Source organism: Methylobacterium sp. D53M, from assembly GCF_053345625.1.
The window spans coordinates 1-103,161 of the sequence record NZ_JBKFAL010000020.1; the positions used below are offsets into that span (position 1 = coordinate 1).

At 72.4% G+C, this 103,161-nt stretch carries 93 protein-coding genes, 1 tRNA gene, 1 pseudogene and 1 riboswitch; of the genes and pseudogenes, 48 read left to right on the plus strand and 47 right to left on the minus strand.

The genetic code is table 11. From position 1 onward, the window contains the following. Positions 1-315 precede the first annotated feature (315 nt). A complete protein-coding gene (locus ACLBYG_RS23260) occupies positions 316-750 on the minus strand; it encodes an NUDIX hydrolase (protein WP_020093664.1) in 435 nt (144 codons plus the stop codon). A gap of 137 nt (positions 751-887) precedes the next feature. Then, positions 888-1,080: riboswitch (cobalamin riboswitch) on the plus strand. Positions 1,081-1,365: 285 nt separating this feature from the next. Here ACLBYG_RS23260 and ACLBYG_RS23265 point away from each other — a divergent pair. Both ACLBYG_RS23265 and ACLBYG_RS23270 read left to right on the plus strand, forming a co-directional pair. Further along, complete coding sequence (locus ACLBYG_RS23265) at positions 1,366-3,549, plus strand: TonB-dependent receptor (protein ID WP_091979460.1); 2,184 nt, start codon at positions 1,366-1,368, stop codon at positions 3,547-3,549. Next, positions 3,543-5,003 (plus strand): PepSY domain-containing protein, encoded by a 1,461-nt coding sequence (locus tag ACLBYG_RS23270; protein ID WP_447683054.1) that lies wholly within the window; start codon positions 3,543-3,545, stop codon positions 5,001-5,003. Before ACLBYG_RS23265 ends, ACLBYG_RS23270 begins: the two co-directional genes overlap by 7 nt. 74 nt (positions 5,004-5,077) lie before the next feature. Here the strand turns inward: ACLBYG_RS23270 and ACLBYG_RS23275 are convergent, their stop codons facing one another. Both ACLBYG_RS23275 and ACLBYG_RS23280 read right to left on the minus strand, forming a co-directional pair. Next, complete coding sequence (locus ACLBYG_RS23275) at positions 5,078-6,064, minus strand: helix-turn-helix domain-containing protein (RefSeq protein WP_447683055.1); 987 nt, start codon at positions 6,062-6,064, stop codon at positions 5,078-5,080. A 205-nt stretch (positions 6,065-6,269) separates the two neighbouring features. Further along, the gene (locus tag ACLBYG_RS23280) at positions 6,270-8,414 is read right to left on the minus strand and encodes a TonB-dependent receptor (RefSeq protein ID WP_447683056.1); all 2,145 of its coding nucleotides are present in this window, start codon (positions 8,412-8,414) and stop codon (positions 6,270-6,272) included. 185 nt (positions 8,415-8,599) lie between these two features. Here ACLBYG_RS23280 and zigA point away from each other — a divergent pair, with 185 nt between their 5' ends. After that, positions 8,600-9,820, plus strand: a complete 1,221-nt coding sequence (zigA, locus tag ACLBYG_RS23285) for a zinc metallochaperone GTPase ZigA (RefSeq protein ID WP_056525541.1) — start codon at positions 8,600-8,602, stop codon at positions 9,818-9,820. A gap of 9 nt (positions 9,821-9,829) precedes the next feature. On the opposite strand, the gene ACLBYG_RS23290 is transcribed toward zigA, so the two are convergent. The 3 genes from ACLBYG_RS23290 to ACLBYG_RS23300 form a co-directional block, all read right to left on the minus strand. Then, positions 9,830-10,402 (minus strand): MarR family winged helix-turn-helix transcriptional regulator, encoded by a 573-nt coding sequence (locus ACLBYG_RS23290; protein ID WP_020093671.1) that lies wholly within the window; start codon positions 10,400-10,402, stop codon positions 9,830-9,832. A 135-nt stretch (positions 10,403-10,537) separates the two neighbouring features. Beyond that, positions 10,538-10,927 carry a response regulator gene (locus tag ACLBYG_RS23295; RefSeq protein WP_020093672.1) on the minus strand — a complete coding sequence of 130 codons (390 nt, stop codon included), beginning with the start codon at positions 10,925-10,927 and terminating at the stop codon, positions 10,538-10,540. A 134-nt stretch (positions 10,928-11,061) separates the two neighbouring features. Next, positions 11,062-12,327 (minus strand): adenosylmethionine--8-amino-7-oxononanoate transaminase, encoded by a 1,266-nt coding sequence (locus ACLBYG_RS23300; RefSeq protein ID WP_447683057.1) that lies wholly within the window; start codon positions 12,325-12,327, stop codon positions 11,062-11,064. A 90-nt stretch (positions 12,328-12,417) separates the two neighbouring features. Between ACLBYG_RS23300 and ACLBYG_RS23305 the strand changes: the two genes are divergently transcribed. The 3 genes from ACLBYG_RS23305 to ACLBYG_RS23315 all read left to right on the plus strand — a co-directional run bounded on the left by ACLBYG_RS23305 (position 12,418) and on the right by ACLBYG_RS23315 (position 15,173). Further along, a complete protein-coding gene (locus ACLBYG_RS23305) occupies positions 12,418-13,536 on the plus strand; it encodes an aminotransferase class I/II-fold pyridoxal phosphate-dependent enzyme (RefSeq protein WP_091924869.1) in 1,119 nt (372 codons plus the stop codon). A gap of 258 nt (positions 13,537-13,794) precedes the next feature. Further along, positions 13,795-14,304 carry an OsmC family protein gene (locus tag ACLBYG_RS23310; RefSeq protein WP_056525551.1) on the plus strand — a complete coding sequence of 170 codons (510 nt, stop codon included), beginning with the start codon at positions 13,795-13,797 and terminating at the stop codon, positions 14,302-14,304. A gap of 11 nt (positions 14,305-14,315) precedes the next feature. Continuing rightward, positions 14,316-15,173 carry a class I SAM-dependent methyltransferase gene (locus tag ACLBYG_RS23315; protein ID WP_447683058.1) on the plus strand — a complete coding sequence of 286 codons (858 nt, stop codon included), beginning with the start codon at positions 14,316-14,318 and terminating at the stop codon, positions 15,171-15,173. A 156-nt stretch (positions 15,174-15,329) separates the two neighbouring features. Here the strand turns inward: ACLBYG_RS23315 and ACLBYG_RS23320 are convergent, their stop codons facing one another. Continuing rightward, on the minus strand, positions 15,330-16,928 hold the full coding sequence (locus ACLBYG_RS23320) for a gamma-glutamyltransferase family protein (protein ID WP_447683059.1): 1,599 nt from the start codon (positions 16,926-16,928) through the stop codon (positions 15,330-15,332). A 122-nt stretch (positions 16,929-17,050) separates the two neighbouring features. Between ACLBYG_RS23320 and ACLBYG_RS23325 the strand changes: the two genes are divergently transcribed. Further along, positions 17,051-18,496 carry a carbohydrate porin gene (locus ACLBYG_RS23325; protein ID WP_447683060.1) on the plus strand — a complete coding sequence of 482 codons (1,446 nt, stop codon included), beginning with the start codon at positions 17,051-17,053 and terminating at the stop codon, positions 18,494-18,496. A gap of 57 nt (positions 18,497-18,553) precedes the next feature. Continuing rightward, a complete protein-coding gene (locus tag ACLBYG_RS23330) occupies positions 18,554-20,089 on the plus strand; it encodes a cation:proton antiporter (RefSeq protein WP_042674088.1) in 1,536 nt (511 codons plus the stop codon). Positions 20,090-20,099: 10 nt separating this feature from the next. Here ACLBYG_RS23330 and gshB read toward each other — a convergent pair whose 3' ends face one another. Together gshB and ACLBYG_RS23340 are read right to left on the minus strand one after the other, a co-directional pair. Then, the gene (gene gshB / locus ACLBYG_RS23335; RefSeq protein ID WP_447683061.1) at positions 20,100-21,056 is read right to left on the minus strand and encodes a glutathione synthase; all 957 of its coding nucleotides are present in this window, start codon (positions 21,054-21,056) and stop codon (positions 20,100-20,102) included. Between the two features lie 46 nt (positions 21,057-21,102). After that, positions 21,103-21,396 carry a hypothetical protein gene (locus tag ACLBYG_RS23340; RefSeq protein WP_447683062.1) on the minus strand — a complete coding sequence of 98 codons (294 nt, stop codon included), beginning with the start codon at positions 21,394-21,396 and terminating at the stop codon, positions 21,103-21,105. 436 nt (positions 21,397-21,832) lie between these two features. On the opposite strand from ACLBYG_RS23340, the gene ACLBYG_RS23345 reads away from it, so the two are divergent. Then, positions 21,833-22,045 carry a hypothetical protein gene (locus tag ACLBYG_RS23345; protein ID WP_042674087.1) on the plus strand — a complete coding sequence of 71 codons (213 nt, stop codon included), beginning with the start codon at positions 21,833-21,835 and terminating at the stop codon, positions 22,043-22,045. Positions 22,046-22,098: 53 nt separating this feature from the next. After that, on the plus strand, positions 22,099-22,929 hold the full coding sequence (locus ACLBYG_RS23350) for a hypothetical protein (protein WP_447683063.1): 831 nt from the start codon (positions 22,099-22,101) through the stop codon (positions 22,927-22,929). Positions 22,930-22,996: 67 nt separating this feature from the next. On the opposite strand, the gene ACLBYG_RS23355 is transcribed toward ACLBYG_RS23350, so the two are convergent. The 4 genes from ACLBYG_RS23355 to ACLBYG_RS23370 form a co-directional block, all read right to left on the minus strand. After that, a complete protein-coding gene (locus ACLBYG_RS23355; protein WP_447683064.1) occupies positions 22,997-23,962 on the minus strand; it encodes a PLP-dependent cysteine synthase family protein in 966 nt (321 codons plus the stop codon). 97 nt (positions 23,963-24,059) lie between these two features. After that, entirely contained in the window at positions 24,060-24,719 is a 660-nt protein-coding gene (locus ACLBYG_RS23360) for a DUF1254 domain-containing protein (protein WP_107351944.1), read from the minus strand. Beyond that, positions 24,707-25,390: a DUF1214 domain-containing protein gene (locus ACLBYG_RS23365; protein ID WP_020093686.1), complete on the minus strand. Its 684-nt coding sequence runs from the start codon at positions 25,388-25,390 to the stop codon at positions 24,707-24,709. The genes ACLBYG_RS23360 and ACLBYG_RS23365 overlap by 13 nt, the downstream gene beginning before the upstream one ends. Positions 25,391-25,394: 4 nt before the next feature. Further along, a complete protein-coding gene (locus ACLBYG_RS23370) occupies positions 25,395-27,692 on the minus strand; it encodes a transglycosylase domain-containing protein (RefSeq protein ID WP_447683065.1) in 2,298 nt (765 codons plus the stop codon). A gap of 314 nt (positions 27,693-28,006) precedes the next feature. Here ACLBYG_RS23370 and ACLBYG_RS23375 point away from each other — a divergent pair, with 314 nt between their 5' ends. Further along, positions 28,007-28,498 (plus strand): YcgN family cysteine cluster protein, encoded by a 492-nt coding sequence (locus ACLBYG_RS23375; protein WP_020093688.1) that lies wholly within the window; start codon positions 28,007-28,009, stop codon positions 28,496-28,498. A gap of 63 nt (positions 28,499-28,561) precedes the next feature. Here the strand turns inward: ACLBYG_RS23375 and ACLBYG_RS23380 are convergent, their stop codons facing one another. From ACLBYG_RS23380 to ACLBYG_RS23405, 6 genes are all read right to left on the minus strand, one after another. Continuing rightward, positions 28,562-29,251 (minus strand): NrsF family protein, encoded by a 690-nt coding sequence (locus tag ACLBYG_RS23380; RefSeq protein ID WP_447683102.1) that lies wholly within the window; start codon positions 29,249-29,251, stop codon positions 28,562-28,564. Continuing rightward, positions 29,251-29,808: a sigma-70 family RNA polymerase sigma factor gene (locus tag ACLBYG_RS23385; RefSeq protein ID WP_020093690.1), complete on the minus strand. Its 558-nt coding sequence runs from the start codon at positions 29,806-29,808 to the stop codon at positions 29,251-29,253. Before ACLBYG_RS23385 ends, ACLBYG_RS23380 begins: the two co-directional genes overlap by 1 nt. Before the next feature lie 110 nt (positions 29,809-29,918). Further along, a complete protein-coding gene (locus tag ACLBYG_RS23390) occupies positions 29,919-30,668 on the minus strand; it encodes a DUF1223 domain-containing protein (RefSeq protein WP_447683066.1) in 750 nt (249 codons plus the stop codon). A gap of 70 nt (positions 30,669-30,738) precedes the next feature. Next, positions 30,739-31,527 carry a creatininase family protein gene (locus tag ACLBYG_RS23395; protein ID WP_447683067.1) on the minus strand — a complete coding sequence of 263 codons (789 nt, stop codon included), beginning with the start codon at positions 31,525-31,527 and terminating at the stop codon, positions 30,739-30,741. A 133-nt stretch (positions 31,528-31,660) separates the two neighbouring features. Then, positions 31,661-32,194, minus strand: coding sequence for a protein phosphatase CheZ (locus ACLBYG_RS23400; RefSeq protein WP_020093693.1), 534 nt, complete (start codon positions 32,192-32,194; stop codon positions 31,661-31,663). Between the two features lie 110 nt (positions 32,195-32,304). After that, positions 32,305-32,688: a response regulator gene (locus ACLBYG_RS23405; protein WP_012317888.1), complete on the minus strand. Its 384-nt coding sequence runs from the start codon at positions 32,686-32,688 to the stop codon at positions 32,305-32,307. A gap of 276 nt (positions 32,689-32,964) precedes the next feature. On the opposite strand from ACLBYG_RS23405, the gene ACLBYG_RS23410 reads away from it, so the two are divergent. Together ACLBYG_RS23410 and ACLBYG_RS23415 are read left to right on the plus strand one after the other, a co-directional pair. Then, entirely contained in the window at positions 32,965-33,987 is a 1,023-nt protein-coding gene (locus tag ACLBYG_RS23410; protein ID WP_447683068.1) for a bifunctional riboflavin kinase/FAD synthetase, read from the plus strand. A 26-nt stretch (positions 33,988-34,013) separates the two neighbouring features. Beyond that, positions 34,014-34,232, plus strand: a complete 219-nt coding sequence (locus tag ACLBYG_RS23415; protein WP_020093695.1) for a DUF2093 domain-containing protein — start codon at positions 34,014-34,016, stop codon at positions 34,230-34,232. Between the two features lie 16 nt (positions 34,233-34,248). Here the strand turns inward: ACLBYG_RS23415 and lpxK are convergent, their stop codons facing one another. From lpxK to ACLBYG_RS23430, 3 genes are read right to left on the minus strand one after another with little or no spacing between them, the layout of a single operon-like run. Beyond that, a complete protein-coding gene (lpxK, locus tag ACLBYG_RS23420; protein WP_447683069.1) occupies positions 34,249-35,229 on the minus strand; it encodes a tetraacyldisaccharide 4'-kinase in 981 nt (326 codons plus the stop codon). After that, positions 35,229-36,560, minus strand: coding sequence for a 3-deoxy-D-manno-octulosonic acid transferase (locus ACLBYG_RS23425; RefSeq protein ID WP_447683070.1), 1,332 nt, complete (start codon positions 36,558-36,560; stop codon positions 35,229-35,231). The genes lpxK and ACLBYG_RS23425 overlap by 1 nt, the downstream gene beginning before the upstream one ends. Further along, a complete protein-coding gene (locus ACLBYG_RS23430) occupies positions 36,557-37,342 on the minus strand; it encodes a lysophospholipid acyltransferase family protein (RefSeq protein WP_447683071.1) in 786 nt (261 codons plus the stop codon). The genes ACLBYG_RS23425 and ACLBYG_RS23430 overlap by 4 nt, the downstream gene beginning before the upstream one ends. A 295-nt stretch (positions 37,343-37,637) precedes the next feature. On the opposite strand from ACLBYG_RS23430, the pseudogene ACLBYG_RS23435 reads away from it, so the two are divergent. After that, positions 37,638-38,129 (plus strand): annotated as a pseudogene (locus tag ACLBYG_RS23435) (VIT1/CCC1 transporter family protein); the annotation flags it as partial. A 61-nt stretch (positions 38,130-38,190) separates the two neighbouring features. Further along, the gene (locus ACLBYG_RS23440; RefSeq protein WP_447683072.1) at positions 38,191-39,114 is read left to right on the plus strand and encodes a metallophosphoesterase family protein; all 924 of its coding nucleotides are present in this window, start codon (positions 38,191-38,193) and stop codon (positions 39,112-39,114) included. Positions 39,115-39,177: 63 nt separating this feature from the next. Here ACLBYG_RS23440 and ACLBYG_RS23445 read toward each other — a convergent pair whose 3' ends face one another. Next, positions 39,178-39,339 carry a hypothetical protein gene (locus ACLBYG_RS23445; RefSeq protein ID WP_012317896.1) on the minus strand — a complete coding sequence of 54 codons (162 nt, stop codon included), beginning with the start codon at positions 39,337-39,339 and terminating at the stop codon, positions 39,178-39,180. Between the two features lie 317 nt (positions 39,340-39,656). Between ACLBYG_RS23445 and ACLBYG_RS23450 the strand changes: the two genes are divergently transcribed. After that, positions 39,657-41,051: an amidase family protein gene (locus ACLBYG_RS23450; protein WP_447683073.1), complete on the plus strand. Its 1,395-nt coding sequence runs from the start codon at positions 39,657-39,659 to the stop codon at positions 41,049-41,051. 73 nt (positions 41,052-41,124) lie between these two features. Further along, positions 41,125-41,289 (plus strand): hypothetical protein, encoded by a 165-nt coding sequence (locus ACLBYG_RS23455; RefSeq protein WP_447683074.1) that lies wholly within the window; start codon positions 41,125-41,127, stop codon positions 41,287-41,289. A gap of 17 nt (positions 41,290-41,306) precedes the next feature. On the opposite strand, the gene ACLBYG_RS23460 is transcribed toward ACLBYG_RS23455, so the two are convergent. The 4 genes from ACLBYG_RS23460 to ACLBYG_RS23475 are packed head-to-tail and all read right to left on the minus strand — an operon-like array spanning position 41,307 to position 47,848. Beyond that, positions 41,307-42,449: a M20/M25/M40 family metallo-hydrolase gene (locus ACLBYG_RS23460; RefSeq protein WP_447683075.1), complete on the minus strand. Its 1,143-nt coding sequence runs from the start codon at positions 42,447-42,449 to the stop codon at positions 41,307-41,309. Beyond that, the gene (locus tag ACLBYG_RS23465; protein WP_447683076.1) at positions 42,446-43,918 is read right to left on the minus strand and encodes a M81 family metallopeptidase; all 1,473 of its coding nucleotides are present in this window, start codon (positions 43,916-43,918) and stop codon (positions 42,446-42,448) included. The genes ACLBYG_RS23460 and ACLBYG_RS23465 overlap by 4 nt, the downstream gene beginning before the upstream one ends. 31 nt (positions 43,919-43,949) lie before the next feature. Next, positions 43,950-46,307: a penicillin acylase family protein gene (locus ACLBYG_RS23470; protein WP_447683077.1), complete on the minus strand. Its 2,358-nt coding sequence runs from the start codon at positions 46,305-46,307 to the stop codon at positions 43,950-43,952. Next, positions 46,304-47,848 carry an acetolactate synthase large subunit gene (locus tag ACLBYG_RS23475; RefSeq protein ID WP_056526133.1) on the minus strand — a complete coding sequence of 515 codons (1,545 nt, stop codon included), beginning with the start codon at positions 47,846-47,848 and terminating at the stop codon, positions 46,304-46,306. Before ACLBYG_RS23475 ends, ACLBYG_RS23470 begins: the two co-directional genes overlap by 4 nt. A gap of 209 nt (positions 47,849-48,057) precedes the next feature. Here ACLBYG_RS23475 and ACLBYG_RS23480 point away from each other — a divergent pair, with 209 nt between their 5' ends. Together ACLBYG_RS23480 and ACLBYG_RS23485 are read left to right on the plus strand one after the other, a co-directional pair. Then, entirely contained in the window at positions 48,058-49,659 is a 1,602-nt protein-coding gene (locus ACLBYG_RS23480; RefSeq protein WP_447683078.1) for an ABC transporter substrate-binding protein, read from the plus strand. 4 nt (positions 49,660-49,663) lie between these two features. Continuing rightward, entirely contained in the window at positions 49,664-51,055 is a 1,392-nt protein-coding gene (locus ACLBYG_RS23485; protein ID WP_447683079.1) for an amidase, read from the plus strand. A gap of 111 nt (positions 51,056-51,166) precedes the next feature. Here the strand turns inward: ACLBYG_RS23485 and ACLBYG_RS23490 are convergent, their stop codons facing one another. Beyond that, a complete protein-coding gene (locus ACLBYG_RS23490) occupies positions 51,167-51,454 on the minus strand; it encodes a hypothetical protein (protein WP_447683080.1) in 288 nt (95 codons plus the stop codon). A 165-nt stretch (positions 51,455-51,619) separates the two neighbouring features. Further along, positions 51,620-52,324 carry a sigma-70 family RNA polymerase sigma factor gene (locus tag ACLBYG_RS23495; protein ID WP_091924839.1) on the minus strand — a complete coding sequence of 235 codons (705 nt, stop codon included), beginning with the start codon at positions 52,322-52,324 and terminating at the stop codon, positions 51,620-51,622. 202 nt (positions 52,325-52,526) lie between these two features. Between ACLBYG_RS23495 and nthA the strand changes: the two genes are divergently transcribed. Genes nthA through ACLBYG_RS23510 form a run of 3 tightly spaced genes read left to right on the plus strand, consistent with a single transcriptional unit; the run spans position 52,527 to position 54,174 of the window. Then, positions 52,527-53,198: a nitrile hydratase subunit alpha gene (gene nthA / locus ACLBYG_RS23500; protein WP_091681267.1), complete on the plus strand. Its 672-nt coding sequence runs from the start codon at positions 52,527-52,529 to the stop codon at positions 53,196-53,198. Beyond that, positions 53,195-53,854 carry a nitrile hydratase subunit beta gene (nthB, locus tag ACLBYG_RS23505; RefSeq protein WP_020093712.1) on the plus strand — a complete coding sequence of 220 codons (660 nt, stop codon included), beginning with the start codon at positions 53,195-53,197 and terminating at the stop codon, positions 53,852-53,854. Before nthA ends, nthB begins: the two co-directional genes overlap by 4 nt. Further along, entirely contained in the window at positions 53,851-54,174 is a 324-nt protein-coding gene (locus tag ACLBYG_RS23510; protein WP_056525624.1) for a nitrile hydratase accessory protein, read from the plus strand. Before nthB ends, ACLBYG_RS23510 begins: the two co-directional genes overlap by 4 nt. Here the strand turns inward: ACLBYG_RS23510 and ACLBYG_RS23515 are convergent. Beyond that, positions 54,171-55,037, minus strand: coding sequence for an MBL fold metallo-hydrolase (locus tag ACLBYG_RS23515; RefSeq protein ID WP_447683081.1), 867 nt, complete (start codon positions 55,035-55,037; stop codon positions 54,171-54,173). The genes ACLBYG_RS23510 and ACLBYG_RS23515 overlap by 4 nt on opposite strands. A gap of 206 nt (positions 55,038-55,243) precedes the next feature. Beyond that, a complete protein-coding gene (locus ACLBYG_RS23520) occupies positions 55,244-56,254 on the minus strand; it encodes an SDR family oxidoreductase (protein ID WP_447683082.1) in 1,011 nt (336 codons plus the stop codon). A 190-nt stretch (positions 56,255-56,444) separates the two neighbouring features. On the opposite strand from ACLBYG_RS23520, the gene ACLBYG_RS23525 reads away from it, so the two are divergent. The 4 genes from ACLBYG_RS23525 to pbpC all read left to right on the plus strand — a co-directional run bounded on the left by ACLBYG_RS23525 (position 56,445) and on the right by pbpC (position 62,865). Continuing rightward, the gene (locus ACLBYG_RS23525) at positions 56,445-56,714 is read left to right on the plus strand and encodes a hypothetical protein (RefSeq protein ID WP_020093716.1); all 270 of its coding nucleotides are present in this window, start codon (positions 56,445-56,447) and stop codon (positions 56,712-56,714) included. Between the two features lie 154 nt (positions 56,715-56,868). Then, positions 56,869-60,282 carry an acyl-[ACP]--phospholipid O-acyltransferase gene (locus ACLBYG_RS23530; protein ID WP_447683083.1) on the plus strand — a complete coding sequence of 1,138 codons (3,414 nt, stop codon included), beginning with the start codon at positions 56,869-56,871 and terminating at the stop codon, positions 60,280-60,282. Between the two features lie 155 nt (positions 60,283-60,437). Beyond that, on the plus strand, positions 60,438-60,653 hold the full coding sequence (locus ACLBYG_RS23535) for a hypothetical protein (RefSeq protein WP_020093718.1): 216 nt from the start codon (positions 60,438-60,440) through the stop codon (positions 60,651-60,653). 79 nt (positions 60,654-60,732) lie between these two features. Beyond that, on the plus strand, positions 60,733-62,865 hold the full coding sequence (gene pbpC / locus ACLBYG_RS23540) for a penicillin-binding protein 1C (protein WP_447683084.1): 2,133 nt from the start codon (positions 60,733-60,735) through the stop codon (positions 62,863-62,865). Positions 62,866-62,887: 22 nt separating this feature from the next. Here pbpC and ACLBYG_RS23545 read toward each other — a convergent pair whose 3' ends face one another. The 4 genes from ACLBYG_RS23545 to ACLBYG_RS23560 all read right to left on the minus strand — a co-directional run bounded on the left by ACLBYG_RS23545 (position 62,888) and on the right by ACLBYG_RS23560 (position 66,227). Then, a complete protein-coding gene (locus ACLBYG_RS23545; protein ID WP_091979514.1) occupies positions 62,888-63,325 on the minus strand; it encodes a hypothetical protein in 438 nt (145 codons plus the stop codon). Beyond that, the gene (locus ACLBYG_RS23550) at positions 63,322-64,155 is read right to left on the minus strand and encodes a nucleotide-binding protein (RefSeq protein WP_091979515.1); all 834 of its coding nucleotides are present in this window, start codon (positions 64,153-64,155) and stop codon (positions 63,322-63,324) included. Before ACLBYG_RS23550 ends, ACLBYG_RS23545 begins: the two co-directional genes overlap by 4 nt. 618 nt (positions 64,156-64,773) lie before the next feature. Continuing rightward, the gene (locus ACLBYG_RS23555) at positions 64,774-65,487 is read right to left on the minus strand and encodes a MarC family protein (RefSeq protein WP_042671900.1); all 714 of its coding nucleotides are present in this window, start codon (positions 65,485-65,487) and stop codon (positions 64,774-64,776) included. Positions 65,488-65,492: 5 nt separating this feature from the next. After that, complete coding sequence (locus tag ACLBYG_RS23560; RefSeq protein WP_447683085.1) at positions 65,493-66,227, minus strand: class I SAM-dependent methyltransferase; 735 nt, start codon at positions 66,225-66,227, stop codon at positions 65,493-65,495. A 160-nt stretch (positions 66,228-66,387) separates the two neighbouring features. Between ACLBYG_RS23560 and gloB the strand changes: the two genes are divergently transcribed. The 10 genes from gloB (at position 66,388) to lpdA (ending at position 78,727) form a co-directional block, all read left to right on the plus strand. After that, complete coding sequence (gene gloB / locus ACLBYG_RS23565) at positions 66,388-67,164, plus strand: hydroxyacylglutathione hydrolase (RefSeq protein ID WP_447683086.1); 777 nt, start codon at positions 66,388-66,390, stop codon at positions 67,162-67,164. A gap of 348 nt (positions 67,165-67,512) precedes the next feature. After that, positions 67,513-68,088 (plus strand): TetR family transcriptional regulator, encoded by a 576-nt coding sequence (locus ACLBYG_RS23570; protein WP_012317921.1) that lies wholly within the window; start codon positions 67,513-67,515, stop codon positions 68,086-68,088. Positions 68,089-68,491: 403 nt separating this feature from the next. After that, positions 68,492-69,454, plus strand: a complete 963-nt coding sequence (gene mdh / locus ACLBYG_RS23575; protein ID WP_042671902.1) for a malate dehydrogenase — start codon at positions 68,492-68,494, stop codon at positions 69,452-69,454. Positions 69,455-69,566: 112 nt separating this feature from the next. Beyond that, positions 69,567-70,763, plus strand: coding sequence for an ADP-forming succinate--CoA ligase subunit beta (sucC, locus tag ACLBYG_RS23580; protein WP_020093726.1), 1,197 nt, complete (start codon positions 69,567-69,569; stop codon positions 70,761-70,763). 2 nt (positions 70,764-70,765) lie between these two features. Continuing rightward, positions 70,766-71,650, plus strand: coding sequence for a succinate--CoA ligase subunit alpha (gene sucD / locus ACLBYG_RS23585; RefSeq protein ID WP_010685286.1), 885 nt, complete (start codon positions 70,766-70,768; stop codon positions 71,648-71,650). Between the two features lie 173 nt (positions 71,651-71,823). After that, positions 71,824-74,814: a 2-oxoglutarate dehydrogenase E1 component gene (locus ACLBYG_RS23590; RefSeq protein ID WP_020093727.1), complete on the plus strand. Its 2,991-nt coding sequence runs from the start codon at positions 71,824-71,826 to the stop codon at positions 74,812-74,814. A gap of 10 nt (positions 74,815-74,824) precedes the next feature. Further along, positions 74,825-75,124 carry a YciI family protein gene (locus tag ACLBYG_RS23595; RefSeq protein ID WP_042671905.1) on the plus strand — a complete coding sequence of 100 codons (300 nt, stop codon included), beginning with the start codon at positions 74,825-74,827 and terminating at the stop codon, positions 75,122-75,124. A gap of 49 nt (positions 75,125-75,173) precedes the next feature. Next, positions 75,174-76,493 carry a 2-oxoglutarate dehydrogenase complex dihydrolipoyllysine-residue succinyltransferase gene (odhB, locus tag ACLBYG_RS23600; protein ID WP_447683087.1) on the plus strand — a complete coding sequence of 440 codons (1,320 nt, stop codon included), beginning with the start codon at positions 75,174-75,176 and terminating at the stop codon, positions 76,491-76,493. Between the two features lie 7 nt (positions 76,494-76,500). Then, positions 76,501-77,256, plus strand: coding sequence for an SDR family oxidoreductase (locus ACLBYG_RS23605; RefSeq protein WP_020093730.1), 756 nt, complete (start codon positions 76,501-76,503; stop codon positions 77,254-77,256). A gap of 67 nt (positions 77,257-77,323) precedes the next feature. Beyond that, the gene (gene lpdA, locus ACLBYG_RS23610; protein WP_447683088.1) at positions 77,324-78,727 is read left to right on the plus strand and encodes a dihydrolipoyl dehydrogenase; all 1,404 of its coding nucleotides are present in this window, start codon (positions 77,324-77,326) and stop codon (positions 78,725-78,727) included. A 158-nt stretch (positions 78,728-78,885) separates the two neighbouring features. On the opposite strand, the gene ACLBYG_RS23615 is transcribed toward lpdA, so the two are convergent. Together ACLBYG_RS23615 and ACLBYG_RS23620 are read right to left on the minus strand one after the other, a co-directional pair. Further along, a complete protein-coding gene (locus tag ACLBYG_RS23615) occupies positions 78,886-79,635 on the minus strand; it encodes a response regulator (RefSeq protein ID WP_020093732.1) in 750 nt (249 codons plus the stop codon). Between the two features lie 261 nt (positions 79,636-79,896). Continuing rightward, on the minus strand, positions 79,897-80,877 hold the full coding sequence (locus ACLBYG_RS23620; protein WP_447683089.1) for a tyrosine recombinase XerC: 981 nt from the start codon (positions 80,875-80,877) through the stop codon (positions 79,897-79,899). A gap of 104 nt (positions 80,878-80,981) precedes the next feature. Between ACLBYG_RS23620 and ACLBYG_RS23625 the strand changes: the two genes are divergently transcribed. Beyond that, positions 80,982-81,302, plus strand: a complete 321-nt coding sequence (locus ACLBYG_RS23625) for a YnfA family protein (protein WP_447683090.1) — start codon at positions 80,982-80,984, stop codon at positions 81,300-81,302. A 123-nt stretch (positions 81,303-81,425) separates the two neighbouring features. Beyond that, positions 81,426-82,049 (plus strand): crossover junction endodeoxyribonuclease RuvC, encoded by a 624-nt coding sequence (gene ruvC / locus ACLBYG_RS23630; protein WP_100252719.1) that lies wholly within the window; start codon positions 81,426-81,428, stop codon positions 82,047-82,049. Positions 82,050-82,066: 17 nt separating this feature from the next. Here the strand turns inward: ruvC and ACLBYG_RS23635 are convergent. After that, a tRNA-Tyr gene (locus ACLBYG_RS23635) sits at positions 82,067-82,150 on the minus strand. 289 nt (positions 82,151-82,439) lie between these two features. Here ACLBYG_RS23635 and ACLBYG_RS23640 point away from each other — a divergent pair. The 4 genes from ACLBYG_RS23640 (at position 82,440) to ACLBYG_RS23655 (ending at position 86,045) form a co-directional block, all read left to right on the plus strand. Then, complete coding sequence (locus ACLBYG_RS23640) at positions 82,440-84,290, plus strand: DEAD/DEAH box helicase (protein WP_447683091.1); 1,851 nt, start codon at positions 82,440-82,442, stop codon at positions 84,288-84,290. 22 nt (positions 84,291-84,312) lie between these two features. Then, entirely contained in the window at positions 84,313-84,636 is a 324-nt protein-coding gene (locus tag ACLBYG_RS23645) for a hypothetical protein (protein WP_447683092.1), read from the plus strand. Positions 84,637-84,757: 121 nt separating this feature from the next. Further along, complete coding sequence (locus tag ACLBYG_RS23650) at positions 84,758-85,168, plus strand: DUF3597 domain-containing protein (RefSeq protein ID WP_447683093.1); 411 nt, start codon at positions 84,758-84,760, stop codon at positions 85,166-85,168. Between the two features lie 205 nt (positions 85,169-85,373). Next, complete coding sequence (locus tag ACLBYG_RS23655; protein WP_447683094.1) at positions 85,374-86,045, plus strand: ankyrin repeat domain-containing protein; 672 nt, start codon at positions 85,374-85,376, stop codon at positions 86,043-86,045. A 25-nt stretch (positions 86,046-86,070) separates the two neighbouring features. On the opposite strand, the gene ACLBYG_RS23660 is transcribed toward ACLBYG_RS23655, so the two are convergent. Together ACLBYG_RS23660 and ACLBYG_RS23665 are read right to left on the minus strand one after the other, a co-directional pair. Further along, complete coding sequence (locus ACLBYG_RS23660) at positions 86,071-87,198, minus strand: polyamine ABC transporter substrate-binding protein (protein ID WP_447683095.1); 1,128 nt, start codon at positions 87,196-87,198, stop codon at positions 86,071-86,073. Beyond that, the gene (locus tag ACLBYG_RS23665; RefSeq protein ID WP_020093741.1) at positions 87,195-87,551 is read right to left on the minus strand and encodes a RidA family protein; all 357 of its coding nucleotides are present in this window, start codon (positions 87,549-87,551) and stop codon (positions 87,195-87,197) included. The genes ACLBYG_RS23660 and ACLBYG_RS23665 overlap by 4 nt, the downstream gene beginning before the upstream one ends. A 182-nt stretch (positions 87,552-87,733) precedes the next feature. Between ACLBYG_RS23665 and ACLBYG_RS23670 the strand changes: the two genes are divergently transcribed. Next, positions 87,734-87,997, plus strand: coding sequence for a GlsB/YeaQ/YmgE family stress response membrane protein (locus ACLBYG_RS23670; RefSeq protein ID WP_010685302.1), 264 nt, complete (start codon positions 87,734-87,736; stop codon positions 87,995-87,997). Positions 87,998-88,215: 218 nt separating this feature from the next. On the opposite strand, the gene ACLBYG_RS23675 is transcribed toward ACLBYG_RS23670, so the two are convergent. The 3 genes from ACLBYG_RS23675 to rpsO form a co-directional block, all read right to left on the minus strand. Next, positions 88,216-88,437, minus strand: coding sequence for a YgaP-like transmembrane domain (locus ACLBYG_RS23675; protein WP_020093742.1), 222 nt, complete (start codon positions 88,435-88,437; stop codon positions 88,216-88,218). Between the two features lie 173 nt (positions 88,438-88,610). After that, positions 88,611-90,830 (minus strand): polyribonucleotide nucleotidyltransferase, encoded by a 2,220-nt coding sequence (gene pnp / locus ACLBYG_RS23680; RefSeq protein ID WP_447683096.1) that lies wholly within the window; start codon positions 90,828-90,830, stop codon positions 88,611-88,613. Positions 90,831-91,050: 220 nt separating this feature from the next. Continuing rightward, the gene (rpsO, locus tag ACLBYG_RS23685; protein ID WP_447683097.1) at positions 91,051-91,320 is read right to left on the minus strand and encodes a 30S ribosomal protein S15; all 270 of its coding nucleotides are present in this window, start codon (positions 91,318-91,320) and stop codon (positions 91,051-91,053) included. A gap of 291 nt (positions 91,321-91,611) precedes the next feature. Between rpsO and ACLBYG_RS23690 the strand changes: the two genes are divergently transcribed. The 3 genes from ACLBYG_RS23690 to ACLBYG_RS23700 all read left to right on the plus strand — a co-directional run bounded on the left by ACLBYG_RS23690 (position 91,612) and on the right by ACLBYG_RS23700 (position 95,808). After that, positions 91,612-93,621, plus strand: a complete 2,010-nt coding sequence (locus ACLBYG_RS23690) for a hypothetical protein (RefSeq protein WP_447683098.1) — start codon at positions 91,612-91,614, stop codon at positions 93,619-93,621. After that, positions 93,618-94,304: a hypothetical protein gene (locus ACLBYG_RS23695; protein ID WP_447683099.1), complete on the plus strand. Its 687-nt coding sequence runs from the start codon at positions 93,618-93,620 to the stop codon at positions 94,302-94,304. Before ACLBYG_RS23690 ends, ACLBYG_RS23695 begins: the two co-directional genes overlap by 4 nt. A 115-nt stretch (positions 94,305-94,419) precedes the next feature. Next, positions 94,420-95,808: an amino acid permease gene (locus ACLBYG_RS23700; protein WP_447683100.1), complete on the plus strand. Its 1,389-nt coding sequence runs from the start codon at positions 94,420-94,422 to the stop codon at positions 95,806-95,808. Here the strand turns inward: ACLBYG_RS23700 and ACLBYG_RS23705 are convergent. From ACLBYG_RS23705 to ACLBYG_RS23720, 4 genes are all read right to left on the minus strand, one after another. Beyond that, positions 95,801-96,211 (minus strand): flagellar basal body rod protein FlgC, encoded by a 411-nt coding sequence (locus ACLBYG_RS23705; protein WP_020093747.1) that lies wholly within the window; start codon positions 96,209-96,211, stop codon positions 95,801-95,803. The two genes, ACLBYG_RS23700 and ACLBYG_RS23705, sit on opposite strands and share 8 nt — an antisense overlap. Before the next feature lie 62 nt (positions 96,212-96,273). Continuing rightward, positions 96,274-97,134: a formyltransferase family protein gene (locus ACLBYG_RS23710; RefSeq protein ID WP_020093748.1), complete on the minus strand. Its 861-nt coding sequence runs from the start codon at positions 97,132-97,134 to the stop codon at positions 96,274-96,276. Beyond that, complete coding sequence (locus tag ACLBYG_RS23715; protein WP_020093749.1) at positions 97,134-97,901, minus strand: SDR family NAD(P)-dependent oxidoreductase; 768 nt, start codon at positions 97,899-97,901, stop codon at positions 97,134-97,136. Before ACLBYG_RS23715 ends, ACLBYG_RS23710 begins: the two co-directional genes overlap by 1 nt. Positions 97,902-98,016: 115 nt before the next feature. Continuing rightward, positions 98,017-99,324 (minus strand): capsule biosynthesis protein, encoded by a 1,308-nt coding sequence (locus ACLBYG_RS23720; RefSeq protein ID WP_091681229.1) that lies wholly within the window; start codon positions 99,322-99,324, stop codon positions 98,017-98,019. A 336-nt stretch (positions 99,325-99,660) separates the two neighbouring features. Between ACLBYG_RS23720 and ACLBYG_RS23725 the strand changes: the two genes are divergently transcribed. Beyond that, positions 99,661-101,163 (plus strand): capsular polysaccharide export protein, LipB/KpsS family, encoded by a 1,503-nt coding sequence (locus tag ACLBYG_RS23725; protein ID WP_091681227.1) that lies wholly within the window; start codon positions 99,661-99,663, stop codon positions 101,161-101,163. 218 nt (positions 101,164-101,381) lie between these two features. Beyond that, positions 101,382-102,872 (plus strand): LTA synthase family protein, encoded by a 1,491-nt coding sequence (locus ACLBYG_RS23730; RefSeq protein WP_447683101.1) that lies wholly within the window; start codon positions 101,382-101,384, stop codon positions 102,870-102,872. The last annotated feature ends 289 nt before the right edge of the window (positions 102,873-103,161 follow it).

Genomic DNA, 103,161 nt, shown 5'->3' on the forward strand with positions numbered 1-103,161 from the left:
TCGCCGCGGTTGCGGGCCGCGCGCTCGGCGGCGTCGCGGGCGCTGGTGCGCGGGCCCGTGCGGGCGCGGCCGTCGGCCTGGGCCTTGCCGCCCCTGAACTTGCTGGCGCTGGACTTGCCGGCCTGAGGCTTGCGCCCCGTCGGCCCGCCGCTTCTGGGAGGTCGTATCGTCATGCTTCCGCCGGCACCCGTCTCCGCGTCGGACGGAGCGTCCGGGCGCATGGGCCGCGGCGTCGCGGACGTCCGGACCGATGGGATTGCCCGGCTGTAGCATCGCCCGCGCCGAGCGGCAAAGGCGGTGGGCCGGCCCGGTCCGTCAGGGCTCCGCGCGCCACGCGTCGCGGAGGCGGTCCTTCAGGCCGGCGGGGAAGAGGTCGGGACCGCCCGGCACGTCGAGCCCGTCCAGATCGCACCACCGCGCCACGCAGGCGGTGCCGGAATCCTCGTGGAACACGAAGCGCTCCTGCCCGTCGAACCGCCCCGGCGGCAGGGCGACGGGGAACAGGAACAGCACCTCGTGCCCGACCTGCCCCTCGTGCGTGAAGATGTTCTCCACGACGCGGGGGCCGCCGAGCACCGAGACGGTGACGCCGAGCTCCTCCCGGAACTCCCGGATCAGGGCGTCCTCGACCCGCTCGCCGAACGCGACGCTGCCGCCGAGCGGCCGGACGCCTTTCAGCCGCCCGTCATCCGCGCGGACCTCGGCCACGAGCAGGCTGTTGCCGCGCCGGGGCAGACCCAGCGCCTTCACGCGAATCTCCGCAGGGGGCCGCCAGACCGTCATCCCGCACGGGCTAGCCCGTCGTCGGCGAGGCCGCAACGGACCGGCGCACAGCGCGCCGATCCACGGCAACAACCGGACACACGGTTGACGCCCGCCCCCGCTACGGCCAAGCTGTGCTCGACGGTTCCCCTCGGGGATCAAAAGGGAACGCGGTGAGGGGTTCGCCCCGAAGCCGCGGCTGCCCCCGCAACTGTAAGCGGCGAGCCCTTCACCACCACGTCACTGGGTCACCCCGGGAAGACGGTGCGAGGGCGGCGACCCGCGAGCCAGGAGACCTGCCGTCAGCCGTGGTCACACGCGAAACGCGCCGGGCGGGGTGTCCTGGCGGGTGTCGAGGCGACGCCAGTCCCGAGGGGAGGCGGCCGCCGAGGCCTCGTTCGCGGTGACGTGCCACAGCAAGCGCGCCCGCGACGCCGTTCCCCATGCCCGTCTCCGCCGTCCCGACTCCCTCGAGCCCTGTCGCAGGACGCCGTCGCGCGCCCGCACGGGCAGAGGCTACCGGACAGCGGGCGCATTGTAATGTTATTACAATGCCTGTAGGACGCGGGGGCCGGCGCGCGCCGTGCACGGACCGCTTTCCCCATGTCTCCATCGACCCATCGCTCCCGCCCCGGCGGGCGGGCCCCCCTCTGCGGCGTTCTCCTCGCGCTCCTCGCCAGTCCGGCCGCCGCACAGGAGGCGGTCACGCTGGATGAGCTGTCGGTCGCGGGCGCGGGCGGCGACCCGGGCCGCCTCCCGCCGAACGGGCTCAACCTGCGCACGCCCGACCGGACCGCGAGCCGCCTCGGCCTGACGCCGCTGGAGACGCCCGCCAGCCTCGACATCGTGTCGGGCGAGACCGCGCGGCTGCGCGGCCAGGACACGATCGCCGAGGCCGTGACCCAGGACGCGACCGGCATCACCACCATCGCGGCGCCCGGCAACGGCAACGGCGCGTTCACGTCCCGCGGCTTCGCCGGCCCGAACTCGATCCAGCAGCTCTACGACGGCACGCGCTTCTACGTCGGCGCCAACACCGTGACCTTCCCGTTCGACACGTGGAACGTCGAGCGGATCGAGGTGCTGCGCGGGCCGTCCTCGGTGCTCTACGGCGACGGCGCCATCGGCGGCGTCATCAACGTGGTGCCCAAGAAGCCGGTCTTCGTGCCGATCAACGCCGCCCGCGCGGTGATCGGCACCGACGGGGTCGCGCGGCTCGCCCTCGATTCCGGCGGCCCGCTGGGGCAGGCGGAGTACGGCGACACCTTCGCGTACCGCCTCAACGTCAGCGGCAACCGCGCCGACGGCTGGATGCGGCCGGAGGGCGATTTCCGCAACCTCGCGGTCTCCGCCGCCCTGCTGTTCCGGCCGAGCGCCGACCTGGCCTTCACCCTGAGCCACGATCTCGGCTACCAGGAGCCCGCCCGCTACTGGGGCACCCCGCTGGTCGAGGGACGGATCCCGGATCTCATCCGGTTCAACAACTACAACGTCCGCGACGCGAAGATCACCTGGGCCGACAACTGGACCCAGCTCAAGACCGAGTGGTCCCCCTCGGCCGACATCACGATCCGCAACACCGCCTACCGGCTGACCAGCCGGCGCCACTGGCTCGACGTCGAGCAGTACAGCTACAACCGCGGCACCGGGCTCGTGGACCGGGGCGACTACCTGGAGATCTACCACAGCCAGGAGCAGGTCGGAGACCGCCTCGACGCGACGTTCCGGGGCAGCCTGTTCGGGCTGCCGAACCAGTTCGTGGCCGGCTTCGACGTGAATCACATCGACTTCCGCCACACCAACAACTTCTACTTCGACCAGACCACGAGCGTGCCGCTCACCGGCTACGATCCGGGCCTCTTCCCGCAGAACGGCCGGGCGCGCCCGGCCTACGCGACACAGACGAGCCAGGCCTCGGTCTTCGCCGAGGACCGGGTGATCCTGTCGGACAAGCTGTCGTTCCTCACCGGCGTGCGCCTCGACGTGCCGACACTGAACCGCGAGGACCTGCAGACGGGATCGCGGTTCGAGAAGACCTATCGGGCGCTCGGCTACCGGTTCGGCCTCGTCTACAACCCGACGCCGGACAGCGCGCTCTACGCCCAGTACAGCTTCGCCACAGACCCGGTGAACAGCCTGATCACGCTGTCGCAGTCGCTGGCGGGCTTCAAGCTCGCGACCGGCGATCAGGTCGAGATCGGCGCCAAGGGGCTGGCCTTCGACGGCGCCCTCGAATGGACCGTCGCGGGCTACCGGATCGTCAAGGACAACCTGATCTCGGCGATCCCCGGCCAGCCGACGCTGTCCACGCAGGTGGGGAGCCAGTCCTCGCAGGGCTTCGAGCTGGCGCTCGGCTGGCGCTTCGCGCCGGGCTGGCGGCTCGACGGCAACCTCGCGCTCCTCCACGCGCAGTACGACCGGTTCGACCAGACGGTGAACGGCGCCACCGTCTCGTATGCCGGCAACCAGCCGATCGACGTGCCCGAGCGCGTGGCCAACCTCTGGCTGACCTGGGACGTCACCCGCGACTGGACCGCGCGGGTCGGACTGCAGAACGTCGGGCAGGTCTACAGCGACTTCGGCAACACGGCGCGGCGCCCCGCCTACAACCTCGTCAACGCGGTCCTGGACCATCAGGTGACGGCGGATTCGCGCCTGTCCGTGCGGGTCTACAACCTGTTCGACAAGGTCTACGCGATCTCGGGCAACGCCGTGAACGGGGTCGGGACCAACTGGCTGCTCGGGCGCCCGCGCTCGGTCGAGGTCGCCTACACGGTGACGTGGTGAGCCTGCCGCGCCGGCTCGGCAAGGCGGGACGGCGCTGGCTGCTCCTGTTCCACCGCTGGGCCGGGATCGCCGCGGGGCTGTTCTTCGCGCTGTGGATCGGCTCCGGGCTGGTGATGCTCTACGTGCCGTTCCCGGCGCTCACCGAGGCCGAGCGGCTGTCGCGGCTCGCCCCGATCGCCTGGGATCAGGTCGCGGTCGCGCCGGACGACGCGCTCCGCGCCGGCGGGCTCGCCGGCGTGCCGGCCGCCTTCGGCCTGGAGATGCGGGGCGGTGAGCCGGTCTACCGGATCGCCGGCCACGACGGCGCCCGGGTGACGGTCTCGGCACGGACCGGCGCGCGGCTCGGCCCGCTGACACCCGCAGACGCGCTGCGTGTCGCGGCCGGTGGTGCTCCGGCTGCGCAGGCCGAGCAGGTCGCGCGCGACCAGTGGACCGTCACGGCCCGCTACGACCCGCTCCGGCCCTTCCTGAAGGTGGCCCTCGGCGACGCCGCGGGGACCGAGCTCTACGTGTCTGCGGTGACCGGCGAGATCGCCCTCGACACGACACGCTTCGAGCGGGGCTGGAACTGGGTGGGTTCGGTGGCGCACTGGATCTACCTCACGCCGCTGCGGGCCCGGCCGGAGCTGTGGCGGACGATCCTGTTGTGGCTCTCCGGTTTCGCCGCCCTCGGCGCGCTGAGTGGAGGCGCGATCGGGATCTGGCGCCTGCGCCTTCGGCGGCGCTACGCGGCCGGGGCCGTCACGCCCTATCGCGGGCTGGCGCGCTGGCACCACCTGCTCGGCCTCGCGGGGGGCCTCGGCTTGAGCACGTTCATCGTCAGCGGCTGGATCTCCATGAACCCGAACCGCTGGTTCAGCGCGACCAGCCCGCCGGTAGCGTTGCGCGCCGCCTATGCCGGAACCCCGCCGGCGCTCGGCCTCGATCCGCACCGGCTCCGCGATGGCGCCGTGCCGGATACGCGCACCCTGCGCTTCGCCGCCATCGGCGGACGCTGGTGGATCGTCGCCGAGACGGCGGACGGCCTCCGGACGGTCGCAGCGGACGGCGCGACCGCCCTCGACGCGCGCAGCATCGCGACGGCCGCGGCAGACGGTTTCGCGGACGGTCCCCTCCGGTCGATCCGCCCGCTATACGCCTACGACGCCTACTGGTATCCCCACGGGGCCGACCCACGGCCGCTTCCGGTGCTGCGCCTGCGCTTCGGCGACGCGGCCGCCACGTGGCTCCACGTCGATCCCCGGGACGGCACGATCCTCCAGCGCCTGGACCGCTCGGGCCGGATCAACCGCTGGCTGTTCGACGCCGCGCACCGGCTCGACCTGCCGGGGCTCACCGGCAACCGCCCCCTGCACGATACGGCCCAGTGGGTCCTGAATTTCCTGGCGGCGGGCATCGCGGTCACCGGGATCGTGGCGGGCTGGCGCAGGCTGCGTCGGACGCTGTCCGCCTGAGGTCGGTTTCAGCGTGTGCTGTCGAGCGGTCGAGATCAGCCCGGCGGTGGTTTCCGATCCGGTCGTGCTGCGCGTCAGGACGACAGCCCGGAGGCGGACGCAAATATCTCCACGTCCGGCCTGTGCGCCTGTCGGTATTCACGGGGGCTCACGTCGTAGCGATCCTTGAAGCGGCGCGCGAAATGCGCCTGGCTGCTGAAGCCGCAGCCATAAGCCAACAGGCCGATCGACAGGGTGGCGCAGGCCGGGTCGGTCAGGCGTTTGGCTGCCACCTCCAGTCGGCGTCCCCAGATGTAGTCGGAGATGTGCCGGCCGCGCTCATGAAACAGCTCCTGCAGCCGCCGCAACGACACGCCCATCGCGGCGGCGAGCCGGGGCGGGTCCAGGTTCGGATCGCCCAGATGGGCCTCGACATAGGCCTTGGCGCGCTGGACCGTGACGGTGCCGTGGATGGAACGGGGTACCTCCTGCGCCATCCGTTCGGCGAGACTCGCCACGATCAGGTCGACGCCGATCGATGCCATGCGCTCGGCCGCGTCAGGGGTGAGGCGATCGCTGACCCGGACGAGTTCCTGAAGGTACGAGCCCGTCAGGGTCGTCGAGGCGAGGTCCGCTGCGGCCGTGAGCGCGGTGTAGAGTCGGGACGGGCCCAGAACGGTCTCGAAACGCTGGCGCGGCAGATCGATGACCAAGGAGTCGCCGGTCTCAGCCTCCATCACGGATGAACTCGAGTCGAGCAAGATGAGGTCGCCCGGCTCGGTCTTCGCCTCCCGGTCAAGCTGCTGGATTGTATCCCGTCCGGACAGCTTCAGGAGCACGAAAACCCGATCGGGGTTCCCGCGGCGGCGCGCTTTGGCGTCCGTGATTCTGGTCCGCACGGTTGTGTGCCAGAAATGCGAGATCGGCATCGCGCCGATACACGTCACGTCCAGCCGTCCCTGGAACGGGAGACCGTCCGGCGTCTCGATCTCGGCAGGCACGAGCCGCTCGCAGACCAGCTCCCGCCATTGGCGGACCGCGTTTCTGGGATGAATCCCGTCTGTCGAGAAAAACGGTTGCATCCGCCGCCTGGGCACCCCTGTCGCCACCCGGTGGCAAAGATCGGGAAGCCCGGCGTTTATTGTATATAATCTACCTTCACAACAGGTAGACGCGGGACAACGGGCGGAGCAGCGGCGCCCGGCCAAACAGCGCCGTCCGGAAGCGGGCCGGCGATGATCCATCCCTCTCGAGCATCATCACGATCACGCGGCCTGATGTCCGACCCTAGAACCGCGCCGTCAGGAACAGCCGCACGTTCCGCCCCGGCAGCAGGATCTCGTCCTTCTTGAACGAGGTCGAGTTGCGGATATCGTCGTTCAGCAGGTTGCGGCCCTGGAGGCCGAGGGTGATCGCGCTCGCCCCGTAGACCGCGGGATCGACGGCCTTGGTGTAGCTCAGTTCGGCGCGCAGGTCGTCGTAGCCGGGGGTCGGCGTCTCGTACACGGCCGTGGCGTCGTGGCTGAAGGCGTGGAGCAGGTTCACCCGCGCGAACCACCCGTCGGCCCGCAGGTAGACGCCGCCGCCGAGCCGGTAGGGCGGGATGCGCGGCACGTTCGCGCCGTTGTCGAACTGGGCGCGGACGAAGTCGAACTGCGCCTCGACGCCGGCGAAGCCGTTGCCCACCGGCACGAGGTCGTACTGGCCGATGATCTCGGCGCCGTAGAAGGTCGCGTTCTGCTGCTGGTAGACGATCTGCCGGTTGTCGGTGCCGACGCCGCAGGAGGCGAAGTCGTCGTCGCAGGTCAGACCCGTGTAGTTCCGGTAGATGAAGCCGGTGTAGCGGGTGAAGTAGCCGGTGGCGTCCAGGCGGAACGGCCCCTCGGCCCGCCGGATGCTGGCCTCGACGGTCCGGGCGCGCTCCTTCTTGAGGTTCGGGTTGCCGATCTCGAAGGTCGCGGTGGCGTCGTGCGGGCCCTGCGAGAACAGCTCGTAGCCCGTGGGCCCGCGCTCGACGTAGGAGCCGGTGAGGCTCGCCACGAAGCCGTAGGGCAGGTCCTGCAGGGCGCCGATGCTGGCGCTCTTCGGGGCGAAACGCCGGGTCCGGGCGTACTGGAACGGCTCCTGGCCGTCGACCGGCACGTAGTCGGAGGGGAACTGGGCCGCCGTGCTCGAGAGCCGGTCAACCTCGTAGCGCCCGGCGGCCTGCAGCCGCGTGCCGGGGCGCAGTTCCAGCTCCTCGAAGAGGTAGACCGCGTTCGCGCGCGACTCCGTCTTCGGCAGGAACGATTCGAGTTGCGTGTTGATCACGCGCCGGTCCGACTGGAAGCCCAGAGCGCCGGTGAGCCTGCCGAACTCGGTGATGACCGGGACGTGCTGGAGTTCCAGGCGTCCCTCGGCCTCGCGGTTCTTGAAGATCGCCTGGACGCCCTCGATCCCGTCGTCGCCGATCCCGACCTCGTTGTGGCGGTAGACCGAGTAGCCCGCCCAGTAGCGGATCACCTCGAAGGGCCCGTCGAGCGGACGGTACTCGCCCCGCGACAGGACCCGGTCCTGGTTCGGGGTCAGGCGGGTCCGGTCCTGCTCGGCAACGCCGCCGGGGATCGCGTAGACCGCGTCGTAGTGGCTGAAGGAGATGCCCACGAAGCCGCGGTCGCCGATCGCCGAGATGCCGACCGCGCCGCCCTGCGACTCGTTGTACGAGTTGCGCTGGATCCCGCCGGGGATCGCGTAGCTGTCGTTGGCGGTCTTGAAGCCGTCGGCGTGGACCGCGATGCCGTCGCCGCCGGCGTCCACCGTGGCGGCCCCGAGCCGGCCGTTATCCACGCTGGAGAAGCCGCTGGTGACCTGCCCCTGCACCCCGTTCGCCGGGATGAAGGTCGGGACCCGGTTGTTGTCGGCCGAGACGACGCCGCCGATGGCCCCCGAGCCGTAGCGCAGGGTCGCGGGACCGCGGATCACCTCGATCCGGTCGGAGACCAGCGGGTTCACCGGCACGGCGTGGTCCTCGCCGAGGTCGGACACGCCGCCGTTGACGATGCCGTTCTCCTGGATCCGCACCCGGGCATTGTCGAGGCCGCGGATGATCGGTCGCGAGGCCGCACCCGGCGCGTAGGTCGTGCCCGAGATGCCCGGACGGTCGAACAGGGCGTCGCCCAGGGTCCGGGGCTGGTCGCGCGCGATCTGGTCCTGGGTCACCACCGTCACCGGTGAGAACGTGTTGGTCGCCACCGGCAGGACGCCGATCGGCACCGCCGCGTCCGCCGCGACCGCGCCGCGCGACGGCTGGATCGGGCTCGGGCTGGTGACGCTGATCTCGTCGAGGGCGACGGCCTGCTGCGCCCGCGCGGCGGACGGTGTGAGGAGGCCGGCGCAGACGGTCGAGGACAGGACCGTGCTGGCGAGGAAGCCGAAGCGGCGCGAGGGAAGCATCGAGACTCACACAGTGTTATATCGTTTCATTGTTGCGGCCCATCGGATCGGTGCAAGCCTTAATCCCGCGCCCGTCGGACACGGGCGAGAAACGTTACATCGTTGCAACAGGCGTCCGGGCGGCGCTTCGGCTCGCTCCGTCGATGCGGCTTGACTTTGAAACGTTATAACATTTTGATCGCGTCATGACCCAGCGCGACACCCGCCTTCCCGTCACCGTCCTGTCCGGCTTCCTCGGGGCCGGGAAGACGACCCTGCTCAATCACGTGCTCAACAATCGCGACGGCCGCCGCGTCGCGGTCATCGTGAACGACATGAGCGAGGTGAACATCGACGCCGATCTGGTCCGCGCCGGGGGCGCCGACCTGTCCCGGACCGACGAGACCCTGGTCGAGATGACCAACGGCTGCATCTGCTGCACCCTGCGCGACGACCTGCTCGCCGAGGTCCGGCGGCTGTCGGAGACGGGGCGGTTCGACTACCTGCTGATCGAGGGAACCGGCATCGCCGAGCCGCTGCCGGTCGCCTCGACCTTCTCGTTCCGCGACGAGGCCGGCCGGTCGCTCTCGGATCTCGCCCGCCTCGACACGATGGTGACCGTGGTCGACGCGGTGAACCTGCTGAAGGATTACGGCTCGGCCGCCTTCCTGCGCGAGCGCGGCGAGACGGCGGGCGCCGAGGACACGCGCACGCTCGTGGACCTGCTCGTGGAGCAGATCGAGTTCGCCGACGTGGTGGTGATCAACAAGGCGCGCGACGTGCCGGCCGAGCACCTCGCGCTGGTGCGCTCCGTCGTGCGCGGCCTGAACGCCGATGCCCGCATCCTCGAGACCGATCACGGGCGCGCGCCGCTCGCCGAGATCCTCGACACCGGCCTCTTCGACGAGGAGAAGGCGCAGCAGCACCCGCTCTGGTTCAAGGAGCTCTACGGCGCCCACGCGCACGTGCCGGAGACCGAGGAGTACGGCATCGCCTCCTTCGTCTACCGGGCCCGGCGGCCCTTCGACCCGGAGCGCTTCAACGCCTTCGTCAACGCCACGTGGCCGGGTCTGATCCGCGCGAAGGGCCACTTCTGGCTCGCGACCCGGCCGGACTGGGTCGGCGAGTTCTCCCTGGCGGGCGCCGTGGCCCGGGTCTCGGCGATGGGGTTCTGGTGGTCGGCCGTGCCGCGGCGGCGCTGGCCGGAGGCGCCCGAGTTCCAGGCGCGGCTCCGGGACGTCTGGAGCGAGGTCTGGGGCGACCGGCGCCAGGAGCTGGTCTTCATCGGCACCGGCATGGACGCCGCGGCGCTCACGGCAGCGCTGGACGCCTGCCTGATCGAGACCGGCGCGGACCGGGCGCCGTTCGATCCCGCGCCCTATCGCGGCCTGCCGGATCCGTTCCCGGCCTGGCGCCGCGCGGCCTGAGGGCGACGGTCAGGTGGCCAGCGCCTCCGCCTCGTCCTCGGCCTCGATCTCGGCATCTGCCTCGGTCGTCTGACCGGATGCGCCGGCCGCCTCCGCGAGGCCGCGAGCCGCCTTGCGCAGGAGCTTCCGGAGGCGGCGGCGATCGGTCTTGTCGAGGTGGTCGAGCAACTCGGCCTCGACCTCCTCTTGGATCCGCTCGATGGCCTCGGCCTTGGCCCTGCCGGTCTCCGTGAGCTGGACCCGCACCACGCGGCCGTCGCCCGATTCGGCCCGGCGCTCGACGATGCCGAGGGCCGCGAGCCGCGTGACGGTCTTGGAGGCGGTGGGCGGCCGGACACGCAGCAGGGCGGCGAGATCGCCCATCGTCATCGTGCCGGCCGCGGCGAGCGCCTGCACCACCTGCTCCTGGCCGGCGAACAGGCCGAGCTTCGCCAGACGGTCGCCGGTCCGTGCCCGGTGCAGGCGCGCCGCCTGCACCAGCGCCCAGCCGACGCTGCGCACGCCGGGCGGCCTCAGCTTCTTGGACGGGAGGCCGAGCACCGCGGCCTCGTCCTGATGATCGCGCTTCTGCTTGTCGCCCACCGGAGCGCCCGAATTAGAGCCGGCGGCCGCCGGACGATCCTGAATCTGCACCGTCCACCCCCATCAAGCGGCCGCCCCGGTCCCTGTGGCGCCGACCGGTGACGGTGCGATGACGGGGCTGGCGCGGAGGCCCGCTCAGCAGTGCATGAGACGCTGGAGACGGTCCAGGATGTCCTCGCCGGTGCAGGGACGGGCGATGAACTCGGCATGCTCGGGCATGCGGGCCGGGTCCGGAGCCGCGCGCCCGGACACGATCAGGATCGGCAGTTGCGGCCGCGCCTCGGCCACGGAGCTCGCGAGGTCGAAACCGTCGGTCTTTCCCGAGAGCTGCACGTCCGTGACCAGCCCGCAAATGTCCGGGCGCGCCTGCAGGATGCTCAGCGCCCGCTCGGCCGAGGCGCACTGGACGGTGTCGTAGCCGCCTTCCTCCAGCACGTCCCCGAGGTCCATGATCGTCAGCGCCTCGTCCTCGACGAGGAGGATTACCGGCCGATCGCCGCTCGAACCCGTCTGCTCGCTCGCCACTGTGTACTCCCTTCGGCAGCACCCGGCCGCGCGGGCCGCCGCACGCATCTCCAGCCGTAGGCCCAACGGCAGAAACGGTCCCGGGTTGCAGGCGGGCACGGGGGCTCGTCACGGGAAAGTGGAACGCGCGGGCGTCATGTCGATGCCGGCGCCAGCTCGGTCACCACCCCGGCGACAGCCTCGACGAGCCGGTCGAGATCGGCCGCACCGATCGTGAGCGCGGGGGTGAGGTAGACGATGTCGCCGAAGGGCCGCACCCAGACGCCGCGGGCGAGCAGTTCCGCCTTCAGGACGGCCAGATCGGGCGCCCGCGCGAACTGGACCGCGCCGATGGCCCCGAGGACCCGGACATCGGCCACGCCGGACACACGCCGCAGCGGCTCCAGCCCCGCGGCGAGGCGCTCCGCGATGGCGCGGGCCTGGCTCAGGCGCGGCTCGGTCTCGAACAGGTCGAGGCTGGCATTGGCCGCCGCGCAGGCGAGGGGGTTGGCCATGAAGGTCGGGCCGTGCATCAGCGCCGCCGCCGGATCCTCGGACCAGAACGCCGCGAACACCTCCGTGCGGGCGATCGTGGCGGCGAGCGCCATCGTGCCGCCCGTGAGCGCCTTCGACAGGCACAGGATGTCGGGCACGATCCCCGCCTGCTCGCAGGCGAACAGGCTGCCGGTGCGCCCGAAGCCGGTGAAGATCTCGTCGGCGATGAGCGGCAGCCCGTGGCGGCGCGCCAGCCCGGCGACCGTCGCCAGCACCTCCGGCGGGTGGGTCCGCATCCCGCCGGCCCCCTGGACCAGCGGCTCGACGATCACCGCCGCCAGGGTGTCGCGATGGGCCGCCAGGGCCACGTCGAGCGCCGCGGTCTCGGCCGCGCTGCGCGGCAGGTCGCAGAAGATCTGGCTCGGCAGGTAGGCGCCGAAGCGGCGATGCATGCCCTCCTCGGGGTCGCAGACCGACATCGCCCCCATCGTGTCGCCGTGGTAGCCGCCGCGGAACGCGAGGACCTTCGTCCGCCCGCTCACGCCGCGGTTGATCCACATCTGCGCCGCCATCTTGAGCGCGACCTCCACGGCGACCGAGCCCGAATCGCTGAGGAAGACGTGGTCGAGATCGCCCGGCAGCAGGGCGGCGAGCCGCCGGGCCAAGGCCTCCGCCGGCGCGTGGGTGAGGCCGCCGAACATCACGTGGGGCATGCGCGCGAGCTGGTCGGCCACCGCGCCCGCTATGTGTGGGTGATTGTAGCCGTGCACCGCAGTCCACCAGGAGGCGATGCCGTCCACGAGCTCGCGCCCGTCGGCGAGGCGGATGCGGGTGCCCTGGGTCGCGACCGCCTCCAGGGGCGGCGCCGCGCGGCGCATCTGCGTGTAGGGCCGCCAGAGATGGCCTGCGGGCGTTGCGAGGGTCATGCGCCTGGCATGATGTGGCCTCGGACGGGGGTCAAGGACCGGCACCCGCCGCTTGACATTGTCCGCGCGGCACCGCCCATCCCCGTCTCCATGGACAGCCTCGACGCCTTCGCCACCGGGAAACTCGACGCCCTCGAGGCCGGCAGCCTGCGCCGCAAGCTGGTGCCGACGGAGCGCGGCGCCGGCGCCGCGGCGGCGCGGCGGGGACGGGCGCTCGTCTCCTTCTCGTGCAACGACTATCTCGGCCTCTCGCATCACCCGCGGGTGATCGCGGCGGCCCAGGCCGCGGTCGCGAGCCACGGCGCGGGGGCGGGCGGGTCGCGGCTCGTGACCGGCGACCACCCCTATCTCGGCGCGCTGGAGGCCGGCCTCGCCCGCCACAAGGGCACGGAGGCCGCCCTGGTCTTCGGCAGCGGTTACCTCGCCAATCTCGGCATCACCCCGGCGCTCGCCGGGCGGGGCGACCTCGTCCTGCTCGACGAGCTGTCCCACGCCTGCATGTGGGCGGGCGCGCGGCTCTCGGGCGCGCGGGTCCTGACCTTCCGCCACAACGATCCCGGCGACCTCGCGGCGCGGCTCGCCGAGCACCGGCCGCACCACGGGCGCGCCCTCGTGCTGACCGAGCGCGTGTTCAGCATGGACGGCGACCGGGCGCCCCTCGGCGACATCCTGGGCATCGCCGAATCCTTCGACGCCTGGACGCTCGTGGACGACGCCCACGGCATCGGCGTGGTCGAGGACGGACCGCGGGCGCCCCTGGAGATGGGCACCCTGTCGAAGGCGCTCGGCTCGTACGGCGGCTATCTCTGCGCCTCGCGCCCGGTCATCGACCTGATGACGAGCCGCGCCCGCAGCTTCGTCTACACCACCGGCCTGCCACCGGCCTCGGCCGCCGCGGCCCTGGAGGCGCTGGCGATCCTGGAGGCGGAGCCCGAGCGCCGGGCCCGTCCCCTCGCCCTCGCCCGGCGCTTCACCGCCCGCCTGTGCCTGCCGGAGGCCGAGAGCGCGGTCGTGCCGGTCCTGGTCGGCGAGGCGCAGGCGGCGCTCGACATCTCGGCGGCGTTGGAGGCGCAGGGCTACCTCGTGGTGGCGATCCGCCCGCCGACCGTGCCGGCCGGCACCGCGCGGCTGCGGGTCGCATTCTCGGCCGCTCACGACGAGGCCCAGGTCGACGCCCTCGCGGAGGCCGTGGCCGCCCTGATCGGTTGAGCGCGGGCGCTTCTCGGTGATCGCGCCGATTCTCATATCTGCGGGCCGAACAAGCGGCTGCGGACACCGTTCGTCTCTGCGAGCCCAGCGAAGCTGGGCAGGGCGGCACGACCCCTGGGATCGTGGCGCCACGCTGGATTGCTTCGCTGCGCTCGCAAAGACGGTGAGGGCGTCGCGACAACCTGCTAAGGCGTTTCGCGCATCGAGAACCCGATCCGGCCGCCCGAGGTCGGGCGACATCATCGAGAGGACGACGCCATGGACGCCACCGCGCTGCGAGCCCTCCAGGCTCCGATCAAGGACAAGTACCGCACCGCGCCGGACGCGGCGGTCATCACCTTGAAGGCCAGGGGCACGCTGGACGACACCAAGATCGCCTGCAAGGTCGAGACGGGCCGCGCCATCGCGGAGGCCGGGCTGCATCCGGCCACGGGCGGCTCGGGCGCGGAGCTGTGCTCGGGCGACATGCTGCTGGAGGCGCTCGTCGCCTGCGCGGGCGTGACGCTCAAGGCGGTGGCGACCGCCCTGGAGATCCCGCTGCGCGCCGGCACGGTCAGCGCCGAGGGCGACCTCGATTTCCGCGGCACCCTCGGGGTCGACAAGGAGGCGCCGGTGGGCTTCCGCAACATCCGCCTGTTCTTCGAGCTCGACACCGACGCGTCGGAGGACAAGCTCGCGCAGCTCCTGAAGCTGACCGAGCGCTACTGCGTCGTGTTCCAGACCCTCAACCACAAGCCGGAACTGTCCGTCGCTGCGACGACGGCCTGACGGAGGGCAGCATGGCGGGCGGCATCACCCAGGCCGAGTACTGGAACGGCGAGGTCGGGACGCGCTGGGCGCGCAATCAGACCGTCCTCGACGCGATGTTCGTCCCGCTGACGGAGGCGCTCTTCGCCCGCGCGGGGCTCGCCCCGGGCGAGACGGTGCTCGACATCGGCTGCGGCGCGGGCGCCACGACCCTGGAGGCCGCGCGCCGGGTCGGGCCCGGCGGGAGCGTGACGGGCGCAGACATCTCGGCGCCGCTCCTCGCCGTGGGGCGGGAGCGCGCCGAGGCGGAGGCCCCCGGGAGCGCGTCGATCCGGTTCGTCGAGGCCGATGTCGAGACGGCCGATCTCGGCCGGTTCGACCACGTCGTGTCGCGGTTCGGCGTGATGTTCTTCGCGGATTCCGCCCGCGCCTTCGCCAACGTGCGCCGGATGCTTCGGCCGGGCGGCCGGATGACCTTCCTGTGCTGGCGGCCCCTCGCCGAGAACCTGTGGGTCGGCGTGCCGCGCGACGCGGTGCTGCCGCTCCTGCCGGAGGTGCCGCCGCCACCGCAGCCCGACACGCCGGGTCCGTTCCGCTTCGCCGACGCCGACCCACTCGTCGCGCTCCTGCGCGGGGCCGGGTTCGACGCCGTCACCTGCGATGCCCTCGACCGGGACATCGTCCTCGGGCAGGGCGAGACCGACGCGGCAGCGGTCGCGGCGGCCACCCACGTCGCCCTGAACCTCGGGCCGAGCTCCCATCTCGTCCGCGAAGCCGCGCCGGATCTCCGGGCGCGCGCCGAGGCGGCCGTGGCGGAGGCCCTCCGGCGGCACGCGGCGGGCGGCGCCGTGCGCCTGCGCGCCGCCTGCTGGCTCGTCCAGGCGGGATAGGTTCCGCGCCGCTGCTCGCTCTCACCGTCTTCGCGAGCGGAGCGAAGCGATCCAGCCCGCGCGACGATCCGGGGCGTCCCGCTGCCCTGGGTCACTGCGCTGCGCGCGTGATGACGAACGGCGCGACGGCCGCCGAAGGGTCGATCGGAAATGGTCTCAGAGACCCAGCGCGCCGCCGTCCGAGCGCGGGTCGTGGGTCGCCTCGATCCGCCCGTTCCGGGGATGGCGGACCAGCATGCCGGCATGGCCGAGCGAGTCGATGTAGGAGCCGCCGAGTTCCTCGATCTCGTGGCCGAGTCGGCCGAGGGCCGCGATACAGGCCGGATCGAACCGATCCTCCACCTTCACGCTGAGGGAGGGCGCGCCCCAGGTGCGCCCGTAGAGCAGGCGCGGCGCGTCGACCGCGTCCGCCACCGACATCCCGTAATCGGCGTAGCGGGTGCAGATCTGGGCCTGGAACTGCGGCTGCCCGTCGCCGCCCATGCTGCCGTAGCTCATCACCCGCCCGTCGTCGAAGGCGGCGAGCGCCGGGATCAGCGTGTGGAAGGGGCGCCGGCCCGGCTCCAGGGGATTCACGGCCTTCGGGTCGAGGGAGAACGACATGCCCCGGTTCTGCCAGCAGATACCGGTGGCGGGCAGGACCGTGCCGGAGCCGTACTCCCAGTAGACCGACTGGATGTAGGAGACGGCGAGGCCGTCCTTGTCGATCGCGCCCATCCAGACCGTGTCGCCGTGACTGGGATCGGGCAGGGGCACCCGGGCGGCGCGGCCCATGTCGACGAGCGCGGCCTCGTGGGCGAGCCGGTCCGGGGACAGGAACGCGGCGGGGTCGTGCCGCAGGCGGGCGAAATCGGTGACCACCCGGTCGCGGATCGCGAAGGCCCGCTTCGTCGCCTCGATCAGCCCGTGGTAATGGGCCGTGGTCTCGGGCTCGGCGATGTTGAGACGGTCGAAGATCCCGAGGATCAGGAGCGCCGCGAGCCCCTGGGTCGGCGGCGGGAAATTATAGAGCGTCGCGTCGCGGCGGCGGATCGACAGGGGCGCCCGCTCGACCGCCGCGAAGGATTCCAGATCCGCCCGGGTGACCGGCGCGCCGAGGCGCTCCAGGTCGGCGGCGATCTCCCGGCCGATATCGCCGCGGTAGAAGTCGCCGAGGCCCGCATGGGCGAGCTGCTCCAGGGTGGCGGCGAGCAGCGGGAGGCACCGGGTCTCGCCGGCCGGGAACGGCTTGCCGTCCTTCAGGAACGTCCGCGCGAAGTTCGGGGCGTCGTGGAGGGTGTCGAGTTCCTGGGGCACGTAGCGCGCCTCCGACGGGGAGACCGGGACGCCGGTCCGCGCCTGCGCGATCGCGTCGGCCAGCAGGGTCTCCAGCGGGAGGCGGCCGCCCAGCGCCCGCGCCAGCTCCAGGGCGAGACGCCAGCCGCCCACCGCGCCGGCGACCGTCACCATCGCGTCGGGGCCGCGGGCGGGGATCGCGTCGTAGCCCTTCTCGCGGTAGCGCGGGATCGTGGCGAGGCGCCCGGCCGGACCGCAGGCCTCGATGCCGCGCACCCGCCCGCCGCGCTCGCGCACCAGCCAGAAGCCGTCGCCGCCGATGCCGTTCATGTGCGGGTAGACCACCGCGATGGAGGCGGCCATCGCCACCATCGCCTCGATGGCGTTGCCGCCCTGCGCCAGGACGGTCTGGCCGGCCTGGGCGGCGAGGCTGTGGGGCGCGGCGACGGCGGCGGACGTGAAGACGGGGGTCTCGGGCATCGACGGTCCTGTGGTGTACCGGCCGCACGGTTAGGCGAGCGCGCGGCTCCTGCAAAGGTCGAGCGTGTTCGACCAGCACGCCGTGCTATTCTGCGGCCCGCACTGTCGCCGACAAGCGGCCCATGGTCCGGAAGCTCATAGCCCTGTTTGCCCTGGCACTGTCGGCCGTGCCCGCCGCGGCCCAGCAGCACGTGCCCTCGGTCTTCGAGGGCGCGGGCGCCGATCCGCGCGTCTCGGTCTCCCAGCCGGAGACCACCAGCCAGGCCTCCGGCGGCTACGTCCGCTCGGTCGAACCCTCGCTCGGCCCGCTCGGCGATCCGCTGGGGATCCGCCCGGTCCTGAAGGAGCGGGGCATCGAGTACAGCCTGACCTACATCGTCGACGTGCTCGGCAACCCGGTCGGCGGCCTGCGGCAGGGCGCGATCGTCGAGGACCGCCTCAACCTGCGCCTCAACCTCGACCTCGACAAGCTCGCGGGCTGGCAGGGCGCGACGGTCCACGCCAACGCCTACTTCATCCACGGCACCGGCCTGTCGCGCTACTACGTCGGCAACCTGCTCACGACGAGCGTCATCGAGGCGCTGCCGTCGACGCGGCTCTACGTTCTCTGGCTCGACCAGAGCCTGATGGACGGCCAGCTCGGGATCCGGATCGGCCAGCAGGCCGCCGATACCGAGTTCTTCGTCAGCCAGACCGCGACCCTGTTCGTGAACTCGACCTTCGGCTGGCCGGCCATCACCGGGCTCGACCTGCCGAGCGGCGGCCCGGCCTACCCGCTCGCGGCGCCGGCGATCCGGGCCAAGTACGTGCCGGGCAACGGCTTCTCCCTGCAGGTCGGCCTCTACGACGGCGATCCGGCCGGCGCGAACCGCCCCGGTCGGGATCCGGAGGCGCAGCGCCTCGACCGGACGGGCACGAATTTCCGCCTGCGCGATCCGGCCCTGGTCATCGCCGAGGCCACCTACGCGTACAACATCGCGCCCGGCGCCCGGGGATTGCCCGGGGACATCACCCTCGGCGGCTGGCAGCATTTCGGCCGGTTCGACAGCCTGCGCTTCGACATCACCGGCGTGCCGCTGGCCGACCCGAACGCCACCGGGATCGGCCGGCCGGTGCGCGGCAATGCCGGCCTCTACGCGATCTACGACCAAACCCTCTACCGGGAATCCGGCAAGGACGACGAGGGCCTGGGCTTCTTCGTGCGCGCGGCGTGGTCGCCCACCCGCTCCAGCCTGATCGACGCCTACGTGGATACCGGCCTCGCCTACAAGGGCCTGCTCGACGGGCGCGACGACGACACGGTCGGCCTCAGCTTCGCCTACGCCCGCATCGGCGACGACGCCCAGCGGGCCGACCGGGACACGATCCTCTACACCGGGATGCCGATGCCGCGCCGCCGCGCCGAGGCGGTGATCGAGGCGACCTACCAGGCGGTGGTCGTGCCGGGCTTCACGGTGCAGCCCGACGCGCAGTACGTCATCCGGCCGGGTGCCGGCATCGCCGGTCCGGACGGGCGCCGGCTGCGCAACGCGGCGGTGCTCGGCCTGCGCGCGACCGTGCAGTACTGAGCCGGCCTGCGACCGCGGCACCCGGAACGCTCCCGGGCTTCCGCCTCTTTCAGCAGCATGTTGATTTTCGAGTGGGTCGTCGGCGTCCTGTTCGGCGCCGTCCTCCTGGCCGGCGTCGCGCGCCGGCTCGGTGCGCCGTATCCCGCCTTCCTGGCGCTGGGCGGCGTCGGCCTCGCCTTCGTGCCCGGCGTCCCGAACCTGCGGCTCGATCCCGAACTGGCGCTCGCCCTGTTCCTGGCCCCGGTCCTGCTCGATGCCGGGTTCGATGCCTCGGTGCGGGACCTGAAGGAGAACTGGCGCGCGGTGCTCGGACTCGCGGTCGGGGCCGTGGCGGTGACGACTGTCGCGGTCGCGGTCGTGGCGCGGCTCGTCGTGCCGGACATGCCGCTCTCCGCCTGCATCGTGCTCGGCGCCGTGGTCGCGCCGCCCGACGCCGTGGCGGCGCTGGCGGTGCTCAAGCACGCGCCGATGCCGCACCGGCTCGCCACGATCCTGCGCGGCGAGAGCCTGCTCAACGATGCGGCCTCACTGCTGATCTACCGACTCGGCGTGACGGCCGCGATGGCCGGCACCTTCCACCCGGCGGAGGTGGCGCCGGCCTTCCTCCTGGGCGTGGTCGCGAGCCTCGTCGTCGGCCCCTGCCTCGGCCTGCTGTTCGTGGCCGTGACCCGGCGCGTGACCGATCCGGCGAGCGCGATCGTGCTCCAGTTCGTCGCCGCCTTCGGGATCTGGCTCGCCGCGGAGCGGCTGGAGCTGTCGGGGGTCCTGACCATCGTGACCTTCGCGGTGACGGTCGCCCGCCGGGCACCCGGCGTCACCGCGCCCCGCGCCCGGGTGATCTCCTACGCGGTCTGGGACACGGCGGTGTTCGTGCTCAACGTCCTGGCCTTCGTGCTGATCGGCATCCAGATCGACCCGATCCGGGACCGGTTGAGCGGCGCGGACGCGTGGCAGGCGCTGATCCTCGCGGGCGCGACCTTCGCCACCGTGGTCCTGACCCGCCTCGCCTGGGTGATGCCGACCACAGGGATCCGCGGGTTCGGCCTCCGGCAGGCCGGCGCCCCGGCGCGGCTGGGCCCGGGGATCGCCCTGTCGTGGGCGGGCATGCGCGGGATCGTCACCGTGGCGGCCGCCCTGGCGCTGCCCGCCGAGTTCCCGCACCGGGATCTCGTGGTGGTCACCGCCTTCGTCACGGTGCTCGGCACCCTGATTATCCAGGGCCTGACCCTGCGGCCGCTGCTCGCCCGTCTGCGGCTGGAGGACGATGATCCGGTGGGCCGGGAGACCGGTTGGGCCCGCGCGGCGGCCTACGAGGCCGCCCTGGAGAGCCTCGCCGACGCCGAGAACGAGCCGGCGACCGACGCCCTGCGCGCCGAGTTCCGCGCGGCCCTCGCGGAGGCCGAGGCGCATGACGAGGGCTTGGCGCCGGAGAGCCTGCCGGCGGATGCCGCGCGGCGGCGCGCCGTCGAGGCCGCCCGCGACGCGGTGCTCGCCCTGCGCCGCCAGGGGCGGATCGGCGACGACGCCTACTACCTGCTGGAGGAGGAATTCGACTGGGCCGAGCTCAGCGCGACCCCGCGCGCGGAGACCTGAGCGCGCCCCGTCAGACGCCCTTGCGCGCCGCGATCCGGGCCTCGATCGCGTCCCAGACCGCGACCGACAGGTCGGGGCCCCCGAGCCGCTGGATCGCCCGGATGCCGGTGGGGGAGGTGACGTTGATCTCGGTGAGGTGCCCGTCGATAACGTCGATGCCCACCAGGATCAGGCCCCGCCGCGCCAGTTCCGGGCCGATCGTGGCGCAGATCTCGCGCTCGCGGTCGGTGAGCTCGGAGGCGGAGGCGGCGCCGCCGCGCACCATGTTGGAGCGGATGTCGTTCGCGGCCGGGACGCGGTTGACCGCCCCCATCGGGACGCCGTCGACCAGGATGATGCGCTTGTCGCCCTCGGTGACCCGGTCGAGGTAGCGCTGCACGACCCAGGCCTCCCGGAAGGTCGTGGCGAACAGGTCGACCATCGAGCCGAAATTCGGGTCCTTCTCGGTGACCTTGAACACGGCCGCGCCGCCGTGCCCGTGCAGCGGCTTCATCGCCACGGTCCCGTGCTCCAGCCGGAAGGCCTCGATCTCCGCCTTGTCGCGGCTGATCAGCGTCGGCGGCATCAGCTCGGGGAAGTCGAGGACGAACAGCTTCTCGGGCGCGTTGCGCACCTCGAAGGGATCGTTGACCACGAGGGTCTCCGGATGGATCCGCTCGAGCATGTGGGTGGCCGTGATGTAGGCCATGTCGAAGGGCGGGTCCTGGCGCATCAGCACCACGTCCGCCTCGGCGAGGTCGATCCGCTCCGGCGGCGCCAAGGTGAAGTGCGCGCCCTCGACGTCCTGCACGGTCAGCCGCTCGACGCGGGCCGTCACGCGACGGCCCTGCATCGAGAGCCGGTCGGGCGTGTAGTAGACGAGCGCGTGCCCCCGCCGCTGGGCCTCCAGCAGCAGGGCGAAGGTGGTGTCACCCGCGATCCGGATATTCTGGATCGGGTCCATCTGGACCGCGACGGTCAGGCTCATACCAAACGCCCCTCGCCAACGGCGGGCAACTCGACCGGGTCCCGTCTCAATCGTCGGACAGGGACTTGCTGCCGGTGCGCTTGTCGTAGTCGCCGATCGCCGCCCGGCATTCCGGGGACAGGCGCTTGCGGTTGCGCATCATGCAGCGATCCGCGTCCTGGCTGTTCGGATCGACGCCCGCGCAGAGGCGGAAATAGTCGTTCGCGCAGCCGAGCTGCAGGCCCTGATCCTCCCGCTGGGCGTAGGCGGGGCCGGCGGTCAGCGCGAACAGCGCCAGCGCCGCAGTAGCCAAGCCGCAGCGGCGGAAGGCGCGCAGGGATCGTTCCGGAACCAGTCGCATTCAGCGGTGTCCTCAATCTCGATCGGGCGGAGAGCCGACACGGCGGTCCCGCCATCGCCCGTGCCCGGCATATCGGTCGGGCCGGGCGGTAGGCAAGCGCCGAGGGTCCCGACGGGTTCCGCGCGGCAACGTCGCGGCCACGCTTCGCCGCGGTGTGGCGCGCGGGTCGCACAGCGCCGCCGCCCGGCGGGCCGTCCGCACATAAGAAGGCCCCGTCCGGATCGGACAGGGCCTCAAGTCGAAGGGAGGAAACGCCCGCCATGGGCGCGAACACCCACGCAATTCACGCGCCAACTCCTGCCAGCACCGCGATTCCCGGCCGGGGCCCGGAAAGACTCCGTTAACCACGTCGTGCTGGATTGTTTCGGTAGCCCTTGCCGACGCCCTCCGAAGGGCCCGGGCCAGATGCTCGGACCGCCGACAGGAGCCGGAGACCATGACCCTCATCAAGCCGCTGGAGACCGGCGAAGCCCGTTCGTCGAAGCCCGTCGCCGATCCGGCGCGCAGAGCCGCCCAGGCCCCGTCCGCCACCCTGATCCCGTTCCCGGGCGCGGAGGCGCGGCGGACCTGCCGGATCCCGCGCTCCGGCGAGCGGCGCGGCGAGATCCTCCTGTTCCTCGGCGTGCGCTACGAGCGCCTCGCGTCCTGAGGACGTCCCCGCGCATGTCAGCCCGGCTGCGCGACACCACCGACGGTTCTCCCATGTCAGCCCCGGATCGCCGGCAGCCCGACCGCGCGCGCACCGCGCTGCGCCTCGCCCCCGCCGGCGCCGCGCTCGCTCTGCTCGCGGCCTGCACCCAGAGCGGCGATTTCGGCCGGCCGCGCACGGGGGTCTGGAACGGGCTCATCGACACGACGGGCAGCTTCAGCACCCGGGATCGCGGGCGCCTCCTGCTCGATTCCGGCCTCACCGACGACGAACTGACCCTGCGCGACCGCGCGTGGCGGTTCGTCGCGCCGGCCAGCAACTTCGCGGCCTTCCAGGACACGGTGTTCGGCCTCGCCAGCGCCCACGCGCTCCCGCCGACGTGGCGCTACGAGGAAGTCGGCGCCTATTACGAGGCCCTGACGGCGGAGCCGTCCCGCTCCCCGGTCTCCCGCTACCGGAAGCTCAGCGACGACGCGACCGCCGACGCGCGGCTGATCCCGCTCTTCGTGGCGCTGGCCGCCCGCGTCATCGACGCGGATGCCGCTCGCCTGCGCAGCCTGCCCTTCGCCAAGACCCTCGACGACGCCGCCGTGCGGGATGCCGTCCAGCGGGTCGCCGAGAACCGCTGCCTGATCGCCTGGGTGCGCTTCGAGGCCGGCCTGCGGCTCGCCCGCTACCGGTTCGCGCTGGAGCACCTGTTCGCGGCCGCGCCGGCACCGGAATCGGTCTCGGCCGAGCGGTCCATCCTGATGCTGGCCGCGCGCCGCAACCTGCTCGACCCGCTCCTGCCGCCGGACGCCGCGGCCCGGTGCGGCCTCGGACCGGTTCCGCTGCCGCCCCCGCCGCCGGTCGCGCAGGCGGAACCGCTGGTGGTCAAATACTGAGCGCTCGAGGCCGCCCCGGGATGAAGGTCGTGCCGCGCGGATGGCGGCAGGCCGGGCTCCGCCGGCCCTAGTACTTCAGCCCGGTGTCGCAGAGGACGGTGACGGCGGTCGCGTCGCGGGGGAGACGCCCGGACGACAGCAGCGCGACCGTCGCCGCGACGTTGGCCGCCGCCGAGTAGCCGACATGCAGGCCCTCCCGCGTCGCCAGGGCCCGCCGCCACTCCTCGGCCGCCGCGTCGGTCACCGGGATGGACAGGTCCATCAGGCCGGCCGTCCAGTGCGGCGGGACGCTGCCGTAGCCGGTGCCCTGGATCACGTGCCGGTGCTTCGTAACCGGCAATCCGCCGAGGGGCTGACAGCCCGCCGGCTCGACCGCGGCGCAGATCACGGACGGGTTGCGCGCGCGCAGGGCCGCGGCCACGCCGAGGAAGGTCGCGCCCGTGCCCACGGCCGCCACCCAGGCATCGACCCGGCCGGACGATTGCGCCCAGATCTCCGGTCCGGTCGTCTCGCGATGCGCGCGCAGGCCCTCCGGCGCGTGGAACTGGTCGACGTAGAAGCCGCCCCGCTCGGTCGCGACGCGCTCCGCCGCGTCCGCGGCCGCCCGCACGTCGGCGCCGGTGACCTGCCCCGGGACGCCGTCCACCTGCGGCACCCGCACGACCTCGGCTCCGAGCGCCTCGAGCATCCGCACGCGCTGGAGGCTGTTCCCGGCCGACATCGTGACCACGAGCGGGTGCCTCAGGACCGCGCAGGCCACCGCGAGGCCGGCCCCCATGTTGCCGCTGGTCATCTCCACCACGGGCGCCCCCGCGGCGAGGCGGCCGTCCGCGCGCGCGGCCAGCAGGATGGCGCGGGCGGCGCGGTCCTTGACGCTGCCGCCGGGCTGCATGAACTCGGCCTTCGCGAGGATGCGGCCCGGACCGGGATGGACGCGGTCGAGGGCGACGAGCGGCGTGTTGCCGATCAGATCGAGGGCGGATCGCGTGATCCCGGCGGCCGAGGACGGCATCGTCGCGGCGGCTGCGGTCATCGCGTCGGCGGGGCCGGCGCCGTCATCCGGGAGAACGCGGGGCCGCGGGGGCTCAGCACCGGCCGACCGGCGCCGCGGACCCGTGCGGCGTCCTCGCTCAGCGTCCCGCTCCCTTGCCCGACGCATCCTTGCCCGACGCGTCCTTGCCGGGCGTGTCCTTGCCCGCGGACGCATCGTCCGTCGGCGTGTCGGTGGTGCAGGAGACGGCCTGGACGGCGGCGTTGGCGGCGGGCCTCTGGCTCGGGAGACCGGCGATCACCCGCACCACCACGAAGCCGCGCGCGTCGGGCGCGACGATGCGCACGTCGCGGCTCGGATCGTTCTCGTCGTCGTCGGCCAGCGCCTCGTCGTACTGCGCCCGGGTCAGGATCACGAGATCCAGGGCCCCGCGGACCGCGGCCTGATCGGTCACCGCGTAGAACGCCCCGCGGCGGGCATGCGCGGCGAGCGAGAGCGACAGCGGACCGGTGCGCGCCGAGACGCGCATGGGCCCGTCCGCGAGGTTGTAGGCGCAGACGCCCACGGCGACCGCCGGATCCGGGATCGGCAGCCACGCCTCGGGCGGGGAGGGGTCGTCGCCGGTCGCGACCGCGTAGATCGATTGCGGATGGTCCAGGTTCTCGCTGGTGCGGGCGCGCGAGACCGCGTCGGCCTCCGACAGGGCGGGGATCGCCAGGACCGCCGCGATGTGGACGATCCCGGCGAGCACGAGGCCGATCAGCGTGGCGTAGACGAAGCGCAGGCTCACGGGGCGCACCCCACGCGGGTGATGGCCGGCACGGCACTTCGGTCGAGGGACCCGACGCTGGCGGCGACCGGCGTATCGTACAGGCGCAGGGCGAGACGGACCGGCCCGCTCGCCCGTGGGCTCGGGAGCCAGTTGCCCGGCTGGACATCCGGCGCGAGCGTGATCGTGAAGCGCCCGTCGGCCGTGCGCAGCACTTCCGTGGAGGTGAAGCCCTCGCGCAGCGGCGCGCGGCCGGGTTCGCGCGCGCCGCGCCCGGCGACCGTGACGGTCCAGGCGCGGGCGGGCGGTGTCGCGCCGCCGATCCGGTACGTGCAGGTCGCGTCGAGCGCCTGACCGGAATCGTCGACCGCCGCGGTCAGAAGCAGGCCCTCACCGACCGCCAGAGGGATCTCGCCGCGGCGCGCGTTGACGGCGCGGGTGTAGGGATCGGCATTCGCCGCGCCGGCCCGCGGCCACGCGGTCCAGGCTCCGACCTGCACGCCGCCGAACGGGTAGCCGCCGCTCGTGGCCCAGTCGGCGCTGGCGAGTCCCAGGACGGCGCCCAGCGCCAGGGTGTAGGCGGCGAGGCCGGCGATCGAGCTCTTGCGCCAGAGGCGCAGGACGAAGCGCGCAGCGCCGTTGCGTGGGGCGCCGGCGAACACGGAGGTCCGGCCGAGCGCCTCGGGGATCGTGAGCTTCATGCGCTCACCGCACCTCGGTGAAGCCGCCGACCGGGCGGGCGCCCTCGGCGACCTCGCGCAGCTGACCCGACGGCGGCGCCGCCGCCCGGTCGCCGGGTTTCCGGCCGGTCCTCGGCGCGTTTCCTGCGCCGGCAGGCGCGTCCGCGGCCGAGCCGGGCGCGCGCTCGACGGTGCGGAACAGGCCGTTGAGGCCGCTGATCACCTCGAAGGAGCGGCGCGAGAGCTTGCCGTAGGCGCTGGCATTCGGATCGGTCGGCGCGGTCGGACCGCCGGAGGCCTGCTGCTGGGCGGCGCGCGGGCTCTCCTTCAGGCCGGGCAGGCCCTTGATCTCGATGCCCTGGTGGGCCGGCTCCATGACGTCGTGCCAGAGCTGGGCCGGGAGGGAGCCGCCGGTGAGCTTGTTGGTCGAGGTGTGGTCGTCGTTGCCGAACCAGACGGCGCCGACGTAATTGCCGGTGTAGCCGACGAACCACGCGTCCCGGTAGGCGTTCGTCGTGCCGGACTTGCCGGCCACCTTCACGCCCTCGAGCTGCGCCCGCTTGCCGGTGCCCTCCTCGACCACCTTGTTGAGCATGAAGTTCATGTCCGCCACGACCTGGGGCGAGAGCACCCGCTCGGGCGCCTCGTCGGCGTGGCGGTAGATCACCTCGCCCGACGAGTTCTTCACCTCGATGGCCGCGTAGGGCTTGGCGCGGAAGCCGCCGTTGGCGAACACCGCGTAGCCCGCCGCCTGGTCGATGACCGTCACCTCGTCCGAGCCGATCGGCATCGAGACCGTGTCGATCAGGTTCGAGGTGATGCCCATCTTGTGGGCGAGTTCCGTGATCTTCGCGCGGCCCGCCTTGGCGGCCTTGGCCTCGTGGGAGATGCCCATGGCCTTGCCCAGCGCGATCGAGATCTTGATCGGGATCGTGTTGATCGATTTCGCCACCGCGAGCCACATCGGCACCCGTCCGGCATAGGACCGGCCGTAATTCTGCGGGCACCAGTTGCCGATGCAGACGGGGCTGTCGACCACCGTCGTGTCGGGCTTGAACAGCCCGGAGGCGAGCGCGGCCGAGTAGACGTAGGGCTTGAACGAGGAGCCGGGCTGGCGCAGCGCGTCGGTGGCGCGGTTGAACTGGCTCTCGCCGTAATCCGCGCCGCCCACCATGGCGCGCAGCGCCCCGTCGGGATCGAGGATCACCATGGCGGCCTCGTCCACGTCGTAGGCGTCGCCGGATTTGCGCAGGATGTCGGCCACTGCCTCGTCGGCCCGCTTCTGGATCGCGAGGTCCAGCGGCGTCTTCACGGTCAGCACGCGGTCGTTGCGCAGCTTGCCCGCGTCGGCCATCGCCTTGATCTCGCCGAAGGCCCAGTCGAGGTAGTAGTCGGCGGTGATGTCGCGGGTGCGGGTCACCGGCGTCGCCGGGTTGCGGAGCGCCGTCTGGATCTGGCCCTCGGTGACGAAGCCCGCCTCCACCATGTTGTGCAGCACGTCCGCCGCCCGCGCGCGCGCCGCCGGCAGGTTGACGTGCGGAGCGTACTTGGTCGGCGCCTTGAACAGGCCCGCCAGCATGGCGGCCTCGGCGAGGCTGATGTCCTTGAGCGGCTTGCCGAAATAGTAGTCCGCCGCCGCCACCGCGCCGAAGGTGCCGCCGCCCATGTAGGCGCGGTCGAGGTAGAGCTTCAGGATCTCGTTCTTGGTGAGATGGCTCTCGAGCCACAGGGCCAGGAACGCCTCGTTGACCTTCCGCTCCAGGGAGCGCTCGTTCGTCAGGAACAGGTTCTTGGCGAGCTGCTGGGTGATCGAGGACCCGCCCTGCGTGCCGCTGCCGCCGCGGGAGTTGTTCACCAGCGCCCGCAGCGTGCCGATCGGGTCGATGCCCCAGTGCTCGTAGAAGCGCCGGTCCTCGGTGGAGACCAGCGCCTTGATCATGATGTCGGGAAAGTCGTCGAGCTTCAGCGAGTCGTCGTGCTTGATGCCGCGCCGCCCGACCTCGGTGCCGTAGCGGTCGAGGAAGGTGACGGCGAGATCCTGCTGCTTCAGCCAGTTCTCGCTGGTGAGCTGGAAGGCGGGCTGCGCCAGCGCGAGCATCAGGATGGCGCCGCCGGTCCCGATCGTCACTCCCTCGCTCGTCAGGTCGAGGGCGACGCGCTTCCAGCCGCGCACCGCGAAGCGGCTCATGACGCGCTGGAAGCGCTCGTAGGCCTGACCCGTGGACTGGCCGCCGTCGTACAGGCTCGCGTTGACCCAGGCGTCGAAGGCGAGGGCGGCGCGTTCGAGGCGGACCTTGATCTCGGTGAACGTCGGCAGGCGCACGATGTCGAACCCGGCTTGTCGAGCGCCTCTGCGGCGGATCCTGGCGGCGGATGGTCGGGCGCCCGCGCCGCGGACACGAACCCTGCGCCGGCGCCACCGCACGGCATCCGACGTCCATAGCAGGATCCGGAACCGGCGGCGAGGCTCTGCGCAGGCTCGTGATTCGCCGCGGACGAGCTTGGCCTTAACGCACGACGGGGCGATCCGGTCGCATGGCAATCGCAGGGCGGCCGTCGGCGACACTCGGCTGCCACGCTTGCAGCGGTGCCGCGCCTCGGGCAGAGAGGCGACTTCCCATCCGAGAGACTTTCCCGATGCCCAAGCCCGAGGCGCCGCGCCGCGGGGCGGTCGAGCCGTTCTGGCGGACCAAGACGCTCGAAGCCATGACCCCGTCCGAGTGGGAGAGCCTGTGCGACGGCTGCGGCCGGTGCTGCCTGATGAAGCTCGAGGACGAGGATACCGGCGAGGTCCACCACACCGATATCGGGTGCACCCTGCTCGACGGCCTCACCTGCCGGTGCCGCGACTACGCGCGGCGGCAGAAGCGGGTGCCCGACTGCGTGCGCCTGACGCCGGAGGCGGTGCGGTCGATCGCCTGGCTGCCGCCGACCTGCGCGTACCGGCTCGTGCGCGACGGGCAGCCGCTCTACCCGTGGCACCCCCTGGTCTCCGGCCGGGCCGCGAGCGTGCACGAGGCGGGCATCTCGGTCCGCGGCCGGCTCGCCGGCAACGAGGAGGAATTCTCGGAGGACGAGTTGCCGGACCGGATCGTGGCTTGGCCGGGCCTCGATCCCGGCGCGGTGTGAAGCGACCGCACCGGACGTCCCCTCGAGCGATCGGCCGAGTTCGCGAGCCTCGGTCGGTACGCCCTAGCCGGCCCCGGCGTGCCGGCCGAGCAGCCGGCCTCCGGCCAATCCGTTCGCCGCGATCACGATGGCGACCGCCGCCGCGTGGAACAGCAGGTCCGTGGCGGTGGCGTCGTGCGGGTGGACCGGCATCAGCAGCGCCGCCGCCGCCGCCGCCACCGCCAGCCCCCCGAGGGCGGCCGTGAGGTTCGGCCGCAGCGGGCAGGCGCGCCGCAGCATCACGACGATCAGCACGGACAGCGGCACCGAGACGCAGATCAGGAAGCTGAAGCAGCCCGTGATCGGGTGCTCGCCGTGCATCTCGGCCCCCGGCGCGATCCAGTCGCGCAGGCAGCCCAGCCCGCTCGCGCCGATCCAGAGCGCGAGGGGCGGCAGCGGCAGCAGCGCCCAGCGGCCGGACCGTCCCGGCACGCTGGTGGCGAAGGCCGCGTAGGCGGCCGTGATCGCCGTCAGTACGGCGCCCACCGCCGCGAGGGCCAGATCCGGCACATGCATGCGCAGCATGAAGCCGCCGGTCCCGACCCAGGCGGCGAGGACCACGCCGATCACCAGCGTCACGCCGAGCCAGAGGGCCGCGCGGGCCTCCGGGGCCGGCAGCGGCCGCACGGGTTCGAGCCCGACCGCGAGTTCCTCGACCAGCCGCTCGTGGCGGGACAGGTCGCCGCCGGCCCAGTTGCTCCCCTCTCCGGGCATCATTCCCGCTCCTGCGTCAGGCTGGCCCGGAGCGCCTTCAGCGCCCGGTGCAGGTTCACCTTGAGGGCCCCCTTGCTGCGGCCGGTGAGGGCGGCGGTCTCGTCGAGCGACAGCTCGCGCAGGCCCAGGTGCTCGACCGCCTGCCGCTGGCCGTCGGGCAGGGCCGCCACCGCCCTGGCCAGGGCGGCGGCCCGGTCCCGCGCCTCCAGCCCGTGGCCGGGGGCCGGCCCCGGATCGACCTCCGCCTCGTAGGCCAGCGGGTCGTTGACCTCCCGCGGGCGCCGCCCGGCGCGGCGCAGCCGGTCGATCGCCCGCCGCTGGGTGATGGCGCGCAGCCAGGGCAGGAACGGCCGGGCCGGATCGTAGCTCGCCCGAGCCCGGTGGACGGTCATCAGCGCGTCCTGCACGACGTCGTCCACCGCCTCGCCGCGCACGCCCTGCGCCCGCGCGATCGCCGAGACCACGGGCAGACAGGCCTTCAGCAGCGCGCGATAGGCGGCCGCGTCGCCGCCCTGGGCCGCCGCCATCAGAGTCGCCAGTTCCTGTTCGAGCGCCATCCGGGCTCCGCCGTCGTTCCATCCCCCGGCACGCGGCGTGTCTACCCCACGGTCCGATCCCGACGCCAGCACCCAGCCGCGCGCGGGCATCCCGCCCGGGACGGCGAGGATCATCGCACGGCCTCCCGGACCGTCGCGGCGTGCGACGTTGCGGGAGACGCGGCGAGGCGCGCGACGCCCAGGATCCGCCCATCCTCGGACTGGAGCAGCAGGGCCGCCGTCTCGCCCTCGGGACGCGCCGACGCGAAGGTCGCGGCGGAGCCGGACCAGCGCCCGAGGTCGCGCACCGACCGGACGATGTTGGCCTGCTCGATGGTGCGCCCGGCATTCTCGCCGCGCAGCACGCGGGTGGTGTGGCTCGGATCGTACCCGATCAGGAGGACGCGGCCCGCGGCGCCGCCGGCCCCGGCACCGATCTGCGCGACGACCTGCTCGCCGTCGCGGGCCAGCGTCACGGGAATGCCGGGCCCGGCCTGCCGTGCGCGCGCGATCGCGGCGCGCAGGCCGGCCTCATCGGAGCCGACCAGCCCGACCTGCCCGTCGATCACCGCCTGCGGCGTGTAGGTGGGTCCGCCGAGACGGGCCGCGTAGGCCTCCTGGCGGGCGGTGGCGGCCGGCAGGGCGTAGCGATCGCGCCAGTCGAGATGGTTCCAGTAGGTGACGTGGAACGCGAGCGGCAGGACATCGCCCTGCGCCCCCGCCGGCTCGCGGGCGAGGCGGCCGATCAGCGCCTCCGCGGGCGGGCAGGAGGAGCAGCTCTGCGAGGTGAACAGCTCGACGACGACGGGGCGCTCCGCCGCGTCGGCCGGGTAGAGGCGGCCGCACAGCAGGGCGGCGGCGATCAAGAGGGCAGGGCGCATGGCCGGAACTCCCGCACGCCGGCGGTTCGGACCCGGCGTACCGGCTCCTTCGGCGGCGGCGCGGCGGCGGTTACACCGGCGGCGCGAGCTCGAAGGCGTCGACGTCGCGCAGCAGGGCGACGAAGGCCCGGGCGCCGTGGTCGAGCGCCGCGCGGCCCGCCTCGGCCGTGCCGAGCCGCGCGTCGCCCATGGCGCCCGAAGCCTGGAGATCGCCGGCCTTCCACGCGAAGGCGGCGGGGCGGCCGGCGCGCAGGTGGGTGAAGTCGCGGATCATCGACAGCGTGCGCGGCGGGAAATCTTCGACCCGGTCGGTCCGGACGAGGTCCGGCCGCAGGGCCAGCATCAGCGCCGTCTCGATGCCGCCGGCGTGGATGCCGTGGGCGATCTCGTCCGCCGGGAACAGACCCTCGGGATAGCCGAGCCGCGCCCAGGATGTCGTGACCGCGACCATGCCGAACCGGGCGCGCAGCTCGCCCGCCACGAGATCGATGAGCGCGCTGTTACCGCCGTGGCTCGTGACGATCACCAGCTTGCGGCAGCCGGCGCGGTGGACGGCCGCGCCGATGCCCGTCCAGGCGGCCAGCGCCGTCCCGGTCTCCAGGGAGAGCGTGCCGGGAAACGCGTCGTGCTCGTCGGACTTGCCCACCGGCTGGACCGGCAGCAGCAGCACGTCGAGATGCGCCGGCACGCCGTCGCGCACCCGGGCGAGGTAGCCCTCGGCGATCACGGTGTCGGTCGCGAGGGGGAGGTGGGGACCGTGCTGCTCGACGGCGGCCACCGGCAGCACGGCGATCGCGCGACCCATGTCCCGTTGGGTGAAGTCTTCGGTGGTCAGCTCGGACCAGAACTGCGCCGTCATCTCTGCCGCGGCCTCCGCCCGCCCCGCACGCGGCGGGTCCGGAAAGCGATCTAGCCGGCAGGCCGGCGCCGAGTCGACCGTCGCGCCGGCGATCCTTCCTCAGACAACCGGTCCCGCGCCGGCCCGGATCGCGTCAGGCGAACAGCGCGTCGATGTCGTCCTGGGAGGGCGTGGCGTCCACGGCCTGCGGGCCGTTCAGCATGAGGTCCTCGGCCCGGGTCCGCCGGGCACGCTCGGCGGGATCCATGGAGGCCGCATCGCGGGCCTTCACGGCGCCGACGAAGCGGGCGAGGCGCTGCTCGAACAGGCGCAGCGATTCGACCACCTTGGCGATCCGCTGGCCGGTGATGTCCTGGAACGCGCAGGCCTCGAAGATCGTGTTGATGCGCTCCTCGACCGCGTCGCGGTAGCCCGGCCCGTCGGGCAGACCGAGCATCGCCTCGGCGGCCTCCATGATGGTGTTGGTGGCGCCGGCGGTCGCCTCCACGACGCTGCCGAGCTCCTCGTGCGCCATGGGAATGCGGTCGCGACTCATCTCGTTCGCGCGCAGCGCCCCGATCTCCTCGCGGAGATGGGCGATGTAATCCGCGATCTCGATCAGCTCGGAGATCACGGTCTGCGGCTCGCGAAGTCGCAGATCGGTCTGCCGTGCGGCGGCTGACGACATGCTCTCCTCCTCGGATCTGTGACCGTCCTCGCCGGCCACGCCACGTCTCGGCGTCCGGCGGCGCGGGAGCGATCCGTCCGGACGCGCGGTGGTCGAAGACGGGAGGCCGGTCAGCTGCCGCAGACCGCCTCGATCTTCGACTTCAGCGTGGCCGCGTTGAAGGGCTTGACGATGTAGTTGTTCACGCCGGCCTTCTTGGCCGCGATCACGTTCTCGGTCTTCGATTCGGCCGTCACCATGATGAACGGCGTCGTCCGAAGATTTTCGTCGGCGCGCACGTGACGGAGCAGCTCGTAGCCGGTCATCGGCTCCATGTTCCAGTCGGAGATGACCAGCCCGTACTTGCGACCCTTCAGTCGTGCGAGCGCCTCGGTCCCGTCGGAAGCGTCGTCGACCTCCTCGAAGCCGAGCTGCTTCAGTAGATTGCGAATAATGCGGACCATCGTCTGGTAATCGTCGACAACGAGGATCGGCATGCTCAGGTCGAGAGCCATCGAACAACTGCTCCGTATTGCCCGGCGGGAAGCCGCGGCGGCTCCCGGATAGATTAACGCTTCGCTAACGCTGCAATTTAGCTGCGCTGCACAGCATTTCAAATAGGGCATGCGCATTGCGAAGCCGTTAATCGACGCGGGCGGCGCATGGCCGCCCGCGCGGCGTCGCCTCGCTTGACCCTCCGGGCGCCTTTCGGCAGGGTCCGGCCGCGTCGGGCCCCTCGCGGACATGTCAGGCGACCCTATCCGACCCTTCCGAGCACTCGACCCGAACCGATGGCCACAGGCGACGACACGGCCGCGCGACCCTTCACGATCTGCCGCGCCAACGCCCCCGTCCCGCCGGCCCTGGCCGGGGCCGTGGCGGCGATCGGCAACTTCGACGGCGTCCATCTCGGGCACCGGATGCTCGTCGACAGCGTGCGCGACGCCGCCCGCGCAGCCGGCCGGCCGTCCGCGATCCTGACCTTCGAGCCGCACCCGCGGGCCTACTTCACGCCGGACGCGCCGATGTTCCGGCTGACCGGCCTCGCCGCCAAAGAGATCGTGTTCGCGCATCTCGGCCTCGACGGGCTGATCGTGCGCCGCTTCGACGGGGCCCTGGCGGAGACCGGCGCCCGCGCCTTCGTGCTCGACTTCCTGAAGCGGTCGCTGGGCCTGTCCGGCGTGGTCGTCGGACACGATTTCCACTTCGGCCGCGGCCGCGAGGGCACGCCCGCGATCCTGGCCGACCTCTGCCGGGAGGCGGGGATGAGCTGCCACATCGTGGCGCCGGTCGCCCTCGGCGGCGAGACCGAGCCGGTCTCCTCCAGCGCGATCCGCGCGGCCCTCGCGGCCGGCGACGTCGCCCGCGCCAACGCGCTGCTCGGCTACCGCTGGTTCGTCCTCGGCGCGGTCCGCCACGGCGACAAGCGCGGCCGCCAACTGGGTTTCCCCACCGCAAACGTGATGCTGCCCGATTGCGGGCTCGCGCACGGCATCTACGCAGTGCGGGTCCGCCTGGCCTCGGGCGCGTTCCGCGACGGCGTGGCGAGCTACGGCCGCCGCCCGACCTTCGACGACGGCGCACCGTTGCTGGAGACCTACCTGTTCGACTTCTCCGGCGATCTCTACGGGCAGGACATCGCCGTGGAGTTCGTCGGGTACATCCGCGGCGAGGAGCGGTTCGCCAGCGCCGAGGCGCTGGTCGAGCGGATGCATGTCGACGCGGCCGCGGCCCGGACCATGCTGGCGCGGGATGAGACCCCGTCGATGCTGACCTCAGCCCCGCGGGCATCGCGGCGCGCGCGGATCGTGTAGAAGGCACCATCGAGCAGGAGGCGGACGTGCTGGGTCGTTACGAGCGCGCGAACAACGGCGAGGCGGTCGTCGAGTACGGCGACGGCACCATGCGGGTGGTCAAGCCCGGCAGCTTCGTGCGCTGCGCGGTGACCGGCGAGCCGATCCCGCTGGACGCCCTGCGCTACTGGAGCGCCGCCCGCCAGGAGGCCTACGTCTCCCCCGAGGCGATCCTCAGGCGGCTCAAGGAAACCGGCCGCCCCTGACGGTCGCCCCCGACGGTCACGGTGCGGAGAGCGCGCCGCGGATCTGCCGGCGCAAGGCCTCCGCGTCGTCGAGCGCGAGGCGGACGCGCAGGATCCGCACGCCCGCCGCGAAGGCCCGAGGCAGGCGCACCGCGTCCTTCTCGGTGGTGACGAGCTCGGCGTCGAGGCGCCGGGCCGCCTCGGAAAGCGCCGCCAGCTCGCGCGCCCGGTAGGGATGATGGTCGGGGTAGGGGCGCGTCCCGACGATCACCGCCCCCGTCTCGGCCAGGGTCGCGAAGAACTTCTCCGGGCGGCCGATCCCCGCGAAGGCGAGGCAGCGGCGGCCGGCCAGGTCGTCCGTCTCCGGGACGAGGCGCGCCCGGTGGACGGGCAGGCCGCGCCGCGCGGCCGCCCGGGCGACCGCCTCGCCCCCGGCCCCGTCGCCGATCACGATCAGGCCGCCGACATGCGGCCACTGCCGGGCGAGCGGCGCGCGCAGCGGCCCCGCCGGGAACGGCAGGCCGTTGCCGAGGCCGGCGGGTCCGTCGACCACCGCGAGGCTGAGGTCCTTGGCGAGGCTCGGGTTCTGGAGGCCGTCATCCATCACGACGACGTCGGCGCCGAGGCTCCGGCACAGGGCGGCCCCGGCCGGGCGGTCGCGGGCGACGATCGCGGGCGCGAGGCGGGCGAGGAGCAGCGGCTCGTCGCCGACATCGGCGGCGGCGTGGTGCGCGGGATCGACCCGCACCGGACCCGCGAGCCGGCCGCCGTAGCCGCGCAACAGGAAGGTCGGCGCGGCGCCGAGTTCGGCGACGAGGCCCGCGACCGCCAGGGCGGCCGGCGTCTTGCCGGCACCGCCGAGGGTGAAGTTGCCCAGGCACAGGACCGGGCAGCCGGCTCGCGCGCCGGGGCGGTCCATCCGCCGCGCCACGAGCGCCCCGTAGGCCGCGCCGACCGGCGCCAGCGCGCGCGCGGCCGGGTGATCCCGCCCCGCGGCCCAGAAGGCCGGCGGTCGCATCAGGCCCGCGCGAGCGGGCGCGCGGGGCTGCCGCGATCGAGGCGCTGGAGCTTCATCTGCGCCACGAACGGGTCGAGGACCGCGAGCGTGCGCGCCACCGCCCCCTCGAACGGCTCCAGGGCGCGCTGCCCGGCGCGGGCCATGTCGGCGAGGCGCTCCCGGTCGCCGAGGAGCTCGGCGGCGACCGCCGCCAGCTCGACGCCGTCGCGCACCGGCATGGCGCCGCCGGCGCGGTCGAGGGCGTGGTAGATCACGCCGAAATTCTCGGTGTGCGGCCCGTGAATCACCGCCGAGTCGAGCCGCAGCGGCTCGATCGGGTTCTGGCCGCCCCGCGGGACCAGGGAGCCGCCGAGGAACACCAGGGGGCTGAGGCGGTAGAACAGCCCCAGCTCGCCGATCGTGTCGGCGACGTAGACCTCGGTCGACGGATGGGGCCGCCCGCCGGCGGACCGCAGCGCGCTGCGCAGGCCGACGGCGTTCGCGCAGGCGACGGCCTCGCCCCCCCGGGCCGGATGACGCGGGGCGATGATGGTCAGGAGCTGGGGGAACTGCGCCTTGAGCATCGCGTGCGCGTAGGCGACCATGGCCTCTTCGCCGGAATGCGTGCTCGCCGCGACCCAGACCGGCCGGCCGGCCACCATGGATCCCAGATAGGCGAGCTGCTGCGCGTCGGCCGGCGGCACCGAGGCGTCGAATTTCAGGTTGCCGGCGATGCTCACCCGCGGCGCGCCGAGCTTGGCGAAGCGCTCGCCGTCCTCCTGGGTCTGCGCGAGGCAGATCGCGATGCGCGCCAAGAGCGCCTTCGCGGTGCGCGGGCAGCGCTCCCAGCCCCGGAACGAGCGCTCCGACATGCGCCCGTTGACCAGGATCAGCGGGATCTCGCGCTCGTCGAGCGCTAGGATCGTGTTCGGCCAGATCTCCGACTCGGCGATCACCGCGAGGTCCGGCTGCCAGTGGTCGAGGAACCGTCCGACCCAGCGCGGCGCGTCCAGAGGCATGTACTGATGCACCGCGCCCGGGGGCAGCCGGACGCCGACCAGCTCGGCGGCCGCGCGCGTGCCGGTGGTGACGAGGACCGAGAAGCCGCGGGCGATCATGCCCTCGACGAGCCCGATCAGCGACAGGGCTTCGCCGACGCTGGCGCCGTGCATCCAGGCGAGCGGCCCGACCGGCCGGGCCCGGCCCGGCAGGCCCCGCCGCTCCGGGAGCCGGCGCGGATCCTCCTTGCCGCGCTGCGCGCGCCACGCGAGCAGGCCCGTCAGCGCCGGCTCGCCGATGCGCAGGCCGGCCCGGTAGGCCTGTAGCGGCAGGGTCACGGAGGGGCGTCTCACGCGAGGTCTCCCACCGGCGCCTGCCCGATCTCGGGGATCTGGTCGCGGTAGAGCGCCGCCCGGTCGGCGCGCCCGACGAGGGCGTAGGCACGGGCGTGGACCCGGTTCATCTCGGCCTCGACGAAGCGGCGGAGCGTCTCGAATGCTTCGCCCTCGCAGTCCCGCGGGACGTAGATCGGGTCGCCCAGCACGATCGCGCCGTGGCCGAAGGGCAGCCCGAGGCAGGCCCGGTCCCACGAACTGAAGCGCAGGTGCCGGCTCGTCACCACGGCCGCCGGGACGATCGGCCGGCCGGAGAAGCGCGCGAGGGTGAGAATCCCGGCATCGCACCGGCGGGAGACCTTCGGCACGTCGGCGCTGAAGGCCACGGATTCGCCGGCCTTCAGCGCCCGCAGCATCGCCCGCAAGCCCTCCGCGCCACCCTTGGCGCGCTGATCGGTGGCGCGGCCGCGGCCGCGGGCGCCCGAGGCGCGCATCACCCGGATCCCGAAGCGCTCCAGCGCGATGGTGTTGATGTTCCCGTCCGGGTTCCGCGAGATGATCGTCGCCACGCGGTCGCCCGGCCGGCGCAGGAGCGGCATCATGATGTGCTGGCCGTGCCACATGCCGAGGATCAGCGGCGTGCGCGCGTCGATCCACCCGTCAGCCGCGCCCGCGGACGCCTCACCCGCGTGGATCTCGAAGCGGTTGGTGAGGCGCACGAGCCGCAGATAGGCCGCCGCGAGACGGCCGAGGAGGCGTTGCACGGGGGGCTGGCGGAGGAGACGCTTACCGAGGCTCATGTCACGCTTGGGGCGGGCCGGCGTGCCGCCGCCCGATCAGGTCCGGATCGAATTCGACCGCGCATGGTCTAGCTCCCGCTCCGGAGACGAGACAATCGGCCTCGTCCACAACCACACGGTTAGGCCGCCGGGATCGGCGGGCGTTCCGACGCCGCGAATGCTCCCGCGGCGCGGCGAAAACACGGCAGCGGGCCTTGTTTAGATCAATTCCAGACTATAGATTGGAATGGATCCAAAGAAGGAGATTCGCATGGCCGCCGCCCTCGACAGCGCCGCCGACCTGCACGCCGAGGCGCGCCGCGCCTTCGTGCTGCGCTACGTGCAGCCCGGCCTCGCCGGCCTGATCGACGGCTCGGTCTCGACCCTCGCGCCGATCTTCGCAGCGGCCTTCGCCACGGGTCACAACGGCGCGACCTTCCTGGTGGGGCTCGCAGCCTCGGTCGGGGCCGGCATCAGCATGGGGTTCACCGAGGCCCTGTCGGACGACGGCGCCGTCACCGGCCGCGGCGATCCGTGGCTGCGCGGCCTGGTCTGCGGGGCGATGACCACGCTGGGCGGCCTCGGCCACACGCTGCCCTACGCGATCCCGGACACGCTCCCGGCCGGCTGGCCGAACCCGTTCGTCCTGGCCACGAGCCTCGCGGTTCTGGTGGTGATCGTGGAGCTCGCGGTCATCGCGGCGATCCGCACGCGCTTCATGGCGACGCCGTTCTGGCGCGCGGCCCTGCAGGTCATGCTCGGCGGCGCGCTGGTGTTGGTGGTCGGGATGCTGATCGGAAGCGCTTGACGGGACGCGCCGCGCCCGCGATGCGGGGCGCCTTTCCCCGTGTCGAGGGTGACCACCGGCGTTGACCTTCCGCCTCGCCCATCTCAGCGATCCGCATGTCGGGCCCCTCGGGCCGGTGCGCCTCCGCCAGCTCCTCGGCAAGCGCGCCACCGGCTACGCCAACTGGCGGCGGGGGCGCTCGCGCAGCCACGACATGACCGTGCTGGAGGCCCTGGTCACCGACCTGAAGGCGCAGGAGGCCGGGCACGTCGCCTGCACGGGCGACCTGTGCAACATCGGCCTGCCCAGCGAGTGGGAGACCGCCCGCACGTTCCTGGAAGCCCTCGGATCCCCCGAAGTGGTGAGCTTCGTGCCGGGCAACCACGACGCCTATGTCCGCGGCTCCCTGGAAGGCCTGCTCGCCGCCTGCGGCCGCTACACGGGGGACGATTCGGGCTCCTGGGGCCACTTCCCGTACCTGCGGCGGCGCGGCCCGCTGGCCCTGGTCGGCCTGTCCAGCGCGATCCCGACGAAGCCCTTCGTGGCGACCGGCCGCCTCGGCGCGTCGCAGCTCGCCGCGGCCGAGACCCTGCTCCGCGCCCTGGCCACCGAGCCCGGTCGTCCGTTCCGTGTGGTGATGATCCACCATCCGCCGCAGCCCGGCGGCGCTTCGCCGGGCCGCGAGCTCAAGGACGCGGCGGCGTTCACCGCGATGATCGGGCGGGCCGGCGCGGACCTGATCCTGCACGGTCACAATCACGTCACCAGCACCGCCCGGATCGCGGGGCCGGACGGGCGGACCGTCCCGGTCATCGGAGCTCCCTCCGCCTCGGCGCGCGCGGACGGTTACGGCGCGATCGCGTCGCGCCGGGCCTCCTACCTGCTGTTCGAGATCGGCCGGGTGGACCAGGGGTTCTCGGTCACGGCCCGTCGGCGGGGCCTCGACGCGTCGGGCACCGTGGGCGATCTCGGCACGCTCGACCTCGGCGCGCCGGGCGACGCCTGAGGGCGTGAGCCGGCACGGCCGTCGTGACGGCGGCGCCGGCCCCATGATCGGCAACGATGCGGTTCAGATGCCGGCGACCGCGAGGTCGGCGCGCTGCTGTCGGCTGAGACTTGCTTCGTAGCGCTCGGCCTGGAGGCGGGTGAGACCGCATATCAACGCGAGTGTCCCGCGATACACGGTATAGGTGCCGTCGTGAGTCGGCCTGACGCGAATCACCTCTGCCATGGGAGCCTGCCTTATGCTGGAGGTTGCCTGCTTTCGTCTGAGGAAATCGTCCCTTCTCGCTGGATTGGCCGGTCGAACGCGCGAACGAGGGCGAGGTTATCAGTCGTTCCAAAGGTGGCAAGGGTCGTATACGTCGAAATGCTTAGGTCCTTCTGCTGCAATGCGGCAAAGCCTTGGCCGGCCTCGCGATCCGCGGGTGCGCAAAAAAGCGGCCGCCGTCTTGCATTTTGAATATGCTGCGCGGGCCGGCCGGGAGCCGCCCGGGCGGTGCGAATCGTAGGATGGATCCCGCCCGTCCGGGCGCGAAAGGACACCCCATGCAGCTCTGGCGTCTGACGGCGACCGACCTCGCGGCCCTGATCCGCTCCGGCCAGGTCTCGGCCCGGGAGGTGGCGCGGGACGCCCTCGACCGGCTCGACGCGGTCAACGGGCGGATCAACGCCGTGGTCGAGCACCGGCCCGAGGACGTGCTGGCGCAGGCGGACGCGGTGGACGCCGCCCGGGCGCGCGGCGAGGCCCCCGGTCCGCTGGCGGGCGTGCCGGTCACCGTCAAGGTCAACGCCGACCAGCGCGGCTTCGCGACGACGAACGGGCTGCGCCTCCAGCGCGATCTCGTGGCGACGGACGACAATCCCGTCGTCGCCAACCTGCGCCGGGCCGGCGCCGTGCTGCTCGGGCGGACCAACACGCCGGCCTTCTCGCTGCGCTGGTTCACCACCAACCAGCTCCACGGCGATACCAAGAATCCCCGCGACCCGGCGCTGACGCCCGGCGGCTCTTCCGGCGGCGCCGGCGCCGCGGTGGCGGCCGGGATCGGGGCCATCGCCCACGGCACCGACATCGCCGGCTCGGTGCGCTACCCGGCCTATGCCTGCGGGGTGCACGGGCTGCGGCCGAGCCTGGGCCGGATCCCGGCCTGGAACGCGTCCTCGCCCGAGCGCGGCATCGGCCCCCAGCTGATGGCGGTCTCGGGCCCGCTCGCCCGCAGCATCGCCGACGTGCGCCTCGGCCTCGAGGTCATGGCGGCGCCCGACCCGCGCGACCCGTGGTGGGTGCCGGCACCGCTCGAGGGACCGCCCGTCGCGCGCGAGGTCGCGCTCTGCGTGCGGCCCGGGGGGCTCGCTACCGCACCGGAGGTCGAGACCGCCCTGCGCGAGGCCGCGCGGCGCCTGCGCGAGGCCGGGTGGGCGGTCACGGAGATCGCCGACACCCCGCCGATCCGGGAGGCGTGCGAGCTGCAGCTCCAGCTCTGGCTCGGCGACGGCTACGCGGCGGTCCGGGCCGCGGCCGAGCGGGAAGGGGATCCGGCGGCGATCGGCCTCCTGGAGAGCTTCCGGCCGCGGGCCGAGGCGATGGCGCCCGACGCCATCGCCCGGGCTCTGACCCGGCGCGCGACGCTGGCGCGGGACTGGGCGCTGTTCCTGGCCGAGAACCCCGTGCTGCTGGTCCCGGTCTCGGGGGAGTTGCCCTTCCCGGACGGGCTCGACCGCACCGGCGATGCCGGGATCGCCCGGGCCTTCGAGGCGAACCTGCTGCAGGTCGGGCTGGCGCCGATCGGCGTCCCGGCGCTCACGGTGACGACGGGCCTCGTCGGGCGGACACCCGTCGGCGTGCAGCTGGTCGCCGCCCGCTACCGGGAAGACCTCTGCCTCGCGGCCGGCGCGGCGATCGAGGCCGGCGGCGTGCCGGAGATGCCGGTCGACCCGGCCTGAGGCGCAACCGCGTCCGCCGGAACCGAACCGTCGCCGCCCCGCTTCTACAACCATTGGTTGCATAAGGCGCGGCATGTCGATGATCGCCACCGGCGGGTGCCTCGGAAGCACCCTGCTCTGTCTCCTGACCGCGTTGTCGGGACCGCTCGTCGCCCTGGCGGGCTTTTTCGGCGGCGGCACGGCCGGGAGCCTGCTGGGCGCACTGGCGGTCGCGGCCCTCGGCCGAGGTCGCGCCTGATCGCGGCGCGGCCGACCTCACGGCCGGCCGGCGGCTCCGAGGTTGGCGAGCAGGGCCGCGAAGAGCCGGGCCCGCTGCGGCAGGGTCTCGATCAGCACGTGCTCCTCCAGGGTGTGGTAGCCCTGGCCCAGCGGTCCGAGCCCGTCGAGGGTCGGGATGCCGTTGGCGCCGGTGAAGTTGCCGTCCGAGCCGCCGCCGGCGCTGCGATGGGGCAGGGGCTGGCCGAGCGCCTCGCTCAGCGCACGCGCCTGCTCGTAGAGCGCCATGCAGCCGGCATCCGGCTCCCAGACCGGCCGGGTCACGCCGCGGGTCACCGTGAAGCGGACGCCGTCCTCCTCGCCCGACAGGGCCAGCATCCGCTCGACGCCGCGGTCGAGGTCGGCCTGCCGCTTGGCCATGCTGAGCGCCTGCCCGCGGCAGACGGTCGGGACGCAGTTCACCCACTGCCCGCCCGAGACGATCCCGGTCGAGACGGTGCAGTCGGCGTCCGACAGCGCGTCGATGGCGAGGATCTTCCGCGCCATCGCGCGGATCGCCGAGCGCCCCTCGTGGGGCGAGGCGCCGGCGTGGCTCGGGCGGCCCAGGGCCTCGAGGTCGAAGCGGGCGATGGCGTAGCGGCCGGTGACGACCCCGTTCTCGGGCTGGCCGGGTTCGGGCACCAGCACGACGGCGTGGCGGGCGGCCTCCGCCTCGATCAGGTCGCGGGTGGAGGGGCTGCCGATCTCCTCGTCGCCGGTGAACAGGACGGTCACCGGCAGCGGCGTCTCGATCCCGGCCGCCGCCAGGGCGCGGATCGCCGCGAGCGCGATGACGTTGCCGCCCTTCATGTCGAGGATGCCGGGACCGTAGGCGCGGTCGCCCTCGATCCGCCACGGCAGGCTCCCGAGGGTGCCGACCGGATGCACCGTGTCGAGGTGGCCGAGCACCAGGATGCCGGGCGCGTCGCGGTCCCGGTGCGGGAACCGGGCGCGGACGCAGTCGCTCAGGCCCATGCGGCCCGGGATCGTCTCGACGGTCGCCCCGAGAAGCGCGAGGTCGCGGGCGGCGACGCCCATCATGCGATTGACCGCCGCCGCGTCGTGGGTGGGGCTCTCGCACAGCACCCAGGGCTGCAGGGTCGCGAGGATCTCGCGCGCGTCGAAGGACAGGTCCGGGATCATCGGGCGTTCTCCTCGGCGAACGGATCGGCGACGCGCGGCCAGTAGAGGCCGGACCGCTTGGTGTAGGGGATCGCGCCGTAATCCGGCGGGACGGCGCCGGGCGCCGCGACGTAGCGGACCTCGCTCGCGATCGGCGCGAAGGCGGCGTAGAAGTGCTGCATCGACTTCACCACGACGATCCGCTTGTCGTCGAGGCTCAGGCCGAGGCCCGTGAACGCGTCGGGCGCGAAGGCCTGCTGGCGCTTGTGGGTCAGCACCACGTGGATCCCGTCCGCCTCCACCCAGGCCGCGGGGCCGAGTTGGGCCCGGCCGCCGCTGAGGCCGGTCTGGCTGTGGTCGTCCGACAGGCCGCGGACCGTGACGCGCAGGTCCACCGGGTTCCCGGAGGTCACGCCGCACTTGCCGCCGATCCGGAGGGTGAAGGTCGCCCCGAGGCCGGCCTCGTGGCAGATGCCGACCGCGCCGGGATCCCAGATCAGGCCGAGCGCCACGTCCGCGATGCCCCGCTCGGCGAGGCGGGCGAGGATCGCGGTGTTGTCGGAGGGTGCGCCCGCGCCGGCATTGTCGGCGAAGTCGGCGAGCACCATCGGGCGCGGGTCGCCGGAGGCGAGCGCCCGGTCGATGGCCGCGTCGATCGTGTCGCAGTGGCTCGCCGCCTCCTCCCGCATCGCCCAGACGGCCCCGGCCAGCTCGTCGGCCAGCGCCTGCGCCTTGCCGGCATCGCCGTCGGCCACGACCAGCATCTTGGCGCCGACGTCGGCCACGTCGCCCCAGGGAAAGCCGTGCCCGAAGGAGACCGACAGGATGCCGTCGCGCCCCTCCAGCGCCTCCATCCGGCGAACGAAGCCCGCGACCGGCTCGCGGCTGGTGCGCCACATGTTGACGATCCGGCAGTCGGCGTAGGCCATCACCGGCCGGATGTCCTTCGCCACGGTCCGGACGACCAGGGGGTACAGGTCGCGGGCGCGGTCGACGATGTCGGTGTGGGGGTATTCCTTGTAGATCACGATGACGTCTGCGCTGGCCCGCATCGTCTCGGTGAGGTGGCAGTGGAGATCGAGCTCGACGCCGATCGTGGCCTCCGGCCCCACGATGGCGCGGACCCGCTCCAGGGTGTCGCCCTCGCAGTCGTCGTAGCCCTCGGCCACCATGGCGCCGTGCATGAACAGCAGCACGGCGTCGACCGGCATCGCGGCCTCCAGGTCCTCCAGCAGGGCGTCGCGCAGCTCCTCGTAGACGGCCCGCAGGGTGATCCCGCCGGGCTGCGCGAAGGTCGAGAGGCTCTCGACGACGGTGTGCCCGTCCGCCTCGGCCAGCGCGCGCCAGGCCTTGAGGCCGATATTGCTGAGGCTCGGCGGGTTCCGGCTGCCGTCCCGGCGGGCGTAGTCGGCGTGGAACGCCGACCGTCCGGTGGGCAGCGGCGCGAAGGTGTTGGTCTCGGTGGCGAGGCCGGCGATGAAGATCTTCAAGGTCCTGTCCCAATCCGTCCCGGCCGCCGGGTCAGGCGGGGCTCGGGGTCAGCGTGATGACCGTCTCGGTCGCCGCGTCCACGGCCGCGCGGCCGTAGAGCATCGGCACGTAGTCCTGGCGCCCCCAGACCGGGGCCAGGTCGGCGTAGTGCGGACTGCCCGGGTCCCCCGACTGGCCCGGCACGTTGATGAAGACCGAGCGGTCCCAGTCGCCCACGTCCACGACCATGCGGAACGAGGCGCCGTGGGTGAGCCGGAACGTGTCGGTCCGGTACTCCGCGTGCATGACCGATGCCGCGGCGCCGCCCACGGGCAGCGGGCCGACATCCCAGCCGGATCCGGGCGCCAGGGCCGTCAGCGGGTGCGCGAACAGCGCGTGGTGCAGGCGGCCCCAGGACCAGCCCGCGGCATCGGTGCCCATCCGCTCCCGGCAGGTGCGAAGGCCGGCGCCGAGGGCGTCTGTGAGCAGGGACGCGCGGGTCGCCGGGTCGAGACCGGTCCCCAGCCGCTCGATCAGGCTCTGCGTGTCGCCGGGCGGGAGGAGGCGGCGCGTCCCGGCATCGGGCACGAGCGCCGCGACCAGGGCCGGGCGGAGGTGCCGCACCCAGACCACCTCGATGAGGGCGGCCGCCGCGGAGCCGTGGTGCAGCGCGCCGTCGAACGCGGCCAGCAGGGCCTGGGCCGCGGCGGCGTCGGGATCGTCCGCCGCCGGCAGGGCGCGCATCAGGTCGGCCAGCCGCCGGGCCGGCTCGGAGACCACGTCGCCCTGGAGCGCCCGCGAATCCGCGAGGCTGTGCCGGTCCTGCCCGCCGAGGACCGCCCGGATGCGGCGGGCGCGCCAGGGCTCGGCCCACTCGAACCCGACCCTCCGGTCCTCCGCGGGATAGTCCGGCGGCAGGTTCATCTCGTTGGCGGTGGCGAGCCAGCCCGCTTCCGGATCGACGCTCCGGGGCAGGGCGCCGGGATCGTGGAAGCCGGCCCAGTCGTAGCGGCCGTCGCCCGGCACCGGCAGCAACCCGTCATGGCCGGGCCGCACCGGCGCCTTGCCGGCCATGAACCACGCGATCCGCCCCGACGCGTCGGCGTAGAGCTGGTTCACCGAGGGTGCGGACCAGTGGCGCAGGGCCTCGCCGAAGGCCTCGGGCGTCGTGGCGCCGAGATAGGCGAGGCTGCCGAGATAGGCGGCAGCGCCGGGCTCCGACCAGACGGTCCGCAGCGCGAAGGCGCGGCCCCTCTCCTCGCGGAGGACCGGCCCGTGCCGGGTGAAGCCGAGGATCACGGTCTCGTCCGGGCCGCCGCGCACCGGGATCCGCTCGGCGACGCGCGCGATCCGTTCCCAGCCGTCGCCGGAGCGGTAGCGGTCGGGATCGGCCGGGTCGGTCTCGCAGACGAACAGGTCCTCCTGATCGATCGGCGCGATCGTGAGGCTGAAGGCGGCGCGGCCGTTATGGCCGATGGAGATGCCGGGCAGGGCCGGCTCGCCGGCCCCGATCACGTCGAGCCCCGGCGCGGTCAGGTGGACGGCGTAGCGCAGCGAGGGCTGCAGGTAGACCCGGTGCGGGTCGCTCGCGAGGATCGGCCGGCCGGTAGCGGTGCGGGACGGCCCGACCACCCAGTTGTTCGAGCCCTCGGCCGGCTCCTTCGCCGCGCCGCGGGGGCCGCGCGTGACGGTTCCGTGCGCGTCCACCTTCGACCAGTCCCAAGCCTCGGCGCGCGTCGCCGCCATCCGGTCCGGGTCGAACCCCACCGTCGCCGTGGCCAGCCTGAAGGCGTCGAGAAGGTCGTCGGGCCAGTCGGCGGCGTCGAGCCCGTCCGGGATGACCGGCTCGTGGGGCGGGCTGATCCGCTTGCGCAGGTCGTCGACGGCGAGCCCGTCCGCCGGGCTCCGAGCCCGGGCGAGCACCCGCGCGCGGGCGACCTCGGAGAGGACGTTGCGGATCAGCGCGTGGCTGCGGATGCGCACCACGTCCTCCGGCTGCCACAGGGCCGGGCGCGTGTCCGTCACGGCGAATTCCGGCGGGCGCAGGTCGGGCCGCGCCCTGGTGAGGGCGACGTAGGCGTTGATCCCCGCCACGAAGGCGGTGACGATCGCCCGCGTGTCCTGCGGCCCGTAGGCCGCCCACTCGGCCGCCATGTCGCCGCGGTAGAGGAACTGCCGGGCGGCCCGGTCCTGGGCGAGGTAGCCGGGTCCGAAATCCGCCGCCAGCAGGCCGAGGCCGCGCTTGCGCCAGAGGTCGAGCTGCCAGAGCCGGTCCCGGGCGGCGTTGAACCCCTGCGCGCGGAACGCGTCGAGCGCGGTGCCGGCGCGGATGTGCGCCAGCCCCCAGCGGTCGACGCGGATCTCCGCCGGCCCGTCGAGGCCGGGGAGGGCGTAGGCCGTCCCGCTCACAGAGCCACTTCGATGAGATGCGGCCCCTTGCTGGCCAGCGCGTTCTGGAACGCCTCGATGAAGTCCGGCAGGGTCTCGACCCGCCGCCCCGCGACGCCGAAGCCGCGGGCGAGGCTCACCCAGTCGATGGCCGGATCGTCGAGGCTGAGCATGCCCAGCGCCTTCGGACCGGGATTGAGCGCGCCGACATTGGTGAGCTCCGCCCGCAGGATCGCGTAGGAGCGGTTCGACCAGACGAGCGTCACCACGTCGAGGTGCTCGCGGGCCTGGGTCCAGAGCGCCTGCACCGTGTAGAGCCCGCTGCCGTCGGCCTGCAGGTTGATGACCTTGCGGTCGGGGCAGGCCACGGCGGCGCCGGTCGCCATCGGGATGCCGAGGCCGATCGAGCCGCCGCTGAGCTGCAGCCAGGTGTGGGGCGCGGCATCCCGGGTCAGGGCGAAGAAGTTGCGGCCCGTGGTGATCGACTCGTCGCAGATCACCGCGCCCTCGGGGATCAGTGCGCCGAGCACCTGCCCGATCGTGTCCTGGTCGAGGGGACCGGAGGTCGGGAGCTTCGGGCGCGGCCCGACGGCGACCGGCTCGGCCGGCGGGGCCGCGACGGCCTCGGCGAGCCGCTCAAGGGCGTCGATCTGGTCCTCCTCGGGCGTAGCCAGCGTGATCGTGGTGCTGCCCTCCGGCGCCAGCAGGCTCGGCTTGCCCGGATAGGCGAAGAAGCCCACCGGCGGCGTCGCGCCGATCAGGATGATGTGGCGGAAGCCCTTCAGGGCGTCGATGCCCTGGTCGATCGGGTAGGGGAGGCGCTCGATTGGCACGGTGCCGGCGCCGCGATCGATCCGGGCGTTGGAGGTCATCGCCATCAGCCGGGCGCCGGTCTTGCGGGCGATCCGGTCCGCGATGACCCGGCCCTCGCCCCGCACGGCCCGGTCGCCGAGATGCAGGAGCACCGGCTCGCCGCTCTGGAGAGCCTTCACGGCCGCCGCGATTGCGTCGTCGCCGGCCCGCGCCCGCTCGGGGATCGGCGGCACCGGCGCGGGGCCGGCGCCGGGATCCCAGGCGGTGTTGGCCGGCAGGATCAGGGTCGCGACCTGTCCCGGGGCGGTCCGGGCTGCCGCGATGGCGGCGGCGCCGTCGGAGCCGATCTCGGTCGCGCTCATGCCGGTCCGCACCCAGGAGGACATCGGGTGGGCCAGCCCCTCGATGTCCGAGGTGAGCGGCGCGTTGTACTCGCGGTGGTAGGTGGCGTGCTCACCGACGATGTTGACGACGGGGGTGCGCGCCTTCTTGGCGTTGTGGAGGTTGGCCAGCCCGTTGGCGAGCCCGGGCCCCAGATGGAGCAGGGTCGAGGCCGGCTTGTCGGCCATGCGGGCGTACCCGTCGGCGGCGCCGGTCGCCCCGCCCTCGAACAGGAACAGGACGCAGCGCATGCCCTCGACCCGGTCGAGGGCGGCGACGAAGTGCATCTCGGAGGTGCCGGGATTGGTGAAGCAGACCTCGACCCCGCCCTCCACGAGAGTCCGGACCAAGCTCTCGGCCCCGTTCATGGCGCGCGGCGTCTCGTCGGTCACGGGCGTCTCCTTCGGGGGCCGGCCGTCCGGGCCGGCGACTCGCATTTTTTATTATCGTGGCGCAGCGGGCGCCACGCGCAAGGGGCGACGTCCGGCATCTTCTGTTCGCCGGACGCAGGGCCTAAGCCTGAGCGTGGCGCGGGAATTGCGCCCGGCGCGCCGCAACTTCGACGATTGGGATCCGGATGACATCTCGCCGCCTGATTGCCGCCGCCCTGGCGGGTACCGTGGCCCTGACGGGATCGGCCAGCGCCGAGAGCGTCCTGCGCATCGCCATGACGGCGAGCGACATTCCCACCACGACGGGCATGCCCAACAACGGCTTCGAGGGGATGCGCTTCCTCGGCTACCCGATCTTCGAGGGGCTGGTGCAGTGGGACCTCAAGAGCACCACCAAGCTCGCCGGCATCGTCCCGGCGCTGGCTGAGCGCTGGGAGCAGGACCCGAACGACAAGACGGTCTGGACCTTCCACCTGCGCCAGGGCGTGAAGTTCCACGACGGGACGCCGTTCAACGCCGACGCGGTGATCTGGAACCTCGACCGCTACTTCAAGAACGACAGCCCGCAATTCGAGCCGCAGGGCGCGGGCATCTCTCGGGCGCGGGCGCCGCTGGTCGGGAGCTACAGGAAGATCGACGATTCGACCGTGCAGATCACCACCACGCAGGTCGCCTCGTACTTCCCCTACATGGTGGTCTACCTGCTCTTCACCTCGCCCGCCTCCTTCGAGAAGGCCGGGCGCGACTGGAGCAAGGTCGCGGCCCTGCCGGCGGCCGGCACCGGCCCGTTCCGGATCACCCGCGTCGCCCCGCGGGAGGCGGTCGATCTCGCCAAGTTCGACGGCTACTGGGACCCGAACCGGATGGCCAAGGTCGACAAGGTCCGGCTGCTGCCGATCCCGGAGGCGAATGCCCGCGTCGCCGCCCTGCGGGCCGGCCAGGTCGACTGGATCGAGGTGCCGGCGCCCGACGCGATCCCGTCGATGAAGCAGGCGGGCTTCACCATCACCACGGGCTCGTACCCGCATGTCTGGCCCTACTTTTTCAACATGGGCGCCAAGGACAGCCCGCTGAAGGACGTCCGCGTCCGGCAGGGCCTGAACTACTGCATCGACCGGGCCGGGATCGTGGAGCTCCTCAACGGCACCGCCGAGCCCGCGAGCGGGTGGCTGAACGACCGGGACCCGAATTTCGGCAGCCCGAAGAACCGCTACACCTTCGACGCCGCGAAGGGGAAGGCGCTGCTGGCCGAGGCCGGCTACACCGACAAGAAGCCGCTGAGCCTCAAGGTGATGATCTCCTCCTCCGGCTCGGGGCAGATGCTGCCGATGCCGATGAACGAGTACCTGCAGGAGAACCTGAAGCAGGCCTGCAACGTCGACCTGACCTTCAACGTGGTCGAGTGGCAGGTGCTGCTGAATGCCGGCCGCGCGCTCCCCGACGCGCCGACCCTCCAGGGCGCGATGGCGCTCAACGTCTCGTCGCCCTCGTCGGACCCGGCCGTCATGGCGCGCTACTTCGCGGGGGACCGGTTCCCGCCGGCCGGCTTCAACTTCCCCAACTGGAAGGACGACGCGTTCGACGCCGCCCTCAAGGCGCTCGCCGAGACCACCGACGCGAAGGTGATCGACGCCCAGACCAAGGTCGCCCACGAGCGCCTCGTGGACAATCCGCCCTGGCTGTTCGTCGTCCACGACCTCAATCCCCGCGGGATGTCCAAGAAGGTCCAGGGTTTCGTCTCGCCGCAATCCTGGTTCGTCGACCTCACCCTCGTCAGCGTGCAGTGACCCCATGCCCGACATCGATCCCGTACACGCCTCCGCGGCCGAGCTCGGCCGCGCGATCCAGGCGCGGACCCTATCGCCGGTCGACGCCGTCGACGCCCTCCTCGGCCGGATCGACCGGCTGGAGCCGAAGCTCCAGGCCTTCACGGAGGTCTTCACCGCCGATGCCCGCCTCGCTGCCGAGGGGGCCGACCGGGCGATCCGGTCCGGCCACGCCGTGGGGCCGCTCCACGGCGTCCCGGTCGTGCTCAAGGACCTGATCGACCTGGAAGGCCGGATCACCATGGGTGGCTCGGCCGCCCACCGGGCGCGCCGGGCCGCGCGCACCGCGACGATCGCCCGGCGCCTCATCGGCCAGGGCATGATCGTGCTCGGCAAGACCCATACGGTCGAGTTCGCCTACGGCGGCTGGGGCACGAACCAGCATCTCGGCACGCCGTGGAATCCCTGGGACGCCGAGACGCCGCGCACCCCCGGCGGGTCGAGCAGCGGCACCGGCGTGTCGGTGGCGGCCCGCATGGCGCCCTGGGGCATCGGCACCGATACCGGCGGCTCGGTGCGCCTGCCGGCCTCCTTCTGCGGGCTGACGGGCCTCAAGGTGACGGTCGGGCGCGTCTCGACCTGGGGGATCGTGCCCCTCTCGATGACCCTCGACACGCCCGGACCGCTGGCCCGCACCGTGGAGGACACGGCGCTGCTCTACGAGGCGATCTCCGGCCCCGATCCCCGCGATCCGACGACCCGCGGGGTCGCGCCGGACGCGCCCTGGCCGACGCTGAACCGCGGGGTCCGCGGCCTGCGCCTCGGCCGGATGCCGGCCTCGGAGCGGGACGGGGTCGCCCCCGACATGCTGGCCGCCTACGACGCGGCCCTCGACCTCCTGGCCCGGCAGGGCGCCGAGATCGTCGACGTCGTCCTGCCGTTCCGGTTCAGCGACTGCGTGGCCATGAGCCAGATCACCAACGCGGAGGCGTACTTCGTCAACGGGGATCTGGCGGAGGATCCGTCCGCCCAGCTCGGCGACGCCGTCCGGGCCCGGATCCTGGCCGGCGCGAACGTCTCGGCCCAGGAGTATCTCGGCACGCTCCACCGCCGGGCCACGATGAAGCAGCAGTACGACGCCGCCCTCGCGGGCATCGACGCCCTCCTGACGCCGACCACGGAGAGCGCGGCCGTCGCGCTCGACGCCGTCGACGAGGCGCACCTCCCGTCGCGCTTCACCCGTTTCGGCAACCTGCTCGATCTCTGCGCCCTGGCGCTGCCGAACGGCTTCACCGCGTCCGGGCTGCCGCTCTCGCTGCAGATCGTCTGCCGCGGCTACGAGGAGACGACGGCGCTGCGGATCGGACAGGCCTACCAGCGCGCGACCGACTGGCACCTGCGCCGGCCGCCGGTGTGAGACCCGCGGAGTCTCGGCGCCTCCGGCGTTCGGCAGCGGACCTGCCGACGCCCCCATCCTGCGGGAGACCGCGGGCGATCCGGTGACGCGGAGACGGGATCCACGGCCCCGTCAGGCCCGCCAGAAGGTCAACAGCCACCAGACGCCCGTCAGAACGAACCAGAGGAATCTCACACCTCTGATGAGTTCATTGATCCCGAGGTACTCCGGGAGGAAGCCGCCCAGGCAGGCCACATAGATGAAGGCGATGACCGTGGCCGTGGCCGGCGTGAGGATCCCGAATCCCCAGACCGCGGCGGCGACGGCGAGGCCGAACGCGCACAGGCCGAAGGCGAGAAGGACGGGATGCGCCGCGCACCACTCCGCCACCCTGTCGTTGTCTGCGGACACGTGCTGCATGTGCGCCCCCGAATCGATGACTGACATCGACCATAAGGGCCGCGGCGTCCGGTTCTCGTGACGACGCGCACAGGATCGGCGCGGGCCCGGCGGCGGATCCACATCCTGCGTGCGGCGGTGCCGGAGCGCGGCCGCGTCAGGCTGCGCCGTTCGGGGACGGATCGATCACGCGGCCGGAACCTGCCCGGCCACGACGACGCCGAGCGTGTCGAGGAGCGACGACCGGGCACGGCTGACCCGGCTCTTCACGGTGCCGACCTGGCAGCCGAGCATGACCGCGGCCTCCTCGTAGGTGTGGCCCTCGGCACCCACCAGCAGCAGCGCCTGGCGCTGCGCGGAGGGCAGGTCGCCGAGACGCTCCCAGACGACCTTGAGGGTGCTGGCATCCTCCTGGTCGGACGGGCTGGTCATCTGCCCGGCATGCGTCCCGTCCACGTCCTCCACCTCCCGCCGCGTCTTGCGCAGGTCGGTGTAGAACTGGTTGCGCAGGATCGTGAACAGCCACGCGGTGAAGTTGGTGCCGGGCCGGAACCGCTGCTGGTTGGCCCAGGCCTTCACGAAGGTCTCCTGCACCAGGTCGTCGGCGCGGCTCACGTCGCCCACGAGCGACAGGGCGAAGGTGCGCAGGGCCGGCAGGGCCTTGATGATGTCGCCGCGGAAGTCGAAGGGGACCGTCTCGCCGTGCGCCGTGACCGCCGCCTCGAAGCGGGACACCAGGGCCGCGAGCTGCGCCGGCAGGGGCTCCAGCTCCACGACCTTGAAATACTCCCGGATCGGCAGGGCGAGGTGCTGGCCGATGGAAGCGGCGTAGCCGGCCCCGTCCCGGGTGCCCGCGCCTCCGTCTGGCCGGTCCGCAGCGTCCTCAGTCATGAACGGTTCCGCCTCCAACGCTGGTATACTGGAATAGCTCTAACGTCGGTAGCGGTGGAATCCTGAACCGATGCCAAACGCTCCCAATTGTGACAGGGAATTTAAGCATGGTGACCGGGGTGACAACGGCGGCCGGATCCGGGCCCCCGGGCTGGCAGCGGCGGGCCGGTCGATGCAGAGTGCGCAGCGTCAGGAGAGCGGGATGACCCACGATCACGCGCAGCACGCGCATGGCCACGACGATCACCACCACGATCATCACCACGGCAGCGACCTGTCGCCGGTCGAGGCCCGGGTGCGCGCCCTGGAATCGCTGCTGACCGAGAAGGGCTACGTCGACCCGGCGGCCCTCGATGCCCTGGTCGAGCTCTACGAGACCAAGGTCGGCCCCCACGCGGGGGCCCGGGTCGTGGCCCGGGCCTGGACAGATCCCGCCTTCCGGGCGCGGCTCCTGGCCGACGCCACGCCGGCCATCGCCGAGTTGGATATCGGCGGCCGCGGCGGCGAGCACATGGTGGTGGTCGAGAACACGCCGGAGATCCACAACCTCGTCGTCTGCACCCTGTGCTCCTGCTACCCGTGGCCGGTGCTCGGCCTGCCCCCGGTCTGGTACAAGGCGCCGCCCTACCGGGCGCGGGCGGTGATCGACCCGCGCGGCGTGCTCGCCGAGTTCGGCGTGACGCTGCCGGAAACCACCCGCATCACCGTCTGGGACTCGACGGCCGAGACCCGCTACATGGTCCTGCCGATGCGCCCGGCCGAGACCGAGGGCTTCTCCGAGGAGGCCCTGGCCGCCCTCGTCACCCGCGATTCCATGATCGGTACGGGCCTGCCCAGGGCGATCCCGGTCGCGCCCGCGGAGATGCCGGTATGAACGGAGCCCAGGATCTCGGCGGGGCGCACGGCTTCGGGCCGGTGGTGCCGGAGCCGGACGAGCCGGTCTTCCACGCCGCGTGGGAGCGCCGCGTCTTCGCGCTGGCCATGGCTATGGGCTACACGGGCGCCTGGAACCTCGACGGCAGCCGGGCCAACCGCGAATCCCTGCCGCCGGCGGAATATCTCGCGTCGAGCTACTACGAGATCTGGCTCAGGGCGCTGGAGAAGCAGGTCGTCGGCACCGGGCTGGTGACGCCGGCCGAACTGGCGAGCGGCCGATCCGCGGAGAAGGCCAAGCCCGTCGCGCGGGTCCTGGCCCGCGAGGGCCTGGAGCAGCGCTTCCGGGCCGGCTTCCCGAGCAGCCGCGCCGCCGATGCCCCGGCGCGCTTCGCGGTCGGCGACGCCGTCCTGGCGCGCAACAGCCACCCGACCGGCCACACGCGGCTGCCCCGTTACGTGCGCGGCAAGCGCGGCCGGATCGTGCGCGTCGACGGGGTCTACGTCTTCCCCGACACCAACGCCTACGGGTCGGGTGAGAACCCGACCTGGCTCTACACGGTCGCCTTCACCGCGCAGGAGCTGTGGGGCGAGAGCGGCGACCCGGGCGGAGTCGTCACGGTGGCGGCCTTCGAACCGTACCTGGACCCCGCGTGACCGCGCCGTCGCCCAGCCCCTTCGCGGCGCCCTGGGAGGCGCAGGTCTTCGCCCTGGTGGTCTCCCTGCGCGAATCCGGGCTGTTCACGTGGTCGGAATGGGCGGACCGCCTCGGCCGCCAGATCCGCCCCACCGAGGCCCCCGAGCAGGCGGCCGATTACGGCGCGTGGCTCGCGACGCTGGAAGCGCTCCTGGCGGAGCGGGGCGTGGCGGGGCCCGAGAGCGTCGCGGCGCGGACCGAGGCCTTCCTGCGGGCCGCGGAGGCGACGCCCCACGGCCAGCCGATCCGCCTGGAGAACGACCCGCTCTACCGGCCCTAAACCCGCAGGCTGTCGAGCGGCACCGGCGCGGCGTGCGATCGGCCGCTCATCAGCTGGTCGAGCAGCGCCAGGACCTCGGCCCGCCCGCAATTGCGGGCGGGCTCGAACGGCGTCCAGGTCTGGGTGAAGTCGAGGCGCTCGAACACGTCGCGGTAGCGGCGCAGCTCGCTCGGCGTGAGCGGCACCCCGCGCACGAAGGCCTTGTGGGCCGAGATCGTGGTGGCGCGTCGGAAATCCGCCGGGTCGAGCTCGAACTTCAGGGCGTCGCCGCAGAAGCAGATCTTTCGCCCACGGTCGTACAGGATCGCGTGGCCATCGAAATGGCCCGCGGTGCGGTGCAGTTCCAGCCCCGGCAGCGGCTCGAGGAAATCGTCGTAGGGCCAGCTCACTTGCAGCGCCGCGCTCCACGTGAAATCGGCCGCCGGCAGGCACAGTTCCGGGTCGAACCGGTCCTGGAGCTGCGTCAGCGCCCCGTAGGAATGCGGGTGCGAGGCCGAGAGCACAGCCATCCCGCCGAGCCGCTCGATCTGGTCGAGGGCGGCCTCGCTGAAGACCGGGCAGCCCTCGAAGCCCATGTTCCCGTGCTCGGTCTGGATCAGGTAGGCGGACGGCCCGATGCCGGAGACCGGCTCGTTCCAGAAGCGCCAGACGCCCGGCTCGAGCTCCTGCCAGTGGCAGGGAAAGGCCTCCTGCGCCTCGCGGGCGGTGCGGAAGCGCCAGCCGTCCTGCGGCACGACGTGGCGGGCGTCGAGGCACATCGGGCAGGCGGCCGGCGTCTCGAAGTGCCGCTGCCAGAACCCGCAATTGTCGCAGGTGTAGGCGGGCAGCTTCAGGGCGCCCGCGAAGGGCAGATAGCCGGGCATCGTCTGGGACCTTCCTCGGAGCAGTGTCTATAAGATGGCCCCGGTTCAGCCGCCCTCTCCGTCATCGCGAGCGCAGCGAAGCGACCCAGGGCAGCGCGACACCGGGGAGCGTAGCGCCGGCTGGATTGCTTCGCTCCGCTCGCAAAGACGGCGGCACGCCTATCAACCGGAACGGGTGTAACAGGCGGCGCGGTCGGTTACAGCCGTCAGGTCCGCCCGGGCAGGCGGCGCGCCGACCGGGCGGCGTGGACGGTGCCGGCGAGGCCGACGAGGGCCAAGCCGACGAGGCCGCCGACCACGACGTCGCGGGTGCGGCTCGTGACGAACTCGGCGCGGCTCGCCTTGGTCCGACCGGAGAAGCGCCCGTCGATCCCGGCCGGGCCGGGCACGGGGGCCTCGAGATTGCCCGCCATCTCGGGGATGGTCTCGTCGGAGAGCTGGGCCGACCACATGGAGGCGGCCTTGCGGTCGGCGAGCGCCGGCGCCAGCGCCTGGGCGGCCGCCATCATCACCGAGGACCGGCCGACCCAGACCTCCCGGCGCGGGTGCTCGACCGCGTACAGAATCGCGTCGGCGCAGAGCCGCGGGTCGAAGACCGGGTCCGGCGCGTACTGGCGGTGGCCGGTGCGGTTGCGCGCCCAGTTGAACTGCGGCGTGTTGACCGCCGGCAGGTAGATCACGCTGAGGCTGACATTGACCCGGTCGTGCATCAGCTCGCAGCGCAGGGCGTCGGTGAAGCCCGAGACCGCGAACTTGGCCGCGCAGTAGGGCGCCTGCAGGGGCGCCGCCCGGATCGCGAGGCCCGACGAGACCTGGATGATCGCGCCGCGGTCGCGCCGCTTCATGTAGCGCAGGGCGGCGAGCGTCCCGTAGACCTGGCTGAGATAGGTGGTCTCGGTCACCCGCCGGTACTCGTCCGGGGTGATTCGGTCGGCCGGGTTCACCACCGTCGACATGGCGTTGTTCACCCACGCGCGGATCGGGCCGAGCTCGCGCTCGACCCGCTCGGCGGCCGCGTCCACGGCCTCCGGGTCGGCGACGTCGGCGCCGATCGCCAGCACCGGCTGCCCGTAGGCGGCGAGCGCCCGCTCGGCCGCGGAGAGGCGGCCGGGATCCCGCGCGATCACCGCGACCGACCAGCCGCGCGCGGCGAATTCATGCGCGGTGGCGAGCCCGATTCCGGCCGTGCCCCCCGTAACGACCGCAACCCGTGCCATACCGACCTCATCCGCGACAAACCGAACCGGCAACACGGTGCGGCGCGCTCGGTTGCGCCGCCCGATTGGGCCGGAACGTCACGGGGACACCTATCGCGACGCCGATTTCGCGGACCGGGACGCAACGTCCGACCGCGGCCGCTGTTGACTGCCTGTACCGCGTCATGCCGAACCATCGAGGGTCGCAGCCATGCGCACTGGACGACGCTTCTCCCTCTTCTCGCTCCCGATCGATCCCTGGCCGCAGGCGTCCCTGGCCGAGCGGACCGCCGTCGGGATGGTCCTGACCGGCCTGCTGCTCGTGCCGGCCTGCGCGGTCGGGGCCGCGCTCCTCGTGTTCACGACGCTCGCGGCCCACGTGTACTGGTCCTACGATCTCGGCGCCTCCCTGCACGCGTTCATCGCCCGGCATGCCGGGGCCGCCGTCGCGCGGCGCGGCCGGCTCGTCCACAAGGCCTGACGCGCGGGAGCGGATCGACGTCCGGGCGGCGTTGAGCCGTGCCGGTTCACACGGCCCGGCCGCGCGGCCCCCGCGATCCCTGTGCGTTCGCCTCGGTCCGATTTGACCTGACGGTCTCTCGTGGGCCAGTCAGGTTCGGAACCGAGAGATCGCCATGTTCCGTACCCTGATGTCTGCGCGGCGCTTCGCGCCGCTGTTCTGGTGCCAGTTCTTCTCGGCGTTCAACGACAATTTTCTGAAGAACGCGCTCGCCTTCCTGATCCTGTTCGGGATCGGCGGCCAGGCGGACGCCCATGCCGGCGTCCTCGTGACGCTCGCGAGCGCCGTGTTCATCGGGCCGTTCTTCATCCTGTCGGGTCTCGGCGGCCAGTGGGCCGACCGCTACGACAAGGCGCTGATGGCGCGGCGGCTCAAGTTCGCCGAGATCTTCGCGGCCGGCACCGCCGTGCTCGGCTTCCTCCTGCACTCGATCCCGGTTCTGTTCGTGGCGCTCGGCCTGTTCGGGACGATCGCGGCGCTGTTCGGCCCGATCAAGTACGGGATCCTGCCGGACCATCTCCGGCGCGAGGAGCTGCCTGCCGGCAACGCCCTCGTGGAGGCGGCGACCTTCCTGGCGATCCTGCTCGGCACGATCGCGGCCGGCGCGGCCTCAGCGATGGGCGGCTCGGGACTCGTGTTCGGCGTGCTGGTGATGGGCTTCGCCGTCCTGTGCTGGCTCTCGGCCCGGATGATCCCGGCGACCGGCGAGGGCGCCCCGGACCTGCGCGTCGACCCGAACGTCGCCCGCTCGACCTACGCGCTGCTGCGCGACCTCTGGGCCGACACGCGGCTGTGGCGCGGCTCGCTCACGGTGAGCTGGTTCTGGCTGGTCGGCGTGGTGGTGCTGTCGCTGCTGCCGGTGCTGGTGCGCGGCGCCTTCAACGGCACCGAGACGGTGATCACGCTGCTGCTCGCGCTGTTCTCGATCGGCATCGCGGTCGGCTCCGGCCTCGCCTCGTGGCTCGCCAGCGGCCGGATCGTGCTGCTGCCGACGCCGGTCGGCGCGGTGCTGATGGGCCTGTTCGGCCTCGACCTCGCCTGGACGGTCGGCCACCTGCCGGCGCCGCCCGCGGAGCCGATCGGCCCCCTCGGCTTCCTGCAGACCGGCCACGGCCTGCGCACCGGGATCGACTTCCTCGGTCTCGCGATCTCCGGCGGCCTCTACATCGTCCCGTCCTTCGCGGCCGTGCAGGCCTGGGCCGAGAAGGCGATGCGCGCCCGGATCATCGGCGCGGTCAACGTCATGACGGCGGCCTTCATGGTCGCCGGCACCCTGGCGCTGGCGGCGCTGCAGGGCGCGGGCCTCACGATCGCGAGCCTCCTCGCGGTGGTGGCGGTGCTGAACCTGATCGTCGGCGCGCTCGTGTTCGCGACCCTGCCGACGAGCCCGTTCCGCGACTTCCTGTCGATCCTGTTCCGGGCGTTCTACCGGCTGGAGGTTCGCGGCTTCGACAACCTCGCGGCGGCCGGCCCGAACGCCATCATCGCCCTCAACCACGTCTCGTTCCTCGACGCGCCGCTCGCGCTGTCGCTCCTCGAGCAGGAGCCGGTCTTCGCCATCGACAGCGGGATCGCGCAGCGCTGGTGGGTGCGCCCGTTCCTGCGCATCACCAAGGCGATGCCGCTCGACCCGACCCGGCCGCTCGCCACCCGGACGCTGATCAACGCGGTCAAGAGCGGCGAGACCCTGATCATCTTCCCCGAGGGCCGGCTCACGGTCACCGGCAGCCTGATGAAGGTCTACGACGGCGCCGGGCTGATCGCCGACAAGTCGGGCGCGATGGTCGTCCCGGTGAAGCTCGACGGCCTGGAGCGCACCGTCTTCTCGCGGCTGTCGCGCGGGCAGGTGCGCCGCCGCTGGTGGCCCAAGGTGACCGTGACGGTCATGCCGCCGGTGCGGCTGACCGTGGACCCCGCGCTCAAGGGCAAGGCGCGGCGGCAGGCGGCGGGCGCCGCCCTCTACGGGATCATGTCGGACCTCGTGTTCCGCACCGCCGACATCGACCGCGGCCTGATGGCGGCGCTGATCGAGGCGGGCGAGCGCCACGGCTGGAGCCGCAACGCCCTGGAGGATCCGGTCGGCGGCCGCCTCAGCTACAGCCGGCTCGTGATGGGCGCCAACATCCTCGGCCGCAAGCTGATGCCGCTGGCGCCCGTGGGCGGTCGGATCGGCGTCATGCTGCCGAACGCCAACGGCGCCGCGGTGACGCTGTTCGCCCTCGCCTCCGCGGGCCGGGTGCCGGCGATGATCAATTTCTCCGCTGGCCCCGCCAACGTGCTCTCGGCCTGCCGGGCCGCGGAGGTCAGCAGGATCCTGACCTCCCGGGCCTTCATCGAGAAGGGGCGGCTGGGGTCGCTCGTGGAGGCGATCCGCGGCTCGGTCGAGCTGATCTACTTGGAGGACGTGCGGGCCGGGATCACGACGGGGGACAAGATCCGCGGCCTCCTGGCGCCGCGCCGCCCCCTGGTGGCGCGCGCCGGCGAGGATCCGGGGGCGGTGCTGTTCACCTCGGGCAGCGAGGGCACGCCGAAGGGCGTGGTGCTCGCCAACCGCTGCATGCTCGCCAACGTGGCGCAGGTGGCGGCCCGGATCGATTTCGGCCCGATGGACAAGGTGTTCAACGTCCTGCCGGTGTTCCACGCCTTCGGGCTCACGGCCGGGCTGGTCCTGCCCCTGGTCTCGGGGGTGCCGGTCTACCTCTACCCGTCGCCGCTGCACTACCGGATCGTGCCGGAGCTGATCTACGGCTCGAACAGCACCGTCCTGTTCGGGACCGACACGTTCCTCACGGGCTACGCCCGGTCGGCTCATTCCTACGACCTGCGCTCCCTGCGCTACGTCGTGGCCGGCGCCGAGGCCGTGAAGGAGACCACCCGGAAGACCTGGGCGGAGAAGTTCGGGCTGCGCATCCTGGAGGGCTACGGCGTCACCGAGTGCGGCCCGGTCGTCGCCCTCAACACGCCGATGTTCAACCGGTTCGGCACGGTCGGGCGGATCCTGCCCGGTATCGAGACCCGCCTCGAGCCGGTGCCGGGAATCGACGAGGGCGGCCGCCTGTCCCTGCGCGGGCCGAACATCATGCTGGGCTACCTGCGCGCCGAGAAGCCCGGCGTGCTGGAGCCGCCGCCGGGCGGCTGGCACGACACGGGCGACATCGTGGCGATCGACCCGATGGGCTTCGTGACCATCAAGGGCCGGGCCAAGCGCTTCGCGAAGATCGCCGGCGAGATGGTGTCGCTCGCCGGGATCGAGTCCCTGGCCGCCGAGCTCTGGCCCGACCGTCCGAGCGCCGTCGCGGCGGTGCCGGATGCGCGCAAGGGCGAGCGGCTGATCCTGTTCACGCAGGAGAAGGGCGCGACCCGGGCCGCCTACCAGAGCTTCGCCAAGGGCCGCGGCGCCTCCGACGTCGCGATCCCCGCCGAGGTGTTGGTGCTGGACGCGATCCCGATGCTCGGCACCGGCAAGGTCGACCAAGTGGCCGTCACGAAGCTCGCGCTGGAGCGGGCGAAGGAGAACGCGGCGGCCTGACGGTCGCGGCCGGGCCTCCCGCGTCACCCAAACGGGGGATGCGGGGCTCCCCGGGATCCGCTCGTATCGTGAATACAGCCGTGATTCGAACCGCTTGCCGCGTTCGGGGCGCGGGTCTGGAGGGGGACTCGGTACGCAACGGCGAGGGACAGATCATGCGGAAGGGCAGGCGAGTTCCGGCTTGGCTGGCGAGGCGGACCTACTTCAAGCGGATCGAGCGCTGGGCGAAGCCCGGCAAGGCGCGCAAGGCGGCGCAGCCCCCCGAGACACCGGCCGCCGCGATGCCCTCCAACGTCGTGCCGTTCCCGATCCGGATGAATCGGCCGGATCGCCCCGCCTTCGAGGACCTGCGGGGCGTCGGCACGGCCTAGAGGCCGGCTCCGCCGGGGGCTTGCCGGGCGCGCGGGAACACGGGATCCTGCGCCGTCGGAGCCGAGACCGGGAGGATGCGTGCCGCACGACGGGTCGGATCCGCGCGCGTCGGCGCCTCCCCGGAAGCGGGCGAGGGGCCTGCGCGCGGCGCTCGGGGCGACGGCGCTCGGTCTCGGCCTCCTGGGGGCCGGCACCGCCGCGCTCTGGCGCTACGCCGACGCGCTGCCGCCCCTCGACCTGGCCGCGGCCGAATCACGCTCGACGGTGGTGCTGGATCGGTCCGGCACGCTGCTGCGCCCCTTCGCGACCGCGGACGGGCGCTGGCGCCTGCCGGTCACCGCGGAGGCGGTCGATCCGCGCTACCGGGCGATGCTGCTCGCCTACGAGGATCGCCGCTTCGCCGCGCATCCCGGCATCGACCCGGCCGCGGTGCTGCGCGCCGCCGGCCAGTGGCTGACGCGCGGCCGCATCGTGTCCGGCGCCTCCACCCTGTCGATGCAGGTGGCGCGCCTCGTCGAGCCGCGGCGCGAGCGGTCGCTCGAGGCCAAGCTCCGCCAGATGGCGCGGGCGGTCGCGCTGGAGCGGCGCCTCGGCAAGGCCGGGTTGCTCGACCTCTACCTGGCGCTGGCCCCCTACGGCGGCCCGCTGGAGGGCGTGCGCGCGGCGAGCGTCGCCTATTTCGGGCGCGAGCCGGTCCGGCTGACCGCCGCGCAGGCGGCCCTGCTCGTCGCCCTGCCGCAATCGCCCGAGACCCGCCGTCCGGACCGGTTCCCCGAGCGCGCCCGCGCCGCCCGCGACCGGGTCCTGGCGGTGGCCGTCGCGCGGGGCATCCTCACGGCGGCGGAGGCCGAGGCCGCCCGGGCCGAGCCGGTGCCGACGACGCGCAAGCCGTTCCCGATGCTCGCGGCGCACGCCGCCGAGGAGGCGGTGGCGGCCGATCCCGGTGCCGCCACGATCCGCCTCGCGATCGACGGGCGCCTGCAGGAGCGACTGGAAACCCTGGCGGCCGAGCGCGCCGCCGCCGCCGGCCCGGACCTCTCGGCCGCGATCCTCGTCCTCGACAACCGCGACGGCCGGGTGCTCGCCCAGGTCGGCAGCGCCGGGTACCTGGACCCCGCCCGGCGCGGCGCCATCGACATGACCCTGGCGGTGCGCTCGCCCGGCTCCGCGCTGAAGCCCTTCGTCTACGCCATGGCCTTCGCGGACGGTCTCGCGCATCCCGAGACCCTGCTGGAGGATCGCCCGGCGCGCTTCTCGGCGAGCTACGCGCCGGAGAATTTCGACCTGACCTTCCAGGGCACGGTCACGGCCCGGCGGGCCCTGCAGCTCTCGCTGAACGTGCCGGCGGTCGAGCTGATGGACGCGGTCGGTCCCGCCCGCTTCATCGCCCGGCTGCGCGCCGCCGGGGCCGGGATCCAGCTCCCGCGGGAGGCGGCCCCGGGGCTGCCGGTCGCGCTGGGCGGCCTCGGCATCACGGTCACCGACCTCGCCCGGCTCTACGCGGGGCTCGCCCGCGGCGGCGCGGTTCCGGACCTGCTGCGCCGCGCCGACGGGGTCGCGGCCGAATCCCGGCACCGCGTCGCCGAGCCCGTGGCGTCCTGGTACGTCGCCGACATCCTGCGCGGGACACCGCCGCCGGAGAACGCCCTGCCGAACCGCATCGCCTACAAGACCGGCACCTCCTACGGGTACCGCGACGCCTGGGCCGCCGGCTTCGACCGCCACGCGACGATCGTCGTCTGGGCCGGGCGCCCGGACGGCGCCGCGGTGCCGGGGCTCGTGGGCCGCACCGTCGCGGCGCCGATCCTGTTCGACGCCTTCGCGCGCCTCGGGATCGAGACCGAGCCGGTCCCCCAGCCGCGGGACGCGCTGGTGGTCGGGACGGCGGGCCTGCCGCCGCCGCTGCGGCACCTGCGGCGCGAGGCGGCCGAGGCGGCGGGACCGTCGCTGCGGATCGCCTATCCGCCGGACGGGGCGCGGATCGATCTCGGCCTCGCGGCGGACCGGCACGCCGCCGCGGAGGGCGGTCCGGGTCTCGCCCTCAAGGCTCTGGGCGGCGTACCGCCGCTCACCTGGCTGGTCGACGGTCAGCCGGTCGTGCAGACGCCGCGGCGGAAGGCCGAGTGGGCCCCGGGGGGCGCGGGCTTCGCGCGGATCTCGGTCCTGGACGCGACCGGCGCCAGCGACAGCGTGTCCGTCCGCCTCGAGTGAGCCGACGGCGGGTTCCCTCGGCTCAGCGACCGAGGCCGCGCTGGGCGCCGGCTGGGCCGCGCACCTCGCAGGATTCTAGCGCCGCGGCGAGGCGCGCCGCGCTGGCCGCGGACCCGTAAGACAGGTTGAGGACAGTGGAGAGGATCCCGACGCTCACGAGCACGCCGAGGGCGGCCGCGCCGAGCAGAACGGCGGTGATCAGCCTGTTGCGCCGCAGGTCCGCCGTCAGCGCCCCGATGAGGTCCCGGTTGTGTTCGGCGAGACCGTTCCGCGCCGCCACCAGCTCGTTGTACATGTTCGTGATGGCGTTGGTGGACATGTACACCAGCAGCAGGTGGACGACGAAGTCGTCGTCCGTCGTGGTGTTGAGGGCGGCCGCGATCCGCACGGCGAGCTGACGCTCCCAGGGCTGGAGATCGCGGCCGTGGACCGACCGGTAGAACCGCTCGAGGTTGGTCACGGCCGGAGGGCATCCCGCCACGCCGTGTGGAAGTTGCGCCGCAGGCGGCGGCCCTCGACCCGCAGGCGCATCGGCGCGCTGTTCGCCAAGGCCTGCCAGGTCGTGTTCTGCACCCGCAGGGCCTCGATCAGCCGCTCGCCGATCCGCTCGATCTCGATGACGCGAAAGTTCGACTGCTTCCGCAGGGATCGCACGAGGTCGGACGATTCGAGATAGTCGAAATTGGTCGCCTGGGCGGTGTTCTTCGCCAGGATCGCCCGGTCGCACTCGATCAGCATGGGCCGAAGCTCGCGCAGGACCTCCAGGGCTGTGGGATCCACCGCGCCGGCCGCGACGACCACGGCGAGGCGGACATTCGCCTCCCGGCAGCTCTCCACGATGATCTCGGTGCACCGACGGGTCGTCTCGGTGTCGCCGGCCGGGAAGTCGACCACGACGAGGCGCTCGGCCGCCTCGGTCACGCGCTCGATCAGGTCCTGGCACAGGGTCGGGTCGACGCGGCCCGTGCTGTCCTCGGCGCGCAGGCGCTGCCGGATGGCGGTGATGCCGGGACGGCGCGGGACGAAGTTGTCGCTGCCGGGCGTGGTCTCCTGCATGAGTGCCGTGTGGAAGTGCCGGTTGGCCGGGTCGGTGTCGATCGCCAGGACCGGACCGACCTCCGCGCAGAGATCGGCCACCTGGAGGGCAATGGTCGTCTTGCCGACGCCGCCCTTGCCGCCGAGGCAGAGCACGAGAACCTTCGCGGCGGCGCCCAGGAGATCGCGCTGGATGTCCTGGATCTCGTCCGGGCTGTACCAGGCCGGAACCTTGCTCTGCGTCGTGTCGGTCATGCGGTGTCTCCTTGCTGATACGCGCGGGGTGGCCGCCGGACGCGCGCGCTCCGCGCGCGGCACCGGGCTGCGGGATCTCGGGGGTTCACGGGCTCGGGCCGGGCCGCACGGCCCGCGTGGGCGGGACGCAGCGCGCGCCGGCTCGACGGCGCGCCCGGGATGCCGGTCGCATCACGCGCGGGATCCGGTCGTGCACGGGTCGGCAGAGGCGCGACCGCTCCGTGCTCGAGGCCCGGATGCGGACGGCCGACGCTCGGGTTCCGCGATGACGTCCGTCGCCACGATCTGCACTCCGTTGCTGGACCCGCTTCGCCGACGGCTCCGGCCGCAAGTCTTCCTCGCCGCGGCCGAGGACCATGCATGATCATGCGCGGACCTATGGAGGACGCAAGCCTCGAAAAATCGGATCTCTTCTCGACGAATGCTCTAGAATGAGATCGTTAATGAAAATTTATATTTATAAAATATGCAATTATGAGCGAAGTACGACTATTATATCTGGATGAACACACAACATCCCGGACATCGTCCGCAATTCGATCGATTCGGCCGGCCGGAATCCGCGCGGGTTACCTGGGATGCGGGCCTTGCCCGGCCCTGTCGGCGGTGACCCGGTCGTCACCGCGCCGCGGCGAGGGGCGCGAACACGTCGATGAGGCCGTTCACCAAGATCTGGGTCCCGACGCACAGGAGCAGGAAGGCGAAGAGGCGGCCCATCACCCGGGCGCGGGCCGGGCCGATGAAGGCGACGACCCGGTCGGCGGAGGCGTAGAGAACCGCGACCGTGGCGGCGACCGCGAGGGCCGCCAGCGTGACGCCGATGTAGAAGCCGAAGCGCTCCGCGTAGGCCTCCGGCCGGTTGGCCCCCAGGGTGATGGCGACCGCGATCGTCCCTGGCCCGGTGGTGAACGGGAGCGTCAGGGGGAAGAAGGCGATGTCGGAGAGGGGGCCGGGGGCCGGGTCACCCGGCGGCTCCGCGGGGGCCGGGCCGCGGCCCGCCGACCCGGAGGCCTCGGCCTGCTTGCGCGCCTCCCGGGCCTCGGGCCGGTTCAGCTGGGTCCAGGCCGACGACATGACCACGAGGCCGCCGGCGATGCGCAGCGCCCCCAGGGTGACGCCGAAGAAGTTCAGGATCGGCGTGCCCGCCCAGAGGGCGCCGAGCATCACCAGGGCGGCGTAGACGCCGATCCGGCGCGACAGCAGCACGCGCTCGGCGTGGCTGAAGGCGCCCGCCACCTGCGCGAAGATGAAGGCGCCCCCGACCGGGTTCACGATCGAGAACAGCGCCGACAGGGCGAGCAGGAATTGCTGGGTGGTGAAGTCGAGGCTCATCGGGGTCAGCCCGGGGAGGGGGCCGGCACCAGCACCCGGGCCGGCGCGAGGCGGCGGGCGCGCCGCACCTGCTGGACGGTCACCGGCCGGTAGAGCTGCTTCGTCGCGTCGACCACATGCAGGCCCGCGAAGGGCAGGGACAGGCCGGTGCCGAGCCACTCCCAGGCTGGCCCGGTGCGCAGCATCAGGCGCGAGCGGGCCGGCGGCATGTACAGGGTCTCGGCCCAGCTCACCGGCGAGAACAGCGTGTCGCGCATGAGCCGCCCGAGCTGCGAGCGGCTGTAGGGCTGGCCGTGGCCGAAGGGCGTCGCTTCCCGGCGGGCCCAGACGCCCCGGCGGTTGGGCACCACGAGGATCATGCGGCCGCCCGGCGTCAGGGTGCGCCAGACCTCCTGCAGCAGCTCCGTCGGGCTCTCCACCGATTCGAGGGCGTGGACCAGGATGACCCGGTCGATGGCGGCCTCCGGCAGCGGCATCATGGTGGGATCGGCGAGCGCCGCGCAGGAGCGCCCGGTGCCCGGCCAGTTCACCACGCCCTGCGAGGCCGGCATGAAGGCGAGGGTGCGCTCGGCGATGCAGTGAACCGGCCCGAGATACGGCGTCGCGTAGCCGATCCCGAGGACGCGCAGCCCCGAGACCGAGCCGAGGAAGTCGTGGAGCGCGCGGCCGACCACGCGGTGCGTCGTGCGGCCCAGAGGGCTGGCGTAGAAGGCCCGCAAGCCGTTGACGTCGAGGCGCATGGAGGGACAGGAGATCGCGGACGGAACGGTCGTCGTACTCAATGGTGAGCCGCGCGCCGCGCGGCAAGCGCCGGAGGAACCTCGCCGGACCATCACCTGTTCACGGCAACAGATTTCGCGCCGCTTCGCGCCCGTTCGCGTTCTTGGGAGACCCCGTCCGATGGCCGCCGAGACCGAGATTCGCACCTTCCTCTGCCGCAGCGACAACATCGGCGTGCTGATCCGCGATCCGCAGACCGGCGCCTGCGCGGCGATCGACGTGCCGGAGGCCGGACCGGTCCTCCGGGCCCTCGACGAGACCGGCTGGCGGCTGACCGACATCCTCGTGACCCACCGGCACGCCGACCATGTCGAGGGCATCCCGGAGGTGAAGCGGGCGACCGGTGCCCGGGTGGTCGCCCCCGCCAGGGCCGGCGACGCGGTCCCGCAGGTGGACGTGACCGTGCGGGAGGGCGACACGGTCACGGTCGGCAGCCTCGGGGCGCAGGTCTGGGAGACGCCGGGCCACTGCGTTGACCACGTGACCTACTGGTTCGCGGAAGCCGGCCTCTTCTGCGCCGGCGACACCCTGTTCACCCTCGGCTGTGGGCGCGTGATGGAGAGCCCGCCCGAGACCCTCTACCGCTCCCTGCGGCGCTTCGACGACCTGCCCGACGCAACGCGGGTCTTCAGCGGCCACGACTACGTACTCTCCAACGCGCGCTTCGCCCTGGCGGCCGATCCGGACAACCCGGAGCTGAGGAAGCGCCTCGCCGAGGCCGAGCGCGCCCAGGCGGAGGGGCGGTTCCTCATCCCCTCGACCATGGGCGCGGAGCGGGCGACCAACCCGTTCCTGCGCAGCGGGCAGCCGGCCCTGGCGCGATCCGTCGACCTTCCGCCGGAAAGCGATCCCGAGGCGGTGTTCGTCGCCTTACGGGCGTGGAAGAACCGCTTCTGACGCAGGTGATAACGAGAAAAATTTGTTGCCTTCTCAAGGCAAACTGACACATAGGGGTGTTTAAGCGGTCCTAATCCGCTCAGGTAACCGGGCTCCCGGGGGGAAGCCGTAACGTCAACGCGAAGCGCCGGGACGCTTCAGCCGGTATGATGGGGGTCCGTCTCGCCCTACCACCTGTCCACTTCCCGCCTTCCGCTTCCTTTCCTCAAGCCAGAGTCCGACGGGTCCAAGGAGGAGGCGCTCAGCGCCAAGGCCAAGATCACCGTCGCCGACGCCGAATCCGGCACACTCCGCGAGAGCGGTGAGGCGGCCAGTCCCGCCCGCCCGCGGGCGCCGGTCGCGGCCGACGTGCGGCTCCTCGGGATCGCCACCGAGCACCTCTCGCGGCTCGGGCCCAAGCGCGTGACGGTCGTCGCCGTCGCCGCCGAGGCCGGCATGACGCACGCGAACGTGTACCGCTACTTCCCGTCGAAGGACGCGCTCCTCGACGCGGTGGCGGGCCGCTGGCTGCGCGAGGTCGAAGCCCGGCTCGCCGGCATCGCCGACGCGCCCGATCCCGCCGACGACAAGATCGAGCGCCTCCTGACCGCCCTCGCGACGGTCCAGCGGGACGCCCTGTTCGACGAGCCGAACCTGTTCGCGGTCCATCTCGACGCCACCGTCTCGGCACGGCCGATCGCCCGGCGGCACCGCGTGCGGCTGCGCAGCCTGGTCGAGCGCGTGGTCGAGGAGGGCATCACCTCCGGGATCTTCTCGGCCCGGGACCGGGAACGGGCGATCGCCTACATCTTCGACGCGAGCTACCGCTTCACGCATCCGCTGGCGATCCAGCACGATGCCGAGGTGCCGCGCGACCTGATCGAGGCCCGGTTCGGGGCCGTCATCCACGCGATCCAGCGGGTTCTGCGCTCCGGCATCCTCTGATCCGGCGCGTACCCACAGGCTCTCTCTCGAAGGCCCGGACAGACCGTCCGGGCCTTCGTCGTTCGTGCGCCCTCCCGCGCCGCACGCCGCCCGCCGCGCCCCGAAATGACAGGATTCCAGATCTGTCATCGCGGCTTCGCGGCCGTCCCGCGCCAGGGTGCACTGCACCTAAAACATTCGCGACGTTGACGTTTCGGAGGCACCGTCGGGACGCTCGAGGGCGATCCGACGGCCCGGACGCGCCGCCCGCGCGGCCCTCATCGGGTTGAAGCCACGGTGCTTTTCGGCCACACAGCCGCGCAGATTTCAGAGTGGCGAATCCGGCCTCGGACCCTGACGGACGAGCGGCCCCGGCCTCGCGCAACGCATCACCGAAGTCGAACGCAGCGGAGACACATCCGACATGGCTCGCAACAAGATCGCGCTCATCGGCGCAGGCCAGATCGGCGGCACCCTGGCCCTTCTGGCCGGCCTCAAGGATCTGGGGGACGTGGTGCTGTTCGACATCGTCGACGGCGTGCCGCAGGGCAAGGCGCTGGACATCGCCGAGGCCGCCCCGGTCGAGGGCTTCGACGCGACCTACGCGGGCGCCAGCGACTACGCCGCCATCAAGGGCGCCGACGTGGTGATCGTGACCGCCGGCGTGCCGCGCAAGCCCGGCATGAGCCGCGACGACCTGATCGGCATCAACCTCAAGGTCATGCAGGCCGTCGGCGAGGGCATCAAGACCCACGCGCCGGACGCCTTCGTGATCTGCATCACCAACCCGCTCGACGCCATGGTGTGGGCGCTGCAGAAGTTCTCGGGTGTCCCGACCAACAAGATCGTCGGCATGGCCGGCGTGCTGGATTCGGCGCGCTTCCGCCACTTCCTCGCCGAGGAGTTCAAGGTGTCGGTGGAGGACGTCACGGCCTTCGTGCTCGGCGGCCACGGCGACGACATGGTGCCGCTGACCCGCTACTCGACGGTGGCGGGCGTGCCGCTGACGGACCTCGTCAAGCTCGGCTGGACCACCCAGGAGAAGCTCGACGCCATGGTCGACCGCACCCGCAAGGGCGGCGGCGAGATCGTCAACCTGCTCAAGACCGGCTCGGCCTTCTACGCGCCCGCCGCCTCCGCCATCGCCATGGCCGAGAGCTACCTGCGCGACAAGAAGCGGGTCCTGCCCTGCGCCGCCTACCTCGACGGCCAGTACGGCGTGAAGGGCATGTTCATCGGCGTGCCGATCGTGATCGGTGCCAACGGCGTGGAGCGCGTGCTCGAGGTGACCTTCGACGCGGCCGAGAAGACCATGTTCGACAAGTCGGTCGCCTCGGTGACGGGACTCATCGAGGCCTGCAAGGGCGTCGACAGCAGCCTCGCCTGACCGGTAAGCGGATACCGGGCAGCGCGTAGCGGTCGGAGATTCGAATCTCGATCACTCGATTTCTCTACGCGCCGCCCGATGCCACCTATTCGCTCCTCCTTACGAGGCTCCGATGAATATCCACGAATATCAGGCCAAGGCCGTGCTGAAGGAGTTCGGCCTGCCCGTCTCCCGCGGCGTGGCCATCTTCAACCCGTCGGAGGCCGAGGCCGCCGCCAAGGAGCTCGGCGGCCCCGTCTGGGTCGTGAAGAGCCAGATCCACGCGGGCGGCCGCGGCAAGGGCACCTTCAAGGGCGCGCCCGAGGGCGCCAAGGGCGGCGTGCGCGTCACCAAGTCGATCGACGAGGTCAAGCAGTTCGCCGGCGAGATGCTCGGCCAGACGCTGGTGACCATCCAGACCGGCCCGGCCGGCAAGCAGGTCAACCGCCTCTACATCGAGGAAGGCGCCCAGATCGCCGAGGAATTCTACCTCTCGATGCTGGTCGACCGCGCCACGGGCGGCGTCGCCTTCGTGGTCTCCACCGAGGGTGGCATGGACATCGAGGCGGTCGCCCACGACACGCCCGAGAAGATCCACACGATCGCGGTCGACCCGGCCACCGGCGTGATGCCCCACCACGGCCGCGCCGTCGCCAAGGCGCTGGGCCTGTCGGGCGCCCAGGCCAAGGAAGCGGCCGCGCTGACCGAGAAGCTCTACGCGGCCTTCGTGGCCAAGGACATGAGCCTCCTGGAGATCAACCCGCTGGTGCTGACCGCCGACGGGCACCTCAAGTGCCTCGACGCCAAGATGGCCTTCGATTCGAACGCCCTCTACCGGCACGCGGACATCATGGCGCTCCGCGACGAGACCGAGGAGGACGCCAAGGAGATCGAGGCGTCCAAGTACGACCTGGCCTACATCGCGCTCGACGGCACGATCGGCTGCATGGTCAACGGCGCCGGCCTCGCCATGGCGACGCTCGACATCATCAAGCTCTACGGCGAGGAGCCGGCGAACTTCCTCGATGTCGGCGGCGGCGCCTCGGAGGAGAAGGTCACGGCGGCGTTCAAGATCATCACCGCCGACCCGAACGTGAAAGGGATCCTCGTCAACATCTTCGGCGGGATCATGAAGTGCGACGTGATCGCCAACGGCGTGATCGCGGCCGTGAAGGCGGTGGGCCTGCAGGTGCCGCTGGTGGTGCGCCTCGAGGGCACCAACGTCGAGCAGGGCAAGGCCATCATCCGCAATTCCGGCCTCAACGTCATCCCCGCGGACGACCTCGACGACGCCGCCCAGAAGATCGTCGCCGCCGTGAAGGGAGCCTGATCATGTCGGTGATGATCGACGCCAACACCAAGGTCATCTGCCAGGGCTTCACCGGCAAGAACGGGACCTTCCACTCCGAGCAGGCCATCGCCTACGGCACCAAGATGGTCGGCGGCACGTCGCCCGGTAAGGGCGGCTCCAGCCATCTCGGCCTGCCGGTCTTCGACACGGTCGCGGAGGCGCGCGAGGCTACGGGCGCCGAGGCCTCGGTGGTCTACGTACCGCCGCCCGGCGCCGCCGACGCGATCTGCGAGGCGATCAGCGCCGAGGTGCCGCTGATCGTCTGCATCACGGAGGGCATCCCGGTGCTCGACATGGTGCGGGTGAAGCGGGCGCTGACGGGCTCGAAGTCGCGCCTCGTCGGGCCGAACTGCCCGGGCATCGTCACGGCCGGCGAGTCGAAGATAGGCATCATGCCGGCCAACATCTTCCGGCCGGGCTCGGTCGGCATCGTGTCCCGCTCGGGCACGCTGACCTACGAGGCGGTGTTCCAGACCTCCAATGCCGGCCTCGGCCAGACCACGGCGGTGGGCATCGGCGGCGACCCGGTGAAGGGCACCGAGTTCATCGACGTGCTGGAGCTGTTCCTCGCCGACCCGAAGACCGAGTCGATCGTGATGATCGGCGAGATCGGCGGCTCGGCCGAGGAGGAGGCGGCGCAGTTCCTCAAGGACGAGGCCAAGCGCGGGCGCAAGAAGCCGATGGTCGGCTTCATCGCCGGCCGCACGGCGCCTCCGGGCCGCCGCATGGGCCATGCCGGCGCGATCATCTCGGGCGGCAAGGGCGGCGCCGAGGACAAGATCGCCGCCATGGAGGCCGCGGGCATCCGCGTGTCGCCGTCGCCGGCCCGGCTGGGCTCGACGCTCGTCGAGGTGCTGAAGGGCTAAAGGCCCGCGCGCCTGCGTCGCGGCCATCGCAGGGCCGCGACGCCCATATCGGGCGTGCAGACGATCTCAGCGGGGCGGTCACCCGCCCCGTTTCGGTTCGAGGGCGCTCCGCCGCGCTGACGGGGAGCCCGGAGGGCAGGGGAGCCTGCCCGCGCGATCAGGATGGACGCACCATGGCACGCCAGGACGTGAACGAAGCGCTCCTCGAAACCTCGTTCCTGTACGGCGCCAACGCCGCCTACATCGAGGAATTGCAGGCGGCCTACGCCCGCAACCCGTCCTCGGTGGATCCGGAGTGGCAGACCTTCTTCAAGGGGCTCGGCGAGGACGAGACCCTGGTCGAGAAGAACGCCGCCGGCGCCTCCTGGGAGAAGCCGCACTGGCCGGTGCCGCTCAACGGCGAGCTGGTCTCGGCGCTCGACGGCAACTGGGGCGCCCTGGAGAAGGCGATCGGCGACAAGATCGTCGCGCGGGAAGCCAAGGAGCCCAAGCCCGGCAAGCCGCAGGACAGCGTCACCGCCACCACCGGCGTGTCGGTGGAGCAGGCGACCAAGGATTCGGTGCGGGCGATCATGCTGATCCGCTCCTACCGGATGCGCGGCCACCTGCACGCCAAGCTGGACCCGCTGGGGCTCGCGCCGCGGGGCGATCACGAGGAGCTGCACCCGCAGCATTACGGCTTCACCGAGGAGGCCGACTGGGACCGTCCGATCTTCCTCGACAACGTCCTCGGCCTGCAGTTCGGCACGATCCGCGAGATCGTCGGCATCCTGGAGCGGACCTACTGCCAGACGCTCGGCGTCGAGTTCATGCACATCTCGGATCCCGCCGAGAAGGCGTGGATCCAGGAGCGCATCGAGGGCAAGGACAAGGAGATCTCCTTCACCCCCGAGGGACGCCGGGCGATCCTCAACAAGCTGATCGAGGCCGAGGGCTTCGAGAAGTTCCTCGACCTCAAGTACACCGGCACCAAGCGCTTCGGCCTCGACGGCAGCGAGGCGATGATCCCGGCGCTGGAGCAGATCATCAAGCGCGGCGGCGCGCTGGGCGTGCGCGAGATCGTGCTCGGCATGGCCCATCGCGGCCGGCTCAACGTGCTCACCAACGTGATGGCCAAGCCCTTCCGGGCGGTGTTCCACGAGTTCAAGGGCGGCTCGGCCTCCCCGGCCGAGGTCGAGGGCTCGGGCGACGTGAAGTACCACCTGGGCGCGTCCTCGGACCGCGCCTTCGACGGCAACAACGTCCACCTGTCGCTCACCGCCAACCCGTCCCACCTCGAGATCGTCGACCCGGTGGTGCTCGGCAAGGTCCGCGCCAAGCAGGACCAGTGGGCCAAGCCCAACATCGAGCGCCGCACGGTGCTGCCGCTCCTGATCCACGGCGACGCCGCCTTCGCGGGCCAGGGCGTGGTGGCGGAGTGCTTCGGCCTGTCGGGCCTGAAGGGCCACCGCACCGGCGGCTCGGTCCACTTCATCATCAACAACCAGATCGGCTTCACGACCGATCCGCGCTTCTCCCGCTCCTCGCCCTACCCGTCCGACGTCGCCAAGATGGTCGAGGCGCCGATCTTCCACTGCAACGGCGACGATCCGGAAGCCGTCACCTTCGCCGCCAAGGTCGCGGTCGAGTACCGGCAGAAGTTCGGCAAGCCGGTCGTGATCGACATGCTGTGCTACCGCCGCTTCGGCCACAACGAGGGCGACGAGCCGGCCTTCACCCAGCCGAAGATGTACCAGCGGATCCGCAAGCATCCCTCGGTGCTGGAGAGCTACGGCCGCAAGCTCGTCGAGAACGGCTCGGTGACCCAGGAGGCGCTCGACGCCCGCAAGGCCGAGTTCCGCGGGATGCTCGACAGCGAGCTCGACGTCGCCAACAACTACAAGGCCAACAAGGCCGACTGGCTCGACGGCCGCTGGTCCGGCGTGAAGGCCGTGCACGAGGACGTGGACGACCCGCGCCGCGGCCGCACCGCCGTGCCGGCCGGGACCCTGCAGGAGATCGGGCGCAGGATCACGCAGGCGCCGCCCGGCTTCCACCTGCACCGCACGATCCAGCGCTTCATGGACAACCGCGCCAAGGCGGTGGAGACGGGGGTCGGCATCGACTGGGCGACCGCCGAGGCCCTGGCCTTCGGGGCGACGCTCCTCGACGGCAACCGGGTCCGCCTGTCGGGTCAGGACGTGGAGCGCGGCACGTTCTCGCAGCGCCACGCGGTGGTGATCGACCAGGAGAACGAGCAGCGCTTCACGCCGCTCAACGCCATCCGCGAGGGGCAGGCCGCGATCGAGATCATCAACTCGATGCTCTCCGAGGAAGCGGTGCTCGGCTTCGAGTACGGCTACTCGCTCGCCGAGCCGAACGCCCTGGTCCTCTGGGAGGCCCAGTTCGGCGACTTCGCCAACGGCGCCCAGGTGGTGATCGACCAGTTCATCGCCTCCGGCGAGCGCAAGTGGCTGCGCATGTCGGGCCTCGTGCTGCTGCTGCCGCACGGCTACGAGGGCCAGGGGCCCGAGCACTCCTCGGCCCGCCTGGAGCGCTACCTCCAGGCCTGCGCCGAGGACAACATGCAGGTCGCCAACGTCACGACGCCGGCGAACTACTTCCACATCCTGCGCCGGCAGCTGAAGCGCGATTTCCGCAAGCCGCTGGTCCTGATGACGCCGAAGTCGCTGCTGCGCCACAAGCGCGCCGTGTCGAACCTCGACGCGCTCGCCGAGGGCTCGACCTTCCACCGCGTCCTCTGGGACGACGCCGAGGAGGAGGGCGCGCAGAACAAGCTCGTGCGCGACGACAAGATCCGCCGCGTCGTGCTGTGCTCCGGCAAGGTCTACTACGACCTGCTGGAGGAGCGGGAGAAGCGCGGCCTCAACGACATCTACCTGATGCGCGTCGAGCAGCTCTACCCGTTCCCCCTGAAGGCGCTGGCCAACGAGATGGCCCGGTTCCGCAACGCCGACGTGATCTGGTGCCAGGAGGAGCCCAAGAACATGGGCGCCTGGTCCTTCGTCGAGCCCTACCTCGAGTGGGTGCTCGGCCAGGCCGGCTCCGCGGTGAAGCGCGCCCGCTACGTCGGCCGTCCGGCCTCCGCCTCCACGGCGGTCGGCCAGATGTCGAAGCACCAGGCGCAGCTCCAGGCCTTCCTCAACGAGGCCCTGGCGGTCTGATCGTCCGGCCATGGCCTACTTCCTGCTCCGCCTGGAACCGCCCCGCCCGAGCTTCCCGTTCGACGCGACGGAGGCCGAGAAGGCGCTGTTCTCGGCGCATTCCGGATACTGGATGGAGCAGGCGGCCGCCGGCACCGCCATCGCGGTCGGACCCGTCTTCGAGTCCGGCGGCACCTGGGGCCTCGCCCTGGTCGAGGCCGACGACGCGGCCCGGGCCGAGGCGCTCGGCGAAGCAGATCCCGTCCTGATGGCGCAGGCAGGCTTCCGGTACACCGTCTCGCCCGTTCCATCCCTGATCCTGCGGCGCTGACGTCGCGGCCCGACATCCAGAGGAGGCCCCCCGCGGGGCAGAAGAGAGCATGGCAACCGACATCCTCGTCCCGACCCTCGGCGAATCCGTGAGCGAGGCCACGATCGGCCGCTGGTTCAAGAAGCCCGGCGACACGGTCGCGGCCGACGAGCCGATCGTCGAGCTCGAGACCGACAAGGTCACCCTGGAGGTGAACGCCCCGGCGGCCGGCGAGCTCGGCGAGATCCTGGTCAAGGACGGCGAGACCGTGGAGCCCGGTGCCCTGCTCGGCTCGATCGTCGAGGCCGGAGCCGGCGGCGGCACGGCCAAGAAGGCCGCCCCGAAGGAGAGCGCCGAGACCAAGGCCGAGAGCCGGAGCGAGGCCCCGAAGGCCGCCGCGCCCGCGAAGGCCGAGGCCCCGGCCCAGGAATCGTCCGCCGGCTACGGCAACCACGGCGATGCCGCCGCCCCCGCGGCCCAGCAGCGCCGGGTCGGCGACAACGGCCCGGCGGTGGCCAAGCTCGCCCGGGAATCGGGTGTCGACCCGTCGTCGGTGAGCGGGTCCGGCAAGGACGGACGCGTCACGAAGGGCGACATGCTCGGCGCGATCGCCAAGGGACCGGCCCCGGCGGCGCCCGCCAAGGAGGCCCGTCCGACCCTGCCGCGCGCCCCCTCGGCGCCGGACGACGCCGCGCGCGAGGAGCGCGTGCGCATGACGAAGCTGCGCCAGACCATCGCGCGCCGCCTGAAGGACGCGCAGGACACCGCGGCGATGCTGACGACGTTCAACGACGTCGACATGTCGGCCGTGATGGCGATGCGCAGCCAGTACAAGGATATCTTCGAGAAGAAGCACGGCACGAAGCTCGGCTTCATGGGCTTCTTCACCAAGGCGGTGATCGGCGCCCTCAAGGACGTGCCGGCGGTCAACGCCGAGATCGACGGGCAGGACCTCGTCTACAAGAACTACTACCACATCGGCATCGCGGTCGGCACCGATAAGGGTCTCGTCGTGCCGGTGGTGCGCGACGCCGACGACCTGTCGATCGCCGGCATCGAGAAGAAGATCGCCGGCTTCGGCAAGAAGGCCCGCGACGGCAAGCTCTCCATCGAGGAGATGCAGGGCGGCACCTTCACGATCACCAACGGCGGCATCTACGGCTCGCTGATGTCGACGCCGATCCTCAACGCGCCGCAGTCGGGCATCCTCGGCATGCACCGCATCGAGGAGCGCCCGGTGGTCCGCGCCGGCAAAATCGAGGCGCGGCCGATGATGTACCTCGCCCTGTCGTACGACCATCGCATCGTCGACGGTAAGGAGGCCGTGACCTTCCTGGTGCGGGTCAAGGAGGCTCTGGAGGATCCGGCGCGCCTCGTGCTGGACCTCTGAGGCAGCCATGTCGAGCGCTGAGAACAGGGTCGCGATCGTCACGGGCGGCAGCCGCGGCATCGGCCGCGCGGTGGCGCTCCTCCTGGCGGAGCGCGGCTACGCCGTCTGCCTGAGCTACGTGTCGGACGCCGCCGCCGCGCAGGGCGTGGTGGACGCGATCGCGGCCAAGGGCGGACGGGCGCTCGCCGTGAAGGGCGACGTCGGCAACGAGGCCGACGTCATCGCCCTGTTCAAGGCGGCCGACGGCCTCGGCCGCCTCGCGGCGCTCGTCAACAATGCCGGCGTGGTCGACGTGAAGTCCGATGTCGCCGACATGAGCGTCGCCCGCCTGCAGCGCATGATGACCACCAACGTGGTCGGCAGCTTCCTGTGCGCGCGGGAGGCGGTGCGGCGCATGTCGATCAAGCGCGGCGGGGCAGGGGGCGCGATCGTCAACCTGTCCTCGGTGGCGGCGCGCCTCGGCGGCCCCGGCCAGTTCGTGGACTACGCGGCCTCCAAGGGCGCCATCGACTCGCTGACGATCGGGCTTTCCCGCGAGGTCGCCGCCGACGGCATCCGCGTCAACGCGGTGGCGCCCGGCATCATCGCCACCGAGATCCACGCCAGCGGCGGCGAGCCGGACCGGGTCGAGCGTCTCGGCCCCGGCGTCCCGATGAAGCGGGCCGGCACCGCCGAGGAGGTGGCCGCACCGATCGTGTGGCTCCTCTCGGACGAGGCCTCCTACACCACGGGCGCCATCCTCGACATCGGCGGCGGCCGCTGAGGCCAAGCCCCACCTGACATTCCCTGCCCGTCTCGCACGCGGCACGACCGAGCGGAAGCGAAGCCTCATGTCCTACGATCTCGTCGTCATCGGCACCGGCCCCGGCGGCTACGTCTGCGCGATCCGCGCGGCGCAGCTCGGCCTGCGGACCGCGGTGGTCGAGAAGCGCGCGACGCACGGCGGCACCTGCCTCAATGTCGGCTGCATCCCGTCCAAGGCCCTGCTGCACGCGTCGGAGGCCTTCGAGGAGGCCAACACGCACTTCGCCGATCTCGGCATCGACGTCGGCACGCCGAAGCTCGACCTGAAGAAGATGATGGCCTTCAAGGCTGAGGGCGTCGCCGGCAACACCAAGGGCGTCGAGTTCCTGCTCAAGAAGAACAAGGTCGACACCTTCCACGGCACCGGCCGGATCGCCGGCGCCGGCCGCGTCGAGGTCATCGCCGAGGATGGCGGCAACCAGATGCTCGAGACGAAGAGCATCGTCATCGCGACCGGCTCGGACGTGGCGCGCCTGCCCGGCGTCACCATCGACGAGAAGGTCGTGGTCTCCTCCACCGGCGCCCTGGAACTCGACCGGGTGCCGAAGAAGCTCCTCGTCATCGGCGCCGGCGTGATCGGGCTGGAGCTGGGTTCCGTCTGGCGCCGGCTCGGCTCCGAGGTGACCGTGGTCGAGTATCTCGACCGGGTGCTGCCGGGCATGGACGGCGAGGTCGGCAAGCAGTTCCAGCGGATCCTGACGAAGCAGGGAATCGCCTTCAAGCTGTCCACCAAGGTGACGGGCGTCGAGGTCGGCAAGAAGGGCGGCGCGACGGTCACGGTCGAGCCGGCCGCGGGCGGCGCGGCGGAGACGCTGCAGGCCGACGTGGTCCTCGTCTGCATCGGCCGGACGCCCTACACGGAGGGCCTCGGCCTCGACACGGTCGGCGTCCAGCGGGACGACAAGGGCCGGATCCTCACCGATTCCCACTACGCGACCAACGTCACCGGCATCTACGCCATCGGCGACGTGATCGCCGGCCCGATGCTCGCCCACAAGGCCGAGGACGAGGGCGTGGCGATCGCCGAGATGCTGGCCGGCCAGTCCGGCCACGTGAATTACGGCGTGATCCCGAACGTGGTCTACACGTTCCCGGAGGTCGCCTCGGTCGGCAAGACCGAGGAGGAGTTGAAGAAGGACGGCGTGGCCTACAACGCCGGCAAGTTCCCCTTCACAGCCAATGGCCGGGCCAAGGCGAACGGCACCACCGACGGGTTCGTGAAGGTGCTGGCCGACGCCCAGACCGACCGGGTACTCGGCGTGCACATCGTGGGCGCGGATGCCGGCAACCTGATCGCCGAGGTGGCGGTCGCGATGGAGTTCGGCGCCTCGTCCGAGGACATCGCCCGCACTTGCCACGCGCACCCGACGCTGACCGAGGCCGTCAAGGAAGCCGCGCTGGCGGTCAACAAGCGCGCCATCCACGTCTGACGGGCCAAGGCCCACGGCTGCGCGGATTGCTACCTCGGTGGGCTCGACCGCCTGCGCGGAGGCCCCCTCTCCCGTGCGGGAAAGGGGGCCTTCGCGTTCCGTCACACACCGCGCGCCTCGAACCTGACTGGCCCGCAGAGCGACGGCCCGGCGCGGGGTCAGGCGATCTTGCGCCTGGAATTCGGCAGGTCGGCGATCCGCAGCAGTGCGCTCGGCGCGGGCGGGGCCGTCAGGGCGTTCAGCAGATACGGCCGACGCAGGCCCAGCGCGTTGTGCAGGGCGAGGTCGATGTCGCGGGCGTAGAACGGCATCCGCAGCACGGCGTCGACGCCGAAGTAGCGGCCGGCTTGGGCGACGGGCTCCAGTTCGGACGTGGTCAGCAGGGTGATCCGGGTCGGGAGGCCGAGGGGCTGGATCTGACAGGCCAGTTCGAGCCCGTCGATGCCGCCGAGCTTCACGTCGATGAAGGCGAAGTCGTAGGCGGCGAGCTTCAGCTGCTTGAGGGCGTGGCGGCCGTCATCCGTCTCGTCGAGCTCGATCGCGAACCCGCTGCGCGCCACGACGCGGCTGATGGCCGACCGCCCGGCCGGAGTCGAGCAGGCGAGCAGGGCCCGGGTCGGTGCGCGACGGCGGGCATCCGCGTGGAGCAGCGGCTCGATATGGCTCGGGTCGAGGGGCGTCTTCAGGACTTCGTAGGCGCCGAGGCTCGTGGCGATCTCCTGCCAGTGCGGCAGCACGCGGGTCGCCACCAGCACCAGGCAGGGGGGCTCCGCACCCGCCCGGCGCGCGACGGCGACGGCTTCGGGGCCGCTGAGATCGTCGAGCTGCATTCCCACGAAGGCCAGGGTGGGACGGTGGCGGAGGAGGATGTCGCAGAGCGCCTGACCCGAGGTCGCCTCATCGATCACCGCGCTGGGATCGAATCGCAGGACGATCTCTCTCAGGGAGGCGCGGCGGCCCGGATCGCAATCCGCGATTACGACACGTGCCGGCGCCCTCCCATCCTGAAGATCCATGACGCCCGCCCAACCCCATCCCGTTCGTTGCCCATATTGGCTGAAGATCGTGACGAAGCTCTTAAAGAGCGGGATTCTGCACTGGGCGAACCGGAAGACGCGCCTATAGACGATGATGAAGGCTCTCGAAGTCGAAGTTTTTAGCAATCTTGCTCAATGGCCAGCCCGCGGATGGGCCGCCGCGTAGGCACTCATGAGGCGGGCGGCGTCGACCTGCGTGTAGAGCTGCGTCGTGGAGAGCGAAGCATGGCCCAGGAGTTCCTGGATCGCCCGGAGTTCGCCCTGGCGCGCCAGCAGATGGGTTGCGAAGGAATGCCGCAGGGCGTGCGGTGTGGCGCTCTCGGGCAGGCCCAGGGCGCCGCGGGCGCGCGCGACCGTGTACTGGATGATGCGCGGCGAGAGCGGGCCACCCCGGGCACCGAGAAACAGCGGTCCCTCCGGCAGCAGCGGCAGGGGACAGGCGGCGACGTAGTCCGCCACGGCCTGCGCCACGACGGGCAGGATCGGCACCATGCGCTGCTTGCCGCCCTTGCCGAGCACGGTGACCTGATCGACCCCGGGCAGGGGTGCGTCACGGCGGGTCAGGCCCAGGGCCTCGGAGATGCGCAGCCCAGCGCCGTAGAGCAGCGCCAGAACGGCGGCGTCCCGGGCGAGGACCCAGGGCTCCCGCTCCTCGCCGGCGCGGATCGCGGTATCGGTCAGCGCCACCGCGGCGGAGACGGGCAGGGGACGGGGAAGCCGTCGCGGGACCTTGGGCGAGCGCACACCGCCCAGGGCCGAGACGGTGCCGAAGCCCTCCCGCTCGAGGAAGCGCGCGAAGGAGCGCAGACCCGCCAGCATGCGCATCAGCGAGCGCCCGGAGACCTCATCGGCCCGGCGCGCGGCCATGAAGCCGCGGATGTCCCGCACCTTGAGCCCGATCAGCATCGGGATCGTCGGCGTCCCCTGACGGGACGCGAGGTGATGGAGGAACTGCCGGAGGTCGCGCCCGTACGCCTCGACGGTGTTGGACGACATCCGCCGCTCCCGCGCCAGCGCCTCGATCCAGGCGAGGACGGCGTCGCGGAGGCGGGCGTCCCCCGGAAACAGCAGCCGGTCGTCCTGGGTCTCACGGGTGCTCGCATGCGTGCTCATGGCGACACTCGACCGGATCCTCCTTGCCGAGAGCTTAATGCCGGTCGCGGTCCGTCCTCGGGGCCGGGCTCGTCCCGCGCGGCGCGCCGTGCCAAGCTGACGCGATGATCCTCCTCGCCTACGCGGCCGCCGCCCTCGCCGAGATCGCCGGCTGCTTCGCGTTCTGGGCCTGGCTGCGGCTCGGGCGGTCGGCCTGGTGGGCGCTGCCGGGCCTCGCCTCGCTGGCGGCCTTTGCGGCCCTCCTGACCCTCGTGGACAGCCCCGCGGCGGGGCGCGCCTTCGCGGCCTACGGCGGCGTCTACGTCGCGGCCTCGGTCCTGTGGCTGTGGCTCGCGGAGGGTCAGCGGCCCGACCGGTGGGACCTCGCGGGCAGCGCGGTCTGCCTCGCCGGAACGGCGCTGATCCTCCTCGGTCGCCGGGGGTGAGTTCGACCCGGCACCGTGCCGGGCCGGCCACGGCCGACCGCTTCCGCGTTCGGAACCTTGGTGAAACCAAGCGTTCACGATACGTACGGCAGCCTCGGGCCGTTCACCGAGCCGTGGAGCCCCATGACCAGCGCCGTCCGCATTCTCGGGATCGACCCCGGACTCCGCCGCACCGGCTGGGGCCTGATCACCGCGCAGGGCACGAAGCTCACCTACGGCGATTGCGGGGTCGTGACCTCGGACGGGGAGCTTCCGCTGGCCCTGCGCCTGCGGGAACTGTTCGAGGGGATCGGCCGCGTCGTCGAGGCCGTGCGGCCCGACGAGGTCGCCGTGGAGGAGACCTTCGTCAACAAGGACGCCCAGGCGACGCTCAAGCTGGGCCATGCGCGGGCGATGGCGCTGCTCGTGCCGGCCCTCGCCGGACTGCCGGTGTTCGAGTACGCCCCCAACCTCATCAAGAAGACCGTCGCGGGCTCCGGCCACGCCGAGAAGGTGCAGATCCAGGCGATGGTCCGCTTCCTCCTGCCGAAGGCCGAGTTCCGCGTCGCGGACGCCGCCGACGCGCTGGCCATCGCGATCACCCATGCCAGTCACCGGGACGCCCACGCGCTGCGGCAGGCGCATCTGCCGGGAGGCAAGCGCCGCTCGCTCACCGGTCAGGCCGCCGCGGGGCAGGGGCTCGCAGGGAAGGGCTTCTCGGCCGCCGCGGCCGCGCGCATCGAGGCCGCGCTGGCGAAACAAGGCTGACGGGATCGGGAAGAACTTGGTGGGGGAAGTAGGACTCGAACCTACGAAGCTTACGCAGCGGATTTACAGTCCGCCCCCTTTGCCGCTCGGGACATTCCCCCAAGGCGGGCATCGCCCGCGGCGCCCTTATGGTGAGGGGTGGGCCGGGTGTCAACGCTTATGGTGGACCGATCCGCCTCGCCGGACGCGGCAATCGTGGAGAGCGGGGCGGTTTCGCTCGGCGTCGCCGCGATCCGGGCGGCCGCGCTTGCCGAGTCGACCCTCTTCCGGCCTCGCGGTGCCCGCGGCTCCGCCATTGGGACGAAAACGCGAACGTTCCGCGACTCCGGGGATTCACAAAGGAATCCGGATCGGCCACGGTGTGGCGATGTCGCCCTGCTTCGCCGGCCCTTGACCCGTCCCGCCCCGTCCCTGCGGTCGCACCAGCGCACGCTGATGGCCCTGGTCGCGGCCATGGCGAGCGGGGAGGCGGCCCATGTCCGGAAGATCCTGGCGGCGGTCACGCCGGGCGGGGGCAAGTCGCTGCTGCCGGTCATCGCCGCGCACCGGCTGATCGAGGCGGGGCTCGTCGAGCGCGTGGTCTGGGTGGTGCCGCGGGATTCCCTGCGGCTGCAGGCCGAGGAAGCCTTCGCCGACCCGCTGTGGCGCGCGGCCTTCGGGCACGCCCTCAGCGTCCGGGCCGCCGACAACGAGCGCGACCCGGCGCGCGGTCTGGCCGGCTACGTCACGACCTATCAGGCCGTCGCCGCCGCCCCGGCGCTCCACCTCGCGGAGGCGCGGGCGCACCGCACCCTGCTGGTGGTCGACGAGGTTCATCACCTGCCGGTCCCCGGTCGCCCGGGCGCCGACGAAGCCTCCGCGGAGGATGCCGAGGCGGGGGCGTGGTCCCGCGCGATGCTGCCCGTCATGGAGGCGGCGACCGTGCGCCTGTACCTGTCCGGGACGCTGGAGCGGGCGGACGGGCGGCGGATCCTCGGGCTGCCCTACCAGCCCGCCGCACCCGGCCGCGGGCCGGAACTCGATCTCGACGCCCCCGGCCTCGCGGTCATCGGCTACTCGCGGGCGCAGGCGCTGGCCGAGCGGGCGGTGCTGCCGGTGACGTTCGGCGCCCTCGACGGCGAGGCGAGCTGGCTGGAGGGCGGCCGGATCGCCGGCGACAGCCCGCGCGTCGGGCCGCACCGGCTCGGCGCGGGCGCGGTCCGGATCACCACCCGGCCGGCGCTGTTCACCGCCCTGCGGACCGGCTTCGCCCGCGATCTTCTGAGCGAGGCGTTCTTCGCCACGAAGCGCCTGCGCGCCCGGCGCCGGGCGGAGCGCGATCTCCCGCCCGGCGAACCGGCCCGGGGGCTCGGCAAGCTCCTCGTGGTGGCGCCCGATCAGGCGAGCGCGCGGGCCTATCTCGCGACCCTGCGCGACTGGATGCCGGCCGGGCAGGGCGCGCGCGATGTCCGTCTCGCGACCTCCGGTCAAGGCGACGCCCACGCGGCCCTGGCGGCGTTCCGGCTCACGCCGGAGCCGGCCGTGCTGGTGACGGTGGCGATGGCCTACGAGGGTCTCGACGCCCCGGAGGTCGCGGTGGTCGCGGCCCTGACGCATATCCGTTCGCGGCCCTGGCTCGAGCAGATGCTCGCCCGGGCCACCCGGGTCGACCCCCATGCCGGCCCCTACGACGGGCAGCAGGCGCTGATCTTCCACCCGGACGACCCGCTCTTCGCCCGGTTCCGCCTGGAGCTCGAGACTGAGCAGGGCAGCAGCGTCCGGCCGCCCCGCGAGCGGCCGGCGAGCGCCGTCGTGCCGGAGCGGACCCGCTGGCGCGACGATGAGCCGGGCGGGATCACGCCCCTGGAGAGCAACGCGATCGGGATGCGCTACGCCCTGCTGCGCCCGCGCCTCCCCGAACCGGTTCCCGCGGCGCCCGCGCCCGAACCGCCCTCCGTCACCGAGCGGACCCTGCGCCAGCGGCTCGCTGCCGCGGTCGCGTCCCAGGCTGTGGAGGACGAGACCTCGCTGCGCGTGCCCCGCGGCGGCAACCTCGCCCACCGCTACAACGCCGTTCTCAAGCGGGTGCTCGGCAAGGGCCGCGCGACCATGACCCTCCCGGAGCTGGAGGCGGCCCTGTCCTGGCTCGAGCGCAACCGCCTCTCCGACCATCTCGACCGCCTCGACGGCGATGCCCGCTACGCGTGGTCGGCCCGGCAGCGCCGCGGGCGCTGGCAGCCGGAGCGCGCCGCCGGCCGCTGAAACGCCCGGGAAGGAGACAGCCGTGACCGAGAGCCTCCCCGCCGCCTTCGCCGCGACACTCGCCGCGTCCGAGCCGCCGAGCGTCTGGGACGCCCCGCTCGCCGCGCTCTGGTGGCTCAAGCGGGACGCGTCCGGCCCGGCCTCCGCCGCCTGGGAGCGGGCGCACCGCCTCGTCCAGGACGCCGGCGGGTCCGACGCGGCCTGGGTCCACGCCCATCTCCACCGGGTCGAGGGCGACGACGGCAACGCGCGCTACTGGTACGCCCGCGCGGGCCGCCCGGTCCCGGACGGCACTCTCGCGGAGGAGCGGGCCGCGCTCGTCCTCGCCCTCTGGCCGAGGTCGTGATCGCTCCGGGCCGCGCCGCGCCGACCGTCCCGAGCCTGCCGAATCGCGGAACGCCAAGGCTCACAGCCAGTTGAATGGCCGCCCGACGCGGAGATCGGGCCTCGATTATCGGAGCGGATCCATGAGCCTCCTCGGCAGCATCGTCAGCAAGATCCTCCATCCGTTCGGTGGCGGCACCGCGGACGCCGCGCCCGCGCCCAACGCCGGCTCCGGCGGCCAGGCCAGCACGAGCACGCCCTCCACGTCGGTCCCCGGCACGGCCGGCGGCAGCGGGCCGGTGGACGTCGCGGCGGTGCTCACCGGCCTCGCCGAGAAGAACCCGCAGACGCTCGACTGGCGCCACTCGATCGTCGACCTGATGAAGCTGCTGGGACTCGATTCCGGCCTCGCCGCGCGCAAGCAACTCGCCGACGAGCTCCACTACACCGGCGACAAGGACGATTCGGCCAGCATGAACATCTGGCTGCACAAGCAGGTCATGCAGAAGCTCGCCGAGAACGGCGGCAAGGTTCCGGACGATCTGAAGCACTAGGTCATCGATTCCGGGATCGACGAGGCTCGCCGCGGACGGTCTCGACCGGCGCCGCGGCGAGATCGCTTCTTGACCACGTTGTGCGCCGCCGGTGCGCCCCGGCGGCGACACTTGCGGAGGGGGCCTTGCGGCGCCTCCGTGTTTATCGATCACATGACCCGCGTCACGCAGCGCCGAATCAGGCGGCGCCGAGGAGCGAACGGTCATGGAGACCCCGACCGGGGACCACAGCGGCGCCTTCGAGGCATCCCCTCTCGCCGCGATCGCCGCGGCGGTCGCCCGCGGTGACGTCGCGCGCATCGCCGCGCTGGCGCCCGGCCTGGATCTCTCCGTCCGCGGCGGCCGGAACCTCACCCTGCTCGAATGGGCGATCTGGAACGCGCGGCCGCGCGCGCTGTCGGCCCTGCTCGACGCGGGGGCGGATCCGTCTGTGCCGGGGCTCGATCAGGAGACCGCGCTGCACATGGCGGCGATGGTCGAGGATCCGACCTACCTGGAGATCCTGCTGCGCCACGGCGCGCCGGTCGACCCGGTGAGCCCGCGCGGTCAGTGGACGCCGCTGTTCCGCGCCGTACAGAACCGGCGCGAGGCGCAGATCGCGCTGCTGCTGCGGGCCGGCGCGGACCCGAACCGGGTCGACGCCACCGGCAACTCGCTGCTGCACGTGGCGGCACAGGTCGGCGCGGCCAATCCCTGGGTGCTGAGGCTGCTCGAGGCCGGGATCGACCCGACCCTGCGCAACGCGCAGCGAAAGACCTTCCAGCCGTACTTCTTCACCACCCCTGAGCGCCTGCTCAACGATTCCGGGCGCGAGACCCGCGCGGCGGTCCGCGCGTGGCTCGCCCGCAGCGGCATCCCGGCGGATCCGGAACGCTGACGGCCCCCTCCGACGCCGATCCGCGTCAGCGCCCGGTGCGGACCCGGGTCCAGAGGCGGGTGACGAAGCGCTGGGTGCGGTCGTCCCAGGCGGTGTTGATGGACAGGCGCTGCATCGTCGCCTCGTCCGGGTAGATGCCGGGATTGCTCAGGATCTCGGGCTTCACGAACCTCTTCGCCGCGAGGTTGCCGCTGGCGTAGGAGACGAAGTTGGTGTTGGCCGCCGCCACCTCGGGCCGCATCATGTAGTCGATGAAGGCCAGCGCCTCGGCCGGGTGGGCGGCATCCTTCGGGATCGCGAAGGTGTCGAACCACATGAGCGCGCCTTCCTTCGGCACGACGTAGGCGATGTCGATCCCGTTCTTGGCCTCCTCGGCGCGGCGCTTGGCCTGCATGATGTCGCCCGAATAGCCGACGGCCAGGCAGATATCGCCGTTGGCCAGCGCCTGGATGTATTCCGACGAGTGGAACTTCCGCACGGCGCCGCGCACCTTGTAGAGGGCGTCGGTCACCAGGGTCATGTCGTCCCAGCGCTTGGAATCCGCCTTCGCGCCGAAGGCCGGGAGCATGCTGGGGATCAGGTCCTCGGGGCTGTCGAGCATCATGATCCCGCACTCCTTCAGCTTGTTGGCCGAGGCGGGATTGAGGACGACGGACCACGAATTCACGGCCGCGCCGGCGCCCAGGCGCTCGCGCACGGCGGCGACGTTGTAGCCGATGCCGGTCGTGCCCCACATGTAGTCGACGGCGTAGGTGTTGCCGGGATCGTAGGCCGCCAGCCGGCTGGTCACCTCGGGCCAGAGATTGCCGAGGTTCTTCAGCTTGGACTTGTCGAGGGGCAGGAACGCGCCGGCCCGGATCAGCCGCTGCAGGTACGGTCCCGACGGCACGACGATGTCGTAGCCCGACCGGCCGGCGAGCAGCTTGGTCTCCAAGATCTCGTTGTTGTCGTAGGTGTCGTAGACGACCTTGATCCCGGTCTCGCGGGTGAAGGCCTCAAGCACCTGCGGGTCGATATAGTCCGACCAGTTGTAGATGTTGACGACCCGCTCCTCGGCGGCCGGTGCCGGCCGCACGAGGGGCAGGACCGCCAGGAGCCCTCCCGCGAGGACGGCCGCGGCCGCCGCCAGGACGGTCCGGCGCGGGCCGATCACCGGCTCCTCGCGGCCACGATCACGATCTCGACCAGGTACTCCGGCGCGGCGAGCTTGGCCTCGACGGTGGCGCGGGCCGGCGCGTTCTCCGGAGACACCCAGGCGTCCCAGGCGGCGTTCATCTCCGCGAACGTCGCGATGTCGGCGAGGTAGATGGTGGCCGAGAGGATCCGCGCCTTGTCGCTGCCGGCCGCGGCGAGCAGCCGGTCGATCTCCGACAGGATCTGCTGGGTCTGGATCGTGACCCCGGTGCCGACCGTGTCGGACGCGACCTGCCCGGCGAGGTAGACCATGTCGCCGAAGGTGACGGCCTGCGACATCCGCTTGCCCGGCTCGATCCGCTGAATGTCCATACCCGTCTCCACATCCTCGAGAACCGGCGTATCTGCCGCCGCACCGGCCCGGCCGTAAAGGGCCGCGCGCGCACGCGCCGCGGGAACCCGAGGAAAATCGTCATCGGCGGCCGGGGTGCGGGCAACCGTCGCGGGCCTCGAAGCGTTCTGCCGCCATCGACAATCACGCCTTGGGGTCAGTCATGGGCATTCTCTGGACCATCATCATCGGGTTTCTCGCCGGCGTCATCGCCAAGTTCATCATGCCGGGCCCGAACGAGCCCGCCGGCTTCATCCTGACCACGATCCTCGGCATCGTCGGCGCCTTCGTGGCGACCTTCCTGGGACAGGCCATCGGCTGGTACGGGCCCAACCAGGGCGCGGGCTTCATCGGCGCCATCGTGGGCGCCGTGGTGGTGCTGTTCATCTACGGCATGATCGCCGGCCGCCGCACCACCACCTACTGACCCGTCCGGCAGGTCCGGACACGACGAGGGGCGCCCCGCGGGGCGCCCCTTTTTTTGACCGACGCATTCCGGTGGCGGGTCTCAACACAGCGCTCTCCATCATCGCGAGCGCAGCGACGTGACCCAGGGCAGCGCGACGACGTCGAACGTCGCACTGCCTGGATTGCTTCGCTGCGCTCGCAAAGACGGAGGCGCCGAAGCCCTCCGAGGGCTGATACTCAGAGATGCTCGGACGCGGCCTTCACGGCGCAGTGGCCGGTCGCGCCCCGGACCGCCAGCCCGACGCCGACCACGAGCGCCAGCAGGCTCAGGAGCTTGTTGGGACGGGGCTGCGCCGCGGCGGCGGCGATGCCGAGGCCCAGCGCCACCGAGACGGCGCGCTCCGTCGTCGACAGGTTCGGCTGCCCGCTGAAGATGTCGTGCATCATGTCGTTGGCCATGAGGGTCTCCGGTTGGGAAGTCGCGGGGGAACGCGGCATCCGGCGCCCCGTTCCCGGCCGACGGCCGGCGGAGCCCCCTCCCGGCGGCGCAACGAAAAGGGCGCGGCCCCGGAGGACCGCGCCCGTCCGCGACATCCCGCGCCGACCGAGGCCGGCGCGGGCGTCCCGCGTACTTACTCGCCGGCCTCGCGGCGGCGCTCGCCGCGGTGGCGGCCGCCCTCGCGCGGCTCGCGCGGCTCGTCGCCGCGCTCGGCCCGCTCGGCGTCGCGCTGAGCCTTCACCTTCTCGGTGATGTCCTCGCCCGTCTGCTGGTCGACGACCTTCATGGACAGGCGGATCTTGCCGCGGTCGTCCTGACCGAGGAACTTCACCTTGACCTTGTCGCCTTCCTTGACGACGTCCGTCACCTTGGCGACCCGGTTCGCGGCGAGCTCCGAGATGTGGACGAGGCCGTCCTTGGCGCCGAAGAAGTTCACGAAGGCGCCGAACTCCATGCACTTCACGATCGTGCCGTCGTAGATCACGCCGACCTCCGGCTCCGCCACGATCGAGCGGATCCAGTTGTAGGCCGCCTTGATCGCCTTGCCGTCGGCCGAGGCGATCTTCACGACGCCCGTGTCCTCGATGTTGATCTTGGCGCCGGTCTTCTCGACGATCTCGCGGATCACCTTGCCGCCGGTGCCGATCACGTCGCGGATCTTGTCCGTCGGGATCTGCATCGTCTCGATGCGCGGCGCGTACTCGCCGAGCTCCGGACGGGCCGCCGTCAGCGCCTTGGCCATCTCGGCCAGGATGTGGGCGCGGCCGTCCTTCGCCTGGGCGAGGGCGATCTTCATGATCTCCTCGGTGATGCCGGCGATCTTGATGTCCATCTGGAGCGAGGTGACGCCCTCGTCCGTGCCGGCCACCTTGAAGTCCATGTCGCCGAGGTGGTCCTCGTCGCCGAGGATGTCGGACAGGACCGCGAAGCGCTCACCCTCGAGGATGAGGCCCATGGCGATCCCCGCCACCGGACGGCGCAGCGGCACGCCGGCATCCATCAGCGACAGCGAGCCGCCGCAGACCGAGGCCATCGAGGACGAGCCGTTGGACTCGGTGATCTCCGACACGACGCGGATCGTGTACGGGAACTCGTGGGCGGGCGGCAGGACCGGGCGGATCGCCCGCCAGGCGAGCTTGCCGTGGCCGATCTCGCGGCGGCCCGGCGAGCCCATCCGGCCGGTCTCACCGACGCTGTAGGGAGGAAAGTTGTAGTGGAGCAGGAAGCGCTCCTTGTAGGTGCCTTCCAGCGCGTCGATGAACTGCTCGTCCTCGCCGGTACCCAGCGTCGCCACGACCAGCGCCTGGGTCTCGCCGCGGGTGAACAGGGCCGAGCCGTGGGCGCGGGGCAGAACGCCGACCTCGGAGAGGATCGAGCGGACCGTCTTCACGTCGCGGCCGTCGATGCGGGCGCCGCTGTCGAGGATGTTCCAGCGGACCACCTTCGACTGAGCCTCCTTGAAGGCGGCCTTGACCTTCTCGGCCGGGAACTTCTCGGCGCCCTCGGGGCAGAGGGCGGCCATCACCTTCGCCTTCACGGCGTCGACGGCGGCGTAGCGCTCCTGCTTGACGGTCTTGGTGTAGGCGGCGCGGAGCTCCGCCTCGCAGACCTCCAGGACGGCCTTCTCGACGTCGGCGTTCTCGGGGGCCTTGAAGTCGCGCGGCTCCTTGGCGGCCTTCTCGGCGAGGCGGATGATCGCCTCGATCACCGGCTGGAAGTGCTTGTGGCCGAACATCACGGCGCCGAGCATCACCTCCTCGGAGAGCTCCTTGGCCTCCGACTCGACCATCAGCACCGCGTCCTGCGTGCCGGCGACGACGAGGTCGAGGCTCGACTCTTCCTTGGTCTCGGTGACCAGCGGGTTCAGCCGGTAGCCGCCGTTGATGTAGCCGACGCGGGCGCCGCCGATCGGGCCCATGAACGGCACGCCCGAGATGGTCAGGGCCGCCGAGGCCGCGACCATCGCGACGATGTCGGGATCGTTCTCGAGATCGTGGGTCAGGACAGTGACGACGACCTGCGTGTCGTTGCGCCAGCCGTCGATGAAGAGCGGGCGGATCGGGCGGTCGATGAGGCGGGAGACCAAGGTCTCCTTCTCGGAGGGACGGCCCTCGCGCTTGAAGTAGCCGCCCGGGATGCGGCCGGCGGCGTAGGCGCGCTCCTGGTAGTTCACGGTGAGCGGCATGAAGTCGATGCCGGGCTTCGGCTCCTTGGCGGCGACCACGGTCGCGAGCACCGAGGTCTCACCGTAGGTGGCGATGACGGCGCCGTCGGCCTGGCGCGCGACCTTGCCGGTCTCCAGGACGAGCTTGCGGTCGCCCCACATCAGCTCTTCGCGTTGAACGTCGAACATTCTCAATCTCTTCCTTGCCTGCGGCGGGCCCAAGCCCGGCGCCGCCCGGGGGCAAGACGGCGAGACACTGCGCCCGAGAACGCTCGGCGAAGTGTCTCGCGATCCTGCCCCGACGCTGGCGCCTCGAAGCGGCCCGTTTGTCGGGAGGCCGGACCCATTCCGGCAGCCCGCGATGGTGAAACGCGGCCCCGGGCCGGGCCCGGAACCGCGCGAGGGTGCCTTAGCGGCGGATGCCGAGACGCTCGATGAGGGCGCGGTAGCGGGCCTCATCCTTGCGCTTGACGTAGTCGAGCAGCGAGCGGCGCTGCGAGACCAGCTTCAGGAGGCCGCGGCGGGAATGGTTGTCCTTGCCGTGGGCCTTGAAGTGGCCGGTCAGGTTGGTGATCCGCTCGGTGAGGATCGCCACCTGGACCTCGGGGGACCCGGTGTCCTTGGCGTCCTTGCGGTGTTCCTTGATGAGCGCGGTCTTGCGCTCTGCCGTGATCGACATCGCGTGCCTTTCGGGTTGTGCTGGTCGGATGCGGCGCCCCAAACGGGCGCGCGCGGGCTCGGCGTTCGGCCGGTGCCGGGATGTCGTCCAGCACGGTCACAGCGCCAAGCGGCTCAAGCCCCGCCCGGCAACCCGGGTCGAGGCCGCGCGATCCATACACGAAACCGACGGTTATGCCAGTCCCGAGCCGGGCGGGCCGCAGCGGTGGCGCGTCGCGGCTGTCCGGGCCCGTCCAAAGAACGGTTAACGCCGCCGTGCTACCCGGAACCGCTCACGCGACGCGGCCCGGCGATGAACGGCACCTTCTCGGATGCGTGCGGCGTCGCCGTCGCGACGCTGCTCGGTATCCCCCTCGTTCTCCTGCCGGGCTACGCCCTGGGCGGCCTGACCGGCATCCTCGGGTTCCGCGCGCTCGCGCCCGGCGACCGCCTCCTGTGCGGGGCGCTCCTCGGGATCGGGCTGCTGCCGGCCCTCGACAGCCTGCTGATCCAGGCGGGCGGCGTCCCGGTCGCGGCCCTCGCGACCGGCGCCCTCGGGCTCGCCGCACTGCGGCCGGTCTTGCGGAGCCTGCGCGAGTCCCTCGACCAAGCGGCGCTCGCCCTCGCGCTGCTCTGGCTCAGCGTCGTGGCCTACGCACTGATCGACGTCGATACCGGCACCGCCCTCTACCGGCCCGTGACGATCATCGACCTCGTCAAGCACGCCGCCCTGACCCGCGCGATCGTCGAGCACGGATTACCGCCGGTGGACCCGTTCTTCGCCCGGCCCGAGCGGGCGGGCTACTATTACGGCTTCTACACGCTCACCGCCCTGGTCGACTGGGCGGGCGGACGGCTGGTCGACGGGCGGACCGCCTTCGCGGGCATGGCCTTCTGGACCGGCCTCGCGCTCCTCGGCCTGATCGACCGTCTGCTCGCGGCGACCGGACTCGTCGCGGACGCCGTGCCCCGGCTCGTGCGCCGCGCGGTGCTGATGCTGCTGCCGGCCGGAAGCCTCGACATCCTGCTGGTCCTCGCCGACCGAGCGACGTCCGGGACCTGGCTGCCGGTCCCGGAATGGCTGAACGAGCAGGTCCTCAACTGGCCGGCCTCGCTGGTCTGGGTGCCGCACCACGTCGCCGGCGCCCTGGCCGGGTGGCTCGGACTCCTGGCCCTGGCGGAGGTCGCGGACCGGACACGGCCGGACAGGCGCGCGGAGACGGCGGCGATCGGCGTCGCGGCACTCGCCTTCGCGGCCTGCGCGGGCCTGTCCGTCTGGGTCTGCCTCGGCACGGCGGGAGCGGCCGGTGCCTGGCTGGTGCTGCTCGGCCTAGAGCGCCGCTGGCGCGCCGCGGCCCGGCTGGCGGTTGCCGGCCTGCTCAGCGCCGCACTGGCCGCCCCCTACCTGCTGAGCGTCCTGGCCAACCGGACGGACGGCGGCGCGCCGGTCCGGTTCTCGATCCGACGATTCGGGCCGCTCGACGGCCTCGTCGACGAGCCGGCCCTGAGCGCGCTCCGCCTGATCCTTCTGCCCCTGAACTACTACACGGCCCTGGGGGTCTGCGCCGCCGGTGCGCTGCTGTTCTGGCGCCTTGTGCCGCGTCGGGAGGCGCACGGGCGCGAGGCCGGGCGCCTGCTCACGCTCTGCGCCGCGGCGAGCCTGTTCCTCGGCGGTTTCCTGCGCTCGGCGATCCTCAACAACGACCTCGGTGCGCGCGTGGTCCTGCTCGCGCAGGTCGCGGTCCTGGTCTGGACCGTGGTGGCCCTGACCCGCCTGAGCGAGGCGCGGCGGCTCCGGCTCCCCGGCCTCCTCGCCGCACTGCTGATCCTCGGCTACGCGACGACCCTCTACGGCTTCGTCGGGATGCGCGCCTATCCCGCCTCGGACCGGCCCGCCTTCGCCCGCCTCGTCGGCCGTCCCGATATCGACCGGGCGCTGCGCGCGGCCTACGCCTGGGCAGGCACGCACCTGCCCCGGGACCTGGTGCTGCAGCAATCGCCGGTGCCGCACCGGGTGTTCGATTTCGGGCTCTACGGCCTCCAGCCGACGGGGGTGGCCGACGCGGAGGCGCGCCTGTTCGGCGCCCCGCCGGACGCCGTGACGTCGCGGCTCGCCGACGTCGCGCCGGTCTTCCGCGACCGCCTGGACGGCGCCGAGGTGCGGCGGCGCGCCGAAGCGGCCGGGATCGGCGCCCTGGTCGTCACCGCGCAGGACGCCCCCTGGAGCAGCCCGGATTCCTGGGTCTGGCGCAGCCCCGCGGTCTACGCCGATCCGCTCGTCCGGATCCTGCGGGTCCAGGATCTCCGTGGAGGATCTCCGTGACTGAACCCAGTCCCGCGGCACCCACCCGCCCGCGCGCCGGGCAGGCCCTGCGCTGGCTCAGCGCCCAGGCGCTGCTGCAGGCCGGCGCCGTTGTCGTCGGCTTGGCCTGCTTCGTGCTGCTGTTCCAGACGGATCTGTGGTCCGGCGTGACGATCCTGTTCTACCGCGGACTGATCCTGCTCGCGGTGGCCTTCCTGCTGACCCTGGCGGTCACGGCGACGCTGGCCGGGCTTGGCCGGGCCTGGGGATTGCGCCGACGGGACGCCCTCGGCGCCTGCGTCCTGTCGCTGTCCCTGAACCTCAGCGCCTTCGTGATCCTGCCGGTGACGGTCGACCGGTCGATCAGCGTGTTCCTGCTCGGCCAGATGGCCGCCCATCCCGGGGAGCGCTTCACGCCTGAGCGGGCGCGGGTGGTGTTCGAGCGGGTCTATCTCGGCGAGTTCCGGCAGATGGAGCGGCGCCTCGCCGAGCAGCAGGCCTCCGGCAACGTCGCGCGAGCGGGTGACGGCTACGTCATCACCCCGCAGGGCAGCGCCTTCGTCCGCTTCTGCGGCCTCGTCGCCCGGGCGTTCCGGACCGACACCCGGATGATCGCCGCCGCACCGTCCCCGCCCGGCGGGGGCGACCCGGAAGCGCGCGGCGGGGCCCCTGAACCCGATCCCGCGGGCGCGGTGCGGCGGTAGGCTGTATCGACTCGGGATGAGGACGGTGCGGCGCCGGTCCGGGCGGTTCCGCGGAGGCCGCGGTCCGGGCATGAAAAGTGCCGGGTGACGATCCGGGCGAGGGAGAACGGACGCGATGGCGGAGTCCGCGGTGACCACGGGTGAACGGGCGGGCGCGGGGCGCGGACTCGCCCGGAGCCTCACCGCGCCGGGCCTCGTCGCCATCGGCCTCGGCGCCACGATCGGCGCCGGCATCTTCGTGCTCACCGGGACGGCGGCGGCGCAGTACGCGGGCCCGGCGCTCAGCCTCTCCTTCGTGATCGGCGGCGTCGCCTGCGGCCTCGTCGGCCTGTGCTATGCCGAGCTGGCCGCCATGATCCCCGAGCCGGGATCGACCTACACCTACACCCGCGCGAGCCTCGGGCGGCTTCCCGCCTGGATCATCGGCTGGGACCTCGTCCTCGAGTTCGCCGTGGCGGCGGCGACCGTGGCGGTGGGCTGGTCGGGCTACGCGCAGTCCCTCGCGGCGGAGTTCGGCCTGCATCTGCCGCCGGCCCTGGCCGGGGCGCCCGGCGCCGGCGGCCTCGTCAACCTCCCGGCGGCCGGGATCGTGCTGCTGCTCAGCGCCCTGCTGATGCGCGCCACCGCGGAGGCGTCCCTGGTCAACGGCCTGCTGGTCGCCTGCAAAGTCGCGATCATCCTGGCCTTCGTGGGCGTCGGCGTGGCCCATTTGCGTCCCGAACTCTGGCACCCGTTCGTGCCGGAGAATGCCGGGACCTTCGGCGCCTACGGCTGGAGCGGCGTGTTCCGCGGCGCCGCGGTGGTGTTCTTCGCCTTCGTGGGCTTCGAGACCGTGGCGACGGCCGCGGGCGAGTGCCGGGCACCGCAGCGCGACGCGCCGGTCGGCCTGATCGGGTCGCTGCTGATCACGACGATCCTGTACGTGGCCATGGCGGCCGTCCTCACGGGACTCGTGCCCTATCGCGAGCTGGACGTCGCCGACCCGGTCGCCAAGGCGGTCGACGTGATCGGCCTGACGGGCTTCGCCACGATCATCAAGGCCGGCGCCCTGATTGGCCTGACCACCTCGGCGCTGACCGCCCTCTACGGGCAGAGCCGGATCTTCTTCGCCATCGCCCGCGACGGGCTGCTCCCGAGGATCTTCTGCCGGGTCCATCCAGTAACGCGGGTGCCCGTGGCGAGCCAGCTGGTGATCGGCCTGTTCACGGCGGCCGTGGCGGGGCTCGTGCCCATCGACGTCCTGGGCGAGATCGTCAGTATCGGCACGCTCCTGGCCTTCTGCCTCGTCTGCGCGACGGTGCTGATCCTGCGCCGAACCGATCCGGACCGGGCGCGCCCGTTCCGGGTGCCGGCGGTGACCCTCATCGCCGGACTGGGGATCCTGTCCTGCGTCACGCTGATGGCGTCGCTCCCGGCCGACACCTGGATCCGCCTCGCGGTCTGGCTGGCGATCGGCCTCGCGATCTACGCCGGCTACGGCCGGCGGCACGGCCGGCTCAGCTGATCAGGTTGATGGTGGCCTGCGCGAGCGTCTTGATCGAGGCCGAGGCGCTCAGGCTCAATTCGTAGTTCCGGACCACCCGCTGGAGGTCGGCCGATTCGACCGCGACGTTGACGTTCGGCAGACGGACATAGCCGGTCGGGTCGGCCCCGGGATTGGTCGGGTCGTAGCGGGTGCGGAAGCCGGTGGTGTCGCGGACGATCCGGCCGACCGGGTCGCGGGGGCTGTCGGCCGCCACCGGGGCGAACACCGCGATCTTGCGGGCGTAGGGGGCACCGCCCGGGGTGGTCGGGACCGAATCGGCGTTGGCGAGGTTCTCGGAGATCGCGCGGATCCGCCCGCTCTGCACCTGCCGGCCGGCGGCCAGTGCGCCAGCGGCCGAGTTGAGGGCGCTGGTATCCGGCATGCGCGGGCCCTGTCGACGGCGAGGATCTGACCGAATCCTTGCCGAACAGTCTTAACCGGGGGTTAAGACGCCCGCGCGGAGAGGCTCAGCGCGTCCCGAAGATCCTGCCCGTCGGTCAGGCGAAGGCCGCGGCGGCGCAGCGCGGCCAGCATCGCGCGGTCGGGGAACGGGCAGTAGGGCAGAACGGGCTCGGACCGCCCCTCCGGCAGGGTTCCGCTCCGGGTGACGTCCTCGAGCAACCGGTCGAGCATCCCGCGCCCGTGGGCGTGGAGCGCCACCGAGGCCCGGGTCGCGGTGGTACCCTCGGGCAGCGCCAGCGCCTCCTGGGCGAGGATCGCGCCGGTGTCGATCGCGGCGGCCAGCCGGTGCAGGGTCATGCCGAACTGCCCGGGCCCGTCGGCCAGCGCGTGGATCGTCGGCACCGGGCCCCGGTGGCGGGGCAGCAGGCCGGGATGCCCGTTGATCCCGCCGAGCCGCGCCAGCCCGATGGTCTCGGGCTTCAGGATCTGGTCGAAATGGTAGGTGAGGATCAGGTCCGGCGCCGCGTCCCGGAGGGCCCGCGCGACGTCGGGACCGTTGACGTCGTCGACCGTCAGGGTCGGGACGCCGAGGCGGCGGCACAGGGTCCTGAGCGGCGTCGCCTCCGGCGCGTCGCCGCTTCCCGACGCCGCCTGGGTCAGGGGCGCCAGGGGCCGCAGCAGGTCCGGCAGGCCGAAATTGACCGCGAGGTAGGGCAGGATCCCGGGGCCCGAGCGTGCGAGGTGCCTCCGGATCTGCCCCGTGAGGCCGCCGCTCGACGGCCGCTCGGCGTTGGAGAGCCCGACCAGCGCGATGTCGGCCCGGAGATCGGCGACGAGCCGGCGCACCGCGCGGGCGTTCGGCAGCGCCTCCAGGACGAACAGCGCGATCCGGGGTCGCGCCATCAGCGCCGCTTCCGGCGCTGGAAACGGAAGGCGTAGAGGCCGGCCTTGCGGACGTTCTCGGGCAGGAGCAGCACGGTGCGCGCGAGCGCCGTGAGGATGAACGGGAATGCGATCACGTCGCGGTTGGCCGCGATGCCCTTGGCGATCCGCACGGCCGCCTCCTCGGCGCTGATCTCGAGCGGCCGCCAGCCCTTCAGCTCGCCGCCCATCGGCGTCTTCACGTAGCCCGGGGTGACGACGTTGACCTTCACGCCGCGGGGCGCGACCTTCTGGCGCAGGGCGAGACCGTGGGCGACGAGCGCGGCCTTGGCACCGCTATAGGCCGGCGCGTCCTGGAGCGGCGCGTAGGCCGCGAGCGACGACAGCAGCACGATCTGGCCGCGCCCGCGCTGGAGCATCAGCGTCAGGGCGGGCAGGATCACGTTGAGCGTGCCGGTGTAATTGATGTCGGCGGTCTCGAAGGCCACGTCCTCGGCCTCCACCTGCCCTTCCTGGTTGCCGCCGTTCACCGCCGCGTTGGCGATGACGAGATCGAGGGGGGCCTCGGCATCCGACCGGTGGACCAGCGCCACGGTGGCGGCCCGGTCGCGGGTGTCGAGGCGGGCGGTCTCGACGGCGGCGCCGCTGGCGCGGCAGTCCCGGGCGACCGCCTCCAGCCGCTCGGCGTTGCGGCCGACGAGGATGAGGCTCGCGCCGGTTTGCGCGTAGTGGCGCGCCAGCGCGGCGCCGATGCCGCTCGACGCGCCGGTGATCAGAATGCGGGGCATGGGGCGGGTTACGCCGCCGCGCGGGGAAAGATCAAGGCCGGGAACGGCTCACCGGCGGTTAAACGCGCTTCAAAGGCCGCCGAATGGCGACGGCCCGGGAGCCGGGCGAGCCCGGTCAGTAGACCGGCGCGAGCTCGCCGTCGCGCTCGGCCGCCTCACTCACCGCCCGCGCCGCCGCCAGCATCGCATCGGGGAGGGCGGCCTCCATCCGCGGTACCGAGCCGGCCACCGCGCGGTCGATCGCCTCCTTGGAGAAGAAGCCGCCGTTGACCTGGGTCCGGTGCAGGACCACGCGGCGGAAATCCGCCATCAGGTCCGTCTCCGGCGGCGTCGGATTCTTCCAGAAGCTGTCGAGGTCGCCCTGATGGGTCAAGCCGGCCATGTTGTAGATCGCGGTGCCGACCGCGTGGGTCGGGCAGCCCATCTCCAGGGACAGCATCCCCACCGTCGAGTTGACGATGACCACGCCGCGGGCGCCCTTGATCAGGGCCGGCAGGTCGCCGCCGTCGATGAAGTCGAGCCGGTCGCTGACGCCGTGGCGGCGGGCCGAGGCGCGGGCGAACTTGCGCCAGTTGATCAGGCCGCTGTCGAGCGGGTGCAGCTTCACCAGCAGCCGGGTCGGCGCCGACGAGCCGTCCGCGAAGGACTTGATCACCCGGTCCATGAAGCCCTCGACGCCGAGGAACGGCGAGTGCACCCGGATCTGGTAGTCGCTGTCGAGCTGCAGCGGCAGCAGGAAGTAGTCGCAGCCGACCGCGCGGTAGATCTCGTCGCAGCGCGCCGCCTCGCGGCGGGTATGCGCGCGGCGGGCGAACTTCTTGATCCAGCCCGCATACTCGGCCGCGATATGGGTCGGCCGGTGGCTGCGGAAATGGGGGAAGAGGTATGGGAACAGGACGTTGGCGAGGTTGTAGCCGACGTCCCAGACGCTGCGCCGGGCCATGTCGCCCGTGGAGGGCATCGCCCGGCCGGGTTGCGGCAGGCGCCGCGCCAGGGCGCGGATCTCGGCAGCCGTCCGGGGGAGGGACGAGAAGCCGTTCACGCCGCCCAGCTCGCAGGTGATCCAGTTCGGGCGGATATAGCCCTCCTCGAACACGTGCACCCGCAGGCCGCGATACTCGGCGATCATGCGGGCCGCCTTGTGGAACGGCCGGCAATCGCCGAACAGCACGATGTCGGTCACGCCCTCGCGGTCGAGATAGGCGTCGAGATACTCGCCCCAGGTCTCGCGGCGACCGCGGTAATTATCGGCCTCGCCGCTCCAGAACAGCCAGTCGCCGGGGCAGAGATTGATGCGCCGGACGGAGTGTCCCCGCGCGCGCAGCGCCTGTCCGAGATCGGAGAAGAACGGCGTCGCGATGCCCTGCAGGAAGAGGAAGGTCGCGGGGCGGTCGCGGAGGGCGTCGGGGGCGGGCTGTTGCATTCCGCGGCGCTTCTGTCCTTGACCCTGGGCCGGATGAACCGAACCGGCGAGAGCCTCTTGAGGTGGCACGGTGCCCGGCGAGCCCGCAATCCGAAGCCATGCCGCGGCATGGCGTTTCCGCGCCGGCGTGGCCCGTCTGCAACGGTCCCGCGTCTGCGGCCTAGCCTCCGGAATAGGCGGGCAATCGCGGCGACGATATGTCCAAATCCTTTCCAGGACGTGGCGACGGCGACGCGCGCTCAGGTTGTCCCCGCGTTGCATCACCATCCCATGCCGGCGAAAATGCGCTACAGGCCTGTTCCGCACCTCACCCGACCGGAGCCGGACGCACCCACCATGCCCGCTGACCCGATCCCGTCACTCTACGCGACCGGCCGCACGATCCGCCGCCTGCGGGCGGAGATCGAGGCCGCGACGGGCCTCGCCTTCGGTCCGGCGCGCCCTGGCGCCGTCGGCGCGACCTGGGGCGCGGGGAGCCTCGCCGGGCGCCTGCTGGCGCTGACGGGGCGGCGCCGGCTCGTGGTCGCGCCCGGGCCGCTCCTGAGCCCCTACGACTCGCCGGAGTCCGGCTTCGCATCCCTGCGGATCACCCTCGACGGGGCGCCTCTCGGCGGGGAGGGCGGCGTCCATTACCTCGACCCCTGGACCGGGGCGCCGATCGACCGCGCGACCTGCGCCGAGCGGGTGGCGTGGCTCGCCACGCGCTTCGCCGAGAACGACCGGCGGGTGGTCTATGTCGGGATGTCGCGCTGGAAGCGGCCCGCCCTCGACGTCCTGGGCGCGGGCCCCGCCGGACGGCCGATCCACACCATGACCACCGAGGCCGCGATCGCCGCGGGACAGCGCCACGGCGGCCGCCTCCTCGCCTGGGCGACGCGGGCGCCCGGTCAGCTCGAGGAAGCCTGCGCGCGGGCCGGCCTGCCGCTGGCCCGCGTGGAGGACGGGTTCCTGCGCTCCGTGGGGCTCGGCGCCAGCCTGCAGCCCGGCGCCTCCATCGTGGTGGACGACCTCGGCATCTACTACGACCCGCGCCGGGAGAGCCGCCTGCAGCGGCTGCTCGCCGAAGCCGACTTCACCCCGGACCTCGTCGCCCGGGCGCGGCGCCTGCGCGAGGAGGTCGTGGCGCGCCGGCTCAGCAAGTACAATGTCGGCCTCGACGCCGCCGCGCTCGACTGGCCGGCCGGCCGGCGGATCGTCCTCGTGCCCGGCCAGGTGGAGGACGACGCCTCGGTGCGCCACGGCTCGCCGCTGGTCCGCTCGAACCGGGCGCTGCTGGAGGCGGCGCGGCGGCGCAACCCGGACGCGTTCCTGCTCTACAAGCCGCATCCCGACGTGGAGGCCGGCTTCCGGCCCGGCATCATCCCAGAGGCGGAGGCCCTGACCCTGGCCGACCGGATCGTGGGCGGCATCAGCATCGTCGACCTCCTCGACCGGGTGCATCACGTCGAGACCATGACGTCCCTCGCCGGGTTCGAGGCCCTGATCCGCGGCCTCACCGTGGCGACCCACGGCCGGCCGTTCTACTCCGGCTGGGGCCTGTCGGAGGATCTCGCGCCGGGCGCCGACCGCGGCCGCCGGCTGAGCCTCGATGAGCTGGTGGCCGGCGCCATGATCCTCTACGCGCGCTACCTCGACCCGGTGGCGATGAAGCCGTGTACGCCGGAACAGCTCCTCGACCGCCTCAGCGCGGCCCGGGCGGCGGCGCCGCGCAACGCCCTCTCCCTCGGCCGGACGGCCCACCTGGTGATGCGTGCCCGCTACGGCCTCCTCAATCCCGTCGTGCGGGCCCTGCGCAGCCGGCGCGGCGTCGGCCGCGAGGCCGGCGGCGGACCGCGCTAGGGCGCGGCGCGCGGCGCGAATCCGGTTCCGCGAGACCCTGATGTGACACCAAAGCGATAGCGCGCGCTGCTAGAGTCCGCCCGCAACCGCCCGCCCCGGGACCGTTTCCGATCATTCCGGATCAGGAACGGATCGCAAGCCCTTGCTCCCGCGCGCTGTTTCCTGCCGGACCGGATGCCGGCGGCGAGCAGGCCCGCCCCACGCCGAGTGCCCGTGTCTTGACGACGTTCCTCATCGCCACCGGTCTCGCGCTCGCCGTGTGCCTCGCCCTGGAGGTGTTCGCGGGCGACTCGATCACCCGGGCGAGCCTCGCGCCCCGGGATCTCGGCCTGCGGCTGCTCGGCTACCTGCTGATCCTGCTGTTCTGGTTCGAGTTCTCCTGGCGGCCCTGGCTCGCCGGGCTGACCTGCGTGATCACCGTGGCGATCCTGATCGTCGTCAGCCGCGCGAAGCGCTCGGTGATCGGCGAGCCGCTGCTGTTCAGCGATTTCGCCCTGCTGCCCCAGGTGCCGCGGCATCCGCAGCTCTACTACATCCCGCCCCTGTGGGACCCGCGCATCTCCGTGCCAGTCCTGCTCACCGCGGCGTTCACCGCGCTGTGGTACTGGATCGAGCCGAGCGTGCTGCCCGCCGCGACCGTGTCGCGGGTGCTGGCGATGCTCGGCCTCCCGCTCGCGCTCTGGCTGCTGGTCAAGGCCGCCCCGCGGCCGCCGCTCGCCCGGCTGATCGCCCGCTGGTTCCCCGAGCCCGACCTGGAGGCCGACGTGACCCGGGTCGGCCTCCCGGCGAGCCTCCTCGGCTACACCGCCCGCGCGATGGCGGGCGGCGTGCCGGTGCCCGCGGCGCCGACGCTGCCGGAGGGCCCGGGCGACGATGTCGTCGTGGTGATCCAGCTCGAATCCTTCGTCGATCCGGAGCGGCTCGGCGGCGCGAAACTGCCGGCGATGGACCTGTTCCGAACCTGGGCCGCGCAGTACGGGCGCCTGCGGGTTCCGGCGCACGGCGCCTACACGATGCGCAGCGAGCACGCGGTGCTCACAGGCCGTCCGTCCGAGAGCCTCGGCTTCGGCCGCTACGACCCCTACACGTCCCGCAGCGGCGACGAGCCGACGAGCCTCGCCCGGCTCGCCGGGAGTCGGGGCTACGGGACCCTGTTCCTGCACCCGTTCCACCGCGACTTCTTCCGCCGGGCGCGGGTGATGGAGGCCTTCGGCTTCGCCGATCTCGTGATGGGCGAGGCGTTCGCGGAGGCGCCGCGCGTCGGGCCCTATGTCGGGGACGTCGCCCTCGGCGCGCGCCTCCTCGCGGAAGTCCGGGCCCGGCGCGCGCCGCTGTTCCTGTTCTGCGTGACCATGGAGAACCACGGCCCCTGGAAGCCCGGGCGGCTGCCGGGCATCGACGATCCGCAGGCGCAGTACCTCCATCACGTCGCCAATACCGGGCGGATGGTCGAGGATCTCGTCGCGGGCCTGGACGCCGTCGCCCGCGAGCGCGGCCAGACCATCACGCTCTGCGTGTTCGGCGACCACGCACCGTCGCTGCCGAGCTGCAAGCCGGGCTTCGGCGGGCGGACGACCGAGTACGCCCTGTTCCGCTTCGGCCGCCCGCAGGCGGTCCCGCGCCGCGCCGACATCGCCGCCGACGAGCTCGGTCGGGCGCTCCGCAGGGCCCTCGCGACGGCACCTGCGGACATCGCCGCGGGGACATGATACGGTTAAGCTTGCGCGGCATAAGCGTGGCCGTGCCACGCTGGTGACGCATTGCCCGCGGATAGCGCGACCGTCCGCACGGCGGCCGCCGCACCGGCGCGGTCGTTAAAGCGATCGCAGCGTTTGGCGGTCAAACTGGGTATCCCGGCCCGGGCCAGCGATGGCGCGGGCTCGGCGAGGAGAAATCTTTGTGATGCTGCGTAAGACGGCGTGCACCGCCCTGATGGCCGCCCTCGCGGCTGGATCTGCCGGCGGCTGCACGTACATGCCCGCGGCGGGTCCGACGGCG

Excerpts from the sequence above, each read along its gene's own strand:
- ACLBYG_RS23375 (WP_020093688.1), top strand. The coding sequence starts at position 28,007 with ATGCCCAAGCCCGAGGCGCCGCGCCGCGGGGCGGTCGAGCCGTTCTGG.
- ACLBYG_RS23515 (WP_447683081.1), bottom strand. The coding sequence starts at position 55,037 with ATGCCCGGCTATCTGCCCTTCGCGGGCGCCCTGAAGCTGCCCGCCTAC.
- ACLBYG_RS23700 (WP_447683100.1), top strand. The coding sequence starts at position 94,420 with ATGGCGGAGTCCGCGGTGACCACGGGTGAACGGGCGGGCGCGGGGCGC.
- ACLBYG_RS23550 (WP_091979515.1), bottom strand. The coding sequence starts at position 64,155 with ATGACCGACACGACGCAGAGCAAGGTTCCGGCCTGGTACAGCCCGGAC.
- ACLBYG_RS23475 (WP_056526133.1), bottom strand. The coding sequence starts at position 47,848 with ATGAACGGGGCCGAGAGCTTGGTCCGGACTCTCGTGGAGGGCGGGGTC.
- ACLBYG_RS23450 (WP_447683073.1), top strand. The coding sequence starts at position 39,657 with ATGCAGCTCTGGCGTCTGACGGCGACCGACCTCGCGGCCCTGATCCGC.
- ACLBYG_RS23490 (WP_447683080.1), bottom strand. The coding sequence starts at position 51,454 with ATGCAGCACGTGTCCGCAGACAACGACAGGGTGGCGGAGTGGTGCGCG.
- ACLBYG_RS23495 (WP_091924839.1), bottom strand. The coding sequence starts at position 52,324 with ATGACTGAGGACGCTGCGGACCGGCCAGACGGAGGCGCGGGCACCCGG.
- ACLBYG_RS23320 (WP_447683059.1), bottom strand. The coding sequence starts at position 16,928 with ATGCCCGAGACCCCCGTCTTCACGTCCGCCGCCGTCGCCGCGCCCCAC.
- ruvC (WP_100252719.1), top strand. The coding sequence starts at position 81,426 with ATGACCAGCGCCGTCCGCATTCTCGGGATCGACCCCGGACTCCGCCGC.
- ACLBYG_RS23670 (WP_010685302.1), top strand. The coding sequence starts at position 87,734 with ATGGGCATTCTCTGGACCATCATCATCGGGTTTCTCGCCGGCGTCATC.
- gshB (WP_447683061.1), bottom strand. The coding sequence starts at position 21,056 with ATGAGCCTGACCGTCGCGGTCCAGATGGACCCGATCCAGAATATCCGG.
- ACLBYG_RS23350 (WP_447683063.1), top strand. The coding sequence starts at position 22,099 with ATGTCAGCCCCGGATCGCCGGCAGCCCGACCGCGCGCGCACCGCGCTG.
- ACLBYG_RS23655 (WP_447683094.1), top strand. The coding sequence starts at position 85,374 with ATGGAGACCCCGACCGGGGACCACAGCGGCGCCTTCGAGGCATCCCCT.
- ACLBYG_RS23665 (WP_020093741.1), bottom strand. The coding sequence starts at position 87,551 with ATGGACATTCAGCGGATCGAGCCGGGCAAGCGGATGTCGCAGGCCGTC.
- nthB (WP_020093712.1), top strand. The coding sequence starts at position 53,195 with ATGAACGGAGCCCAGGATCTCGGCGGGGCGCACGGCTTCGGGCCGGTG.
- ACLBYG_RS23280 (WP_447683056.1), bottom strand. The coding sequence starts at position 8,414 with ATGCTTCCCTCGCGCCGCTTCGGCTTCCTCGCCAGCACGGTCCTGTCC.
- ACLBYG_RS23265 (WP_091979460.1), top strand. The coding sequence starts at position 1,366 with ATGTCTCCATCGACCCATCGCTCCCGCCCCGGCGGGCGGGCCCCCCTC.
- ACLBYG_RS23650 (WP_447683093.1), top strand. The coding sequence starts at position 84,758 with ATGAGCCTCCTCGGCAGCATCGTCAGCAAGATCCTCCATCCGTTCGGT.
- nthA (WP_091681267.1), top strand. The coding sequence starts at position 52,527 with ATGACCCACGATCACGCGCAGCACGCGCATGGCCACGACGATCACCAC.
- ACLBYG_RS23720 (WP_091681229.1), bottom strand. The coding sequence starts at position 99,324 with ATGCAACAGCCCGCCCCCGACGCCCTCCGCGACCGCCCCGCGACCTTC.
- ACLBYG_RS23590 (WP_020093727.1), top strand. The coding sequence starts at position 71,824 with ATGGCACGCCAGGACGTGAACGAAGCGCTCCTCGAAACCTCGTTCCTG.
- ACLBYG_RS23725 (WP_091681227.1), top strand. The coding sequence starts at position 99,661 with ATGCCCGCTGACCCGATCCCGTCACTCTACGCGACCGGCCGCACGATC.
- ACLBYG_RS23400 (WP_020093693.1), bottom strand. The coding sequence starts at position 32,194 with ATGTCGTCAGCCGCCGCACGGCAGACCGATCTGCGACTTCGCGAGCCG.
- ACLBYG_RS23390 (WP_447683066.1), bottom strand. The coding sequence starts at position 30,668 with ATGCGCCCTGCCCTCTTGATCGCCGCCGCCCTGCTGTGCGGCCGCCTC.
- ACLBYG_RS23705 (WP_020093747.1), bottom strand. The coding sequence starts at position 96,211 with ATGCCGGATACCAGCGCCCTCAACTCGGCCGCTGGCGCACTGGCCGCC.
- ACLBYG_RS23460 (WP_447683075.1), bottom strand. The coding sequence starts at position 42,449 with ATGATCCCGGACCTGTCCTTCGACGCGCGCGAGATCCTCGCGACCCTG.
- ACLBYG_RS23355 (WP_447683064.1), bottom strand. The coding sequence starts at position 23,962 with ATGACCGCAGCCGCCGCGACGATGCCGTCCTCGGCCGCCGGGATCACG.
- ACLBYG_RS23275 (WP_447683055.1), bottom strand. The coding sequence starts at position 6,064 with ATGCAACCGTTTTTCTCGACAGACGGGATTCATCCCAGAAACGCGGTC.
- ACLBYG_RS23605 (WP_020093730.1), top strand. The coding sequence starts at position 76,501 with ATGTCGAGCGCTGAGAACAGGGTCGCGATCGTCACGGGCGGCAGCCGC.
- ACLBYG_RS23430 (WP_447683071.1), bottom strand. The coding sequence starts at position 37,342 with ATGAGCCTCGGTAAGCGTCTCCTCCGCCAGCCCCCCGTGCAACGCCTC.
- ACLBYG_RS23560 (WP_447683085.1), bottom strand. The coding sequence starts at position 66,227 with ATGCGCCTCGACGTCAACGGCTTGCGGGCCTTCTACGCCAGCCCTCTG.
- pnp (WP_447683096.1), bottom strand. The coding sequence starts at position 90,830 with ATGTTCGACGTTCAACGCGAAGAGCTGATGTGGGGCGACCGCAAGCTC.
- ACLBYG_RS23345 (WP_042674087.1), top strand. The coding sequence starts at position 21,833 with ATGACCCTCATCAAGCCGCTGGAGACCGGCGAAGCCCGTTCGTCGAAG.
- ACLBYG_RS23710 (WP_020093748.1), bottom strand. The coding sequence starts at position 97,134 with ATGGCGCGACCCCGGATCGCGCTGTTCGTCCTGGAGGCGCTGCCGAAC.
- ACLBYG_RS23445 (WP_012317896.1), bottom strand. The coding sequence starts at position 39,339 with ATGGCAGAGGTGATTCGCGTCAGGCCGACTCACGACGGCACCTATACC.
- ACLBYG_RS23405 (WP_012317888.1), bottom strand. The coding sequence starts at position 32,688 with ATGGCTCTCGACCTGAGCATGCCGATCCTCGTTGTCGACGATTACCAG.
- ACLBYG_RS23485 (WP_447683079.1), top strand. The coding sequence starts at position 49,664 with ATGCCCGACATCGATCCCGTACACGCCTCCGCGGCCGAGCTCGGCCGC.
- gloB (WP_447683086.1), top strand. The coding sequence starts at position 66,388 with ATGGCCGCCGAGACCGAGATTCGCACCTTCCTCTGCCGCAGCGACAAC.
- ACLBYG_RS23690 (WP_447683098.1), top strand. The coding sequence starts at position 91,612 with ATGAACGGCACCTTCTCGGATGCGTGCGGCGTCGCCGTCGCGACGCTG.
- lpdA (WP_447683088.1), top strand. The coding sequence starts at position 77,324 with ATGTCCTACGATCTCGTCGTCATCGGCACCGGCCCCGGCGGCTACGTC.
- ACLBYG_RS23310 (WP_056525551.1), top strand. The coding sequence starts at position 13,795 with ATGGACGCCACCGCGCTGCGAGCCCTCCAGGCTCCGATCAAGGACAAG.
- ACLBYG_RS23715 (WP_020093749.1), bottom strand. The coding sequence starts at position 97,901 with ATGCCCCGCATTCTGATCACCGGCGCGTCGAGCGGCATCGGCGCCGCG.
- ACLBYG_RS23385 (WP_020093690.1), bottom strand. The coding sequence starts at position 29,808 with ATGGCGCTCGAACAGGAACTGGCGACTCTGATGGCGGCGGCCCAGGGC.
- ACLBYG_RS23325 (WP_447683060.1), top strand. The coding sequence starts at position 17,051 with ATGGTCCGGAAGCTCATAGCCCTGTTTGCCCTGGCACTGTCGGCCGTG.
- ACLBYG_RS23480 (WP_447683078.1), top strand. The coding sequence starts at position 48,058 with ATGACATCTCGCCGCCTGATTGCCGCCGCCCTGGCGGGTACCGTGGCC.
- ACLBYG_RS23330 (WP_042674088.1), top strand. The coding sequence starts at position 18,554 with ATGTTGATTTTCGAGTGGGTCGTCGGCGTCCTGTTCGGCGCCGTCCTC.
- ACLBYG_RS23300 (WP_447683057.1), bottom strand. The coding sequence starts at position 12,327 with ATGACCCTCGCAACGCCCGCAGGCCATCTCTGGCGGCCCTACACGCAG.
- ACLBYG_RS23455 (WP_447683074.1), top strand. The coding sequence starts at position 41,125 with ATGTCGATGATCGCCACCGGCGGGTGCCTCGGAAGCACCCTGCTCTGT.
- sucD (WP_010685286.1), top strand. The coding sequence starts at position 70,766 with ATGTCGGTGATGATCGACGCCAACACCAAGGTCATCTGCCAGGGCTTC.
- ACLBYG_RS23305 (WP_091924869.1), top strand. The coding sequence starts at position 12,418 with ATGGACAGCCTCGACGCCTTCGCCACCGGGAAACTCGACGCCCTCGAG.
- rpsO (WP_447683097.1), bottom strand. The coding sequence starts at position 91,320 with ATGTCGATCACGGCAGAGCGCAAGACCGCGCTCATCAAGGAACACCGC.
- ACLBYG_RS23380 (WP_447683102.1), bottom strand. The coding sequence starts at position 29,251 with ATGCCCGGAGAGGGGAGCAACTGGGCCGGCGGCGACCTGTCCCGCCAC.
- ACLBYG_RS23365 (WP_020093686.1), bottom strand. The coding sequence starts at position 25,390 with ATGAAGCTCACGATCCCCGAGGCGCTCGGCCGGACCTCCGTGTTCGCC.
- ACLBYG_RS23410 (WP_447683068.1), top strand. The coding sequence starts at position 32,965 with ATGGCCACAGGCGACGACACGGCCGCGCGACCCTTCACGATCTGCCGC.
- lpxK (WP_447683069.1), bottom strand. The coding sequence starts at position 35,229 with ATGCGACCGCCGGCCTTCTGGGCCGCGGGGCGGGATCACCCGGCCGCG.
- sucC (WP_020093726.1), top strand. The coding sequence starts at position 69,567 with ATGAATATCCACGAATATCAGGCCAAGGCCGTGCTGAAGGAGTTCGGC.
- zigA (WP_056525541.1), top strand. The coding sequence starts at position 8,600 with ATGACCCAGCGCGACACCCGCCTTCCCGTCACCGTCCTGTCCGGCTTC.
- mdh (WP_042671902.1), top strand. The coding sequence starts at position 68,492 with ATGGCTCGCAACAAGATCGCGCTCATCGGCGCAGGCCAGATCGGCGGC.
- ACLBYG_RS23530 (WP_447683083.1), top strand. The coding sequence starts at position 56,869 with ATGTTCCGTACCCTGATGTCTGCGCGGCGCTTCGCGCCGCTGTTCTGG.
- ACLBYG_RS23595 (WP_042671905.1), top strand. The coding sequence starts at position 74,825 with ATGGCCTACTTCCTGCTCCGCCTGGAACCGCCCCGCCCGAGCTTCCCG.
- ACLBYG_RS23620 (WP_447683089.1), bottom strand. The coding sequence starts at position 80,877 with ATGAGCACGCATGCGAGCACCCGTGAGACCCAGGACGACCGGCTGCTG.
- ACLBYG_RS23315 (WP_447683058.1), top strand. The coding sequence starts at position 14,316 with ATGGCGGGCGGCATCACCCAGGCCGAGTACTGGAACGGCGAGGTCGGG.
- ACLBYG_RS23395 (WP_447683067.1), bottom strand. The coding sequence starts at position 31,527 with ATGACGGCGCAGTTCTGGTCCGAGCTGACCACCGAAGACTTCACCCAA.
- ACLBYG_RS23675 (WP_020093742.1), bottom strand. The coding sequence starts at position 88,437 with ATGGCCAACGACATGATGCACGACATCTTCAGCGGGCAGCCGAACCTG.
- ACLBYG_RS23535 (WP_020093718.1), top strand. The coding sequence starts at position 60,438 with ATGCGGAAGGGCAGGCGAGTTCCGGCTTGGCTGGCGAGGCGGACCTAC.
- ACLBYG_RS23340 (WP_447683062.1), bottom strand. The coding sequence starts at position 21,396 with ATGCGACTGGTTCCGGAACGATCCCTGCGCGCCTTCCGCCGCTGCGGC.
- ACLBYG_RS23555 (WP_042671900.1), bottom strand. The coding sequence starts at position 65,487 with ATGAGCCTCGACTTCACCACCCAGCAATTCCTGCTCGCCCTGTCGGCG.
- odhB (WP_447683087.1), top strand. The coding sequence starts at position 75,174 with ATGGCAACCGACATCCTCGTCCCGACCCTCGGCGAATCCGTGAGCGAG.
- ACLBYG_RS23525 (WP_020093716.1), top strand. The coding sequence starts at position 56,445 with ATGCGCACTGGACGACGCTTCTCCCTCTTCTCGCTCCCGATCGATCCC.
- ACLBYG_RS23625 (WP_447683090.1), top strand. The coding sequence starts at position 80,982 with ATGATCCTCCTCGCCTACGCGGCCGCCGCCCTCGCCGAGATCGCCGGC.
- ACLBYG_RS23520 (WP_447683082.1), bottom strand. The coding sequence starts at position 56,254 with ATGGCACGGGTTGCGGTCGTTACGGGGGGCACGGCCGGAATCGGGCTC.